The organism is Rhodococcus sp. NBC_00297 (assembly GCF_036173065.1).
Taxonomy (GTDB): Bacteria; Actinomycetota; Actinomycetes; order Mycobacteriales; family Mycobacteriaceae; genus Rhodococcoides.
Window position 1 is genome coordinate 865,074 of record NZ_CP108041.1, and the last position, 114,342, is coordinate 979,415.

General features: G+C 68.7%; 113 protein-coding genes, 3 tRNA genes and 1 riboswitch (2 of these 117 running past the window's edge). Of the genes, 53 read left to right on the forward strand and 63 right to left on the reverse strand.

Features of this window, described 5'->3' with window-relative positions; all coding sequences use genetic code 11:
• From OG947_RS04025 to OG947_RS04045, 5 genes are all read left to right on the forward strand, one after another.
• Positions 1-285 carry the 3' portion of a flavin-containing monooxygenase gene (locus OG947_RS04025; protein WP_328813162.1) on the forward strand. 1,200 nt of this gene lie to the left of the window's left edge, so only the last 285 of its 1,485 coding nucleotides appear in the window; the start codon falls outside the window, past its left edge; the stop codon is at positions 283-285.
• Positions 282-1,160 carry an SDR family NAD(P)-dependent oxidoreductase gene (locus tag OG947_RS04030; RefSeq protein ID WP_328813163.1) on the forward strand — a complete coding sequence of 293 codons (879 nt, stop codon included), beginning with the start codon at positions 282-284 and terminating at the stop codon, positions 1,158-1,160. The genes OG947_RS04025 and OG947_RS04030 overlap by 4 nt, the downstream gene beginning before the upstream one ends.
• 81 nt (positions 1,161-1,241) lie before the next feature.
• Positions 1,242-2,393 (forward strand): GGDEF domain-containing protein, encoded by a 1,152-nt coding sequence (locus tag OG947_RS04035; protein ID WP_222638245.1) that lies wholly within the window; start codon positions 1,242-1,244, stop codon positions 2,391-2,393.
• Between the two features lie 8 nt (positions 2,394-2,401).
• On the forward strand, positions 2,402-3,040 hold the full coding sequence (locus OG947_RS04040; RefSeq protein WP_328813164.1) for a TetR/AcrR family transcriptional regulator: 639 nt from the start codon (positions 2,402-2,404) through the stop codon (positions 3,038-3,040).
• A gap of 106 nt (positions 3,041-3,146) precedes the next feature.
• Entirely contained in the window at positions 3,147-3,365 is a 219-nt protein-coding gene (locus tag OG947_RS04045; RefSeq protein WP_027503999.1) for a hypothetical protein, read from the forward strand.
• Between the two features lies 1 nt (position 3,366).
• Here OG947_RS04045 and OG947_RS04050 read toward each other — a convergent pair whose 3' ends face one another.
• Positions 3,367-4,008, reverse strand: a complete 642-nt coding sequence (locus OG947_RS04050; protein WP_328813165.1) for a TetR/AcrR family transcriptional regulator — start codon at positions 4,006-4,008, stop codon at positions 3,367-3,369.
• A 253-nt stretch (positions 4,009-4,261) separates the two neighbouring features.
• On the opposite strand from OG947_RS04050, the gene OG947_RS04055 reads away from it, so the two are divergent.
• The 6 genes from OG947_RS04055 to OG947_RS04080 all read left to right on the forward strand — a co-directional run bounded on the left by OG947_RS04055 (position 4,262) and on the right by OG947_RS04080 (position 10,211).
• Positions 4,262-4,933, forward strand: a complete 672-nt coding sequence (locus OG947_RS04055) for an HAD-IA family hydrolase (RefSeq protein ID WP_027504000.1) — start codon at positions 4,262-4,264, stop codon at positions 4,931-4,933.
• A gap of 103 nt (positions 4,934-5,036) precedes the next feature.
• Entirely contained in the window at positions 5,037-6,278 is a 1,242-nt protein-coding gene (locus OG947_RS04060) for a sedoheptulose 7-phosphate cyclase (protein WP_027504001.1), read from the forward strand.
• A complete protein-coding gene (locus OG947_RS04065) occupies positions 6,271-7,065 on the forward strand; it encodes an O-methyltransferase (RefSeq protein ID WP_328813166.1) in 795 nt (264 codons plus the stop codon). The genes OG947_RS04060 and OG947_RS04065 overlap by 8 nt, the downstream gene beginning before the upstream one ends.
• On the forward strand, positions 7,062-8,354 hold the full coding sequence (locus OG947_RS04070) for an ATP-grasp enzyme (protein WP_307095187.1): 1,293 nt from the start codon (positions 7,062-7,064) through the stop codon (positions 8,352-8,354). Before OG947_RS04065 ends, OG947_RS04070 begins: the two co-directional genes overlap by 4 nt.
• Entirely contained in the window at positions 8,347-9,432 is a 1,086-nt protein-coding gene (locus tag OG947_RS04075; RefSeq protein ID WP_328813167.1) for an ATP-binding protein, read from the forward strand. Before OG947_RS04070 ends, OG947_RS04075 begins: the two co-directional genes overlap by 8 nt.
• On the forward strand, positions 9,429-10,211 hold the full coding sequence (locus OG947_RS04080; RefSeq protein ID WP_328813168.1) for a TauD/TfdA dioxygenase family protein: 783 nt from the start codon (positions 9,429-9,431) through the stop codon (positions 10,209-10,211). Before OG947_RS04075 ends, OG947_RS04080 begins: the two co-directional genes overlap by 4 nt.
• 9 nt (positions 10,212-10,220) lie before the next feature.
• On the opposite strand, the gene OG947_RS04085 is transcribed toward OG947_RS04080, so the two are convergent.
• On the reverse strand, positions 10,221-11,129 hold the full coding sequence (locus tag OG947_RS04085; RefSeq protein WP_328813169.1) for a LysR family transcriptional regulator: 909 nt from the start codon (positions 11,127-11,129) through the stop codon (positions 10,221-10,223).
• Positions 11,130-11,214: 85 nt separating this feature from the next.
• Between OG947_RS04085 and OG947_RS04090 the strand changes: the two genes are divergently transcribed.
• Positions 11,215-12,441 carry an MFS transporter gene (locus tag OG947_RS04090; protein WP_222638250.1) on the forward strand — a complete coding sequence of 409 codons (1,227 nt, stop codon included), beginning with the start codon at positions 11,215-11,217 and terminating at the stop codon, positions 12,439-12,441.
• On the opposite strand, the gene OG947_RS04095 is transcribed toward OG947_RS04090, so the two are convergent.
• Complete coding sequence (locus tag OG947_RS04095) at positions 12,429-13,235, reverse strand: SDR family NAD(P)-dependent oxidoreductase (RefSeq protein ID WP_328813170.1); 807 nt, start codon at positions 13,233-13,235, stop codon at positions 12,429-12,431. The genes OG947_RS04090 and OG947_RS04095 overlap by 13 nt on opposite strands.
• An 85-nt stretch (positions 13,236-13,320) precedes the next feature.
• On the opposite strand from OG947_RS04095, the gene OG947_RS04100 reads away from it, so the two are divergent.
• A complete protein-coding gene (locus tag OG947_RS04100) occupies positions 13,321-14,049 on the forward strand; it encodes a pirin family protein (RefSeq protein WP_307095196.1) in 729 nt (242 codons plus the stop codon).
• A 220-nt stretch (positions 14,050-14,269) separates the two neighbouring features.
• Positions 14,270-15,070 carry a HugZ family pyridoxamine 5'-phosphate oxidase gene (locus OG947_RS04105; RefSeq protein WP_328813171.1) on the forward strand — a complete coding sequence of 267 codons (801 nt, stop codon included), beginning with the start codon at positions 14,270-14,272 and terminating at the stop codon, positions 15,068-15,070.
• A 30-nt stretch (positions 15,071-15,100) separates the two neighbouring features.
• On the opposite strand, the gene msrA is transcribed toward OG947_RS04105, so the two are convergent.
• The 3 genes from msrA to OG947_RS04120 form a co-directional block, all read right to left on the reverse strand.
• Entirely contained in the window at positions 15,101-15,637 is a 537-nt protein-coding gene (msrA, locus tag OG947_RS04110) for a peptide-methionine (S)-S-oxide reductase MsrA (protein WP_328813172.1), read from the reverse strand.
• A gap of 98 nt (positions 15,638-15,735) precedes the next feature.
• Positions 15,736-16,536 carry a GAF and ANTAR domain-containing protein gene (locus OG947_RS04115; RefSeq protein WP_261782120.1) on the reverse strand — a complete coding sequence of 267 codons (801 nt, stop codon included), beginning with the start codon at positions 16,534-16,536 and terminating at the stop codon, positions 15,736-15,738.
• A 109-nt stretch (positions 16,537-16,645) separates the two neighbouring features.
• The gene (locus OG947_RS04120; RefSeq protein WP_328813173.1) at positions 16,646-17,161 is read right to left on the reverse strand and encodes a winged helix-turn-helix transcriptional regulator; all 516 of its coding nucleotides are present in this window, start codon (positions 17,159-17,161) and stop codon (positions 16,646-16,648) included.
• A gap of 80 nt (positions 17,162-17,241) precedes the next feature.
• On the opposite strand from OG947_RS04120, the gene OG947_RS04125 reads away from it, so the two are divergent.
• Complete coding sequence (locus OG947_RS04125; RefSeq protein WP_328813174.1) at positions 17,242-18,615, forward strand: MFS transporter; 1,374 nt, start codon at positions 17,242-17,244, stop codon at positions 18,613-18,615.
• 185 nt (positions 18,616-18,800) lie between these two features.
• Here OG947_RS04125 and OG947_RS04130 read toward each other — a convergent pair whose 3' ends face one another.
• The 8 genes from OG947_RS04130 to OG947_RS04165 are packed head-to-tail and all read right to left on the reverse strand — an operon-like array spanning position 18,801 to position 27,217.
• Positions 18,801-20,429: an ABC transporter ATP-binding protein gene (locus OG947_RS04130; RefSeq protein WP_328813175.1), complete on the reverse strand. Its 1,629-nt coding sequence runs from the start codon at positions 20,427-20,429 to the stop codon at positions 18,801-18,803.
• A complete protein-coding gene (locus OG947_RS04135; RefSeq protein ID WP_328813176.1) occupies positions 20,426-21,310 on the reverse strand; it encodes an ABC transporter permease in 885 nt (294 codons plus the stop codon). Before OG947_RS04135 ends, OG947_RS04130 begins: the two co-directional genes overlap by 4 nt.
• Complete coding sequence (locus OG947_RS04140) at positions 21,303-22,274, reverse strand: ABC transporter permease (protein WP_328813177.1); 972 nt, start codon at positions 22,272-22,274, stop codon at positions 21,303-21,305. The genes OG947_RS04135 and OG947_RS04140 overlap by 8 nt, the downstream gene beginning before the upstream one ends.
• Before the next feature lies 1 nt (position 22,275).
• Complete coding sequence (locus OG947_RS04145) at positions 22,276-23,904, reverse strand: ABC transporter substrate-binding protein (RefSeq protein ID WP_328813178.1); 1,629 nt, start codon at positions 23,902-23,904, stop codon at positions 22,276-22,278.
• Positions 23,905-23,949: 45 nt separating this feature from the next.
• A complete protein-coding gene (locus OG947_RS04150) occupies positions 23,950-24,453 on the reverse strand; it encodes a GNAT family N-acetyltransferase (protein WP_328813179.1) in 504 nt (167 codons plus the stop codon).
• A gap of 23 nt (positions 24,454-24,476) precedes the next feature.
• Positions 24,477-25,445, reverse strand: coding sequence for an ABC transporter substrate-binding protein (locus OG947_RS04155; RefSeq protein WP_328813180.1), 969 nt, complete (start codon positions 25,443-25,445; stop codon positions 24,477-24,479).
• A gap of 36 nt (positions 25,446-25,481) precedes the next feature.
• Positions 25,482-26,264: an amino acid ABC transporter ATP-binding protein gene (locus tag OG947_RS04160; protein WP_328813181.1), complete on the reverse strand. Its 783-nt coding sequence runs from the start codon at positions 26,262-26,264 to the stop codon at positions 25,482-25,484.
• Positions 26,261-27,217, reverse strand: coding sequence for an amino acid ABC transporter permease (locus OG947_RS04165; protein WP_328813182.1), 957 nt, complete (start codon positions 27,215-27,217; stop codon positions 26,261-26,263). Before OG947_RS04165 ends, OG947_RS04160 begins: the two co-directional genes overlap by 4 nt.
• A 169-nt stretch (positions 27,218-27,386) precedes the next feature.
• A riboswitch (SAM riboswitch) is annotated at positions 27,387-27,483 on the reverse strand.
• 254 nt (positions 27,484-27,737) lie between these two features.
• On the opposite strand from OG947_RS04165, the gene OG947_RS04170 reads away from it, so the two are divergent.
• Positions 27,738-29,291: a GGDEF domain-containing protein gene (locus OG947_RS04170; protein ID WP_328813183.1), complete on the forward strand. Its 1,554-nt coding sequence runs from the start codon at positions 27,738-27,740 to the stop codon at positions 29,289-29,291.
• Between the two features lie 38 nt (positions 29,292-29,329).
• A tRNA-Cys gene (locus OG947_RS04175) sits at positions 29,330-29,400 on the forward strand.
• Between the two features lie 8 nt (positions 29,401-29,408).
• On the opposite strand, the gene OG947_RS04180 is transcribed toward OG947_RS04175, so the two are convergent.
• A complete protein-coding gene (locus tag OG947_RS04180; protein WP_037184298.1) occupies positions 29,409-31,031 on the reverse strand; it encodes a GMC oxidoreductase in 1,623 nt (540 codons plus the stop codon).
• 301 nt (positions 31,032-31,332) lie between these two features.
• Between OG947_RS04180 and OG947_RS04185 the strand changes: the two genes are divergently transcribed.
• Positions 31,333-32,412 carry an SDR family oxidoreductase gene (locus tag OG947_RS04185; protein WP_027504021.1) on the forward strand — a complete coding sequence of 360 codons (1,080 nt, stop codon included), beginning with the start codon at positions 31,333-31,335 and terminating at the stop codon, positions 32,410-32,412.
• A gap of 310 nt (positions 32,413-32,722) precedes the next feature.
• Here OG947_RS04185 and OG947_RS04190 read toward each other — a convergent pair whose 3' ends face one another.
• A complete protein-coding gene (locus OG947_RS04190) occupies positions 32,723-33,805 on the reverse strand; it encodes a tartrate dehydrogenase (protein ID WP_328813184.1) in 1,083 nt (360 codons plus the stop codon).
• Between the two features lie 142 nt (positions 33,806-33,947).
• Here OG947_RS04190 and OG947_RS04195 point away from each other — a divergent pair, with 142 nt between their 5' ends.
• The gene (locus tag OG947_RS04195) at positions 33,948-35,546 is read left to right on the forward strand and encodes a GMC oxidoreductase (protein WP_222638261.1); all 1,599 of its coding nucleotides are present in this window, start codon (positions 33,948-33,950) and stop codon (positions 35,544-35,546) included.
• Between the two features lie 18 nt (positions 35,547-35,564).
• On the opposite strand, the gene OG947_RS04200 is transcribed toward OG947_RS04195, so the two are convergent.
• Both OG947_RS04200 and OG947_RS04205 read right to left on the reverse strand, forming a co-directional pair.
• A complete protein-coding gene (locus OG947_RS04200; RefSeq protein WP_328813185.1) occupies positions 35,565-36,206 on the reverse strand; it encodes an ANTAR domain-containing protein in 642 nt (213 codons plus the stop codon).
• Positions 36,207-36,251: 45 nt separating this feature from the next.
• Complete coding sequence (locus OG947_RS04205) at positions 36,252-37,229, reverse strand: Gfo/Idh/MocA family oxidoreductase (RefSeq protein WP_328813186.1); 978 nt, start codon at positions 37,227-37,229, stop codon at positions 36,252-36,254.
• Between the two features lie 62 nt (positions 37,230-37,291).
• On the opposite strand from OG947_RS04205, the gene OG947_RS04210 reads away from it, so the two are divergent.
• Positions 37,292-38,302 (forward strand): Gfo/Idh/MocA family protein, encoded by a 1,011-nt coding sequence (locus OG947_RS04210; protein ID WP_328813187.1) that lies wholly within the window; start codon positions 37,292-37,294, stop codon positions 38,300-38,302.
• Here the strand turns inward: OG947_RS04210 and OG947_RS04215 are convergent.
• From OG947_RS04215 to OG947_RS04225, 3 genes are all read right to left on the reverse strand, one after another.
• Positions 38,295-38,921 carry a class F sortase gene (locus OG947_RS04215; protein WP_328813188.1) on the reverse strand — a complete coding sequence of 209 codons (627 nt, stop codon included), beginning with the start codon at positions 38,919-38,921 and terminating at the stop codon, positions 38,295-38,297. The two genes, OG947_RS04210 and OG947_RS04215, sit on opposite strands and share 8 nt — an antisense overlap.
• Before the next feature lies 1 nt (position 38,922).
• Positions 38,923-40,215, reverse strand: coding sequence for an ice-binding family protein (locus OG947_RS04220; RefSeq protein ID WP_328813189.1), 1,293 nt, complete (start codon positions 40,213-40,215; stop codon positions 38,923-38,925).
• A gap of 445 nt (positions 40,216-40,660) precedes the next feature.
• A complete protein-coding gene (locus tag OG947_RS04225; RefSeq protein WP_222638266.1) occupies positions 40,661-41,413 on the reverse strand; it encodes an IclR family transcriptional regulator in 753 nt (250 codons plus the stop codon).
• Positions 41,414-41,606: 193 nt separating this feature from the next.
• On the opposite strand from OG947_RS04225, the gene OG947_RS04230 reads away from it, so the two are divergent.
• Together OG947_RS04230 and OG947_RS04235 are read left to right on the forward strand one after the other, a co-directional pair.
• Positions 41,607-42,371 carry a CoA transferase subunit A gene (locus OG947_RS04230; RefSeq protein ID WP_056447180.1) on the forward strand — a complete coding sequence of 255 codons (765 nt, stop codon included), beginning with the start codon at positions 41,607-41,609 and terminating at the stop codon, positions 42,369-42,371.
• Positions 42,368-43,033 carry a 3-oxoacid CoA-transferase subunit B gene (locus OG947_RS04235; protein ID WP_222646130.1) on the forward strand — a complete coding sequence of 222 codons (666 nt, stop codon included), beginning with the start codon at positions 42,368-42,370 and terminating at the stop codon, positions 43,031-43,033. Before OG947_RS04230 ends, OG947_RS04235 begins: the two co-directional genes overlap by 4 nt.
• Before the next feature lie 17 nt (positions 43,034-43,050).
• On the opposite strand, the gene OG947_RS04240 is transcribed toward OG947_RS04235, so the two are convergent.
• Genes OG947_RS04240 through OG947_RS04250 form a run of 3 tightly spaced genes read right to left on the reverse strand, consistent with a single transcriptional unit; the run spans position 43,051 to position 45,872 of the window.
• Entirely contained in the window at positions 43,051-44,076 is a 1,026-nt protein-coding gene (locus OG947_RS04240; protein WP_056447576.1) for an NAD(P)-dependent alcohol dehydrogenase, read from the reverse strand.
• Between the two features lie 37 nt (positions 44,077-44,113).
• Positions 44,114-44,818 carry an iron-sulfur cluster assembly protein gene (locus OG947_RS04245; RefSeq protein WP_328810156.1) on the reverse strand — a complete coding sequence of 235 codons (705 nt, stop codon included), beginning with the start codon at positions 44,816-44,818 and terminating at the stop codon, positions 44,114-44,116.
• Between the two features lies 1 nt (position 44,819).
• Entirely contained in the window at positions 44,820-45,872 is a 1,053-nt protein-coding gene (locus tag OG947_RS04250; RefSeq protein WP_328813190.1) for an amidohydrolase family protein, read from the reverse strand.
• Positions 45,873-46,040: 168 nt separating this feature from the next.
• On the opposite strand from OG947_RS04250, the gene OG947_RS04255 reads away from it, so the two are divergent.
• Positions 46,041-47,504: a helix-turn-helix domain-containing protein gene (locus tag OG947_RS04255; protein ID WP_328813191.1), complete on the forward strand. Its 1,464-nt coding sequence runs from the start codon at positions 46,041-46,043 to the stop codon at positions 47,502-47,504.
• A 59-nt stretch (positions 47,505-47,563) separates the two neighbouring features.
• Positions 47,564-48,331: an ANTAR domain-containing protein gene (locus OG947_RS04260; protein WP_328813192.1), complete on the forward strand. Its 768-nt coding sequence runs from the start codon at positions 47,564-47,566 to the stop codon at positions 48,329-48,331.
• A gap of 7 nt (positions 48,332-48,338) precedes the next feature.
• On the opposite strand, the gene OG947_RS04265 is transcribed toward OG947_RS04260, so the two are convergent.
• Positions 48,339-49,118, reverse strand: coding sequence for a TIM barrel protein (locus tag OG947_RS04265; protein ID WP_328813193.1), 780 nt, complete (start codon positions 49,116-49,118; stop codon positions 48,339-48,341).
• Positions 49,115-50,161, reverse strand: a complete 1,047-nt coding sequence (locus OG947_RS04270) for a Gfo/Idh/MocA family oxidoreductase (RefSeq protein ID WP_222627569.1) — start codon at positions 50,159-50,161, stop codon at positions 49,115-49,117. Before OG947_RS04270 ends, OG947_RS04265 begins: the two co-directional genes overlap by 4 nt.
• Positions 50,162-50,287: 126 nt before the next feature.
• Between OG947_RS04270 and OG947_RS04275 the strand changes: the two genes are divergently transcribed.
• Positions 50,288-51,265: a LacI family DNA-binding transcriptional regulator gene (locus tag OG947_RS04275; RefSeq protein ID WP_056447165.1), complete on the forward strand. Its 978-nt coding sequence runs from the start codon at positions 50,288-50,290 to the stop codon at positions 51,263-51,265.
• Here the strand turns inward: OG947_RS04275 and OG947_RS04280 are convergent.
• Positions 51,255-51,911 (reverse strand): TetR/AcrR family transcriptional regulator, encoded by a 657-nt coding sequence (locus OG947_RS04280; RefSeq protein WP_328813194.1) that lies wholly within the window; start codon positions 51,909-51,911, stop codon positions 51,255-51,257. The genes OG947_RS04275 and OG947_RS04280 overlap by 11 nt on opposite strands.
• A 112-nt stretch (positions 51,912-52,023) precedes the next feature.
• Here OG947_RS04280 and OG947_RS04285 point away from each other — a divergent pair, with 112 nt between their 5' ends.
• Both OG947_RS04285 and OG947_RS04290 read left to right on the forward strand, forming a co-directional pair.
• Positions 52,024-53,478 carry an MDR family MFS transporter gene (locus tag OG947_RS04285; RefSeq protein WP_051612949.1) on the forward strand — a complete coding sequence of 485 codons (1,455 nt, stop codon included), beginning with the start codon at positions 52,024-52,026 and terminating at the stop codon, positions 53,476-53,478.
• 48 nt (positions 53,479-53,526) lie between these two features.
• The gene (locus OG947_RS04290; protein WP_222650187.1) at positions 53,527-54,279 is read left to right on the forward strand and encodes a GAF and ANTAR domain-containing protein; all 753 of its coding nucleotides are present in this window, start codon (positions 53,527-53,529) and stop codon (positions 54,277-54,279) included.
• 16 nt (positions 54,280-54,295) lie between these two features.
• On the opposite strand, the gene OG947_RS04295 is transcribed toward OG947_RS04290, so the two are convergent.
• The 7 genes from OG947_RS04295 to OG947_RS04325 form a co-directional block, all read right to left on the reverse strand.
• On the reverse strand, positions 54,296-54,925 hold the full coding sequence (locus OG947_RS04295; RefSeq protein WP_328813195.1) for a pentapeptide repeat-containing protein: 630 nt from the start codon (positions 54,923-54,925) through the stop codon (positions 54,296-54,298).
• Positions 54,926-55,315: 390 nt separating this feature from the next.
• Positions 55,316-55,927 (reverse strand): vitamin K epoxide reductase family protein, encoded by a 612-nt coding sequence (locus tag OG947_RS04300; protein WP_082544607.1) that lies wholly within the window; start codon positions 55,925-55,927, stop codon positions 55,316-55,318.
• Positions 55,928-56,008: 81 nt separating this feature from the next.
• Positions 56,009-57,550, reverse strand: a complete 1,542-nt coding sequence (locus OG947_RS04305) for an AMP-binding protein (protein ID WP_328813196.1) — start codon at positions 57,548-57,550, stop codon at positions 56,009-56,011.
• Positions 57,551-57,590: 40 nt separating this feature from the next.
• Positions 57,591-58,175 (reverse strand): TetR/AcrR family transcriptional regulator, encoded by a 585-nt coding sequence (locus tag OG947_RS04310; RefSeq protein WP_027504042.1) that lies wholly within the window; start codon positions 58,173-58,175, stop codon positions 57,591-57,593.
• Between the two features lie 48 nt (positions 58,176-58,223).
• Complete coding sequence (locus OG947_RS04315; protein ID WP_222638274.1) at positions 58,224-59,072, reverse strand: SDR family oxidoreductase; 849 nt, start codon at positions 59,070-59,072, stop codon at positions 58,224-58,226.
• A gap of 36 nt (positions 59,073-59,108) precedes the next feature.
• Positions 59,109-59,375 carry a hypothetical protein gene (locus OG947_RS04320; protein ID WP_222638275.1) on the reverse strand — a complete coding sequence of 89 codons (267 nt, stop codon included), beginning with the start codon at positions 59,373-59,375 and terminating at the stop codon, positions 59,109-59,111.
• 23 nt (positions 59,376-59,398) lie between these two features.
• Positions 59,399-59,632 carry a hypothetical protein gene (locus OG947_RS04325; protein WP_155956902.1) on the reverse strand — a complete coding sequence of 78 codons (234 nt, stop codon included), beginning with the start codon at positions 59,630-59,632 and terminating at the stop codon, positions 59,399-59,401.
• 153 nt (positions 59,633-59,785) lie between these two features.
• Here OG947_RS04325 and OG947_RS04330 point away from each other — a divergent pair, with 153 nt between their 5' ends.
• From OG947_RS04330 to OG947_RS04340, 3 genes are read left to right on the forward strand one after another with little or no spacing between them, the layout of a single operon-like run.
• A complete protein-coding gene (locus OG947_RS04330) occupies positions 59,786-60,499 on the forward strand; it encodes an SDR family oxidoreductase (protein ID WP_328813197.1) in 714 nt (237 codons plus the stop codon).
• A 32-nt stretch (positions 60,500-60,531) separates the two neighbouring features.
• Entirely contained in the window at positions 60,532-61,530 is a 999-nt protein-coding gene (locus OG947_RS04335) for an NADP-dependent oxidoreductase (protein ID WP_328813198.1), read from the forward strand.
• 30 nt (positions 61,531-61,560) lie between these two features.
• Complete coding sequence (locus OG947_RS04340; protein WP_261769691.1) at positions 61,561-63,153, forward strand: ABC-F family ATP-binding cassette domain-containing protein; 1,593 nt, start codon at positions 61,561-61,563, stop codon at positions 63,151-63,153.
• Between the two features lie 12 nt (positions 63,154-63,165).
• On the opposite strand, the gene OG947_RS04345 is transcribed toward OG947_RS04340, so the two are convergent.
• A complete protein-coding gene (locus tag OG947_RS04345; RefSeq protein ID WP_328813199.1) occupies positions 63,166-64,380 on the reverse strand; it encodes an EAL domain-containing protein in 1,215 nt (404 codons plus the stop codon).
• A 158-nt stretch (positions 64,381-64,538) separates the two neighbouring features.
• Here OG947_RS04345 and OG947_RS04350 point away from each other — a divergent pair, with 158 nt between their 5' ends.
• On the forward strand, positions 64,539-65,813 hold the full coding sequence (locus OG947_RS04350; RefSeq protein WP_056447133.1) for a serine/threonine-protein kinase: 1,275 nt from the start codon (positions 64,539-64,541) through the stop codon (positions 65,811-65,813).
• 46 nt (positions 65,814-65,859) lie between these two features.
• A complete protein-coding gene (locus tag OG947_RS04355; protein ID WP_328813200.1) occupies positions 65,860-66,198 on the forward strand; it encodes a hypothetical protein in 339 nt (112 codons plus the stop codon).
• Positions 66,199-66,220: 22 nt separating this feature from the next.
• On the opposite strand, the gene OG947_RS04360 is transcribed toward OG947_RS04355, so the two are convergent.
• Together OG947_RS04360 and OG947_RS04365 are read right to left on the reverse strand one after the other, a co-directional pair.
• Positions 66,221-66,637, reverse strand: coding sequence for a hypothetical protein (locus OG947_RS04360; protein WP_027504051.1), 417 nt, complete (start codon positions 66,635-66,637; stop codon positions 66,221-66,223).
• 24 nt (positions 66,638-66,661) lie between these two features.
• On the reverse strand, positions 66,662-67,591 hold the full coding sequence (locus OG947_RS04365) for a glycoside hydrolase family 43 protein (protein ID WP_328813965.1): 930 nt from the start codon (positions 67,589-67,591) through the stop codon (positions 66,662-66,664).
• A 176-nt stretch (positions 67,592-67,767) separates the two neighbouring features.
• Between OG947_RS04365 and OG947_RS04370 the strand changes: the two genes are divergently transcribed.
• The 8 genes from OG947_RS04370 (at position 67,768) to OG947_RS04405 (ending at position 74,753) form a co-directional block, all read left to right on the forward strand.
• Entirely contained in the window at positions 67,768-68,997 is a 1,230-nt protein-coding gene (locus tag OG947_RS04370) for a DUF3500 domain-containing protein (protein WP_442973086.1), read from the forward strand.
• A 48-nt stretch (positions 68,998-69,045) separates the two neighbouring features.
• Positions 69,046-69,972, forward strand: coding sequence for an aldo/keto reductase (locus tag OG947_RS04375; RefSeq protein ID WP_222638281.1), 927 nt, complete (start codon positions 69,046-69,048; stop codon positions 69,970-69,972).
• A gap of 100 nt (positions 69,973-70,072) precedes the next feature.
• Positions 70,073-70,747 (forward strand): VOC family protein, encoded by a 675-nt coding sequence (locus tag OG947_RS04380; RefSeq protein ID WP_328813201.1) that lies wholly within the window; start codon positions 70,073-70,075, stop codon positions 70,745-70,747.
• Positions 70,748-70,861: 114 nt separating this feature from the next.
• Complete coding sequence (locus tag OG947_RS04385) at positions 70,862-71,185, forward strand: alkylmercury lyase (protein ID WP_222650178.1); 324 nt, start codon at positions 70,862-70,864, stop codon at positions 71,183-71,185.
• A 148-nt stretch (positions 71,186-71,333) separates the two neighbouring features.
• Entirely contained in the window at positions 71,334-71,798 is a 465-nt protein-coding gene (locus OG947_RS04390; RefSeq protein ID WP_094689020.1) for a VOC family protein, read from the forward strand.
• 77 nt (positions 71,799-71,875) lie between these two features.
• Positions 71,876-73,006: a tyrosine-type recombinase/integrase gene (locus tag OG947_RS04395; protein WP_328813202.1), complete on the forward strand. Its 1,131-nt coding sequence runs from the start codon at positions 71,876-71,878 to the stop codon at positions 73,004-73,006.
• Positions 73,006-73,353: a helix-turn-helix domain-containing protein gene (locus tag OG947_RS04400; RefSeq protein WP_222650177.1), complete on the forward strand. Its 348-nt coding sequence runs from the start codon at positions 73,006-73,008 to the stop codon at positions 73,351-73,353. The genes OG947_RS04395 and OG947_RS04400 overlap by 1 nt, the downstream gene beginning before the upstream one ends.
• Before the next feature lie 125 nt (positions 73,354-73,478).
• Positions 73,479-74,753 (forward strand): hypothetical protein, encoded by a 1,275-nt coding sequence (locus tag OG947_RS04405; protein ID WP_328813203.1) that lies wholly within the window; start codon positions 73,479-73,481, stop codon positions 74,751-74,753.
• Between the two features lie 159 nt (positions 74,754-74,912).
• Here OG947_RS04405 and OG947_RS04410 read toward each other — a convergent pair whose 3' ends face one another.
• The 6 genes from OG947_RS04410 to OG947_RS04435 all read right to left on the reverse strand — a co-directional run bounded on the left by OG947_RS04410 (position 74,913) and on the right by OG947_RS04435 (position 78,778).
• Positions 74,913-75,590, reverse strand: a complete 678-nt coding sequence (locus OG947_RS04410) for a haloacid dehalogenase type II (protein ID WP_328813204.1) — start codon at positions 75,588-75,590, stop codon at positions 74,913-74,915.
• 124 nt (positions 75,591-75,714) lie between these two features.
• On the reverse strand, positions 75,715-75,966 hold the full coding sequence (locus tag OG947_RS04415; protein ID WP_328813205.1) for a hypothetical protein: 252 nt from the start codon (positions 75,964-75,966) through the stop codon (positions 75,715-75,717).
• Positions 75,963-76,160, reverse strand: a complete 198-nt coding sequence (locus tag OG947_RS04420; RefSeq protein WP_156380409.1) for a hypothetical protein — start codon at positions 76,158-76,160, stop codon at positions 75,963-75,965. Before OG947_RS04420 ends, OG947_RS04415 begins: the two co-directional genes overlap by 4 nt.
• Positions 76,161-76,359: 199 nt before the next feature.
• Positions 76,360-76,433, reverse strand: a tRNA-Leu gene (locus tag OG947_RS04425).
• Positions 76,434-76,462: 29 nt separating this feature from the next.
• The gene (locus OG947_RS04430; protein ID WP_328813206.1) at positions 76,463-77,302 is read right to left on the reverse strand and encodes a sulfurtransferase; all 840 of its coding nucleotides are present in this window, start codon (positions 77,300-77,302) and stop codon (positions 76,463-76,465) included.
• 42 nt (positions 77,303-77,344) lie between these two features.
• Positions 77,345-78,778, reverse strand: coding sequence for a short-chain fatty acid transporter (locus tag OG947_RS04435; RefSeq protein ID WP_056447560.1), 1,434 nt, complete (start codon positions 78,776-78,778; stop codon positions 77,345-77,347).
• 146 nt (positions 78,779-78,924) lie between these two features.
• Here OG947_RS04435 and OG947_RS04440 point away from each other — a divergent pair, with 146 nt between their 5' ends.
• Positions 78,925-79,269, forward strand: a complete 345-nt coding sequence (locus tag OG947_RS04440; RefSeq protein ID WP_056447558.1) for an MmcQ/YjbR family DNA-binding protein — start codon at positions 78,925-78,927, stop codon at positions 79,267-79,269.
• Here OG947_RS04440 and OG947_RS04445 read toward each other — a convergent pair whose 3' ends face one another.
• The 5 genes from OG947_RS04445 to OG947_RS04465 all read right to left on the reverse strand — a co-directional run bounded on the left by OG947_RS04445 (position 79,270) and on the right by OG947_RS04465 (position 83,605).
• Positions 79,270-80,217 (reverse strand): Ppx/GppA phosphatase family protein, encoded by a 948-nt coding sequence (locus OG947_RS04445; RefSeq protein WP_307095278.1) that lies wholly within the window; start codon positions 80,215-80,217, stop codon positions 79,270-79,272.
• Positions 80,214-80,729, reverse strand: coding sequence for a DUF501 domain-containing protein (locus OG947_RS04450; protein WP_328813207.1), 516 nt, complete (start codon positions 80,727-80,729; stop codon positions 80,214-80,216). Before OG947_RS04450 ends, OG947_RS04445 begins: the two co-directional genes overlap by 4 nt.
• 48 nt (positions 80,730-80,777) lie before the next feature.
• Positions 80,778-81,359 (reverse strand): FtsB family cell division protein, encoded by a 582-nt coding sequence (locus OG947_RS04455; RefSeq protein WP_204866522.1) that lies wholly within the window; start codon positions 81,357-81,359, stop codon positions 80,778-80,780.
• 8 nt (positions 81,360-81,367) lie between these two features.
• Complete coding sequence (eno, locus tag OG947_RS04460) at positions 81,368-82,663, reverse strand: phosphopyruvate hydratase (RefSeq protein ID WP_027504061.1); 1,296 nt, start codon at positions 82,661-82,663, stop codon at positions 81,368-81,370.
• 186 nt (positions 82,664-82,849) lie between these two features.
• Positions 82,850-83,605 carry a lytic transglycosylase domain-containing protein gene (locus OG947_RS04465; RefSeq protein ID WP_328813208.1) on the reverse strand — a complete coding sequence of 252 codons (756 nt, stop codon included), beginning with the start codon at positions 83,603-83,605 and terminating at the stop codon, positions 82,850-82,852.
• A gap of 204 nt (positions 83,606-83,809) precedes the next feature.
• On the opposite strand from OG947_RS04465, the gene efeU reads away from it, so the two are divergent.
• The 3 genes from efeU (at position 83,810) to efeB (ending at position 87,141) form a co-directional block, all read left to right on the forward strand.
• Positions 83,810-84,652, forward strand: a complete 843-nt coding sequence (gene efeU / locus OG947_RS04470; RefSeq protein ID WP_328813967.1) for an iron uptake transporter permease EfeU — start codon at positions 83,810-83,812, stop codon at positions 84,650-84,652.
• A gap of 88 nt (positions 84,653-84,740) precedes the next feature.
• Positions 84,741-85,880: an iron uptake system protein EfeO gene (gene efeO, locus OG947_RS04475; RefSeq protein WP_328813209.1), complete on the forward strand. Its 1,140-nt coding sequence runs from the start codon at positions 84,741-84,743 to the stop codon at positions 85,878-85,880.
• Positions 85,861-87,141, forward strand: a complete 1,281-nt coding sequence (gene efeB, locus OG947_RS04480) for an iron uptake transporter deferrochelatase/peroxidase subunit (protein ID WP_328813210.1) — start codon at positions 85,861-85,863, stop codon at positions 87,139-87,141. Before efeO ends, efeB begins: the two co-directional genes overlap by 20 nt.
• Before the next feature lie 4 nt (positions 87,142-87,145).
• Here efeB and OG947_RS04485 read toward each other — a convergent pair whose 3' ends face one another.
• From OG947_RS04485 to OG947_RS04500, 4 genes are all read right to left on the reverse strand, one after another.
• Positions 87,146-88,153: a MazG family protein gene (locus OG947_RS04485; protein ID WP_328813211.1), complete on the reverse strand. Its 1,008-nt coding sequence runs from the start codon at positions 88,151-88,153 to the stop codon at positions 87,146-87,148.
• 7 nt (positions 88,154-88,160) lie between these two features.
• Positions 88,161-91,850: a transcription-repair coupling factor gene (gene mfd, locus OG947_RS04490; RefSeq protein WP_442973087.1), complete on the reverse strand. Its 3,690-nt coding sequence runs from the start codon at positions 91,848-91,850 to the stop codon at positions 88,161-88,163.
• Between the two features lie 165 nt (positions 91,851-92,015).
• Complete coding sequence (locus OG947_RS04495; RefSeq protein ID WP_027504067.1) at positions 92,016-92,660, reverse strand: ScbR family autoregulator-binding transcription factor; 645 nt, start codon at positions 92,658-92,660, stop codon at positions 92,016-92,018.
• A 162-nt stretch (positions 92,661-92,822) separates the two neighbouring features.
• On the reverse strand, positions 92,823-93,413 hold the full coding sequence (locus OG947_RS04500; protein WP_027504068.1) for a TetR/AcrR family transcriptional regulator: 591 nt from the start codon (positions 93,411-93,413) through the stop codon (positions 92,823-92,825).
• 206 nt (positions 93,414-93,619) lie between these two features.
• Between OG947_RS04500 and OG947_RS04505 the strand changes: the two genes are divergently transcribed.
• From OG947_RS04505 to OG947_RS04515, 3 genes are all read left to right on the forward strand, one after another.
• A tRNA-Gln gene (locus OG947_RS04505) sits at positions 93,620-93,690 on the forward strand.
• A 107-nt stretch (positions 93,691-93,797) separates the two neighbouring features.
• Positions 93,798-95,276: a bifunctional UDP-N-acetylglucosamine diphosphorylase/glucosamine-1-phosphate N-acetyltransferase GlmU gene (gene glmU, locus OG947_RS04510; protein WP_328813212.1), complete on the forward strand. Its 1,479-nt coding sequence runs from the start codon at positions 93,798-93,800 to the stop codon at positions 95,274-95,276.
• 4 nt (positions 95,277-95,280) lie between these two features.
• A complete protein-coding gene (locus OG947_RS04515; protein ID WP_027504070.1) occupies positions 95,281-96,264 on the forward strand; it encodes a ribose-phosphate diphosphokinase in 984 nt (327 codons plus the stop codon).
• 66 nt (positions 96,265-96,330) lie between these two features.
• Here the strand turns inward: OG947_RS04515 and egtD are convergent, their stop codons facing one another.
• From egtD to egtA, 4 genes are read right to left on the reverse strand one after another with little or no spacing between them, the layout of a single operon-like run.
• Complete coding sequence (gene egtD / locus OG947_RS04520) at positions 96,331-97,317, reverse strand: L-histidine N(alpha)-methyltransferase (protein WP_328813213.1); 987 nt, start codon at positions 97,315-97,317, stop codon at positions 96,331-96,333.
• A 49-nt stretch (positions 97,318-97,366) separates the two neighbouring features.
• Positions 97,367-98,098, reverse strand: a complete 732-nt coding sequence (egtC, locus tag OG947_RS04525) for an ergothioneine biosynthesis protein EgtC (protein WP_056447097.1) — start codon at positions 98,096-98,098, stop codon at positions 97,367-97,369.
• A 3-nt stretch (positions 98,099-98,101) separates the two neighbouring features.
• Positions 98,102-99,430: an ergothioneine biosynthesis protein EgtB gene (gene egtB / locus OG947_RS04530; RefSeq protein ID WP_328813214.1), complete on the reverse strand. Its 1,329-nt coding sequence runs from the start codon at positions 99,428-99,430 to the stop codon at positions 98,102-98,104.
• Entirely contained in the window at positions 99,427-100,680 is a 1,254-nt protein-coding gene (gene egtA, locus OG947_RS04535) for an ergothioneine biosynthesis glutamate--cysteine ligase EgtA (RefSeq protein ID WP_222638290.1), read from the reverse strand. Before egtA ends, egtB begins: the two co-directional genes overlap by 4 nt.
• A gap of 152 nt (positions 100,681-100,832) precedes the next feature.
• Here egtA and OG947_RS04540 point away from each other — a divergent pair, with 152 nt between their 5' ends.
• The 3 genes from OG947_RS04540 (at position 100,833) to pth (ending at position 103,629) form a co-directional block, all read left to right on the forward strand.
• Complete coding sequence (locus OG947_RS04540; protein ID WP_328813215.1) at positions 100,833-102,038, forward strand: aminotransferase class V-fold PLP-dependent enzyme; 1,206 nt, start codon at positions 100,833-100,835, stop codon at positions 102,036-102,038.
• A 246-nt stretch (positions 102,039-102,284) separates the two neighbouring features.
• The gene (locus OG947_RS04545; RefSeq protein WP_056447089.1) at positions 102,285-102,944 is read left to right on the forward strand and encodes a 50S ribosomal protein L25/general stress protein Ctc; all 660 of its coding nucleotides are present in this window, start codon (positions 102,285-102,287) and stop codon (positions 102,942-102,944) included.
• 106 nt (positions 102,945-103,050) lie between these two features.
• Positions 103,051-103,629, forward strand: a complete 579-nt coding sequence (pth, locus tag OG947_RS04550; RefSeq protein ID WP_328813216.1) for an aminoacyl-tRNA hydrolase — start codon at positions 103,051-103,053, stop codon at positions 103,627-103,629.
• Positions 103,630-103,639: 10 nt separating this feature from the next.
• On the opposite strand, the gene OG947_RS04555 is transcribed toward pth, so the two are convergent.
• Positions 103,640-105,274, reverse strand: a complete 1,635-nt coding sequence (locus tag OG947_RS04555; protein ID WP_328813217.1) for a fatty acyl-AMP ligase — start codon at positions 105,272-105,274, stop codon at positions 103,640-103,642.
• A 164-nt stretch (positions 105,275-105,438) separates the two neighbouring features.
• Here OG947_RS04555 and OG947_RS04560 point away from each other — a divergent pair, with 164 nt between their 5' ends.
• Together OG947_RS04560 and OG947_RS04565 are read left to right on the forward strand one after the other, a co-directional pair.
• The gene (locus OG947_RS04560) at positions 105,439-107,079 is read left to right on the forward strand and encodes a peptide chain release factor 3 (protein ID WP_328813218.1); all 1,641 of its coding nucleotides are present in this window, start codon (positions 105,439-105,441) and stop codon (positions 107,077-107,079) included.
• A 290-nt stretch (positions 107,080-107,369) separates the two neighbouring features.
• Positions 107,370-107,714 carry a hypothetical protein gene (locus OG947_RS04565; protein WP_231476131.1) on the forward strand — a complete coding sequence of 115 codons (345 nt, stop codon included), beginning with the start codon at positions 107,370-107,372 and terminating at the stop codon, positions 107,712-107,714.
• Positions 107,715-107,908: 194 nt separating this feature from the next.
• On the opposite strand, the gene OG947_RS04570 is transcribed toward OG947_RS04565, so the two are convergent.
• The 4 genes from OG947_RS04570 to OG947_RS04585 form a co-directional block, all read right to left on the reverse strand.
• Positions 107,909-108,589, reverse strand: a complete 681-nt coding sequence (locus tag OG947_RS04570; protein WP_222627570.1) for a fasciclin domain-containing protein — start codon at positions 108,587-108,589, stop codon at positions 107,909-107,911.
• 163 nt (positions 108,590-108,752) lie between these two features.
• Entirely contained in the window at positions 108,753-109,427 is a 675-nt protein-coding gene (locus tag OG947_RS04575) for a DUF4166 domain-containing protein (protein ID WP_027504082.1), read from the reverse strand.
• A 61-nt stretch (positions 109,428-109,488) separates the two neighbouring features.
• Positions 109,489-111,273 carry an ABC-F family ATP-binding cassette domain-containing protein gene (locus OG947_RS04580; protein ID WP_328813219.1) on the reverse strand — a complete coding sequence of 595 codons (1,785 nt, stop codon included), beginning with the start codon at positions 111,271-111,273 and terminating at the stop codon, positions 109,489-109,491.
• On the reverse strand, positions 111,273-112,223 hold the full coding sequence (locus tag OG947_RS04585; RefSeq protein ID WP_328813220.1) for a 4-(cytidine 5'-diphospho)-2-C-methyl-D-erythritol kinase: 951 nt from the start codon (positions 112,221-112,223) through the stop codon (positions 111,273-111,275). The genes OG947_RS04580 and OG947_RS04585 overlap by 1 nt, the downstream gene beginning before the upstream one ends.
• A gap of 85 nt (positions 112,224-112,308) precedes the next feature.
• Here OG947_RS04585 and OG947_RS04590 point away from each other — a divergent pair, with 85 nt between their 5' ends.
• Positions 112,309-113,307, forward strand: a complete 999-nt coding sequence (locus tag OG947_RS04590; protein ID WP_328813221.1) for a helix-turn-helix transcriptional regulator — start codon at positions 112,309-112,311, stop codon at positions 113,305-113,307.
• Here the strand turns inward: OG947_RS04590 and rsmA are convergent.
• Positions 113,295-114,152, reverse strand: coding sequence for a 16S rRNA (adenine(1518)-N(6)/adenine(1519)-N(6))-dimethyltransferase RsmA (gene rsmA / locus OG947_RS04595; protein ID WP_051613059.1), 858 nt, complete (start codon positions 114,150-114,152; stop codon positions 113,295-113,297). The two genes, OG947_RS04590 and rsmA, sit on opposite strands and share 13 nt — an antisense overlap.
• Before the next feature lie 92 nt (positions 114,153-114,244).
• Positions 114,245-114,342, reverse strand: the end of a protein-coding gene (locus OG947_RS04600) for a resuscitation-promoting factor (RefSeq protein WP_222629006.1). 1,030 nt of this gene lie beyond the right edge of the window; only the last 98 of its 1,128 coding nucleotides appear in the window; the start codon falls outside the window, past its right edge; its stop codon occupies positions 114,245-114,247.

Below are 114,342 nucleotides of genomic sequence, written 5' to 3' on the forward strand. Positions count from 1 at the left end.
TACATCATGTCGGCCATCGAGCACGCTCGGCGGACGTCGTCGCGCACGGTGGAGGTCACCCGCGCCGCCGAGGAGCGCTACACCGCGATGATCCACGACGAGATGACACGCACGGTGTGGCAGAACGGTGGCTGCACGAGCTGGTACAAGTCCGCGTCCGGACGCGTGATCGCCATGTTCCCCGGCTTCAGCTTCACCTACCGCAGACTGGCCGGCTCGTTCCGGGACGACGACCACGTCCTGCGGCCCGCGTCGACCGACACCGAGGCAGTGGCAGCGTCATGACCTCCGGCACCACGGGCATGTTCCGGAGATCCCCGCGGCTCCGCCTCGACGGGCGCGTGGCCGTCGTGACGGGGGCCGGCGGCGGCATCGGATCCGCCGTCGCACGCGAACTCGTCTCCCGCGGCGCCGCGGTCGCGCTGCTCGACGTCGCTCCGTCCGTCGACGACGTCGCTCGTGCCCTGGGCGACCGGGCGATCGCCCTCCGCGTGGACGTGACGTCTCCCGACGAACTCAGTGCGGCCGTCGCCACCGTCCACGACCGGTTCGGCGGGATCGACGTGGTGCACGCCAACGCGGGCATCTCGAGCGGCGACACCGCGTACACCGTGGCGACCGTTCCCGACGGGGTCTTCGAGCGTGTCGTCTCGGTCAACCTGAACGGCGTGTGGAACACGATCCGGGCGACACTGCCGGACATCGTCGCCGCCCGCGGCCACGTGCTGATCACGTCGTCGACCTACGCCTATCTCAACGGCCTGGCGAACGCTCCGTACGCCGCGACCAAGGCCGCGGTGGAGCAGATCGGTCGCGCCCTGCGTGCCGAGCTCGCTCACACGGGCGCGACCACGGGAGTCCTGTACCCGGGGTGGGTCGCGACCCCCATCGCGGACGTGGCCTTCGGCGCCGACGACATCGCGACCGCTCTGGTGGCGCGAGCCTTCCCCGCACCCCTTCTCACGCCCATCTCCCCCGAGGCTCTCGCGGCGGGAGCGGTGAACGGTATCGAGCGACGAGCAGCACGGATCCAGCTTCCGGGACGGTGGCGGGCCTATTCGGCGATGCGCGGGATAGCGAACCCGCTGTCCGATCTCGTGCTGGAGAAGGACCGGACGATCCGGACGCTCGTCGCGCGGCTCGAACGTCGAGAGCACTGATTCGGCTATTTCCCCGTTTGTGACCCCCACACTGGTCATCAGCACCACCAGTGTCCGTTGTCACGGGTATCGTTCCGACGCATGACGCTCGCCGCGCTGCTCCGGGAATGCTGGACCGCCCAGCGTGACACGCAGCAGTTGCGGCTGTTCGTGGAGTCGCGCGGTCTCGCGCGATGGATGCGCGGTCTGATCTCCTGCCTCACCCTCGTCGTCACGGCCATCGCGATCCTGTCGCTCGGATCGCCGTCCGGGGCGCAGGGTCTCGTCGACCGCGCGGTCGTCGTCGTGACCATCGTGGGCGGAATCGGCTGGGCCGTGCGCTGGAACGTCGCGCACTGGCCGTCCTTCCGCGAGTCCGTCGTCTTCTTCGCCTACGCCGACATCGCCATCGCCGTGGTCTGCTTCCTCGACTCGAGTTCGCTCGCGGGTCTGAGCGGCGCCGGACTCCTGGTGCTCCTCGGGACCTACGCAACCTTCCTGCTGGGGCCACGAGTGTTACTCGTGCACGTCCTGTGGTGCGCGTTCTCCATCACGGTCCTCGCCGTGAAGGTCGCGCTCGATCCCGAGTACGACCTCACCATCGCCGTCGCGAAGGCGATCATGCTGACCGTCGTCGGCGTGGTGGTCCCCCTCGTGATCGAGCTGGGTGTCCATCTCATCCGCGTCGACGCGGACAAGTCGTTGACCGATCCGCTCACAGGCCTCAGCAACCGCCGGGGGCTCGAGTCCCGACTGATGCTCCTCGCCGACGACATGCGTTCCACGACCACCCGCGCCGCCGCTGCCCACCCGGTGGCTGCCGTGATCGTGCTCGACCTCGACAAGTTCAAGGCGATCAACGACGAACTCGGGCACAACGTCGGCGACGAGGTGCTGGTGCGCGTCGGACACAGCCTGGTGCGCGCAGCGGGACCCACCGCCGTGGTCACACGCCACGGCGGCGAGGAGTTCCTCGTCTTCGATCTGTACGACGACGCGCTCGCGGCGTTGCGGGCCGCCCGCGCCGTCCGCGACGCGGTGGCGGAGAGGATCCCGGGGCCGGCGGTCACCGCCAGTGTCGGGCTCGCGATGGCGAGCACGACCGCCCTGCTGCACGATCGCCGGCGCCTGTCGGCCACTCTCACCGAACTCGTCGATCGGGGCGACACCGCGATGTACCGGGCGAAGCGATCGGGTGGGCACTGCGTCGCCGTGGACGGGGGAACGGCGCGCGGTCTCGCGTCGACCGGTTGAATGGTGGCGTGACCGATCCATCGCCCGCACGTACCTACGGCGGGGAGAGCGCCGAGGAGCGCACGGCTCGTCGCCGGCGCCAACTGCTCGACGCGGGGCGCGCGTCCTTCGGATCGGTGGGTTTCCGAGCGTCGACGGTGCGCGGCATCTGTCGTGACGCGCATGTCGCCGATCGCTACTTCTACGAGCTGTTCCCCACTCTCGAGGACCTCCTGGTCGAGGTGTACCGCGAGTGCATCGCCACACTGACCCGATCCACCACGGCGGCGGTCGACGACCTGCCCGCCGGGACGGACCCGCTGACGCTCTCGCGTCACGGCCTCGACGGCTTCTTCCGCGCCGTGGAGGACCGTGAGCTCGCACGGATCGTGTGGCTCGAGGTGCTGGGGGTGAGCCCGCGGGTGGACCGCACGTATCTCGACACGATGCACGGATTCGGTGAGCTGATGGTGGGGCTCCTCGGCCGCCACACGCCGAACATTGCCGTCGGTAGTTCCCTCGACAGGTTGGCCACCGCCGCTGTCGGCGGCATCAGCCACACCGCCATGACCTGGCTCATGGACGGATACCGAGCGGACAGAACCGATCTCGTTCACGGGACCGCCCGGTTCCTCGCCGCGGTGGTCGGTGCGGCAGAGCCCGAGTAATTCGGTCGACGCGGTCCCCTCTCGGGTGTTTCAGTGGTGCGAACCGACCACCGGGAAGGCCGGAGGCCGGCCGACATCGAACCGACCACGACTCGAGGACGCACGCATGTATCCCACCGATCCCGACGTGTTCCTGCTCGTCCGACGGCAGGAACACGCGACCTTCACCCGCGACGCCGAGCACCGGCGCGTGGCTCGCGCCCGCGCACGCCTCGCCCACGACGAACTCCGCGTCCAGCGCGCATGGGAGGAACTGACGGCGGCACTGGCCGAGTCCGCGCAGTCGCGGCAGTCCCTGGCCGACCTGGTGCACAGCAGCCGCTGAGTCAGCGTTCGTTGCCCCGAAGTTCGTTGCCCCTAAGTTCGTTGCCCCTAAGTTCGATGCCCCGAAGGAGGATGTCGACGGCGGCCTCGATGGTGGCGTCGTCGGGCAGCGTCCCGTACATCAGCGTCGGGCAGACCACGGAGCCGGACAGCATGGACACCGCCGCCTCGAGCTCCGGGCCCTGGATCACCGCACCGAGCATCTGCCGAGTGTGCTTCTCGCCGTCGTCGACGATGCGGCGGCGCACCCGGCCGATCTCGGCGACGGTGGCCCCCCACTGCGCCATGGCCATGAGCACGCGATCGAGGCGCTGCGTGGCGATGGCGTCGCGGAGCATCCGCAGCTCACCGATCAGGTCCGTGCGGACGTCGCCGACCAGGTCGTGATGCGGCATGTCGCCGATCGCCTCGAGAGCCATGGTGAGCAGGTCGGAACGGGACGGCCAGTGCGTGTACAGCGTGGTCTTGGAGTAACCGGCCACCCGTGCGACGTGCGCGTGGGTCACCGCCTCCCACCCCTCGCCTGTCAGCACCTCGAGCGCGGCGCGCGAGACGTCCGCGCGTGTGCGAGCGACGCGGGCGTCCTCTGCCACGGCGTCGGGCTCTGTTCCGATTCCGTTCTCGTCCGACGGGGTATCACTCATCGCGTCACTCACCTCCTCGGTCGCTGTGCTTCGAAATTCGGGCTTCGAAATTCTGGCATCGAAGTTCGAGGGTTGAAGTTACGCGAATGTCGGGTACAGACCTATTGAACTAAATGTTCATTACTGTACTGTTGGACCAGCTTCGTGCACGGCATTTCGACCGCGAACTCCCCCACCATCATTCGCGACGGGTCATCCGTCGCCTCGGGCCTCGGCGCAGCACAGCGTCGGGCCGGTCCACGGAAGGACACCGATGTCTGCCATCCTCTTCGGCTCCATCAGCACTCTCGCCGACACGTCCGAGCTCCAGCGACGCGCCTTCAACGAGGCGTTCTCCTCGCACGGGCTCGACTGGAACTGGTCACGCGACGACTACCGGTCCATGCTCGGTTCCAACGGCGGCGCGAACCGGATCGAGGACTTCGCGGCGTCCGAGGGCGTCGAGGTCGACGCCTCCGCGGTGCACGCGACCAAGTCGGAGATCTTCCGGTCCCTCCTCTCCTCGGCCGGTGTGAGCCCGCGACCCGGCGTCGTGGACACCATCGCCGCGGCGAAGAAGTCGGGCGCCAAGCTCGGCTTCGTCACGACCACGTCGAAGGAGAACGTCGACGCCGTGCTCGAGGCGCTGTCCCCCGAGGTCACTCGCGACTCCTTCGACGTCCTCGTCGACGCGGACGACGTCGAGCAGGGCAAGCCCGACCCCGCGTCCTACGCCTTCGCCCTCGACAAGCTGGGCGAACAGCCCTCCGCTTGCGTCGCGATCGAGGACAACGCCGGTGGTGTGGCCGCCGCAGCCGCAGCCGACATCACCTGCGTCGCGTTCCCGAACGAGAACACGGCCGGCAGCGACTTCTCCTCGGCATCGGAGACGGTCGAATCCCTCGACCCCGCTCGCATCGAATCTCTGGTGACGGCTCGACAGTGACCTTCACCGGTCGACTCCACACCCTGTCGAGTCACATCCACGCCAACCCCGGTTCACCCGTCGAGCGCGATGCTCGCGAACCGTTTTCCTCGGGAGAGAAGTAGTGAGCAACCTCCAGGCACGTGTCACCGCAGACGATCGCACCTTCCACGTCGAGGGATACGAGAAGATCGAGTACGACCTCGTGTACGTCGACGGCGTCTTCGACACCGCGAACACAGAGCTCGCGGACAGCTACCGGCCGTACGGCCGCTGCCTGATGGTGGTGGACGACAGCGTCCTCGCGCTGTACGGCGACGCGATCCACACCTATTTCCGCCATCACGACATCGCGCTGACCATCGTCCCGGTGCAGATCCGCGAGACGGCGAAGTCGATCGAGACCTTCGAGCGGATCGTGGGCGAGTTCGATCGCTTCGGCCTGGTGCGTACCGAGCCCGTCCTGGTCGTCGGCGGCGGACTCACGACGGACGTCGCCGGCTTCGCGTGCGCCAGCTACCGCCGGAACACGCCGTACATCCGCATCCCGACGACGCTGATCGGTCTCATCGACGCCAGCGTCAGCATCAAGGTCGCCGTCAACTACGGCAAGCACAAGAACCGTCTGGGCGCGTACCACGCCTCGCAGAAGGTGTTGCTGGACTTCAGTTTCCTGGGCACCCTGCCGGAGGACCAGGTCCGCAACGGCATGGCGGAACTCATCAAGATCTCCGTCGTGGGCAATCTCGAGATCTTCGAGATGCTCGAGAAGCACGGCCCGGAGCTGCTCGCGACGCGTTTCGGTCACCTCGACGGCACCGCGGAACTGCGCGAGATCGCCGACCGCCTCACCTACAAGGCCATCGCGACCATGCTGGACCTGGAAGCGCCCAACCTCCACGAGATCGACCTCGATCGCGTGATCGCTTTCGGCCACACCTGGAGTCCGACGCTCGAGCTCACCCCGCCCGCGCCGTTCTTCCACGGACACGCCATCAACATCGACATGGCGCTGTCCACCACCCTCGCGGAGCAGCGCGGCCACATCACGGCCGACGACCGCGACCGCGTGCTCGGCGTCATGAGCGGGATCGGGCTCGCGCTCGACAGCTCGTACCTGACGGCCGACCTGCTCGCCGAGGCCACGTCGTCCATCCTCAAGACCCGAGACGGGATTCTCCGCGCGGCGGTGCCGGCGCCCATCGGGTCCTGCGAATTCCTGAACGACGTGACCGTCGACGAGCTGTCGGACACGCTCACCCTGCACAAGAAGATCTGCCTCGAGCACGACCGCGACGGCGACGGCGTGGACATGTTCACCGCGCCGCAACCGGAGGTCGCGGTCGGTTCGTCCCACGATGAGTGATGCACGGCCGGTCACACCGACCACCATCGCCGCGGCCGAGCTGACGGAGCTGTGCCGGGACCTCGACGACCTCGGGGTCCCGGCAGCCGTTCTCGGCCGCGCTCGGCGTGCGCGTGACGTGATCGCGGGCCTCGACGCGTACCTGGACGAGTGCACCACCCCGGAATCACCCGCTCTCGCGGATCTGGCCGCACGCACCCGATCCGCGGAATGGTCCGGCAGCGCGCTCGAGCAGGAGATGCTGTCCGGCCACGTCGAGGGACGTTTCCTCGACTTCCTCGTGCGGATGACCCGCGCCACGTCGGTCCTCGAGATCGGCATGTTCACGGGGTACTCCGCTCTCGCCATGGCCGAGGCACTTCCACCCGGCGGAAGCATCGTCGCCTGTGAACTGGATGAACCCGTCGCGGCGTTCGCCCGACAGTGCTTCGACGCGTCGTCGGCAGGCGACGCGATCGAGATTCTCGTCGGTCCTGCGGCGGAGTCCCTCACCCGTCTCGCCGACGAGGGACGCCGGTTCGACCTGGTGTTCATCGATGCCGACAAGGCCGGGTACCTCGGATACCTGACGGCGCTTCTCGACTCCGAGCTGCTGACGCCGGACGCCGTGGTCGCCGTCGACAACACACTCCTGCAGGCCGAGCCGTACCTCGGTACGGCCATGTCGGACAACGGTTCCGCCATCGCGGAGTTCAATCGCGCCGTGGCGGCGGACTCCCGCGTCGAGCAGGTCCTGGTCCCGCTGCGGGACGGACTGACGCTCATCCGTCGATCGAGCGCGTCGTGACGAGCGTCGGCCGGTCCGTGGCGGTCCTCGCCGGCTCGCTCGTCACCGCCCCGCTCGACCTCGTGCCCGTCCTGGCGGCGCTCGCCCGACCGCGCACGGCACCCGGTTCGCCTGCCGCACAGCGTAGGACGGTCGTGATCAACGGCGGCAAGATGACCAAGGCGCTGCAACTCGCGAGATCGTTCCACGGCGCCGGCCACCGGGTGGTACTGGTCGAATCGGCCAAGTACCGGTACACCGCGCATCGGTTCTCCCGAGCGGTGGACGTGTTCCACACCGTCCCCGAGGCGTCGGAACCCGGATATGCGCGCGCGATCGCCGACATCGTGCTGAGCGAGAGAGCGGACGTGTTCGTGCCGGTGTCGAGTCCGGCGTCCAGCGTGCCGGACGCCGAGGTCGGTCGTCTGCTCGACGGGCGGTGCGACGTCGTCCACGTCGACTCGGCCACCGTGCGCATGCTCGACGACAAGGTGCAGTTCTCGAAGGTCGCGGAGTCGCTCGGTCTGCGCGTGCCGGAATCACACCTCGTCACCGACCGTCGGCAGGTCGAGGACTTCGACTTCCCCGACGGCCGTACCTACATCCTCAAGCGCATCGCGTACAACCCGGTGGGTCGTATGGACCTCACGCCGTTGACGGGACGGGACCGCGCGGCGAATGCCGCGTTCGTCTCCGGGCTCGACATCTCGGACGAGGATCCGTGGATCATGCAGGAGTTCGTCACCGGTCAGGAGTACTGCACCCACTCGACTGTCCGCAACGGGCGCGTGCAGGTGTACGGGTGCTGCGAGTCGTCGGCGTTCCAGATCAACTACGCCATGGTGGACAAGCCCGAGATCCGGTCGTGGGTGGAGCATTTCGTCGGCGAGCTCGGGCTCACGGGCCAGGTGTCCTTCGACTTCATCGAGGCGGCGGACGGCCACGCCTACGCCATCGAGTGCAATCCGCGAACGCATTCGGCCATCACCATGTTCCACGATCACCCGGACGTGGCGGCTGCGTACCTCGACGACGGGCACCCCGTCATCACGCCGCTCCCGTCCGCCCGGCCGACCTACTGGATCTACCACGAGATCTGGCGGCTGCTCACCCAGCCTGGCCGCCTCGCCCGCGCACGCACCATCGCCACCGGGAAGGACGCGGTGTTCACGCGGTGGGATCCGTTGCCCTACTTCATGCTTCACCACCTCCACATGCCGTCGCTGATCTGGGCGAACCTTCGCGCCGGTCGCTCGTGGAGCCGCATCGACTTCAACATCGGCAAACTCGTGGAGGCCGGCGGTGACTGACGACACGGCTTTCGTCCACCCGACCGCACGGGTGACCGTGCTGCACCTCGCGGGGTCCGCCGAGGACGAGTTCCATTCGGACCTGTCGCGGGTGTACGCCTCGGACGCGCTGTCCGCGCTCGCCGATCCCGCACGGTACGAGTTCCACGTCGCACTGGTCTCGCCCGACCGCACGTGGCGCTTCCCGGTCGATCTCACCGACGACGCGGTGGCGGGGGCTCCGCCTCTGTCGCTCGCGGACGCGCTGCGTCACATCGAGGCTCTGGGTGTCGACGTCGTCGTGCCGCAGATGTTCTGCCTGCCCGGCATGACGTCCTACCGGGCGCTGGTCGACGTCGTGGGTCTCGCTCTGCTGGGCAACACCGCCGACGTGATGGCACTCGCGGCGGACAAGGCGCTGACCCGAGCGGTGGTCGCTGCGGCGGGCGTTCCGGTGCCGGAGGGCCACGTCGTCGTCGTGCCCCCGGACGCACCACGGTCAGGCACGCGGTCGCCCGTCCCGTTACCGGTGGTCGTCAAGCCGGTGGACTCCGACAACTCGGTGGGGGTGTCGCTCGCGCGCACTCCTGACGAGTACACCGACGCGCTCGCGGACGCTGCGCGGTTCTCCCGCCGGGTGCTGGTGGAGCGCTACGTCGAGTTGGGACGTGAGGTGCGCTGCGGCATCGTCGTGGTGGACGGTGAACCGGTGTGCCTGCCGCTCGAGGAGTACGCCGTGGACGCGGACGATCGTCCGATCCGCACACGCGAGGACAAGTTGTCCCGCGACGAGGACGGGGCGCTGTACCTGGTGGCCAAGAACGCCACGAAGGCGTGGATCGTCCCCGAGGACGATCCGACCACCGAGCGGATCCACGCGGTGGCCCTCGAGTGCCACCGAGCGCTGGGGTGTCGGCACTACAGCCTCTTCGACTTCCGGGTGGACCCCGACGGTCGACCGTGGTTTCTCGAGGCAGGCCTGTACTGCTCCTACGCGCGGGGCAGCGTGGTCGCGGTGATGGCTGCGGCCGCGGGAATCAGTCTCGAGGACCTGTTCGCCGCAGGACTGCGCGAACTCTCGATCGAAGGAGCACGATGATGCGACACACCACCCTCGAACCCGTCGGCGCACACGTCGAGGACGTCCGGGTGGAGGACCTCGACGCGGCGGGAATCGACGAGACACGCCGCCTCGCAGCAGATCACGGCGTCGTCGTCTTCCGGGGGCAGTCGCTCGACGACGACCGTTTCACCGAGTTCCTCCGTGCGTTCGGCGACCTCGTGTTCACCGAGGGCGAGACACCGGTCTCCGGACACCCGGATCTCAACGTCATCAGCAATGTCGGCCGGACGACGACGCCGCGCTCCACCTTCCACGTGGACACGAGCTACGTGGCACACCCACCGGCGTACACCTCGCTCCGTGCGGTCACCGTGCCGTCGGAGGGAGGACAGACCGTCTTCAGCAACCAGTACCGCGCGTGGGACACACTGCCCGACGACCTTCGCGACGAGCTCGTCGACCGCACGCTCACGCACGTCGTGACCGGTCTCGATCTCGCCGACGATGCCGAGTCGTCCGCAGTGCATCCGCTCGTGACGACCCATCCGATCAGCGGACGGCGCTCGCTCTACCTGTCGACTCCCGCGCGATGCGCGTCGATCAGCGGAATGTCGCCCGACGAGACCGCCGAGACCGTCCGGTTCCTCTACGACCACTCCACCGCCGAGGACAACGTGCACCGGCACACGTGGCAGCCGGGCGACGTCGTCTTGTGGGACAACCGGTGCGTCATGCACCGGGCCGACCACAGCGGAGTGGTGGGCGACCGGGTGATGCACCGCGGGATGGCAACCGACGGTCGCGCTCGCTCCTGAGGCCGATCGTCAGCGCGCCAGGACAGCGGCCCCTCGCCGCACCACCATGTCGCGGAAGGCGAGGGCCTGCGCCGGCAGGGTGCGTGCGGGCCACACCACGCCGATGCGCCGCCGCGCCGCGGGGTCGTTCACCGCGATGTCGACCGTGGGCAGCGGGCCGGCGGGAGTGGTCGTGCGAGGGAGGACGCTGACGCCGAGGCCCGCCCCGACCAGCCCGCGCACGGTGTGAATGTCCTGCCCCTCGAAGGCGATGGTCGGGGCCATTCCCGCAGCGGCCCACAGTGTCTCGCAGAGAGAACGCATGCCGTACCCGTGTTCCATCGCCACGTACGGGTCGTCCGCCGTTTCCACGAGGTCCACCGATCGGCGGCCCGCCAGTCGGTGATCGGACGGGACGACCAACACGAGCCTCTCGTCGTACAGCCCGAAGGACGTGTCGGTGCCGTGTTCGGTGCCGAGCGCCACGAATGCGAGGTCCGCGCTCCCGTCCTCCAGTCTGTCGAGGCACCGGGCCCGCGCGCCCTGGTCGAGGGTGAACGTGACGGCGGGATGATTGGCGAGGAAGCGCTTGATGAGCAGCGGGAGCACGCCCTCGCCCACCGTGTTCTGGAAGCTGACCGAGATGCGGCCACGAGTGCGGGCGTCCTGCTCGGTCATGGCGTCGAGCCCGGCCTCGAGTTCGCGGACCGCCCGGTCGAGGAAGGGCATCAGTGCACGTCCCGCAGGCGTGAGGGCGATGCCCCGACCGCGACGCTCGACGACCGCCACTCCCAACGCGGCCGAGGCGCGGGCGAGTTGCCGGCTCACCGTCGGCTGCGGGAGGCCGAGGACGTGCGCCGCCTCGGTGATGTGTTCGGTCTCCGCCACGGCGAGCAGTGTCGGGATCAGAGGCAGGAGTGCCTCGGCTTCCTCACGCATGAATCGAACGATACGTCACGATCATGATTGTGCGAGATGCAATGCATTGGACGAATAGGTCGCGTCCGGCCTACCGTCGGATCCCGTGACCATCGACGAGGCGACCGACACCGACTGGGACGGACACACCCGTGGGTCCCGCGAGTACCGCAGGCTCGTCGCCGGGCTGCTTCTCGCCGGTGTCGCCACTTTCGCCCAGCTGTACTCCGTCCAGGGCATCCTCCCGCTCATCGCCTCGAACCTCTCGATCACGCCGTCGCAGTCCTCGCTCGCGGTGGGCTGCGCCACGGTCGGCGTCGCGGTCGCCGTACTGCCGTGGTCCGTGGTGGCCGACCGCGTCGGCCGGGTGCGTGCCATGAGCATCTCGATCGTCACGGCCACCGTCCTGGGCCTCGTCGTCCCGCTCTCCACGTCGTTGCCGATGCTGCTGACGGTGCGGTTCGTGGAGGGCGCCGCCCTCGGCGGGCTGCCGGCCATCGCGATCGCCTACCTCAGCGAGGAGGTGCACCGCCGGAACACCGCGGTGGCCGCGGCCACCTACGTCTCGGGCACCACGCTGGGCGGGCTGCTCGGCCGCATCGTCGCCGGACCCGTCGCCGAGTACACGAACTGGCGCATCGGAACACTGACGGTCTCGATCATCGCCGCCGTGGCCGCGATCGCCTTCCTGCGCCTCGCCCCCGCACCGCGGCGCGCGCTCCCTGCGCGGGATGGCGGCCCGGGGCTGGGGAAACGCGTCACCACACACCTCCGGGACCCCGGCATGCGCGCGCTGTTCGGGCAGGCGTTCCTGCTCATGGGCGGCTTCGTCACCGTCTACAACTATCTGGGCTTCCGCCTCGAGGCAGCCCCGTTCGGACTCCCCCAGTCGCTGATCAGCCTCATCTTCATCGCCTATCTCAGCGGAACCGTCTCGTCTCGCGTCGCCGGACAGCTGGCCGGCCGGTTCGGACGCTCCGCGGTGCTCGCCGGGTCGACGGGCGTCATGATCGCCGGGGTCGCCCTGACGATCGCGCACTCGCTGATCGTCGTACTCCTCGGCCTGGTGGTGTTCACGATGGGATTCTTCGCCGCGCACGCCATCGCGTCCGGATGGACCGGGCATCGCGCGACGGACGGTCGCGCTCAGGCGGCGTCGCTCTACAACCTCTTCTACTACGGCGGTTCGAGCATCGTCGGCTGGACGGGCGGCGTCGTGTATCAGGCCTACGGCTGGTCGGCCATGGCCGCGTTCGTCATCGCACTGGCCGTCGTCGCCGCTCTGTGGGCACTGGTCCTGCGGTCGCCCGGCGCCGAGGCTCAGTCGGCGTAGTCGCCGGGGTCCAGGATGTCGTTCATGTCGCGACGGACGAGCCGGACCATGAGCGGGAGCGGCAGGAACCGGGCCCCGAAGGCGACCTGGCGCGACAGGTGTCCGGTGACGATGCGCATCCGTCCGGACTCGACGTCCAGAACCACGCGCTCGGCCACCGCCTCGGGCGAGGTGGCGTAGTACTTCGCTGCGAACTGCTGGGATCCCTCGGCCCGCGAGATGTTGGTCGCCACGCCGCCCGGATGGATCACGTGGACCGAGACGGTGGACCCGGCGAGTTCGGTCGCGAGGGCCTCGGTAAATCCCCGCACCGCGAACTTGCTGGCGCAGTAGTCGGTGTGGTTCGGCGTCCCCTGCAGTCCGAAGATGGAGGACACGTTCACCAGCGCAGCCGCCGGCCGCGACATCAGCTGCGGCAGGAAGGCGCGCGTCCCGTGCACCACCCCACCGAGATTGACCGCCATCACCCGGTCGTAGGACGCGTCGTCGAGATGCCAGGCGGGCCGGAAACCGCCCTCGATGCCGGCGTTGTTGACGACGACGGTCGCCGGGCCCACCTCCCGGGCGACGCGGGCGGCGAAGGCCGCGACGGCGTCGCGATCGGCCACGTCGTACACCTCGGTGAGCACCGTGCCGCCAGAGGGCAGGCTCGTCACCGTCTCCGCGAGGGCGTTGCCGTCGATGTCGCCGAGCGCGAGGACCGCCCCGCGTGCGGCGTAGGCCGCCGCGTACGCGCGGCCCATGCCGGATCCGGCTCCGGTGATCACCACCACCTTGCCTGCGAGGTCCGCCAACGGTCTCCGTCGTCCCACCATCATCTGATGATAGCTGTCATCACATCGCGTCGCAGTGTCGATGTGCCCGGGTACTGTGCGTGTCATGCCCGACGTCGTCGTACCCGCTGCCGATCGAATCCACTGGCGCAACGAGTGGCTGGACTCCTGGCAGTCCTTCCCCGTGGCGGGCAACTTCGATCTCGCCGCGAATGCGCACGGGTTGCTGCTCGTCCACAACGACGACACCGTCGACGCGGGCGAGGGATTCGACAGCCACCAGCACGCCGACGTCGAGATCGTGACCTGGGTGCTGGACGGATCACTGGTGCACCGTGACTCGCTCGGGAACGAGGGGACCATCACGCCCGGGTTGGCGCAGCGGATGAGTGCGGGCTCCGGCGTCGTCCACTCCGAGCGGAACGGGGCCGGATATTCCGCCGGGACACCGCTGCGGGTCGTCCAGATGTGGCTTCCGCCGGACGAGAACGGGCGGCCGCCCGGGTACGAGGAGTACGCGGCGGCAGGCGAACTGGCCTCCGGCCGCCTGGTCACGGTCGCGTCGGGACTCGACCGTGACCGCGGTGGCACGGCCGTCGGACTGGGCCAGAGCAAGGCGGCGCTCCACGTGGCGCGGCTGCGGCCGGGCACGCCCGTCACCCTCCCCACCGCGCCGTTCCTCCACCTCTTCGTCGCGCGCGGCACCGTCGAGATCGACGGCATCGGAACACTCGGTCACGGTGACGCGCTCCGCGGTACCGACACCGGCGGACATGTCGTCCACACGACGTCGTCGGCCGAGATCCTGGTGTGGGAGATGCACGCTCATGCGTGAGTGTTTGCGGTCACACGGCCGGGGGTAAAGAACTGTCCACACGGGTCGCGATGTGGACGTACCCGCCCGGAAGACGGAGAACGAGATGGCCAACGTCGTCATGCTGCTGATGTTCATGGTGGTCGGTGTCGGTTCGGGCGCTGCCCTCCTGCTGCGACCGCCCGTCCGCTAGGGCATTCCGGCGCCACCGGTCGGCGCCGGGCGCCGGTAGTGTTCGCCCATGGCCACTCTCGATCACGGCGACCCCGGCGACGCCCCGTCGATGCCGACGCCCACCGCTCCCGTCACCCACCCTCGCCGGCCGTCCGCGGCGGAGGAGGCGCGCACGGTGGCCGCGTCGACCAACACGGCCACGCTCGCGAGCCTCTCGGCCGACGGACATCCGTGGGCGTCCTACGTGACGTACGGCCTCCTGGGCGGGAACCCCGTGCTGTGCGTCTCCCACATGGCGGAGCACGGTCGCAATCTCGCGGCGGATCCACGGGTGAGTCTGTCCGTCGTCGCTCCGGGCGAGAACAGTGATCCGCTCGCGAGCGGACGTATCACGCTGGCGGGCACCGCGCTTCGGCCGTCGGGCTCGGACGTCGAGGCTGCGCGGGAGGCGCACCTGGCGGCCGTCCCGGCGGCGCGGTACTACATCGACTACAGCGACTTCACCGTCTGGATCCTGTCGGTGGACCGAGTCAGATGGGTGGGCGGCTACGGCCGCATGGACTCGGCCACGGCGGCGGACTACGCAGCCGCCGTACCGGATCCGGTACGGCCGGTGAGCGGGCCTGCGGTGGAGCACCTGAACGCCGACCACGCGGACGCACTCACCGCGATGACCGCGGCATTCGGCGGATTCCCCGATGCGACGTCCGCTGTGTGCACCGGCGCCGACCGCTACGGACTCGACATCACGGTCACCACACCGAGAGGCGTGTCCTACACGCGAGTCGGCTACACGTCGCCGTTGGCGTCACTCGACGATCTCCGTGCCGCGACGATCGAGCTGACGAGAAACGCCCGCCGCCCCTGAGGGGACGACGGGCGTCGATGATCGAACGGCTCAGCTCACCGCAGCGTTCCGACGCGGCAACTTCCAGTCGGGGCGGACCCAGTGGCAGGTGTATCCGTTGGGGATCCGCTGCAGGTAGTCCTGGTGCTCGGGCTCGGCCTCCCAGAACTCGCTCGCCGCGGTGACCTCGGTGACCACCTTTCCGGGCCAGATACCGGACGCGTCGACGTCGGCGATCGTGTCCAGCGCGACGCGCTTCTGCTCGTCGGAGGTGTAGAAGATCGCCGAGCGGTAGCTCACTCCGCGGTCGTTGCCCTGACGGTTCTTCGTCGACGGGTCGTGAATCTGGAAGAAGAACTCCAGGATGTCGCGGTAGGTCGTCCGGGTCGGGTCGAACACGATCTCGACCGCCTCGGCGTGCGTGCCGTGGTTCCGGTACGTCGCGTTCGGCACGTCTCCGCCCGAGTACCCGACGCGCGTGGAGAGCACGCCCGGCTGCTTGCGAATCAGTTCCTCGACACCCCAGAAGCATCCACCCGCCAGGATGGCCGTCTCGGTGGTGGAACCTACCTGTGTGCTGTCCGCCATGGTGTCTCCTCTTGTCGCAGTAACACTCTGTTCCGACAACGTCCGCGAGCACCGCGTTGTTCCGACGGGCAGTTCCGACGGGCAGTTCCGGCGGGCCGTCACGCGACGGGCGGAACCTCGACGGACCTCGTGGGATGCGACTCCTCGATCAGAGACAGCGCGACCTCTCGCAGCGGGCGGTTCTCGGACTGGGAGATGTGGGCGAGCATCGTGAAGGCCTGCACGGCATCGACGTCGAATCGCTCCATGAGGATGCCCTTGGCCTGGCCGATGATGTCGCGACTCGCGAGGCCGTCCCGGAAGTTCTGGTCGTCGCGGGCACTGAGCAGCGCCACCGCGCCGTGGGCGGCGAGCGCGGATCCGACCATCTGAGCATCGGCGTCGAAGGTGTCGGCAGTCCTGCTGAACAGCAGTAACACGCCGAGATCACGTGCCGACGGATCGGTGTAGAGGCGGAAGGCCGCCATCGACTCGATTCCCTTGTCGCGCGCGGCCGCGGCGAAGGAGGGCCACCGCCGCTCGCTGCCGAGATTCTCGGCCACGACGGTGTCGATCTGCCAGATCTCGTTCTCGGTGGGCCCCTCACCCAGTTCGAACTGCACGCGGCAGAGATCGGCGGCGACGTCGTCGGTGCGGGCGTGGATGGTGCGCCGCGCACCGGTCATCACGGTGACGCACGCATGATCGACGCCGGGCATGAGCTGCGTGGCCGACCGCACCAGGGCTGTCAGCGTGTCGTCCACCGATCGACGGGTTCCGCGGAGAGTGCGGGCCATCTCGGCGATGCTGCCGAGCGCCGACGCCTGCTGATCGACGGAAGTGTCCTCGTCGATGGTGCGGACGAGATCGCCGCGATCGCCGTACGGCACCGTCATGTGTTCCCCACTCTCGACGCCCATGACAACCGACCGTGTCGCGGACCTGTGTTTCCGACCCGGTCCAGAATAGAGCGAGGCCCCGGGGGCCGTCGCGCGACCGCCCCCCTTCACCTCGCGCCGGGTGTCGCCGTCACCTGACCGGCTCGAGCAACCGACGAGGTGCGCGGAGCGCGCGGGACACGGTGTTCGGCCGCGGGGTCGCGGTCACACCTGGCCCCGGCGACATGACGACCCGACCGGCAGCGGGCACGGTCCCGCACTGCGGGCAGCTGCCGTGATCGTCGAGCTCACCGCCGCACGGTTCGTGTCGGAACACCCGACGGGGGCCGTCCTGCGCGGGCGCTGCTCGTTCACCCCACACCGTCAGCGCGTGCAGCGCGGGCCACAGGTCGACGAGGATCTCGGTGGGACGGTATTCCTCACGCCCACCGACTCGTTCCCTGCTCAGCAACCCGTGGTCCACCAGGGCCGACAGGCGCTGCGACAGCACCGCCTTCGACATGCCGAGGTGGTGCTGGAAGTCGGAGAACCGGCGCACACCGAACAGGGAGTCCCGCACGACGAGCAGTGTCCACCGCTCCCCCACGATCTCCAGGGCGCGAGCGAGCGAGCAGTCCTGCGCGGCGTAATCCGTTCCCATCGCCATGACTCGAGCCTACCTCGAACGGTCTGTTGACCGAACCATATCGGCGGGTTACGGTTCGCTCACCGAACCGAAGGACGGGCATGACTCAGCAGCGATCCGCACCACCTCTCGCCCGCCCCCTGCCCGTCGCAGCGTTCGGGACCCTCCTCGCCCTGGCTGCGTTCACGTTTCCCCTGGCGACCATCGGCAGCACCGCCGCGACGCTCGGGAGTGACGCGTCGGGCAGAACCTGGATTCTGAGCTCGATGAGCATCGGCCTCAGTGCCGCGTTGCTGGTGTCCGGCGCACTCGCCGACGACATCGGCCCTCGCCGCACCTTCGTTCTCGGTCTCGTCGTCCTCGCCCTCGCGTCCGCTGTGTGCGCGGCCGCGCCGTCCACGCTCGTGTTCGTCCTCGCCCGCGTGGTCCAGGGCGTCGGCGCGGGCGCGGTGCTGGCGTCGAGTCTCGGCGTCATCGCGCACGCCTTCGAACCCGGGCCGCTGCGCGCCCGTGCCAGCGGCATCTGGGGCGCGGCCGTCGGCGCGGGCATCACCCTCGGGCCCCTGATGTCCGCGACCTCGGATCGTCTCGCCACGTGGCGCGAGGGGTACTGGTTGCTCACCGCGCTGACACTCGTCGCCGCGGTCGTCGCAGGGCGCCTCCTCGCCGAATCCCGCACGGAGACACCGCGCGGGCTGGACCTGATCGGCGCGGTCGCCCTGTCCGGGGGTCTGTCGGCCCTCCTCGCCGCGCTCGTCGAGGGCCGTGCCGGGTGGACGCGACCCCTACCCCTGGTCCTGCTCGCCGTGGCCGCGCTGTTGCTCGCGGGTTTCGTTCTGCACGAACGCCGGACCGCGTCGCCCATGCTAGATCTCACGCTGCTGCGCCAGCCCGCCTTCCTCGCCGCCACCGTCGCCGCACTCGCCACCGGAGCCGGGGTGATCGCTCTGATGTCGTACATGGCCGGATTCGTCGGCGCCGCATTCGGTCTGGACGCACTCCACAGCGCCTTCCTGCTCTTCGGATGGTCCGCGACGAGCGTGATCACCGCCCTGCTCGCACGGCGCATACCCGCGTCCGTCTCCGGCCGAACGCAACTGGCCCTGGGCCTCGTCGGTGTCGCCGTCGGGACGGGGCTGTTACTCGGACTGTCCGAGACGTCGTCGCCCCTGCGCCTCGTGCCGGGTCTCGTCCTGGCCGGCGCCGCGACAGGAATAGTCAACGCCGCCCTCGGCCGCGAGGCCGTGGCGAGCGTCCCAGCCGGGCGCGCCGCCATGGGAAGCGGGGCGAACAACACCGCGCGCTACCTCGGCTCGGCGATCGGCGTGACCGTGGTGTCGGTGGTGGTCCTGTCGGCCGGCACCGCGCCGTCCGCGGTGTTCGACGGCTGGAACCACGCCGTGATCGTCGTCATCGCGATCACCGCGCTGGGGGCCGCGGTCGTCGCGGCGACCCGGCCGAGAGCCGTACGCTGACCGCGTCGTCGCGCGCCCTCAGAACGAGGTGCGCACCGCGGCCTCGACGCAGCCGGCGGCAGACTCGTCGCTCCAGTCGGGCACCCAGTGACGGATCGAATCGATGATCGAGTTCCAGGTCATGGCCCGACGCTAGAGCCGCGCGGCGCGCGGAGACACAGTTCTGCTCGGCGTGATCGGAAAGGTCACGACGGTCGTGCGTCGACTCCCGTTCCCGGAACGGCGTTGCGCAGTTCCCTGGTGTACTCGTGCTGCGGTCGATCGAACACGTCCTCCGCCGACCCGGACTCGACCACTCGCCCGTTGCGCATCACCAGCACCGTGTCGCTGATCTGGCGCACGACCGCGAGATCGTGGGAGATGAACAGATAGCTCAGATCCAACTCGTCCTGCAGCCGAGTGAGGAGTTCGAGAATCTGCGCCTGCACCGAGACGTCCAGTGCGGACACCGGTTCGTCGAGCACGAGCAGCTCCGGGTGGAGAGCCAGCGCGCGGGCGATGGCGACCCGCTGGCGCTGCCCACCGGACAGCTCGGCGGGGCGCCTGTCGAGGTACTCCGGCGCCAGGGCGACCTGCTCGAGCAGTTCGGCCACCCGGGCGGGACGCGTGGAGCGTGATCCGAGCCCGAACGCGACGAGCGGTTCCGCCACGATGTCCCGCACGCGCAGTGCGGGATTCAGCGATGCGTACGGGTTCTGATACACGATCTGGAAGCGTCGCCGGAGGGTGCGCAACTCCCTGCCGCGTGCGGACGTGATGTCGTCGCCGTCGAAGACGACCGACCCCGCCGACGGGTTCTCGAGCCGCAGAGCGATGCGAGCCGTCGTGGACTTTCCCGAGCCGCTCTCCCCGACGATCGACACCGTCCGTCCGCGCTCGACGTCGAGCGACACCCCGTCCACCGCCGTCAGGTTCTGTCCACGACCGATGCGGAACGTCGTAGACACCTGTCTCAGCGACAACAGGACCGGCTGCGCCTCGCGCGTCGCACGCGGCACCCGTACCGACGTCAGAGACGGCGCGGACGCGATCAGTCCTCTCGTGTAGTCGGCGGTCGGGTTCTCCAACACCTCTCGCGCGGGCCCGATCTCGACGATCTCACCGTCACGCATGACGGCGATCCGATCGGCGCGGTCGGCCGCGACCCCGAGGTCGTGCGTGATCAGCAGTACCGAGGTGCCGTGCTCGGCGATCCGATCCGCGAGGTGGTCGAGAATGCGGCGCTGCACGGTCACGTCCAGAGCGCTGGTCGGCTCGTCGGCGATCACCAGCTCCGGCTCGCACGCCAGCGCGATACCGATGAGCACGCGCTGACGCTGCCCGCCGGACAGATCTTGCGGATACTGCCGAGCACGGAGCTCCGGATTGTCGATCCCCGCCTCGTCGAGTATCTGCACGGCCGCCGCCGCGGCGCTGCGCCGGTCGGCCCGGCCGTGGATGCGGAGCACCTCTGCGACCTGCTCCCCCACTCGCTTCACAGGATTGAGCGACGTGGTCGGGTCCTGCGGCACCAGACCGATGTGCGCACCGCGAAGCTTCTCCCACCGACGGTGTCCCGCGTCGTCGACACGGTCACCGTCGAACGTGACGGTGCCCCCGGTGACGGTGCCCGATCCGGCGAGGAGACCGATGATCGCCTGGGCCGTGGTCGTCTTGCCGCTGCCGGACTCGCCGACCAGGGCGAGCACCTCACCCCGCGCGATCTCGAAGTCGACACCCCGCACTGCCTCTGTCGCCCCGTACGACACGCGCAGACCGTCGACCCTGAGCAGGCTCGTCCGGGTCGTTCCGCCGGCTCCACTCCTGCTGCTCATGCTCGATCACCCCGATCCAGCGCGTGGCCCACTCTGTGCGCCGACAGCACGACCGCCACGATGACGAGACCGGGCAGCGTGGTGAGCCACCAGGAGGTGGCGAGGAAGTTGCGCCCCTCCGACACGAGCGAACCCCACTCCGGTGTGGGCGGTACCGCTCCGAAACCGAGGAAACTGAGCGACGACACCGCGAGCACGGCCATGCCGAACTGCACTGCCGCCAGGGCGATCACGGGTGGATACGCGTTCCGGAGAATGTGGGTCCACAGCACGGTGTGCCACCGCGAACCCGACGCGAAGGCGGCCTCCACGTACAGCGACCGCCGTACCCGCAGCACCTCGGACCGCATCACGCGCGCGACACTCGCGACGAGGGTGACGCCGACCGCGATCGCGACGTTCACGGTCCCGAAACCGAGAGCGGTGACCAGGGCCAGGGCCAGCAGCAGAGTCGGGATGGACAACAGCACGTCGACGAGACGCATGAGCACCGCGTCGACGATTCCGCCGACAGCGCCTCCGATCAGGCCGAGAATCGATCCCGCCACGAGCGCGATGGCCACGGCCATCAGCGTCGCGCTGAGCGACAACCCGGCACCGTGCACGACCCGGGTCCAGACGTCGCGGCCGATGTTGTCGGTGCCGAACCAGTGAGCGGCGCTGGGTCCCTGCAACTTCTCCGCCGGGACGCCGCGCAAGGGATCCCCACTGGCGAAAAGAGACGGGACGACGGCGAACCCGACGGCGACGATCAGGACGGCCACCGACACCGCCACGCCGATCCTGCCGCCGACGGCCCGCGGGGTCACTCGCCGTCGACGGGACGTCGGCTCGGGCGAGACGCTCGCGTGGACCGTCTCTCGTACCAGGACGTCAGACATGGGCCGGCTCCTTCGTGGGTCGGGTGGTGCGCTGGACGATCCGGGGATCGATCAGGGGGTACACGATGTCCACGGCCAGCGTGACGACCACGAACACCAGCGACGTGAGGACCACGATTCCCTGCACCACCGGGATGCCCTGCGCGAGAACCGATGTCTGCGTCAGTCGGCCCACGCCGGCCCGGGAGAACACGGTCTCGACGACCACCGAACCGGCCAACAGTTCGCCGACGAGGACGCCGGCGATGGTGAACGCCGGCACGCTGGCCAGGCGCAGCACGTGGCGAGTCTGGATCCGCCACCGGGACGCACCCTTCGCCTCGGCCGCGGTGGTGAACGGTTGCCGCCACGTCGTGGTCAGGCTGGTCGCGAGCACCTGCGCGATGACGGCCCCGGTCGGTACCGCCAGCGTGATCGCCGGCAGCACCAGCGATCCGAACCCGCGGTCGCCGAACGCCGGGAAGATCGGCAGCCCGAACGAGAACACCTGCAGGAGCAGAAGTCCCACCCAGAACGTCGGCACCGCGACGCCCAGCGGAGGGAGGGAGAGCAGCGCGGTACGCAACCATCGTGCGCGGGTGTAGGTAGCGAGGAAGGCGAGCCCCCCACCGACACCGACGGCGAGCATCAGCGCGAGACCGGCCAGGGCGAGGGTGCTCGGAACGGCGCCCAGGATCGCGGTGGTCACCGGCTGACCCGTGGAGATGGACGTGCCGAAGTCACCGCGGATCGCGCTGGTGAGCGATGTCCAGTACTGCTCGAGGACAGGCTTGTCCAGTCCGTACCGGGCCTGCAGCTCGGCGACCGCGGCCGCGTCCACCGGGGTGCCACTGCCGCCGCCGGAATCGACCGCGATGCTCACCGGATCGGAGGGCAGCAGGAACAGCACCACGAAGGAGATGGTGAACGCGGCCCACAGGACACCGATCGCCTGCAGGACGCGCAGGCCGAGGTAGCGAAGCATGTCAGCTCCTGCTCAACCAGGTGTCGAAGAACTGCAGCCGAGCAGACGCGTCGAACCTCTGGTCCTGCACCGCCGAGCTCGCGCCGACCGCCTGCGACAGTTCGACGGTCGGGATCCACAGTCCGTTGTCGAGCACCTGCTGCTGTGCGTTCGCCAGGTACTCGCCGCGCTGCGTCGTGTCCGTCGTGCGCAGCTGATCGGTCAACGAGGCATCCAGATCGGCGATCGGGCCACGCTGGTTGAGATTTCGGCCGTCCGCCGCGAACGACGTCCGCAGGATGTCGCCGTCGGCACGCGTGCTGTTGTAGTACGTCGCGTCGAAGTCACCGGCGTTCTGTCGTGCGATCGACTCGGGCACGGACGTCAGCTCGAGCCGGGCATCGACACCGACGTCCCGCAACTGCTGCTGCAGCAACTCGAGAATTGCCTGGTTGCCCGCGAACACGGCGCTGAACAGGATCGAGAAGCTGAGCCGCTGACCGTCCTTCTCGCGGATCCCGTCCGCGGCCGGTACCCAACCCGCACGGTCGAGCACGGTCCGCGCCGCGTCGGCGTCGAAGGTCACGTCGGGCAACGACACGTAGCCGGGCGTCCTGCTCGCGAGAGTGCTGGTCGCCGGCAGGAAGTTCGGGCCGAGGACGGTGTCGACCAACTGCTGACGGTCGATCGCGGGGACGAGTGCGCGGCGCACGTCCGGGTCGGCCAGTACGCCTCGCGAGACATTGGGCGCGATACCGAAGGGTGTTCCGGGATTCGACGTCGTCAGCACTCGACCGCCGGTCGCCTCGATGGTCGGTGCGTCCTGCGGGAGCGCGTCGCTGACGGCGTCGAGCTGACCTGACGACAGGCTTCCGGTCCGGACGCCCGATTCCGGCACCACCGTGAACTCGATGCCGTCAAGGTAGGCCTCACCGGTGTGACCGAACGCCCGCGAACCCCAGGAGTAGCCGGCTCGCCTGGCCACACTCACCGATCGATCCTGCTGGTAGTCGGTGTACGTGAACGGGCCACTGCCGATGTTTCCGCCCTGGCAGCGCTCCTCGGCGGACAGCGACGTGGTGGCATCGGCCTGCAGTCCCAGCTGTGAGGTCGCCGATGCCTGCAGGAACTGCGCATTGGGCGACGAGAAGGTCACCTGCGCGGTCCGCGGGTCGACCACGGTCGTCCCGACGTATCCCGCGAGATAGCTGGCGGCGAGCGGCGCCTTCGCCGCCCCGAGCGTGCCCACGATGGCGTCGAAGTTGTTCTTGACCGACTGCGCGGTGACCGGTGTGCCGTCGCTGAACGACACCCCGTCCTTCAGTGTGAACGTGAACGACGTCGCATCCGCGTCGGTCTCCCACTTCTCGGCGAGCCACGGCACGATCTCGCCAGTGTCGGGATCCTGATCGGTGAGTGAGTCGACCACGGCGCGCGTGACGTAGATCGTCTGGTTGGTCCCTGCCTGCGCGGGATCCGAGCACGTCGGCGCTGTGGAGAGTCCGTAGTTCAGGGTGCCTCCCGGCTGAGCGGGGCCGGCGTCGGCGCCCGCCGAACCAGCAGCGCCGCCGCAGGCGGTGAGGGCCGTGGTCAGGGCGACGAGGCCGATCGCGGCACTGACGGCGGGTGTCCGTTGATGGCGGTCGATCACTGGGTCAACTCCAAGAGGTGTGTGTGCAGGAACGAAGAACGGGGGTCAGTTGGTGGGTCGAGTCGTCTTCCGGAACGCACGGGGCACGCCCTCGGCCGGCGGGGCCACCGGGTCGAACAGCGGTGTGTACCCCGCCGCCAGATACAGGCCGACAGCCTCCGGTTGGCGCCACCCGGTGGTGAGGTGGATGCTCTCGTAGTTTCGGACAGCGATCTCCGATTCGAGTTCGGTGAGAACGCGCCGAGCGAGTCCTCGTCGGCGGTGCGATGCGGACGTCCAGATGCGCTTCAGTTCGGCGGTCTGCTCGTCGTGACGCCGAAACGCCCCGCCGGCAACAGGTTCACCGTTCTCGAGGAGCATGATCAGCCCGCCGTGCGGCGGCGCGAACTCCTCTGCCGGGTGGGTGGACAGAGCCGAGTACATCTGGTCGGCGGTCCCGCCGTAGCGGGTGCTGTACTCGATCGCCAGCGCCGCGAGCAGGGGTCGTGCCAGCGGATCGCCCTGGTCGACTCGCGCGACCTCGAGCTGCGGGCGATCGCTGCCGGCCACGGGGGCTCCTTGTCGGACCGAGGTCACTTCTTCGGGAGCCCGGGTGGATTGATCTCCGAGGCCGACACGGCCTCGCCGCCGAGCCCCCACTTGTCCAGCACCTGCTGGTAGGTCCCGTTCTCGATGGTGTGATCGATGGCGTCCGCGAACGCCTCGGCGAGCCCGCTGTCCTTCTTCACCAGGACGGCGATCTCACCCTGGAGCGCCTCGCCCGCACCGGAGAAGGTGCCGATGATCTTCGACTCCCCTGTGCTCGACGAGTGGTACTGCGCGGACGGATTGGGTCCGAGGTACCCGTCGATGCGCTTCGAGGACAGGGCGAGGTAGTAGTCGGCGGCGTTCTGGTAGTAGACGATCTCGGCGGGCGCGATGCCCTCCGCCCCGTTCTGCGTGTTCCAGTCGACGAGCAGTTGTTCCTGGTTGGTACCGGACGAGACACCGATCTTCTTGCCGGCGATGTCCTTGCGGTCGGTGAACGTCCAGTCGGAGTCCGTCGGAACCTCGAGGGCGACGTTGTCGAGGCGGTAGGTGGCGAAGTCGTACTTCTCCTTGCGCTCCTCCGTGACCGTCACGTTCGAGATGAAGGCGTCGTTCTCGCCCGAATCGATCTTCACGAAGTTCTGGGCCCAGTCCGCGGTCCGGCGGTCGACCGAGAGACCGAGGACGTCGGCGAAGAGGCTCGCGAGATCGATCTCGGATCCGACGACGGTGGTGTCGTCGGTGGCATAGAAGCCGAGAGGCGGAGTCGCACCCGCTGTTCCGGTGACGACGAGGGTTCCGCGATCACGGATTGCCTGCGGCACCTTCGCCGCGATGTCGTCCACCTTCTCGGTGTGGATGCGCCCGGACTGCTCGGGCGAGAGATCATAGGAGACACCGGCTTCGGACACCACGGTGTTCTCGGCTGCGGGTTCGCCGCACGCGGACGCGACGAGCGCGAGGACGGCGATGGAGGACAGGACCGACGCGAGGCGACGGGACGATCGAGACATGGGAGAGGTCACTTTCGGGAGAGGTGTGCGTGGGAATCAGAGAACCCGGGAGAGGAACTCTCGAGTGCGACTGTGGGTCGGGGTGTCGAACACCTCTACAGGAGAACCCTGTTCGAGGACGACGCCGCCGTCCATGAACACCACGGTGTCGGCGACCTCGCGTGCGAAGCCGACCTCGTGCGTGACGATGACGAGCGTCGCGCCGTCTGCGGCGAGACCGCGGATGACATCGAGCACCTCGCCCACCAGCTCGGGATCGAGTGCCGAGGTGGGTTCGTCGAACAGGATCACCTTCGGGCGCAGCGCCAGCGCCCGGGCGATCGCGACGCGTTGCTGTTGTCCGCCGGACAACCGCCGCGGGTAGTCGTGCGCCTTGTCACCGACACCGACCCGCGACAGGAGTGCGAGAGCCTCGGGTTCCACCTCCGACCGCGGACGTCGCTGTGCGGACACAGGTGCCTCGACCACGTTTTCGAGCACCGTGAGATGCGGGAACAGGGTGAAGTTCTGGAAGACGAAGCCGATCTGCGAGCGCTGGCGCCGAATCTCCTTCGGCGTCAGTTCGTGCAGTTTCCGCCCTCTGCGGCGGTATCCCACGAGGGCACCGTCCACTCGGACGGATCCGGCGTCGACCTTCTCGAGGTGGTTCACCGTGCGCAGCAGAGTGGACTTGCCCGACCCGGAGGGTCCGAGAACGGCCGTGACCTCCCCCGGCCGCACGGTCAGGTCCACGCCTTTCAGGACCTCGAGAGCACCGTAGGACTTGTGCACTCCCCGTACCTCGACCGCATACCGCGCAGTCTCGATCTCGGCGGTCATCGAGTTGCTCCCCTCGGTGACAGCGGCAGCGCAGCGATGCGCGAACGCAACTTCTGGATCGGCGTGAGCGGCACCGTGCGCAGTGCACCCTTGGAGTAGTGCCGCTCGACGTAGAACTGCACCACGGACAGGACGGACGTCAGAATCACGTACCAGACCGTCGCGACCATGAGCATCGGGACGACGCGGCCGGTCCGTCCGTAGATCACCTGGACCTGATAGAACAGCTCGGCGATGGCCATGACCGAGACGATCGAGGTGCCCTTGAAGAGACTGATCACCTCGTTGGCCGCGTTGGGGAGGATTCCCCTCATGGCCTGCGGCAGCACGATCGCGAAGAATTCGCGTAGCTTCGGGATCCCCAGCGCTGCAGCGGCTTCGAGCTGCCCCTGATCGACCGAGATGATGCCGGCGCGCACGATCTCCGCCGAGTACGCCGCCTGATGCAGGGCCAGACCGATGATCGCCGCAAAGGACCCGCTGATGACACTGTTGACGTCGAACTCGACGAAGCTCGGTCCGAACGGAATGCCCAGGGACAACCGCTGATACAGGTAGGCGATGTTGAACCAGAACAGCAGTTGCACGATCAGCGGGATCGACCGGAACGCCCAGATGTAGAACCAGGAGATGATCTGCAGGACCGGGTTCTGCGACAACCGCGCCGCCGCGAGAGCGATGCCGAGTGCGAACCCGATGAGGGTGCCCCAGAAGGTCAGCTGGATCGTGAGCCACAGAGCAGTGACGACGGACCGCGCCGTGAAGTACTGAGCGAAGGTGCCCCAGTCCCAGCCGGCGTTGGTGACCAGCCCGTGGACGAACTGTGCGAGAAGGACCAGGGTCGCGACGGCGATGATCCACCGCCACGGGTGCACCGTGCGTGCGACGACGAGGTCGTGATCCGAGACGTCACCGGCGTCGGTGGCGACCGGTCGATCGTGGAGTTGAGTCACCGGCTGCACCGGTGCGTGAGGGCAGCGAACATCGCTGTGCCTTTCGAGAGGACGAAGTGAGGGACCCGGTCAGCGCCGCGTACAGGCGCAGCAGCAAACTCGACACCACTCGAGGTGCAGGCGCAGGACGTGCGGGCGTCGGGTCGTCACAGTGTTCATCGGCGGATCTCCTCCATCGGTCCTGGCGGTAGCACCCACACACTCGAACTCGAGGCGGGTTGCTGCGACGTCGACGAGCCAGGTCTCTCGGTCGCTCTGGATGGTGAGGAAAATGTAGCGCCGACGTCTCGAGACGTCAAATCGCACAACACTTTTCGGCTCCGTCGAGTTCGAATCACGATGACCGGAAAGGGTGACAACCGCACCGACCACGTGTTCGCGGTGGTCACGCGCCCGAGGTCTCACGGCCAGACGTGCGCCGGATCGCCGCGACGGAACCGTCCCGGTCGGTACATTCACGGGGTACACGGTGGAGGTCAGCCGACGACGGATCACCGGTGACGGGGACCGGGGTGCTCGCGTGACGCCACACATCGACAGAGCGCACCGCGGCGCGCGGACGTCGCCCACCGAGTCGCCTCTCGAGACACCCGCACGGCAGGTGCTCGACATCCGGTCGATCGCGATGGGAACGGCGATCACCGGTTCCGCCCTGTCACTGGGAGCGGGCTGGGTGGTGCCCGGTCTGTTCTTCCCCGGCATCGCCCCGATGCTCGCCACCGCTCTCGCCGTCGCTGCGGCCGTGGTGGGAGCCGGCATCATCTGGCGCTCGGGGCGGCTGACCGAACGCCAGTTCGTCGCCATGGGCATGGTGATGCTGTGCGGTACGACGTTCTCCGCGGTGGCGGTGACCGATCGGGCGGGTTCCCTCGCGATCGCCGCGCTGCTCACCATCGTCCCGGTGCTCTCCGCGGCCGCGTCGCCGCCCGCGATCGCGTGGTCGTTCACCGTGGCTGCCGGTGGAGCCGCCGTCGTGGTGTCGTTCGCCTCGGCAGGATCTGCGGCCATCGCGTTCATCAGTGCCGGCGCGTCCCTGACCATCGTCGTCGTCCCCGTCGTGTTGGTGTGGGGCCTGCGGCGGTCGATGGTGCGGGTGAGTCACCGATTCGACGTGCTCGCACGCACGGACGTCCTGACCGGCCTGTTGAACCGCCGGGGCGTACTCCCCCGTCTGACGGAACTGCTGGGTGCCGCGGCGTCGCGGCACGAATCGGTCACCACCCTCGTCATCGACATCGACAACTTCAAGGCCGTCAACGACACCCACGGACACACCCACGGTGATCGGACGCTGCAGTCCGTCGCGCGAGCGGTGGTGCTGGCGACTCCGGCGGGCGCCGTCGTCGCTCGTCTCGGCGGCGAGGAGTTCCTGGTCGTCGCCCGCGGTGCGCGTACGGCCGATCTCGCGGACCGTGTCCTGCGATCGGTGCGCACACGGTGCTCGGTGACGGTGAGCATCGGCACCACGACGGCCGTGGCCACGGCTCCCGACGGCGCCGCGCTCGCCCTCGGCGACGTGGAGTCGACGCTCGACTCCTTCATCTCCTGCGCGGACGATGCGATGTACCGGGCGAAGCGTCTCGGTCGTGACCGCGTCGAGCACGGCGACACGACCCGGTTCCACCCGCCGTCACTGCTGCGAGCACGGTCGTCTGAGCACCTCCGGTCCCGTCGACGGCAGGCTGTGCAGAGACGCGCGCGCACCGAGGCCGCCGCGGCGGTCGCTGCCACCCTCGTCGCGCTCCAGACCCGCGGACACGGGCCGGAACACACGGCCGTCCGACTCGCGATGCTGTCTCGGCGCCTCGAGAAGGAGATCGACGTGGCGACGACGTCCCGTTCGGATCGATACTCCGCGGCACTGCGCTCCGCGGCCTCGCTCGATCAGAGCATCGGCATGGCGATGGAACACCTCGCGGTGGACCGGGACACCGCGGCGGCACTCCTGCAGTCGGCCGCGCACGCCGAGGGAACTTCACTCGGCGCACTGTGTCGAGCGCTGGCGTCTCTGGCGGACGAGAACCCGGCGGAGGCCGCGAGGTATCTCACCGCGACAGCCCGAGAATCACCGTGAGCGCAACCCTGTCCCGACAGGTCCGGGTTTCCTGACGTGGGATGGCCGAGTGGTGAGGCAACGGCCTGCACAGCCGTGCACACGGGTTCGATTCCCGTCATTCGCTCCACGGGGCGCTCAGCGATCGGCGATCACCGTCGCGATGTTGCGTTCGGCGAGCGCCGCGATGGTGAGCGACGGATTGACTCTGCCGGTGCTGCCCGGGATCAGCGCTCCGTCGACGACGTGCAACCGGTCGTGGCCGAGGACGCGGCCGTGCGCGTCGGTGGCTCGGCCCAGCACCACCCCTCCCAACGGGTGCGCCGTGAACGAGGTGTTCACGTCCGGAACCCGCAGGGGCGGATACCCCACACCGATTCCGGAGCGCTCCGCGATGCGGTCGTGCACCGGTCGCAGGGCGTCCGAGACGGCGATGTTGCCGGCCTCCGGCCAGTCGAGCCGTACCGACCGCGTCGACTCGTCCCACACGAACCGCCCTCTCGTCGGGTCCATGACCATGCCCAACGAGCCGATCAGCGTCAGATCGACGGGCGATCCGGGGACGAACCAGTTCTCGAGGGTGAGCGGGGCGCCCGAGTCGTCGGAGATCCTCGACGCCGAGGGCGACGCCTGCACGATGCCGTTGCCCTCCGGGCTCATGCCGCGGACGAGTGCCGCGTCACCATTGGTGCCCCATCCCTCCCCGACGTGTTCGTTCAGGTCGGGAAGCAGTCCGGTGTCGCGGGCATGCACGAGAAGCCGCGACGTTCCCATCGACCCGGCTCCCAGGAACAGGTCGTCGCAGGTCACCGTGCGGGTGGAGAGGACCTCGGCGGACGGGTCGAGCAGATCCACGGTCAGCGAATAGCGACCGTCCGCCTCCCTGGTCACGGCGGTGACCTCGTGACGCGCATGGATCGTGCACCGGCCAGTGGCGCGAGCAGCGGCCAGATAGTTGCGGTTGAGGTCGAACTTGGCGCCGTTGGAGTTGCCGAGGTTCGACTCCCCGATGATCGCGGACGGACGGGACCGACCGGCCATCTCTCCGCGCACCACGTCCCAGTCCCAGATACCGTCGATGCGCTGTGGTGTGTACCCGGCGCGGCGGACCTGGTGATCCCACACCCGTGAATGCGTGAACGGCAGCGACTGATAGACGTCCTCCGGCATCGGTGCGAGCCGCAGCTCGGAACGGACGAGCGGGTAGTGCAGCGCCTGCATCTCGTCGTACGAGACGAGCCCGGTGAAGAGCTGGTCGAAGAACCGTCGTTCGGGGGCGATCATCACGCCGGTGAACACCAACGAACCACCGCCGACCGCGGCTCCGGACCACACGTCGATGGTGCCGTGTTCACTCACATCGAAGATGCCGCCGAAGCGGTCGGTGGGAACCGTGGGCAGTCCGGTCAGCGGAGCAGTGCCACCGCGACGCCAGAACGCGCGCCCGTCCGGCAGGAAGTCGTTGGCGAAGATCTGTCGACGCGGATCCGTGGGCCACTGCGACCCGCGCTCCAGGACGGTGACGCGAACGCCCGCCTCGGCGAGGCGCCGCGCGGTGACCGCGGCACCGAAGCCCGATCCGACCACCACGGCCTCCGAATGCGCCGGCGCCGGATCGATCGGTGCGTAAAGCTCGGGCACCGCCGACCGGTACAGACCGTCGAGTATCGGAGCCGCGCGGGACACCGCTCCCGGTCCCGTCGACCCGATCAGGCCCGCGACGCCCATCGCGCCCAGGAACTGTCTTCTCGACCACTGCATGTCGACGCTTCTCTCCACCCGGTGCAGGTGATCGCGGGTGTCGCGGACGGGCAGCGGATGCGCTGAAGCTTCCTTACTCGCCGGTAAGTTGTCCACTTCGCCCGGCTCGATGAGAGGCGATCGGCCGTGACGTCGACGAGTGCGCCGCACCACTCGAGCTGTTCCGGCGCCCGCGCGCTGCGCACGGCGCCTCGTAGCGGACCAGTGCGCCGCGCCACTCGGCCCCACTGGTTGCTCCGTTGCCCCCACGGGTAGCCCATGCTGGATCGAGACACGATCACCGATCGGAGGCATCACACACATGGCAGCACGAAGTCCGGGCACGGCGCTCGTCGTCGGAGCCACCGGCATCTCGGGGCAGACCATCTGTCGACGACTCGTCGACGCGGGGTGGCGCACCTACGGGTTGTCGCGCAAGACCGAGTTGCCGGTCGACGGCGTGACACCCGTGACGGCCGACCTTCTCGACGCCGATGCGCTGCGTGAGGCACTGCGCGGAACGGCGCCCGAGCTCGTGTTCTTCACGGCGTGGATGATGCAGGACTCGGAGGCGGAGAACATCGAGGTGAACACCGCCACCCTCCGGAACACGTTCGACGCGCTGGCGCCGGAGAACTCGGTGAAGCACGTCGCTCTCATGACGGGTCTGAAGCACTACCTCGGCCCGTTCGACGCCTACGGCGCCGCGGTGACGGCGGAGACCCCGTTCCACGAGAGCGAGGAGCGCCTCGACACACCGAACTTCTACTACGCCCAGGAGGACGAGTTGTTCTCGGGCGCAGAGCGACTGGGCTTCACCTGGAGCGTGCACCGGGCACACACCATCTTCGGGTTCGCCGTGGGCAACGCCATGAACATGGCACTCACCCTGTCGGTGTACGCCACTCTCTGCAAGGAGACCGGCGAGCCGTTCGTCTTCCCCGGTTCGGAGACCCAGTGGAACGGTCTGACCGATGTCACCGATGCCGATCTGCTCGCCGAGCAGATGATCTGGGCCGCCACGAACGAGAACGGCGCCGACGAGCCATTCAATGTCGCGAACGGCGACGTGTTCCGTTGGCGATGGCTGTGGCCGCGCATCGCCGACCATTTCGGTGTCGAACCCGTCGGTTTCGACACCGAACCACGACCGTTGGCGACGCGAATGGACGATGCACCCGACGCGTGGCGGCGCATCGCCGAGAAGTACGACCTCGTCGAGTCGGACGTGACTCGACTCGCATCGTGGTGGCACACCGACGGCGACCTCGGCCGCGACATGGAGTGCCTGACCGACATGACGAAGAGCCGCAAGGCGGGGTTCCTTGGATTCCGCTCGACCAGTGAGAGTTTCGCGGAGAACCTCGCTCGGTACCGGGACGCGCGGATCATTCCTCGCTGACGTCGGACGCAACGGCCGGGCGGGTGGACCCGCCCGGCCGTCGGCGTCAGGACGCGATCGAGAGGCTCTTCAGAATGTTCAGGAAATCGGTCAGAGGCAGCAGATCTCCGAACGAGAAATTGAGGAAGCTGAGGCCGTTGAGAATGCTGAGCATGATGTCTCCCGAGTGAGTGATGTCGCGATTGTTTCGCGCACACAGATCATGAAGGACCCGTCGTCACGGACGACGATGAACGGTGTGGTGACCTGTCACTGACTTGGTCGTGCTCACAGACAATGCCCCGAAACGGTGTCAATTTCGAGAACATCATCAGCGAGCGAGAGCGGTCACCTCGTCCGCGATGATGCGCCCCAACTCGTCGGTCCCCGACGTTCCGCCCATGTCCGCGGTGAGCGCGGCGCCGCCCCGTGCCAACACGTTCTCGACCGCAGTCAGGACCGTGCGCGCGGCATCGGGCTCGCCGAGGTGATCGAGCATCATGCTGCCGCTCCAGATCTGTCCGATCGGATTGGCGACGTTCTTGCCCGCGATACCCGGTGCCGATCCGTGCACCGGCTCGAACAGACTGGGAAAGAGCCCCTCCGGGTTGATGTTTCCACTCGGGGCGATGCCGATGGTGCCCGCGATCGCCGGTCCGAGATCGGACAGGATGTCCCCGAACAGATTGCTCGCGACGACCACATCGAACCAGTCCGGGTGCAGCACGAAGTTTGCCGTGAGGATGTCGATGTGATAGCTGTCGACGTCCACCGTGGGGTGATGCGACGCCATGGCGGCGACCCGCTCGTCCCAGTACGGCATCGAGATGGAGATGCCGTTGCTCTTGGTCGCGGACGTCAGGTGGCGTTTCGGCCTGGTCTCGGCGAGTTCGAAGGCGTACTTCAGGATTCGGTCGACGCCGATGCGCGACATGACCGTCTCCTGGATCACCGTCTCACGCTCGGTCCCCGCGAACATCCGGCCGCCGAGATCGGTGTACTCCCCCTCGGTGTTCTCCCGCACCACGTAGAAGTCGATGTCGCCGACCTCGCGTCCGGCGAGCGGGCTGGTGGCGCCCGGCATGAGCCGGATGGGCCGCAGATTCACGTACTGGTCGAAGTGACGTCGGAACTGGAGCAGACTGCCCCACAACGAGATGTGGTCCGGCACCACCTCCGGCCAGCCCACCGCTCCGAAGAAGATCGCGTCGAACGGTCGAAGCTCCTCGAACCAGCCGTCGGGAAGCATCTTTCCGTGCTCGACGTAGTAGTCGGCGCTGGCGTAGTCGAAGTACTCGTACTCGAGGTCGAGGTCGAACGCCGCCGCCGCGGCGTCCAGTACTTCGATACCGGCGGGAACCACCTCCTTGCCGATGCCGTCACCCGGGATCACTGCGATGCGTCTTATAGCCATCGTTCGAGCCTAGTCGGGGCGAAACCTTGACACTCGCTGACAGAACTGTCTAGGTTCTGAGCACCCGGCATCGAGATCGGGTGTTCGCCGGGGGGTGCCCACAGGTATCGGCGGACTCCACGAACGATCCGGGGGAAGCCGCATGTCACCGTTCACTCGCCGCACGTTCCTCTCCGGCGCCGCCGCGGCCGGCGGTGCGCTGATCGCCGGCAACCATGCCGCCCGCGCCTCTGCTCACGGCATCGCCGCACGCACACAACGAGTTCCGCTCTCTCGCGAGGATCACCGCGTGGTGATCGTCGGCTCCGGGTTCGGCGGCGGCGTCGCCGCACTGCGCCTCGCACAGGCAGGCGTTCCGGTGACCGTGCTCGAGCGCGGTCTGCGATGGCCGACCGGTCCGAACGCCGAGACCTTTCCGCACGCTCGCTCACCCGACGGTCGTTTCCTCTGGTACGGATCCGCGAAGAACGTGTTCGGACGTCCGATCGACGTCCCGGCGTACACCGGCCTCGTCGAGGCGGTTCCCGGCGAGAACATGACCGCGCTGTGTGCGGCCGGGGTCGGCGGCGGGTCCCTCGTCTATCAGGGGATGACGCTGCAGCCGGCCGAGGCGGTGTTCGCGTCGCAGTTCCCCGGCGCACTGGACTGGGGCCTGCTCGATCGCGTCCACTACCCGCGGGTCGCCCGGATGCTGCACCTCGCGGTCGCGCCCGACGAGTTGGTCGACAGCCCCAATTACGCTGCACCACGAGCATTCCGGGACAGTGCACGACGACTCGGACTCCCCGTGTCGAAGATCCCGATGCCCATCGACTGGAACTTCGCGCTCGACGAACTTCGTGGCGAGATGGCCCCGTCCTACACCAACGGCGACGGCGCCATCGGCGTCAACAACGGCGGCAAGTTCTCCGTGGACGTCACGTACATCGCCGAGGCAGAGGCGACCGGGCTGGCGACGGTACAGACCCTGCACCAGGTCACCGACGTCGAACGGGCGTCCGACGGCCGGTGGACGGTGTACGTCGACCGCATCGACACCTCGGGGGCGGTCGTGGAGAACAAGATCCTCACCACGCCGACCCTGATCATGGCTGCGGGCAGCATGAACACCACGCGACTGCTGATGCGGGCGGCAGCGTCCGGCCGGATCCCGGACATGCCGGACGCGCTCGGCGACGGCTGGGGCACCAACGCGGACAGGATCTACTCGTGGACGACGTTCGACCAGGACTTCGGACCCGCACAGGGCGGCCCGGTGGTCTTCGGCAGTCTCGACTGGGCGGACCCGTCCCGCGCGATGACGGTCATCCAGGCGTCGTTCCCCCCTCTCGGGGTGGATGCCCGAACCACCGTTCTGGTCGGCTACGGCGTCAGCGACGCCCGTGGGCGTTTCGTCTACGACGGTGCGCGGGACGATGCGATCCTGCGGTGGCCGCACGAGGGGGATGCGGCCATCCAGAGTCACATCGACCCGCGCGTGCGCGCGATCGCCGGACCGAACAGCCTCGTCGTGGACACCAACGCGGTGTTCCCGTCCACCTGGCACCCGCTCGGCGGGGCCAACATGGGAACGGTCTGTGATCTGGAGGGTCGAGTCCAGGGACAGCGCGGCCTCTACGTTCTCGACGGCGCCCTGATCCCGGGCAACTGCGCCGCCTGCAATCCGTCGATGACCATCGCCGCAGTCGCGGAGCACGCTCTCGACAGCATCGTGGCCTCCGACGTCGGCACCGTCATCTGAGCCGCTCCGCGGCCGGCGTCAGTCCAGCAGGGCATCGGTCAGCTCGACCCGCCGCCCGACGATGTCGTCCGCGAGCTGGGTGACGCGTATCCCGTCTGCGTAGGCGAGGGACCGGAGCCGAACCACGGCCTCGTCGGCGGTGATCCGGAACCGTGCTGCCATCATGCCGGCAGCCACGTGCACGGAGGCGCGGGACAGCGGATCGTCCGCGGCGTCGTCCCCCACTCCGGCGACGTCGCGGCGCACCGCGGACGCGAGTTCCCCGGCGCACCGCGCGGCACGCGCCGCGGTCACCGGCGACCACGGATGCGCGTCGCGGCGGTAGAGCTCGAGCACGCCCACCGTCGGCTCCGTGCCCACCGGAAGCGCGAACACGGCACCCACGTCGAGAGCTCGAACGGCGTCGTCGAACAGCGGCCACGGCGAGCCCTCGTCGGTACCGACCATGCTGATCATCGTCTGTTCACTCCGGAAGGCATCGAGGCAGGGCCCGGTTCCCAGCGTGAACTGCAGTTCGTCGATGCGGGTCGCGACGTCGTCGCTGCTGTAGACGAGGTCGCGGATCGCCGCGGTCACGATGACTGCCACCGCGATCCCGTCCACACCCAGCGACGGCGCGTACCGCTCCACCACGGCGCGGGTGGCGTCGAAGGAATCCATGGATTCTGGTGCCCGAGTCGGACATGGATAAACGTACCGCCGAGATCACTCCACGACGACGGTTCGGCCGCCCTCGTTCATCGAGGCGACGAGAGCGTCGGCGACGAGACCTGCACGCAGCCCCGCGTCCGCGTCGGCGAGCTCCGAGACCCGGCCGGCCTCGAGGGAATCGACCCACTCCTGGAGTTGCAGGCGATACGCGTCCGCATAGCGGGGAACCCAGTCGGCCGGGTAGGCCACGGACCGCCGGCGGTCGCGGTCGGTGACCACGTGAGTGGGCAGCACGAGCGCAGACGCTCCGATATCGCCCACCACCTCGCACCTCGTGTCGTATCCGTAGCGGGCGTTGAGGAAGATCTCGACCGTCACCAGAACGTCGGACTCGGTCCGCAACAGCATGATCTGCGGATCCTGGCGCGTTCCGGAGTGCGCGGACGTACGACCCGCGTGCCAACTCACCTCCGTGATCGGCGACGACAGCAACCACGGCACGATGTCGAGTTCGTGAATCGCGGAGTTGGTGATGGTCGACGCGGACGTGCCGCCGGGGTAGGCCTCGACGGTGCGACTCACGCAGTGGGCGACGAGGGGTTCACCCAGTTCACCGGAGGACACCACGCGCTTCAGGTCCACGTAGGCCGGATCGAACCGACGCATGAAGCCGACCGTGATCAAGGTGCGTTCGCCCTGCGCGGCGATGATCTCGCGGCACTCCGCCGCCGTGGGCGCGAGCGGCTTCTCGCACAGCACCGGCTTGCCCGCGGCCAGCGCCAGGTGCACCAGTTCGGCGTGGGTCGAATCGTGCGAGGCGATGACGACGGCGTCGACGTCGTCGCGCTCGATCAGCGCCGGGCCGTCCGCCGCGACGGTGGCGCCGCGCAGGGTGGAGGCGACTGCACTCGCCCGTGCTGCGTCGAAGTCGGCGACAGCGGTCACCGCCGCGCCCGACACCCGCCGATCGAGGGACAGGGCATGGTCCGCTCCCATGACGCCGACACCGATGATTCCAACCCGCACAGTCATGATCGAAAGTATTACATCTTAATGTCCTGACAAATGTGCTTTCGTCTGATTGGCTCTGCCGCATGACGCAGAGCGCCTCCCTCCCCCTGTCACGAGTTCCCGATCCCCGTGACGCGCCCGTGCTCCGATGGGCAGTCCTCGGGCCGGGCTGGATCGCGCACCGGTTCGTCGAGTCACTGCACCGGCACACGACCCAGACCGTCGTCGCGGTGGGATCCCGCTCACCGGAGCGCGCACGCGCCTTCGCCGACGAGCACGGCGTCGACCGTGCGCACGGCACCTACGAGGCCGTCTTCGCCGACGACGACGTTGACATCGTGTACATCGCCACGCCGCACACCGAGCACCTCGCGAACGCCCTCGACGCCATCGCCGCGGGCAAGCACGTGCTCGTCGAGAAGCCGCTCGCCGTCGACGCGGCCGGCGCGGCCCGTATCGCGGAGGCCGCACGGTCGGCAGGAGTGTTCGCGGGAGAAGCGATGTGGACGAGATTCCTGCCGAAGTTCGACGTGATAGAGCAGGTGCTCCGCAGCGGCGTCCTCGGACCGATCCACACGGTGCTCGCGGATCACGGCGAGTTCTTCACCACCGATCACCGCATCTACGATCCGGCGCTGGCCGGTGGCCCGCTCCTGGATCTGGGAACGTACGTCGCGTCCTTCGCCTACTCGGTTCTCGGTGCACCGGAGACGGTGGATGCTCGGAGTCGACCTGCCAATGACGAGATCGACGGTCAGATCTCGGCCCTTCTCACCGGCGAGTCCGGACATGCGGTGCTCAACACCACGATCCTGACGAACACGCCGACGACGGCGGTCGTGTGCGGCCGGGACGGCACGCTCACCATCGCCGGGCCCTTCTTCATGCCGGGGCCGTTCACCGTCGCACTCCGCGACGGCATCACCCTTGCCTACGACGAGACCCCCGGCCTCCAGGTCGACGGACTGCATCTCGCCGCGGTGGAGGCTGCGAGAAGGATTTCCGTCGGCGAGGTCGAGTCCGCCGTCCATCCCCTCGCCGACGCGGTCGAGACCCTGGAAATCATCGACCGGATCCGCGAACGGATCAGCTGATCAGATCAGCGTAGACCACGATATTGTCGTCGTAACTGGCTGCGTCGCTGTCGAATCGACCGCCACACGTGATCAGCCGGAGTCCCGGGTGGTCGATGTCGCCGTACACCGTGTTCGTCGGGAACTCGGCCTTCGGGTACTGATCGACCTCCATGACCCGGAAGCGCGACGTGGTGCCGTCCTGCAGAGTGACGATCACGTCGTCGTCCGGGACGAGGTCACCGAGCCGGGAGAACACGCCCGGCGCACCGTCCCAGGCCACGTGACCGGCGATCACGGACGGCCCCATCGCGCCGGGAATCGGTGAACCCGTGTACCACCCGGCCGGAAACGCGCCGGGTGGTACCTCCATCGTCCCGTCCTGCTGCAGACCCAGGCCCATGAGGTCGGAACTCACGGAGATCGCGGGAACGTCGATGCGGACCGGCGGCGAGAGGGCCACGGCATCAGGGACACCGGTGGCGCCCTCGTCGACCACGCCGACGTCCGCCGACTCGGTCGCGGCCGGCGCCGGCGGGGCGGTGCCGGCAGCAGTGGAGCATCCGGAGATCAGCGCCAGCGCGAGCAGCACCGCAGCGCACAGTGAGCGCGCCGCGGTGGTGACGGAACGTGATGCCATGTCAGCTCTTTCGACGACGCAGCACCAGGGCCGACCCGATGATCGCCGCGGCCGCGAGGCCGATCGACGCGGGCCGCCAGTGGTCGGCCGACCGGACGGTGCTGCCGTCACCCGTGTCGACGCCACCACCCGGGACCTGAGTGATCTGGCTGCCCGGCGAGTACCGGCCCGGCGCGTCCGGACCCGTGGGGACACCGGGGGTTCCGGGCGTGTTCGGGGTTCCGGGCGTGTTCGGGGTTCCGGGAGTGTTCGGGGTTCCGGGAGTGTTCGGGGTTCCGGGAGTGTTCGGATTTCCCGGCGTGTTCGGGGTTCCCGGCGTACCGGGAGTGTTCGGGGTTCCCGGCGTACCGGGAGTGTCCGAGGTGGGCGGGACCGCCGGTGCGGTGGGCACCGACGAGGTGGGCGGTGTACCCGGCAACCCCGGAAGACCCGGGATGGTGATCACGGGCGGGACACCGGGGATCGACGGCAGTCCCGGGATCGACGGGATCGGAATCACGATGGGAGGCACCACGACTCCTCCGTCGCCGACCGGGGTGGTGGTCGTCCGCGGGGAGCAGTCGTTCGCCGTGATCACGTTGTCGTCCAGGGTGACCGCGCCGTTGCGCGCCAACACACGTCCGGAGACGGTCGCACCGTTCTGGACGCTGATCGAGGTGAGCGCCAGTACCGTTCCGACGAACGTCGTGGAGGTACCGATGGTCGCCGAGCTGCCCACCTGCCAGAAGACGTTGCAGGGATTCACGTTGATCAGTGCCACTCTGCTGCCGGACCCCGTGATCAATGTGGACGGTGCCTGAAAGACGAAGACGGCGTCGGGATCCGATCCACCGTCCAACGTGACGGTGCCGTTCAGGGCCAGTGCGCTGGAAGCCTTGTAGACCCCCGGGGCGAGGGTGCTGCCGGTGATGTCGGCAGCGACGTTCGCCGAGATCGGCTCCGCACTCGCCTGGTCGTATGCCGTGGTGAGGTCCGACTGCGCCTGCAGCGCAACCGCATTGGCGGCATGGATCGTGCCGTTGTTCACGAGACCGGGCGGAAACCCCGTGACGGCCGCGGTCGGACTGGTTCCGAGGTCACCCGAGATGACCGACGGGCCGGTGTTGGTCACGCCCGCACCGGCCAGGACCGCGTAACTGGCAGCGGTGCCGAGTCCCACCGGAGTGGCGGCGTCGGCGGTGCTCGCGCCGACGATCATCAGAGCCGCCGTGGCGACGGCGACGGTACCCAGTGCGGGGAGGCGGCCTCGCTTCGCGGCGTCGAAGGGAGAGCGGTCGAGGTGTGTCCTGATCATGCGGTTCCTTGCGCGATGTGGTGAATGTGCCGCATCCCTGATGCAGCACATGTGGTGCGCAGACTCTGTCCCCGACGACGCAGAGCGGTGCGATGACGCCCCGGCGACGTCGGCGCGTCGATGACCGTCCGAGAAGACGACCACGGCGCCGAGATGTGGCGGGGGCAGGTGTGAGATCGAGCCGACTCCGTCGAATGCGACGTAGATTTACGGCATAAATGAGAGTGAACAGGACGATAACGGTAATGTCAATGCATGCCGGAATTGCGACATTCTGTCGAGTCCGGACAATCACGTGATGGACGACTGACACCTCTGTGCGACAACGATTCTCGGACTCTGATGTCGACATCGATACGATATCAGGCATGCATTCACGATATAACGGATGAATAACTTGGATGTACCGCCTCAGTTCTGTCCGACCGGCCGCATCGACCTCCGATCACCGCAGACGCGAGGTCAACGCGTGTGCGGCCCGCAGCAGCTGTTCGCCGAGAACAGGGCGCCGGACATCGTCGAAACGGCCGGCGACGCCCGTCAGACTCAGCGCCCACGCCGGGGCGTCGCGGCGATCGAACACCGCGGCCCCGAGACCCCAGCTACCTTCCACCAACAACCCGGGATTCACCGAGTATCCCTGCACCAGAACTTGTTCCACCCGTTCGGCGATCTCGCGCGGCGCGTGACGTTCTCCCCAGCCGCCGAGCTCTGCACGGTCGAGGTACTCCACCCGCTCACGTTCGGGCAGGTGCGCGAGGATCACCAACCCGGCGGACGCGACTCCGAGGGGCATGCGCAGGCCGACGTGCAGGACGTGCGAGCGCAGCGGGAAACTGCCCTCCTCGCTCGCGATGCAGACCGTCTCGTCGCCCCGACGTGCCGACAGGAAGGCGCTCTCCCCCGTCGTTCGGGCCAGATCGCGCAGGATGTCTCCCGCGCTCGACGTGATGTCGTACCGCTCCGCTGCCATCGATCCGAGAAGGAAGGTCTCGGGCCCCAGCGCCCACCGGCCCGACTCGTGCCGATCGACGAAGCCCTCCGCCGCCAACGCGGTGACCATCCGGTGCACGGTGGGCCGCGCCAACCCGGCGGTCCTGGCGATGTCGGTGGTCGACGCGCCGTCCGGCTCGTGATCACCGATGGCACGCATCACGGCCGCGACCCGCGCGATGACCGACCTCGCTGCCTCCGCCATCACCACAGTCTAGGGCTCGCGGGGTGTCCACTCAGTGAACACCGTGCCGCCGATCGTTCCACGAGTCGAGCAGTTCGCCGTCCGGAACCCGTATCGCCTGCGAAGACGCTGCGGTCCTGATCGAATGCAGAGAGTGCGCACGTCCACTCACCGGACCGTACATCTGATCAGTACTCGATCTCAGGAGGAACTCGTGGCCACCGAAGTCCTGTCCACCCCCGCCGACGCGATACGCGGCGTCACGGACGGCGCCACCCTGGCCGTCGGCGGCTTCGGACTCTGCGGCATCCCGGACGCACTGATCGACGCCCTCGCCGCCACCGACGTCACCGATCTGGAGGTCTTCTCCAACAACTGCGGAGTGGACGACCACGGCCTCGGCATCCTGCTCGCAGCGCACCGGATCCGTCGCGTCACCGCGTCCTACGTCGGCGAGAACAAGGAATTCGCCCGGCAGTACCTCTCCGGCGAGCTCGAGGTCGAGCTCACTCCCCAGGGCACTCTCGCCGAACGACTACGCGCCGGGGGCGCGGGCATCCCGGCGTTCTTCACCCCGGCCGGTGTCGGCAGCCCCATCGCCGACGGCGGGCTCCCGTGGCGCTACGCCGCCGACGGATCCGTCGCACTCGCATCCCCCCCGAAGGAGACCCGCGTCTTCGGCGACAAGCGGTACGTCCTCGAGGAGGGTATCCGCGCCGACTTCGCGCTCGTGCACGCGCACCTGGGTGACACCGACGGAAACCTCGTCTTCGACAAGGCAGCCATGAACTTCAACCCGCTCGCCGCCATGGCCGGCCGCATCACCGTCGCTCAGGTCGAGCATCTCGTGCAGCCGGGCGAGATCGACCCGGCGCACGTGCACCTGCCCGGCGTGTTCGTCCAGCGCATCGTGGAGACCGGCCCACAGACACCCCGCATCGAGAAGCGCACCACCCGACCCGCAGGAGACGCACGATGAGCACCGACACCGGATGGACCCGCGAGAACATGGCTCGGCGCGCGGCGGCCGAACTGCGCGACGGTGATTACGTGAACCTCGGCATCGGGCTGCCCACACTGATTCCCGGCTTCCTCGATCCCGCGATCCGCGTCACGCTGCACTCCGAGAACGGCATCCTCGGTACCGGCCCCTACCCCACCGAGGACGAGGTCGACGCGAATCTCATCAACGCCGGCAAGGAAACCGTCACCACCCTGCCCGGCGCGGCGTTCTTCGACTCCGCGCTGTCCTTCGGCATGATCCGCGGCAGCCACATCGACACCGCCGTCCTCGGCGGCATGCAGGTCTCGGCGACCGGCGACCTCGCCAACTGGATGGTCCCGGGAAAGATGGTCAAGGGCATGGGCGGCGCCATGGACCTCGTCCACGGCGCCGCGCGCGTCATCGTCGTCATGGAGCACACCGATCGGGACGGCAACCCCAAGATCGTCGACGCGTGCACGCTCCCCCTCACCGGTCAGGCCGTCGTCGACCGTGTCATCACCGACTACGCCGTCATCGACGTCGTCGGCGACGGCACCCTGGTCCTGCGGGAGACCGCGCCCGGTGTCACGGCGGCGCAGGTACACGACGCCACCGGCGCCACCCTCACCGACGCCGACGACCTCGTCACGCACTGACCGGCGGCGGGCCGTTCTCACGGCGTGAGGATGGCCCGCCCTCGCACCGTGCCTGCGTCCAGATCGTCGATGGCGCTCTGGAAGTCGTCGAGTGCGTACTTCGCGGTGTGCAGAACGACGGACCCGCGTGCCGCGAGAGCCATGAGGTCGCACAGGTCGTTGTAGGACCCGACCAGGTTGCCGATGACGTTGATCTCCGACGACACGATGTCGATTGTCGGCACGTCGATGTTCTCGCCGTATCCGACGACGTGGTAATTGCCCGCCTGCCGCAACATCGCGATGCCCTCCGCCGTCGCGCCGCCTTCACCGACGAAATCGATGACCGCTTCGCCGCCCTGCCCGCCGGTGAGCTCGAGCACCTGCTCGATGTGGGTGCCGTCGGCGACGACGCCGTGATCCGCCCCGATGGACAGGGCCAGCTTCACCGCGTCGGCGTTACGGTCGACGACCACGATCTCGGCCGCGGTCAGCGCCTTCAGCACCTGAATCCCGATGTGCCCCAGCCCGCCTGCGCCGATCACCACGACGCGGTCGCGGGGAGTCAGATGCCGGGAAGCCTTCGACGCGGCGTGATAGGCCGTCAGTCCGGCATCGGCCAGGGCAGCCACGTCCGCCGGCTCCAGCGAGTCGTCCAGCTTCACCACACTGCGTGCCGACGTCTTCAGGTACTCCGCGTAGCCACCGTTCGTGTCGATGCCGGGGAACTGGTTGATCTCGCAGTGCACGTCGTCGCCGGATCGGCAGGCGCGGCAGAGCCCGCACGTGATGAGCGGGTGGACGATGACCTTGTCACCCTCCTGCACGTTCGTCACTGCGGAACCGACGGCGTGGACCCAGCCGGCGTTCTCGTGACCGATCGTGTACGGCAGGGTCACGTTCGACTTCTCGGCCCACTGCCCCTCGAGGATGTGCAGATCGGTACGGCACACCCCCGCTCCACCGATCCGGACGACCACGTCGAACGGCCCCGTGGGAGTCGGAACGGGCACCTCGGTCATTCGGAGTTTCTCGTGGTACCCCACGACCTGGACTGCGCGCATGGTGTTCATGATGTGTCTCCTCGGCTTCTCGGGAAGGTCAGGCGTCGACCGTCGTGCGGTCCGGGTCGTCGTAGCGGGTACGGAGCAGTCCCCGGCAGAAGTGGGCGTTGCCGTCGATCGAGATGCGGGTCGATCGAGCCCGACGCAGTGCGAGCGGCACGTCGAGCTGCGTGTAGCCGGCTCCGGTGTGATCGACCATGACGATGCTGTCGGGCACGTCGTCCAGGCCGAGGGACCGTCGCCGCGACCGCAGTGCCCTGGTGGTGTCGTCGTCCGGGAGATCGCCCAGCACAACAGTTCCCATGTCCTCCATGCGCCGGGACGGATCCCGCTTCAGCAGCGCGGTCAGGCACCGCTCCATCGCCGCGACGTGAGCCTTGCGCTGGAACGTCGTCCGGAGCTCCTCCAGATCGTTCTCCGCTTCGTGCGCGAAGGTGCCCCGGTATCCCGCGTCCGCGGCGAGTCCCGCGTTGATGATCGGTGAATCGTGGTGGTCGTCGAGTTCCACCGTCACGTTCCGCGTCCAGGGCAGGCCGGTGAGCACGTCCTTCGCGTCGGAGGCCATGAGGTAGGCGAAGTTCGGCGCGCAGAAGGACGTCGGCAAGCGCAGGTGCACCACGACGTCACGGTCCTCGGAGACGGTGAGCGACTGCACGAAGTCGAGGTCGGTGATCGGCTCGTCGAGCTCGGGATCGATCACCACGTCCAGAGCCCGCATCGCCGAGTCGGCACGGGTGGTCATCTCACGCTCCCACGAGAATGTCGTCGGCCGCACGGTCGGCGCCGCGCGGGCCGGTGGCCGTCTCGTCGGCATCGGCGATCTGCAGCTCCGCCGGAACCGGGATGTCGTACATCTTCGCGGCGTTCAGGCCCAGCACCTTGCGCTTCTGGTCCATCGTGATCTCCGGGTACTCGCTCAGCTCCGCCGGGATCTGGAAGTCGACGAACGACTCGATCAGCCAGCGCGGTGTCCAGAGGGCGTAGTCGGACGAGAACTGGATCCGGTCCTCACCGAGCCAGTAGAGCAACTCGCCCATGATCTGGCCGAAGTACTTCGGCCGGGAGTGGATGAACGGCATCGCGACGGCGAGCCCGGCATGCACGTTCGGCTCCTGGGTGGCGATCCAGCAGAAGTCCTCGAGCCGCGGGAGACCGCAGTGCTCGACGACGAAGTTCAGATCGGTGAAGTCGGTGGCGACATGATCGACGTCCGCCACGTCGAAGGCATCGCGATCGAGCGGCCTGATGGTCGGTCCCTTGTGGACGTGGATGTTGGTGATCCCGAGCTCGCGGCAGACCTCGAGGTAACGCCGGGTCCAGTCGTCGTCGAGCTTGTAGCCGCGAGAGTCTCCGTGCCACTCCGCCGTGTAGAGCTTGACGCCCTTCAGTCCGAACCGTTCGGCATCGGCGCGGAGCTGATCGAGCCCACGCTCGCCGTTGCGCGGATCGAAGTGGTGGTTGTAGGTGAGCTTGTCGGGATTCTGCGCCGTGAGGGCCCATGCCTCCTCCGTCTGCCCGAACCCGTTCACGTAGAACTCCCCGAGGTGGGCCGGCTGGAAGATCGCATGATCGACGTACCCGTCCTCGAAGAGGTCCTTCATCAGGCGGTCGCCGCCCTGATAGAGGTACTCGTCGTACGGCCACAGCTCGCTCTCGGGCGACAGGTTGCGGTGGTAGTCGTAGAAGCAGTCGATGAACTGCTTGCCGTGGATGTTGCGCTGGTTCTCGGGCCGCGCGTCCCACAGCGCGACGTGCGCGTCGACGATGAAGAAGCTGTTGTCGCCCTTGGTGTACATCGAGGTCCCTTCGTCGTGTGACTGGCGTCACCTTCACTGGCTCGACGCTAGGGCGCGACGGACGGGAAGCGGGCGTCCCCGGCGTCTCAATCTGAGACGGTCGACCACCCCTCGGGCGCTGTAACCTGGATCACAACCCGACCCGCTTCGACCCACCAGGACGCCCGCGTGCCAGCACAGCTCCCCGAACACCGGACCGGCTCCGGCCGCGAGGTGGACGCGGTCGCCGGTGCGGTACCCCCTCGACTCCGCGCCTCCTGGCTTCGGAGTCGGCGCTACGGCATCCCGGTCGATCATGTCGAGCCGGTCTTCGCCGGGACGGAACGGCAGGAGTCGCTCTTTCGGCAGTGCGGTGACGAAGTGCTCGCCGACCTGCAGCGGACGCTCACCGCCGAGCCGGTGGGCCTCATGCTCACCGACGCCGACGGCCTCGTTCTGTCCCGCCTGAGCGGGGACCACACGTTGCTCCGCGCGCTCGACGACGTCCACCTCGCGCCCGGTTTCGGCTACTCGGAACGGGAGGTGGGGACCAACGGTCTGGGTCTCGCGCTGGCAGACCTGGCACCCACCCTGGTCCGAGCGGAACAGCACTACTCCCACAGCCTCACCGGCTTCACCTGCGCAGCCGCCCCGGTGCTGGATCCCGCGACGGGTCGTCTGCAGGGTGCCGTCAATCTCACCACCTGGTCCCGGACGTCGAGCGACCTCCTACTCACACTCGCACGGTCGGCCGCGAGCACCATCTCGCTGTCGATGTCGTCCCGATCGATCGGTCGACGAGAGCGACCGACGGTGCGTCGCAGCCTCTTCCGTATCGAGCACGGGTCCACCGGCACAGGCGTTCGACTCGGCGCGGAGTGGTCACGACTGGAGGCGGACGCCCACTCCGCGATGGCCGCGGGATCGACCGTCGCGGTGATCGGCCGCCCCGGCTCCGGCCGCTCGTCGCTGGTGACGCACGCTGCGCGGCGCGCCTTCCCGCGCCACCGCATTCTCTCGGCAGCGGCCCCCGCACCCGACGACGTCGACACGTGGCTCGACCTGTGGACGTACGAGGCGGATCGCACCGACACGGTCGTCGTCCTGCGCGACGTCGACACGCTCCCCGACTTCGCCGCGCAGTCACTCGTCGACCTGCTGCGGTCCGCCGAGACCCGGATGCCCTTCGCGGTCACCGCCGAACGACTGCACGACATCCCGGCCGCACTCGCCTCCGCGGTCGCATCGGTCGTGTCGCTGCCCCCACTGTCGGACCGACCGGACGACGTCGTGCCGTTGGCTCACGAGTTCGCGCGCGCGGTGCGCGGACGCGACGTGCACATCACCCCCGCGGCGGAACGCGCTCTGCAGCACCACGACTGGCCGCAGGGCGCGGCGGAGCTCCGCGAACTCGTCACGCGAGTCGCGTCGCGTGCGGACGTCGTCGACGTCGCGATGCTCCCCGCCGAACTGCTGGCGGGCCGGACGCGCCGGTTGTCGAGCATCGAGGCGTTCGAGCACGGGGAGATAGTGCGGGTCCTCGCGTCGGGCAAGGTCACGATGAGCCAGGCGGCCCGTCAGCTGGGGATGAGCCGCGCCACGCTCTACCGCAAGACGGCCTACTACAAGATCGATCCGCGGAACCCCGGCTGACGCACGTCGGCCGCGTAGTCTCGTCCCGGACGACTCGATCTCACGGGAGGGGCGCGGACATGGACGACGAACTCGCGCGACGTCTGTTCGCACTGCGCGACCTCCCCCACTTCCGTCGGGCCCGCGAACGGGACTCGACGGCGACGACCACGGTCTCCGATTTTCTGACCGGCTCGGTGGACGACGATGCCGCTCTGCTCGTCGTGCTCGAGCAGGGCGCGGCGGCGGCGGTCCGATCACTCGACGGCGTGGCGCACGCCGGCATCACCGCCACCGTGGACGGCCACCCCTTCACCGTGTCCCCAACCGACGCCGTCGTGTTCGCGCTCGACGCCCAGCAGTACGACCTCGACGACGGACCCTGCCTGCGCGCGCTGCGGACACACTCGTCGCTGCACTTCTCCCACGACGAGGTGGCCCGACTCTGGCCGCCCCTGGCCGCCCTCGCGGCGAGGGCCGGCGTGGACCGGGTGCACGCGTGCGCGCTGACCGTCGACGGGGCGGCCGCCGGATCGGTCAACCTGTACGCCGCGGGGCCTCCCCTGTCCTCCGCGCAGGTCGAGGCCGAGGACGATCTGGTGTGCGTCCTCGTGGACCACCTCGACACCGCCCTGTGGTCCTACGGCCGCGGGCGCGACCTCGACGCCGGAGTCCGACGGATCGGTGCGGCCATGGCGGACCGCCGGGTCGTCGGCATCGCGGTCGGCATCCTCATGGTGCGGGACGATCTCGACATGGGCGAGGCCCGAGCACTACTCGAGAAAGCCGCTGCCGCAGCGGAACTGCCACTCGTCGACGTGGCCCGCCGGATCACCGAGGACAGCTGACCGACGATCACGGCGCCGTGAACGCCGCCTCGAAGGCGTCGAGTGCCTCGTCGGGATCGGCGCGTGCCCACCCCTCGAGACCGACGACACCGTCGTACCCCATCTCGCGCAGTGCGGCGGCGACGACCGGGTAGGCAATCTCCCCGGTGCCCGGTTCGCAGCGCCCCGGAACGTCGGCCACCTGGATCTCGCCGATCCAGGGAAGCGAGCGCCGCACCGTCTCGATGAGGTTCCCCTCGCCGATCTGAGCGTGGTACAGGTCCAGATTCAGGCGCAGGGCCGCACTGTCCACCGCGGACACGAGTGCGAGCGTGTCCGCCGCGGTGGCGAACGGTGTACCGGGGTGATCGACCGCGGTGTTGAGGTTCTCGAGGGTGAACACGCGACCGGCACGCTCGCCCAGCTCCGCGACCCGGCGCAGTGTGTCGGCCGCCCGGAGCCACATGTCGGGGGTCACCGCGTGCTCGGGGTGGACCGGCAACCCCTCGGAATCGAGACCTGTGCCGTGCAGATTCAGGCGCGGGCAGTCGAGCCGATCGGCCACGCGCAGCGACTCCGCGGCCGTGCGGAGCAACTCGTCGATGCCGTCCGGGTCGGTGAGGCTTCCGCTCAAGTACCCGGTCATCGAGGAGAACCGGGCACCCGTGGCCTGCAGATCGTCGATGTTCTTCGTCGACCAGTTCCAGATCTCGACCTGCAGGCCGCGGTCCGCGATCCGTCGGACCCGATCGACGAACGGCAGATCGAGGTGGAGCATCTCGGCGCTGGCCGCCAGCGTGTACGTCATCGGACACCGTCCGAGTCGAGATCCGCGACGGCGACCGCGGCGCCGGACCGCACGCTCTCGATCGCGGCGAGCGCGATCGACAGGGCGACCCGTGCGTCGGCTCCACCGACGACCGCGGGCGTCGAGTCGCGGACCGAGGACACGAACGCGGTGAACTCGCCGATGTAGGCCTCGCGCAGCAGATCGGTGTCGCGACGGGCGGTGTCCACGGTGATCCCGCGAGCGTCGTACAGGGTCATGTCGCTCGACGCCGTGGTGCCGGCAGTGATCATGCCGCCGGATCCGAACACCTCTCCGCGGACGTCGTAGCCGTACAGCGCGGAGAAGTTGGCCTCGGCCGTCGCGAGGGCGCCGTTGTCGAACGCGATGGTGACGACGGCGGTGTCGAGGAAGCCGTCGTCCCTGGCCTCGGGCCGGATCAACGCGTCGGCCATGGCGTGCACGCGCACCGGAGCGGCTCCCGGGTTGAGGAAGCACAGCGTGTCGAAGTCGTGGATCAGCGTCTCCAGAAAGATGGTCCACGCTGGAACGCGGCTCGGATCTCCACCCCACGGGCCGGGATCACGGGTGAGCGACCGCAGCAGCTGGGGCGTACCGATCCTGCCCTCGTCGACGGCCCGACGTGCCGCCGCGAATCCCGGCGCGAAGCGTCGGTTGAAGCCCACCTGGAGTGTCACTCCCGCGGCCCGTGCGGCGGCGATGGCACGGTCCGCGTCCTCGAGGGTCACGGCCATCGGCTTCTCGACGAACACGTGCTTCCCGGCCTCCGCGGCCGCGACGACGAGTTCGGTGTGACTCCGCGCGGGGGCGGAGATCACGACCGCGTCGACGTCGTCACGCCGCAGGGTCTCGTGGATGTCGGTGGACGCCGTCGGTGCACCGAGTTCCCCGGCGAGCCTGTCGGCGGCGCCGGGCACCGGATCCGCCACTGCCCGCAGTGCGGCACCCGGTACCCGGCGCGCGACGATCTCGGCGTGGTTGGCGCCGATCCTGCCCGCACCGAGCACCGCGATGCCCACCACCTCCGAACGATCGACTGCCATGACGCCTCCTACTAGTACGTTCTAGTTTACCTGTTCGCAGAGGCTAGAACGTACTAGACGCCGGCGTCAACACCCCCGTACGATCAGTGCGTGACCACCAGGAGACGAACCGAGCGTCCCGTCACGATGACCGACGTGGCACGGGCGGCGGGAGTCTCGACCGCCCTGGTGTCCATCGTCTTCCGCGACTCCCCCGGTGCCAGCGACGCGACCCGCGCACGGGTACGCGAGATCGCCGACGAACTGGGATACGTCCGCGATCGACGGGCGAGCAGTCTGCGGCAGTCGCACTCCCGGCTTCTCGGGGTCGTCTTCGAGCTGCAACAACCGTTCCACGGGGATCTGGTCGAACACGTCTATTCCGCCGCGGCTCGACGGGGCTACGAGGTGGCTCTCAGCGCCGTCGCACCCAGCAGAGGTGAGACAGCGGCCATCGACTCCCTTCGTCACGATCGCTGCGAGGCAACGATCCTCCTCGGCAGCCGACTGCCGGAGGACGAGCTGGCCGCGCTCGCCCGCACCGTTCCCACCGTCGTCGTCGCTCGCCGTGTCGACACCCCGGACACGGTGACGGTGCGCAGCGACGACGTCGCCGGCATCACGCTGGCGGTACGGCATCTCGAGGAGCTCGGCCATCGGCGCATCGCCTTCGTCGACGGCGACGGCGCACCGGGCAGCGAGGACCGATCCGCCGGTTTCCTGGACGCCCTGTCCCACATCGACGACGCCCGAGCCGAGGTGGTGCGGGGCGGCCTCACGGAGGACGACGGAGCGCGAGCAGTCGAGGGACTCCTCGACACAGAGCACCCTCCCACCGCCGTGATCGCCTTCAACGACCGGTGCGCCACAGGCGTTCTCGCCGCACTGGTCGCTCGCGGACTCGCCGTGCCGCGGGACATGTCGGTGATCGGGTACGACGACTCGCGCGTCGCCGGACTGGACCACGTCGCACTCACCACGGTGTCCCAGGACGCCGAGAGCCTGGCCGACGCGGCGGTGGACGCCGCACTCACCCTCACCGTCGACGACAGTGCGCCGAGCATCGTGCTGACGCCCAGCCTGGTGTCACGGTCGACCACCGGCGCACCAAGGGCTACGTCGTGACGTCCTGGGCGGCACCGGTCACGACGGTCCGCAGATCACGGCACGCGACGCGATAGATCTCCGCCAGGTCGGCGTCCTGATCCCCGTCGTCCACGCGCGCCGCCCACGAGTCGAACGCGACCCGGACGGTCATGATCGCCGTCTCGGCGGTCAGGCGGGAGGGCGATCGCGGAACTCGCGCCGCCAGCGCGTCGGCCAGGCGAGCGATGACCACTTCGTCGAGGGCGATCGCCGCGGACCGTAGGTGCGCATCCGACACGATCAGCCGACGGATGCGCATCACGCGGTCGGACGACGCCGTGTTCGCCGCACTCATGCGCCGGAGGAACCGCTCCACGATGTCCTCGATGCCGGCCAGACCGACACCCGCGAGGTCGGCCTCGGTCACCCACGCCAGGATCTCGCGCTCGAGCCCGGCATCGAAGCCGACGACGGACTGCTCCTTCGTGGGGAAGTGACGGAAGTACGTGCTCTGCGAGATGCCCGCGTCGCGAGCGATGTCGCCGACGGTGGTGGACGCGAATCCCTGACGCTCGAAGAGTTCCAGCGCCGCCAGTGAGATCTCGGAACACATGTCGCGACGCCGACGTTCCCGCAGATCGGGCACCGGTGTCGCCGCCACCTCGGTCGAGCCGTCTCCACTCACGACATCACTCCTCTCCGAATGGCCGTCACCCTACATCAACAACCAGTTTGACAGTGACTGTCATGCAGGAAGACACTGTTACCACACCGAACGACAGAGAGGCCCCACGACGATGCAGGTTCAGCAGACAGAGGTGGACGCGCCGCGCGTCACGGACGGGCCTCTGCCACGGAGCAGTCGGCTGTTGATCGCGGTGCTCGTGGTGTCGGCATTCGTCATGATCCTCAACGAGACGATCATGAGCGTCGCGCTGCCCACCCTGATGGTCGATCTCGCCATCGACGCCGGCACCGCGCAGTGGCTCACCACCGGCTTCCTCCTGACCATGGCCATCGTCATCCCGACCACGGGCTTCCTCTTCCAGCGCTTCACTCTCCGCCAGGTCTTCTTCGCGGCGATGTCGCTGTTCTCCGTGGGCACCGTTCTCGCCGCGTCGGCGCCCGGCTTCCCGCTGCTGCTCACCGGTCGAGTCGTCCAGGCAGGCGGCACGGCGATCATGCTTCCCCTGCTGATGACGACCGTGCTGCGACTGGTTCCCGCCGATCGGCGCGGCCGCATGATGGGCGTCATCTCCATCGTCATCGCCGTGGCTCCGGCCGTGGGGCCGACCATCTCGGGTGTCATCCTCAGTGCGCTCGACTGGCGGTGGATGTTCTGGCTCGTGCTCCCGATCGCGTTGTTGGCCTTCGCGATCGGATCCCGCCTGGTGGAGAACGCCACCGCGGCGAGCACGGTGGCCCCGTTCGACGCCGTCTCGGTGGTGCTGTCCGCGCTGGCGTTCGGCGGCATCGTGTACGGACTCGGCAGCCTGGGTCACGCCGCCGAGGGCACCGCGGTCCCCGTGTGGATCCCGTTGGGTGTCGGCGTCGTCGCACTGGTCGTGTTCGTCCTCCGGCAGATCGCTCGTCAGGACTCGGGCCGGGCCCTGCTCGACCTGCGTCCGCTGCGCACCCCCACGTTCAGCATCGGCCTGGGCATGCTCTCCATCAGCATGATGGCGCTGTTCGGTGCCCTCATCCTGCTGCCGATGTATCTGCAGAACGTCCGCGGGCTGGACACGTTGACCACGGGCCTGATGCTCCTTCCCGGCGGTCTGATCATGGGCGGTCTCGCTCCCGTCGTCGGACGGGTCTTCGACCGGGTCGGCCCCCGCCCACTGGTGGTCCCGGGCGCCGTCGTCGTCAGCGCCGCACTGTGGTCGATGACGATCCTCACGGCCGACACCGCCCTCCCCGTGGTCGTCGCGATCCACTCGCTGCTCAGCGTCGGACTCGCTCTGATCATGACTCCGCTGATGACCTCCTCACTGGGTTCGGTTCCGCCGCAGCTGTACTCGCACGGCAGCGCGATCTTCAACACCGTGCAGCAGTTGGCGGGAGCGGCCGGCACCGCGCTGTTCGTGACCGTGATGTCCACCGCTGCGGCCTCCCGACTGGCCGGTGGCGTGGGCGACGTGGCGGCGCAGCAGTCGGGGATCCACACCGCGTTCCTGTGCGGCGGTGCCGTGTCCCTGCTGGCAGTGGGCGCCTCGTTCTTCATCCGTACGCCTGCGGCCGACCGGGGGTGACCTGGTCGTTGCCGGAAGGTTGTCGCCCCGTCGTGGTGCAATGGTGCCGTGAACTCCTCTGACTCCTTGCCGCTCGCGGTCGTGATCGGTAACGCCGTCCGCTCGTTGAGCGCGGCGGGCACCGACGACGACCATGCTGCGGAGTTGATGCACCGGCTGGTCGACGCCGCCTGCGCGTGCATCCCCGACACGGACATGTGCGGAGTCACCGTCGAGCTGAACGGCGCACCCTTCGCGGCCGCGACGTCGTCGGCCACCGTCTCCGCCATCGACCTCGAGCAGTACGACGCGGACAGCGGTCCGTGCCTGCACGCCGCTCGCGAGGGCGAGACGGTGCTGGTCGACTGCGAGGCGGGAGACGCCCGGTGGCCGGAATTCGGCACCACTGCGCGCGCCGCGGGGATCGCCGCGATGATGTGCACCCCGGTGCGGGTGGGTGACCGCACCATCGGTTCGCTCACCCTCTTCGCCCACACCCCGCACTCGTTCGACGACCTGGACCGTCAGGTTCTCAGCACGCTGGTCGGCGCCGTCTCGGACGCGCTGGAACGCGACGACCAGCACCGCGACCTCTCGACCACCGTCGACGGCCTCCGCGATGCCATGGCCCACCGCGCACCCATCGAGCAGGCCAAGGGCATCCTCATGGCCCTGCGCGGCATCGACGACGCCGCGGCGTTCGAGGTGCTCTCGACCGAGTCGCAGCGCACCAACCGCCGACTGCGGGACATCGCCCGCGAATTCGTGTCGTCGGTGACGGACGTCGCGCCGGCCGAGATGACCGGCGCGCGCCCCACCTGACGCACAGTTCGACCGGTCACCACCCGGGCGGAACCTCCAGGTCGACCGGAACTCGGGTGTTCCGGTCCCCGCTCGCGGACGCCAGTTGCGTCCGGGTGAGAAACAGCGCGTCACGCAGGTCCGCACCCCGGACGTCCGCGCCGCGCAGATCGACCCCGAGAAGGTCGCATCCGGTGAGGTCGGAACGGCGCAGATCCGCCCCCACCAATGACGCCCCGCGCAGGTCGGCACCGACGAGCCACACGTCACGCAGGTCCGCGCCCGCCAGGTCCGCTTGCGGGACGAGCCGTGCGTCCGTCGCCGCCCCGTCCGCGAAGTAGGCCGCGCGCACCTCGGCGCTCACGGTGTCGAGCACCTGCCTTACGCGCCCTCGAACGAACGTCACGTCCACCGCGAGAACCGAGGTGGCGCCAGCGTCGACGGCGGCAGAGATCTCCGCGCACAGCAGATCGACCTCGTCGGTCAGGTCGCTGTCGTGGGAACGCGTGCGCACCCGCGTCAGATGCCACAGCATCTCGTGCAGGTCCATCACGACCTCGAAGGCCGAGAAGACGGTGCGCGCGGTCGCGTCACCGTCGCGCCACGACGCGGCAGGGAACATCGTCGTGCTGACGCGTTGGCCGGCTCCGAAACAATCGAAGGACACGCAACCGCGGTACCCGCGTCGAGGCAGAGCGGAGTGGATCGAACACCGGAAAGTCGTGTCCAGATGGGCACACGGGACGCCCGGTGGTTTGTCGGTCGCGAACTCCACCGATCGCGAGAATCCGAGGGCGGTGCAGCACAGGCCGGTGCACCGCGCGCAGTCGGCGCGCAGTGTGGACGGATGCGGGACAGGGGCCGAGAACGGCTCGTTCATGAGGTACTCCGGAGAGAAGTGACAGGGGCCGGAGGCGGCGGAGCCCTCGGAAGGGTCCGCCGACACCGGCGCACGCAGTCACCACCGAACGCACGGAGTGCGCTCGGTCGGAGCCACAGGGCCTGGTCAGGACATCATGAAGAGATCACTGCGCGCAGAGTAGCGCACCGACCCCGGTCAGCCGAGCACGAACCTCTGCACGACGAGTCCTGCCAGCACGAGATACCAGAGGACGAGGGGGACGGCGTGGTACCGCGTCAGCAGGTCTCTCGTCCGGCCCGGTCCCGCCAGAGCCGACACGTTCACCACCGTCACGTACCAGAAGACGGGCACCGTGACGGCCCACACCACCATGCAGTACGGGCAGAGCGCACCGATCTCGTACAGGCTCTGCACGATGAGCCAGTGCACGAAGGCGACGGCCGCGGTGACCCCCACCTGCAGCCCTGCCCAGAACCACCGATCGAGACGCGTGCGCATCAGCAGGGCGACGCCCACCATGGCGACGATGGCGAAGCCGCCCACCCCCATGAAGGAGTTGGGGAATCCGAGGACGGCCGCCTGGCGTGATGCCATGACCGAGCCGCAGTTGACCACGGCGTTGAGGTTGCACGTCGGCGCGTACGACGGGTCCGCCGTCAGTCGTATCTTCTCGTAGGTCAGCACACAGGCGGCCGCGAATCCGACGACCCCGCCGATCAGCAGGACCCACGGCAGCACGCGCGCCGGGGTTCCGCGAGACGGACGGTCCACGTCGACGTCGTCGTCGGACAGCGAGGACATCGTCATCGGTGAGATCCCGTCGGAGAGTCGGAGAGTGGTCGAGTCCCCGAGTGTAAACAGCCTCCCTGAGAGATCGGCTCCGGCGAGTCAGTTGACCTCGCGGTCCAGCCCGTCCCAGTAGGGCGTGCGTAACTTGAACTTCTGCAGCTTGCCGGTGGCCGTGCGCGCCAGCTCGTCCCGGAACTCCACGGTGGTCGGCGCCTTGTACCCGGCCAGTCGCTGCTTGCACCACGCGATGAGGTCGACCTCCGTCTCCGGGCCGGCGTCCACGTCCGGCGCGAGCACCACCAGGGCCTTGATCGTCTCGCCCCACTTCTCGCTCGGCACCCCGATGACGGCGACCTCGCTCACCGAGGGATGGGAGAAGAGGCAGTCCTCGACCTCGATGGACGAGACGTTCTCGCCGCCGGTGATGATCACGTCCTTCTTGCGGTCGGCGATGGTGAGATAGCCGTCGTCGCCGATGAGGCCGCCGTCACCGGTGTGGAACCAGCCGCCGTCCAACGTTCTGGCGCTCTCCTCGGGCCGCCCCCAGTAGCCCTCCATGACGACGTTGGATCGCGCCAACACCTCGCCGGTCGGGTCGACGTCGAGTCGGACACCCAGTGCGGGGGCGCCGGCCCGAGTGAGCTTCGCGGCACGCTTCTCGGGTTCCAGATCGTCCCACTCCTGGCGAGTGCGGTTGACGGTCAGCAGAGGGGACGTCTCGGTGAGCCCGTAGATCTGGATGAACTCCCACCCCAGTTCTCGCTCCACGCGCGCAACCGTCTTCGTCGGTGGCGGCGCACCGGCCATGATGATGCGCACCCGATCCCGGCCGGGGATCTCGCCCTCCCACGTCTGCGCGGCATCGAGCACGGCTGCCGCGACGGCGGGGGCCGCACACATCACCGTCACGCCGTGATCGCGCACGCGGCGCAGGATCTCGGCGCCGTCGACCTTGCGCAGGACGATGTGCTGCGCACCGACTCCCGTCATCGCGAACGGCTGTCCCCAGCCGTTCGCGTGGAACATGGGCAGGGTGTGGAGGTAGACGTCGCGATCGCTGACGCCGACGTGCATGCCGAAGGTGACCGCGTTGACCCAGATGTTGCGGTGCGTGATCTGGACACCCTTGGGGCGAGCCGTGGTCCCCGACGTGTAATTGATGGCAGCGGTTGCGTTCTCGTCCGGATCCCACGGTGCCGGAGTGGATCCCGGCGGAGCGTACAGATTCTGGTCGTCACCGAGAACGACGACGTGTTCGCACTCGACGTCGCCGAGCGAGTCCTTCAGCTCCGGATCGATGTAGAGCACGCGCGCACCGGAGTCCTCGATGATGTACCGCACCTCGTCCGGCCGGAGTCTAAAATTGACGGGAACGATGACGCGGCCCCAGCCACTGATTCCGTAGAACGACGTGAGCAGACGGCCCGCGTTGTGGCTGACGATCGCCACTCGATCGCCACGCTCGATACCCAGATCGTCGAGTTTCGCGGCCTGCCGCCGGGCGAGGTCCGCCATCTCGGCATAGGTCGGCGATCCGAGGCTCGGAGCGGGCTGATCGGGCTCGTCGACGAACCCGACCCGGTCTCCGTACACGGCGGCGGCGCGGTCGAGGAAGTCGGTGACACTGAACGGGACGAACATTCGACCGACACTAACAAGGCTCCGCGCCGTGCGGCGCAGTTCACCGAGAGGCGGTGCCCAGCAGGTCGGCCATCATGCCGACGAGCCACTCCTCGACGACGTCGAGCGGCCGCGTGCTCCGTTGCGCCTTGCACATGAGGAGGGCGCCCTCGATGGCCGACAGGGCAAGGGTCGCACCGCGTTCCGCGTCGTCACGAGCGACACCGCGCTCGCACAGAGAGTCCGCGATGATCTTCTCCCACGACGTGAAGGCCGCACCTGCCGCGTCACGGGCACCCGGGGTGTTGGGCCCCTCGACGGCCGCCGCACCGACGGGACACCCCGCGACGTGATCCGTCGCGACGAGTTGGTCACGGAACGACCCGACGATGGAGGCCATGGTGTGCTCGGGTCCCCGCGACGCGAGACCCGCCGAGATCATCGATCCCATGAAGTCACCCGCGCCCCGTGTCGCTTCCTCGACGAGCTGCGGGCGCCCTCCGGGAAAGTGGTGGTAGATCGACCCGCGCGGCGCATGGGCATGCTCGATGACGTCGGCCACCGAGGTGGCCTCGACACCCTTCTCCCGGAACAGCAGCGCCGCGCTGCGCAACATGTCGGTACGGGCGGTGCTCTGCCTGGGCATGGGATTCCTCTCGTTCTATGCAGTGCACTATACCGACCGTGCTCGTGCTCAGCCGACGGTGAGAAACTCCCGGAACGAGAGCGGTCGGCGTCCGGTGATCTCCTCCACGTCACCCGAGACGTCGGCGAGAGCTCCCGAGGCGATGGCCGTGTACGTCGACACCCACGCGTCGTTCTGCCAGGCGGGTGCCGCCCATCGTGCCCTCGACTCGTAGGCCTCCGCCACCGTCTCGTCGTGAAACCGCACGTCGACTCCCCGGACGTCGGACAGTGTGGCGGCCACCTCCGTCATCGACAGCGCCTCGGGCCCGGTCAGATCGTAGGTCCGGCCGATGTGACGGGCAGGGTCGCTCAGCACCGCCGCAGCGGTGCGCGCTACGTCGACGCGGGCGACGAGCGCGGCACGCCCCTCCCCCGCCGGTCCGCGCAGAACACCGTCCTCCCCCACGAAGTGCTCCATGACGTCGAGGTAGAAGTTGTCCCGGAGGAACGTGAACCCGATACCCGTGGACCGGATGTGACTCTCCGTGGCGTGGTGATCTCGGGCCAGGGTGAAGACGGCGTCCGGCGCGGCGCCGACGAACGACGTGTAGACGATGTGGCGCACGCCGGCGGCGACCGCCGAGTCGACGAACGTCCTCTGCTGGTCGACACGATCGGCGCTCTCGGAGGCCGAGACCATGAACAGGACCTCGATCCCGGCGAGTGCCTGCACCGCGGCGGTCGCGTCCGAGTAGGAACACTGCGCGACGTCGGCACCCGGGTGTGACGGCGCGCGACCGGCGTTCCGCACCAGCAGACGCTGCGACGCGCCCGCGGCGGCGAGCGACGCGGCGACGGCGCCGCCGAGTGCGCCGGTCGATCCGGTGACCGCGACGGGAGTTCGGATGACGTTCACGGGCTTTCCTCTCGTGACACGATGGCCGCCGGACGATCACCGACCAGGAGACTTTTTCATGGCGCCGTGGCAGATGCGCGCGGTGGCGCTGTAACTGCGGGCGACGGCGAAGCGGACGATGGCGTCCGAGGCTCGGGCCGACCGCCGGATGCGGCGGCCGAAGGACTCTCCGACTCCGCCGGCGCGCATGGCGGGACGGCACGACATCGAGCGGTTCGAGGTCGCGGGACGGCCCGTCGACGTGGTGCGTCCGCGCGACCGACCTTGCGTCAGCATCGTCGACGCCCTGATACGCGATCTCACGACCGCGCCCTGACGTCGCTGCGTCAGGTGTCGCTCACCGCATCACGACGCGCGCGGAGACGCCGGAGACGAACGACGACGACCACGGCGAGCAACAACCACCCGGCGCCGATCACACTGCAGCCGACCACGACCATGGTGCGCAACGGATGATCCTGGTCGAGGCGTGCACCGACGAGCGCCCAGAACAGGCCCAGCACCGCGAACAAGGCCATCGCCTGCGCGACGGATCGCTTGAACGTCACTCGTCTCGTCACCAGCGGGGTGTACCCCGCACGGGGCGCGGACTACCCCCGAGGGGGGTGCGAGTCTTGTCACGCGGGAACGACGGCGGTGCCGCAGCGCGGAACAAAACATGACCATACTCGGTTCTGAGTACAGTCATATAACCTCACAGAATCGAGCTCGTCATGACCGCTCTCGCCGGATCCGTCGTCCTCGTCACCGGAGCCAACGGTGGCATCGGTACGCAGTTCGTCCACGATGCCCTCGCCCGCGGCGCCGCCAAGGTGTACGCCAGCGCCCGGACGCCGCGCGACTGGGACGACGACCGCATCGTTCCCGTCACCCTGGACGTGACCGACCCCGCGTCCGTCGAGGCCGCCGCCGCACAGGCCGCGGACGTCACGGTGCTGATCAACAACGCGGGCGCACTTCCGCCCGGCGCCAGCCTGCTCGACGTCGAGGTCGCCGACATCCGCGCCACCATGGAGGTGAACTTCTTCGGTCCCCTGCTCGTGGCGCGAGCTTTCGCGCCGGCACTGATAGCTCACGGCGCGGGCGTGCTGATCGACGTGCACTCGGTCGCCAGCTGGTACCACTTCGGTGGCGCGTACAGCGCGTCCAAGGCGGCCCTCTGGGCGGCCACCAATTCCCTGCGTCTCGAACTGGCGCCCCGGGGCGTGCTCGTCACCGGTGTGCACATGGGGTACGTCGACACCGCGATGGCGGCGGGCGCAGACGGGCCGAAGTTGACGACCGAGCAGCTCGTCGCGGCCGTTCTGGACGGAGTCGAGGCGGGTGAGACGGAGGTGCTCGCCGACGAGCTGACCGTCGGCGCCAAGGCCGCACTGGCCGGACCACTCGACGCCCTGTACCCCGGATCCCGGCCCACCACAGTCTGATTCGACCGGCCGAGAGAAACAGGAGACTCACGATGCGCGCACTCGTCCTCACCCGCTACAAGCACCCTCTCGTCGAACGGGATGTTCCGGAGCCGACCGTCGGTGATCACGACGTCCTGATCCGAGTGGAGGCGGCCGGTCTCAACGTGCTCGACGAGAAGATCCGTCTCGGCGAGTTCACACAGATACTTCCGTACACCCTTCCCCGCACACTCGGTCACGACGTCGCCGGCACCGTTCTCGCAGTCGGCTCGGCGGTGCGGTCCTTCGCACCGGGGGACGAGGTCTGGTCGCGGCCACCGACCGATCACATCGGCACCTTCGCCGAGCGCATCGCCGTTCCCGAGTCCGACGTGGCACCGAAACCGGCCGGCATCAGCATGGCCGAGGCCGGGTCGCTGCCCCTCGTCGCGCTCACCGCGTGGCAGGCGTTGGTCGAGCGAGGCGGTCTGCAGGCAGGTCAGACGGTGCTGATCCATGCGGGGGCCGGTGGTGTGGGCACCATCGCCGTCCAGCTCGCGAAACATCTGGGAGCGACCGTGGTGACCACGGCCAGTGCGCGCAACGCCGACTTCCTGCGGGAACTGGGCGCCGACGTCGTGATCGATTACCACACCGACGATCTCGACACCCTGTTCGGCGTCGACCTCGTGCTCGACAGCGTCGGCGGTGAGACACTCGAGACGTCGCTCCGCGTGTTGAAGCGAGGCGGCAAGGCCATCGGGATCACCGGCCCGCCGGACCCCGCCTTCGCCTCCGACGCAGGCCTGAACATCGTCGTCCGCACGGCCATCGCGGTGATCAGCCGGAAGATTCGTCGACAGGCGGCGAAAGCCGATGTGTCGTACGAATTCCTGTTCATGCACGCGGACGGCGGTCAGCTACGGGAGATCGCCGCCCTGATCGAGAACGGGGCGATCCGTCCCGTCGTCGGCCGCACCATCACCTTCGACGAGATCCCCGAGGCGCTGTCGACGATGTCCGCCGGCGGCAACCGCGGAAAGATCGTGGCCACCCTTCCCGTCACCTGACCGACGGCGGCTCCCGGTAGCGTCGTCGCGATGAGCTGGATTCGCATGAACGACGTCACCGCCGGGTACGAGCAGAAAGTCGTTCTCCGCGAGGTGTTCTTCCGTCTCTCCGACGGAGACAGGGTGGGCCTCACCGGCCGTAACGGGTCGGGCAAGACCACGCTCCTGCAGCTGCTCCTGGGTCGCGTCGCGCCGGACTCCGGCACGGTGGACGTCACCGAGGGTGCTCGGATCGGCTACTTCTCCCAGTTCTCCGAGCTCGACGGCGATCGCAGCATCACCGCCGAGCTCGAGTCGCTCTTCGGGGACATCAGGGCGGTGGAGACCGAACTGGCCGAGGTCGAGACGGCGCTCGGAGGCGACATCGACGAGAAGGAGATGTACCGCCTCGTCGACCGCCAGGCCGAGCTGCTCGAGCAGATGGAGGTCGGCGGTGGATGGACGTACCACCAGCAGATCGACACCGCCCTGTCGATGCTGGGTTTCGACGCCGAGCGTCGAGAACTGCCGGTGGACAAGCTGTCCGGTGGATGGCGCAACCGAGCCGCGCTGGCCCGCATCGTCCTGGAATCGCCCGACGTCCTCCTTCTGGACGAGCCGACCAACTTCCTCGACGTCGCCGGGATCACGTGGCTCGAGCGGTGGCTCCGTGACTTCCGCGGCGCACTGCTCCTCGTCTCCCACGATCGCCATTTTCTCGAGCAGGTGGTGACCACCATCGTCGAGATCGAGAACAACCGGTTGCACACCTACGACGGGAGCTACTCGGAGTACGTGCAGCAGAAGCAGTTCCGACTGAAGAACCTCGAGAAGGAGTTCAGCACCGAGCAGCAACTCCTGGCCTACGAGCAGGACGCGATCACCGACCGGAAGGAAGCCGCGAAGAATCCGAGCGGCGTACTGAAGCGGCGACTGGCGTCGATCAAGAAGAGCAAGACCCCTCGACCGGTCGATCAGATCATCACGTCGATCTACGGCGGACTGCACGTGCACGACGACCTCTGCGTCGTCGACGGCGTCACGAAGGGGCACGGCGGCGATCCACTGTTCGCGGATCTCTCCTTCGAGATCCATCGGGGCGACCGCATCGCGATCACCGGCCCCAACGGCTGCGGGAAGTCCACGCTCCTCGACGTGCTGACCGGGCTCGCACCCGCCGACTCAGGAACGGTGAAGTGGAAGGTCAAGGCGCCCGCGTTCATTCACTACAACACGGTGCTCGCGAACCTCGATCCGGACGACACCGTCACGCACGCGGTCAACGCGATGCCGGACAGTCTGGCACTGACCGCGACCCGGAAGGACGTGGCGCGCTTCCTCGCTCTGCTGCAGTTCTCCGAGGCCGAACAGAAGCAGCGCATCGGAACGCTGTCCGGAGGTCAACAGGCACGCGTCGCGTTGGCCCAGTGTCTCCTGTTCGGAGCCGGCGTCATCGTGCTGGACGAGCCGACCAACCATCTCGACCTCCCGAGCGCGCACGTCCTCGAGCGAGCGCTGACGGCGTTCCCCGGGGCCGTCGTGGTGGTGAGCCACGACCGCTTCTTCATCGAGAAGGTGGCCTTCCGCCAACTCGCCTTCGACGGCCGGGGCGGAGTGCAGAAGATCGCCGGCGTGCAGATGTAGCCCGAGGTTCGCTCAGCGCGGCGGCACCCGGTGCAGAAGCAGCGTGGCCGCGTCGAGCACCTGATCACGGTCGCGGGTGAGTCGATACTCCACACACGGCTCCCCGTCCGCGGTGCACGGCACCGCGGTCAGCGCCGCGGCGAATTCCGGGTCCACCACCACGATCGAGTGTTCTCTCGCCAGCGGCTCGCTCTGTCCGATCACGACGACGCGATGGTGGCCGGCCAGCGATCGCGCGTCTCCCGCGGTGAACAGCACGGTCAGAGCACTTCGCTCGGACAGCTGATCGAGCAGCTGCCGCCGAGTCCCGATCATCGTCTCCGGCTCCGGGACCGTGACGAGCACCAGCGACGTCGGCCCACACTCCAGGGCACGACGGAGCAGATCCGCCTCCAGGTCGGCCAGCGCGGCCGGGGTGGTCCGCACCGCGGGCCCACGGCCGTGAGTGAGCCCGAAGGGTGTCACGGCCACCGGGGCACGCACCGTCACAGCGGGGCCGGCCAGCCCTGGATGCGGTCGACGCGGCACGGCGTCGAAACGCGGTAGCGGGCCGGGCGCGCCGAAGTACCAGCCCTGCCCCCACGAGGCACCGAGCTCGAGGGCGCGGGCCTCGTGCGCAGCATTCTCGATTCCCTCGGCGACGACGACGGAGCCCGTTCGCGCGGTCTCCGCGGCCACCGCGGCGAGGAGCGCGATCGTCTCCGGCGTGGACGGTTGCTGGACCAGGCGCATCTCCAGCTTGACGACGTCCGGTCGCAGCAACGCCAGCAGCGCGAGGCTCGACGAGTCCGCCCCCACGTCGTCGACGGCGATACGCCACCCCAGGTCTCGGGCGTGCGCGACCGCACGCAGTATTCCGGCCGGATCCGCCATCAGGTCACGCTCGGTGATCTCCACGACGATGGACTGGTCGGCGGCGTCCACGAGCGCACCGCGTGCGAAGTCCGGCGGTGGGGCGTCCAGGGCGGCGGGTTCGGAGTTCACGAACAACGCCAGTTCACTCGGGAGTCCCGCTTCCGCTGCGCCGCGCACTGCGGACACGCGGCAGAGCCAATCGAACTCGGCGGTCACACCCCGGCGCTCGGCCTCGGCGAACAAGTCCTCGGGTGAGCCGCCGGACGCCGGCCTGGTCAAAGCCTCGTAGCCGACGATCGAGCGATTCCTCAGATCGACGATGGGCTGATAGACGGTGTCGATCGGTCCGGGAAGAAGAGGGGGTGCGTCCACCACATGCCCTTTCCGATCCACAACTGCTCCGACGTCCCCACCCGGCCACACAGTGTGCCTCGAGTTCCGTTCGAGTCGGACATCGCGGCTCTGCGTGACCAATGGCCGACCCGCCCTAGGATCAATGCCCATGGTGAACCGGTCGACAGGTGCGATGAATGGCTGAGCAGGTGGCCGCACCCCGCATCGTCGCCGGTCGCTACCTCCTCGGACCTGTCCTGGGCCGCGGTGGCGTCTCGGACGTGTTCCGGGCGACCGATCGGACGCTGGGCCGGGCCGTGGCGGTGAAGTTGTTCCGCAGCGACGACCACACGCCGCACGACCGTCGACGCATCGACAGCGAGATGCGCACCCTCGCGTCGCTGACCCACCCCGGCCTGGTCACGCTCCACGACGCCGGCTCCGAGTCCGACGTCGTCGGTTACGACGGGCCCTACCTGGTGATGGAGTTCGTGGACGGCACCACGCTGTCCACGTTCCGCGCGGGCGGCACCCTGCCGCCCGAGGTGATCCGGCAGATAGGCCACCAGGTGGCGCAGGCACTGGCACACATCCACGCGTCGGGCATCGTCCACCGCGACGTCAAGCCTGCCAACATCCTGATCACCCGCGACGACGACGCGGGACTGCGAGCGAAGCTCACCGACTTCGGTATCGCGCGCATCGTCGACTCCGACCCGATGACCGAGCACGGCACCGCCGTCGGGACGGCGCACTACCTCAGCCCGGAGCAGGCGACCGGCGAGGCGACGGGGCCGGCCTCCGACGTCTACTCGCTGGGCCTTGTCCTGACCGAGTGCCTCACGGGACGAATGGTGTTCGAGGGCAGCGCGATCGCCGCCGCGATAGCCCGTCTGCATCGCGACCCGGTGATCCCCGTCGAACTCGGGCCTACGTGGGTGTCGCTGCTGACCGACATGACTTCCCGGACGCCGACGGCGCGCCCGACCGCCGCCGACGTGGCTCACCGGCTGCACACCCTCACCGAGGACACCGACACCGCGGTCCTCGCGACCCCGATGGCGACGCCGGCCGCCGTCGTGTCGGGCCGTCGATCCGCCGTGCCGTGGGTACTCGCCGCGCTGGGAATCTGCGCGGCGCTCGTCACGGTGCTCGCGATCCGCGGAGCGGGGTCGGACGGTGAACCGACGACGGAGCCGCCGCTGCCGAGCACGTCCGTGGTGGTCGAGACGACGTCGGAGCCGACGGCCACCCCTGTCCCGGTTCCCGAGACGGTCCCGGAGGTCGCGCCACCAGTCGTCGAGACGACGACGGTCGCTCCCGCACCCGTCGTTCCGCAACCCGCAGCACCCGGCAACGGCAACTCCGGGAACGGCAACTCTGGCAACGGCAATTCCGGGAACGGCAACTCGGGCAACGGCAATCCCGGGAACGGCAACGGTAACTCCGGGAACGGTAATGGCAATCGCTGACTGATCACCCTCGTTTGTGGCGTGACAGCTCGGGTAGGCCGCACCCATGACTGCAGACGACGCGACCACACCACTACCCCACTACGACCAGCTCACGGTGGGGACCATTCAGCACCGTTGCCGATCGCTCGATCAGGATCAGATGGAGCGGCTGATCGCTCACGAGCGCGATGCGGCGAACCGCCCTCAGGTGCTTCAGATTCTCACTGCTCGTCTCGGCGAACTGCGCGCCGGAGCCGAACCCTCCGGAGGGGACCCGTCCGCCGCTCCCGAGGTGTCGGACACCCCGCGGCAGTCGAACGTCGGTCCGGAGCACTCCCCCACCGACCACACGCCGCTCCGGCACGGCGTCGCGTACCAGACCCCGGCACGCGGCAAGCCCTGACGACGCTGGGTCCGCGCGGCGTTCACCGGTCGGTGTGCGCCCAGCGTCGTGCGCCGGCGAAGGTGCTCGCGAGGACGAGCACGACGACGATCGTCAGGGCGGACCACATGGTCACGGACGCGTCGAAGGAGAACAGCAGGCCTGCTCCCAGTGCGGCCGCCGTCGCGACCACCGCGCCGAGGGGAAGCGCCACTGCCACCGCCGTCGTCGTGCGCCGGACCAGAGGATCGGAGGTCAGCCTCAGCGTCAGGAACACGGCGAGCAGCGCGAGAACGTATGCCGCCGCGACGCTCCCCACGTAGAGGATGAGCAACCCGTCCACGGGGAACGCCACGGACGCGTCGGGCGGCAGACCGACGAAGGCGGACACGATCCACAGCAGCCCGGGCAGCAGACCGAGCAGGACACCGGTGAGTCCCGCGGCGACGACTCGTCCCACGTCGTCAGCGACGTCCGGTGCGGATCACGCGGGTTCTCGCATCACACCGAAGTGCCGCGCGGTTCCGGACACCCCGGGCAGCTCCTGCACCGGGGACCATGTGGCGAGACCGTCCGTGCTGTCGGAGTACAGGTACTTCCCGTCGATGTAGGCATCGAGGTAGATGCGCCACACGTCGTTCGGCAGCTGGACCAGAGCCGGACCCTCGACCATGGAACCCCACGCGCCGGGCGCGACGAAGCGGTAGGGCCCCGTCACCGTCGGCGCCACCGCGTGTTCGATGAACTTCTTCGTCTCGTTCTTCGTGAACGCGTGATAGGTCTCCCCGACCTTCACGATGGTGGTGTCGATGTGGTCGGCTCCGATCCCGTCGAGCGGCACCGGGAGGCTCCACGAACTCAGGGACGCGTCGAGCGCCGTCATCAGGTACGGCACGAATCCGCCACCGGTCGACAACGACAGGACGACGTGCACCCTGTCGCCGTCGACGAACCATTCCGGAGCCCAGGCCTTGGTGACGAACGGCGACAGCGACGGGCCGTCGGCGAAGCCTGCCGACTCGGAGAAGAACGGGATGCGTGGGCCCTTGCCGTCTCCGGTGCCGGGCATGAACGCGCAACAGAACGGCACCGGCTGGGTACCTGTGAACGTCCAGTTCACCCGGTCCGGGCTGCGAGCGAAGCCGATGTTCGCACCGTCGGCCGTCGTGTAGGTGAGGCGGTACGACCCGTCGATGTGGCGAAAGATGCTGGGGTCCCGCATCAGTCCCGACGGCGGTCGGAACGCGGACGTACGCTCCGGCGTGAACGTGGTCCCGTCCGACGACCGATACACGTCGAGGTCACGGTCGCTGGCATTGCTGAACGCGACCATCGTGTAGGTCCATTCCGCTGGAGCGGTAGCACTGCTCGCCGGGGCGGCGACGAGCAGGCTCGCCACGGCGAGAAGCACCATCGGTAGGCCGAACAGTCGCCTGCGTCGGAGGGTCGTCACCGATGCAGTCTCCCAGTCCCATCTGTCTCATCTGCACCATGATTCACATCGGTGCGGGATCGTTACGCAGGTCGTTCACAGGAAACGTCCAGCGTCCTCGCACCGAGGGTGCAGGAAGCATTCGTAACGTCCGACCCATGATGTTCTACAGAACTCCCACACCCGCCGGTTTCCCGCGAGGCGGCCGCACGGCCCTCGCCTCTGTTCTCGTGGCCGGCAGTCTGCTGCTCGGCGGCTGCAGCGCCGCCACCGAGAACGCGGCGACACCGGCCTCCGCCACCACGAGCCAGGAGGCCGCCGTGTCCACCGCCTCCGTCACCGACGGCGCGACCACCACCGCGGCCACGATCAGCGACAGCGCCACGGCCGCCGAGGCTTTCCTGGCGACGCTCACCGACGCGCAGCGCGAGCAGGTCACCTATGCCTACGACGACGAGACCAAGACGACGTCCTGGTCCAACTTCCCCGTCACCTTCGTCGACCGCGCCGGCCTGAACCTCGCCGACCTCACCGACGAGCAGCGCGCCGCCGCCATGACCGTGCTCGAGTCGCTGCTCGGCGACGACGCCTACTCGACCGTCACCGGCATCATGGGCGGCGACGAGTACCTGCACGAGAACAGCACCTCCACCGAGGACTCACTCGGCCAGTACTACATCGCCTTCTTCGGCGACCCGTCCGCCACCAGCGCCTGGGAGATCCAGTTCGGCGGACACCACCTCGGCATCAACGCCACCCGCGACGGCGCCGCCGACGCCGTCACCTTCGCCCCCACCCACCTCGGCGTCCAACCCGCCGAGTACACCACTGCTGACGGCACCGACGTGCAGCCGTTCGACGGCATCTACACCGACGCCTTCGCCTTCTACGACAGCCTCACCGACGAGCAGAAGACCACCCTGTACCAGGGATCGGACGTCGCGGCCATGGTGTGCGCGCCCGGCAGCACCTGCGACTTCCCCACCGGCACCGGATTTTCCGGCGCCGACCTCACCGACGAGCAGAAGCAACTGCTCCTGCAGGTCATCGCGAACTGGGCCGGCATGGCCGACGAGGAGACCACCGCCGACGCGCTCGCGACCATCGAGGCGACGCTCGACACGACCTACGTGAACTGGTCCGGCGCGACCACCTACGACATGAGCCAGGGCGACGGAATCCACTTCCAGATCAGCGGACCGGACGTCTACGTCGAGTTCGCAGCACAGCAGGGCTCGGCCGGGGCGGACGTCGCGGGCGTCACCACCTCGGGGTGGGGCCACGTCCACACCATCTACCGCGACCCGAGCAACGACTACGCGAACAGTGTCACGCAACAGGAGTCGACCGGAATGGGCGGCGGCGCGATGCCGGGTGGGGGCTTCTGACGATTCCACGGTTGCGCCGGGCGGTTCGCGGCGGGTAGTCAGGTGCAGATGAAGACCTACGAGCTACCCGGCACCGATCTCCGCGCGTCCAGCGTCGTGCTCGGCCTCATGCGCATCGAGACGCTGAGCGACGAGGAGATTCGAACACTCGTCGGGACCGCGCGTGATGCGGGAGTGTCGGTCTTCGACCACGCGGACATCTACGGCAGCGATCGTCACGCCTGCGAGCGCAGGTTCGGCGACGCCGTGTCGTTCGCATCGGATCGAGACGACGTCATCGTCCAGAGCAAGGTGGGCATCCGAGAAGGGTTCTACGACTTCTCGTCCGACCACATCCTGACCACCGTCGACGAGTCTCTCGCCGCCTTGCGTACCGATCACCTCGACGTCCTGTTGCTGCACCGGCCGGACACCCTCGTGGAGCCGGCCGAAGTCGCGGCGGCCTTCGACACGCTGCACACGGCGGGCAAGGTGCGGCATTTCGGAGTCTCGAACCACACTCCCGGACAGATCGAGGTGCTGAAGACCGAGGTGCGACAGCCTCTGATCGTGAACCAGGTTCAGCTGAGCATCACGCATGCACCGCTCGTGGCGGCCGGTCTCGCGGCGAACATCGCCGGGCTCGAGCAGTCGGTCGACCGCGACAACGGTCTGCTCGATCACGCGCGACTGAACGGCGTCACTCTGCAGGCGTGGTCACCGTTCCAGAAGGGGACGTCGGACGGCGTGTTCCTCGGTGATCGCGAGAACTACCCCGAACTGGACGACGCGCTCCGCGAGCTCGCCTCCCAGTTCGGAACCACGCCCACCGCGATCGCCACCGCGTGGATCACCCGGCACCCGGCGAACATTCAAGTGGTGCTCGGAACCACCGACCCCGGCCGCGTGCGGGAAGCTGCCGCCGGTTCGGACGTGGTTCTGAGCCGGGAGCAGTGGTACCGCCTCTTCCGCGCTGCAGGGCACACGTTGCCGTGATGCCGGTGAACCATGCACTCCCGAACACCGGGATTCCCGCGCCCGCAGGAGAAAATCGTCGTCGAACACCCCTCAGCAGCACATCGACGAGGAGCAGCGCATGCGCCCGCACGTCCACCTCAGCGGTCAGCTGATCTGTCGGGACGATGCCGAGTCGGCCGTCGTGTCGGAGTGTCTGCCCCGCCATGTCGAGCTGACCCGGGCCGAACCCGGGTGCGTGTCCTTCGACGTCCAGCAGAGCGACGACCCCCTCGTGTGGCAGGTGGACGAGTACTTCACCGACGACGCCGCCTTCGCACGACATCAGGAGCGAGTCTCGTCGAGTGAGTGGGGCAGACGGACGGCGGGCATCGAACGGCGGTACGTCGTGGAGCGCGAACGCGACGTCGCCCCGACGACGAGGGGGCCGTTACGCACCGCAGGCATCTCTCTGGATTGCGCCGATCCGGAGGAACTCGTTCGGTTCTATCTGGCCCTCCTCGGTGGTCGTCGACTCTGGGGTGACGACCAGGCGTCCGGGATGCGCACCGATGAGGGGCTCGTCCTGGTGGCGCAGAAGGTCGAGGAGTACACACCTCCCGAGTGGCCCGGAACCGCCGTGGTGCATCTGGACATCGACGCGGGCAACGACCTGGCCGGCGCGGTGCGGTACGCAGAAACCTGCGGCGCGCGACAGTCCGAAGCGCAGGTCGATTCTCGGTGGGCTGTTCTCCTCGATCCGGCCGGACATCCGTTCTGCATCACGACGATGGTGTGGTCGAAGGATGCGGAATAGCATCAGATGCACGATCGCCGCCCCGCCCGTTGCAGCCGACACGATCTCACCATGAACCGACGCCCCTTGTGGCCGCACCGGCACGCCAACCGATTCGAGGGCAGACTCGCTCGTATGAAGGTGGAAATCTTGTACTTCGACGGGTGCCCGAACTGGCAGGAAGCTGCGGACCGGGTTCGCGCTGCAGCCAGCCTGATCGAACAGTCAGACATCGAGATCGGTCACCGGCTGATCTCCTCCGACGCCGAGGCAGCGGCGTCGGCCTTCGCCGGCTCACCGACCATCCTCATCGACGGCGTCGATGCCTTCGACGATGCCGTGCAACTGACCGAACTCGCCTGCCGCGTCTACTCGACCGACCGCGGCCTGGCGGGTCTGCCGACCGTCGACCAACTCGCCGCGTCGCTGCAATCGAAAGACGAAGCGCTGCAACGATGAACGCAGCGAAGGGTCGCGTCCCGCCGCCCCGGTCGAACACTGAGCGGTAGCGCCCGCGCGGCGACCAGCGCACCTCGACCCGCACGCACTCCCCGAAGGCACGGCAGCGTTCACTCCCTCGTGGCGTTCGCCGGCGTTAGTGTTGCCCATGGCTATGTCCAGAGCGGTCCCCGCGCTGCCGGTACGGCACATCGAGACCGCGATCGCCGTCTACACCCGCGCCTTCGGCTTCACGGCGCAGTACTCCGATCCCACCTTCGCCAAGCTCACTCGAGACGACGTCGAGATCCACCTGTGGGCCTCCGACGACGACAGCTGGACCACCCGCACCGACCCTGCGCCGTGGCCGGTGTGCAGCGGAGCGGAGACCTTCCTCGCCGGAACGGCCAGCTGCCGCATCACCGTCGACGAGATCACGGAACTGTACGACGAACTCTCGCGCGCGGGCGTCCTGCACCCAGCAGACGCCGGCCACCCCGTCGCGACGGACTGGGGAACGACGGAGTTCGCGACCGTCGACGGCGACGGCAACCTGATCACGTTCTCCACGAACACTATTCGAACCGAAAGCGCGGTCGTCGACGGTGACGGTGACGCTGTCACTACTTCCTGACCGACGGAGTCGTTGATCACCACAAATACATCGACGTCATCCAGCGCCTTGCATTGGATGCATGATACGTTCATGCGATGTCGGCCATGGACACCGTCGGGTCCGGCGCTTCTCGCGCCGAGGGGTCGGCAGATCACCTGTTGCGAGACGGCCTGTCGCTGCTCGCGCCCGAGGAAACCGTGCTGGCGGCGATGATCGAAGGGTGGGAGCAACAGCAGCGCTCGCGGATGCTCGCGAACTTGACCATCGAGCGTCGGACACAGATCGTGCGCCGGTTGGTGATCTTCACCAACGACTACCCGTGGCAGTGGTCGTCGGCGGACGTCGAGGAGTGGACGACGCATCTGGTGGAGTCGGGGGCCGCGCATTCGACGGTGCGGTTGTATCAGATGGCGGCATCGCTGTTCTGCAGCTACATCTCCGACGTCCGCTACCGGTGGCACGAGGTCTGTGAGCGGCACTTCGGGGTGCACCCGGTGCAGATCTTCCACGAGTGGAACATGGTCGTGCACCGCAGCGAGCACGAAGGGCGACCCGGGAATCGGCCGCTCACCCGCGACGAGCTGCAGGCGTTCTTCGACTACTGCGACACCCAGGTGAACCGGGTCGGTGCCTCCGGTCGCAAGGGATGGCTGGCGAGCTATCGCGACGCGACGCTGTTCAAGGTGATCCACGCCTGGGGTCTGCGCCGCCGGGAGGCCTCGATGCTCGACACGGTCGACTGGACCGCCAACCCGGCGGCCGCCGAGTTCGGCCGTTATGGGGCGCTGTCGGTGCGCCACGGCAAAGCCCTCTCCGGCGGACCGCCGCGGCGCCGCACGGTCCTGACCACCATGGAGTGGGCCGCCGAGGCCGTCGACGAGTGGGTCACCGAGATCCGGCCTCTCTACGGCTCCGATCAGCTCGCCCTCTGGCCCACTGAGCGCAGCGCACGGGTGGGAGCGGTGTCGATCTCCCAACGGTTCGCCGAGTACCGCAACGCCGTCGGGCTCGAGAAGCACCTCGGCCCGCACTGTCTGCGCCACTCGTATGCGACACATCTGCTCGAGGACGGCTTCGATCACCTCTTCGTCCAACAACAACTCGGACACTCCTGGGGATCGACCACCGCGATCTACACCAGCGTCGGCACCGACTACAAGAACAACGCCCTCCGACGAGCACTGAGTCGGGCGTTTACCACCGCGAGCACCGACGAGGAGAACTGATGCCGCAACCGCAGCTGAACTACCAGTGGCACCTGCGCCGCCTCCTGGCCGACCAGGGCATCTTCGCGACCACCGGACTCGGACCTCTCCTCGCCGAACGAGGAATCACACTCTCCGAAGCACAGGTGTATCGCCTGGTCACCGGGACACCCGAACGTCTGAGCCTGCGCACCCTGATGGCACTGTGCGACATCCTCACCTGCACACCCAACGACCTGATCGAACCGATCGCCGAACCCGCCACAGGGACCGCGACCGGAACATCGACACACCGCCCCGACACCGCTGCCGCGACCACCCGCGCCAAGACCCGCACACCCCGACGCGCCGACATCCGGCGACAGTGATCGCAGGACGTTGTCGCATCTGCACCACCGCCGAGGTTCGCGGCATGACGGTGTGCGACCGCTGCAGAAAACGAGCCACGCAGCACCGCGGCACGTGCGCCGGCTGCACAAAGCCGGACAAACTGTTGGACGACGACGACACCTGCCGGTGGTGCCGCCAGAAGGCGCGTCGCACCTGCACCTGTTGCGCTGCAACAGGATCAGCTCTCACCAGCGCCGAAGGCGACACCCTCTGTCACCGGTGCACACTGACCCGCCGCCTCGACGCGATCATCCCTCCTCATGCCGACAGCCCCCTCGCACCGCTGCGGCAGCCGCTCCTGCACGCCGAACCCGTCACCACCCGCCGGTGGCTGATCCGCACCACACCCCTGCTGCTCTCCATCCAGGACGGCAGCACAGCCCTCACACACACCTCGTTCGACACCCTCCCGCACCCGAAGTCGGTCGAGCACCTGCGCTCACTCCTCGTCGCCACCGGCATCCTCGGCCCGGACCTCGACCGCAGCATGCGCCGCCTCGAAGCCCAACTCCCCCAACTACTGAGCAGCCTGACCCCGAACCACCGCGCACTCCTGACCAGGTGGACACAGTGGGCCGTACTACCCAGATTGCGCGCGGCGACCGAGAAACGGGAAGGCCGTGTCGGCGCCCAGAACGCTCGCTCACAGATCCGACAATCGGCACTGTTCCTCGACCTGCTGCAGCAGCGCTCGACAGAGCTCGGCGAATGCACACAACACGGCATCGACACCTGGTTCAGCACGCCCGGAGCCGCCCACTGGCGGGTACGGTCCTTCCTGACGTGGGCACGACGCAACCGGCACCTACCCCGCACACTCACCCTCCCCTCGAGCTACCGAGGCCGAGCCGAAGTCCCCACCGGCGACGACGAGAGGTGGCAGATCTGCCGACGCCTCGTCCAGGACGAGTCGCTGGACCCCGCCGACCGGCTCGCCGGCGCTCTGATCGCATTGTTCGCCCAACCACTGACTCGTATCGCCGGGCTCACCACTGCCCACGTCACCGAAACCGACGCCGGGGTCGAACTGCGGCTCGGCAGCGCCGACACGCTCCTGCTACCGGATCCGTTCGCCCAGATCGCCCTGCAACTACCCCGACCACGACGCGCAGGAACCGCGGAGCAAATACCTCAGACATGGCGCTTCCCCGGTCACCGTGCTGACATGCCACTCACGGCGACGGCGCTCGGTAACCGGATGCGTCGCATCGGTATCAGTCCGCAGGCCCTGAGACTGTCCGCCATCACCCACCCCACCCGAGAGCTCCCACCGAGCGCACTCGCCGCGATGCTGGGCCTGAACGCACACACCGTCGCGCAGCACACGCTCCGAGCCAGCGGCCAATGGACGAACTACGCCGCCGACCGCCACTCCTGAGTCACGCTATTCGCAGAATCGAATACGGCAACCCTGCCAGTGGACCCGTGACGAGTCCGGCACGGTGGCCCCAGCGATCGATGGGGCGGTGGGATCCGGTGCAGTAGTCCGCGCTGTACGCGGTTCAGTGCACCGGATTCGCTCTGCGCGGGTGTCTGTTCACTCGTCGGTCGAGTCGAACAGTGCGCGCACGACACCGTCGAGCGTCTCGGCTGACACGTCCGCCTCACCGAAAGCGGCCGTGGGCACCTTCTCCTCACGGCGGCACCATCCGGTGCGCAATCCCACGCGTCCGGCGCCCTGAAGGTCCCAGGAGTGCACCGCCACCATCGCGCACCGGTCCGCGGTGACTCCGGCGCTCGACACCGCCAGCTCGTACGGCGCTGCTGCCGGCTTCCACGCGCGGACGTCGTCGATGCTGAGCACTCGTTCGACCCGATCGGACACACCGGCCCGGTCGAGGAACCCTGCTGTGGAGTCCGCGCTCCCGTTCGACAGGGTGAACACTCGCGCACCACCGGCGATGGCGGCGTCGAGTGCCGCGACAACGTCGGGGTGCGGTGTCGTCTCCGCGAACGCTCCGATGATGTGCTCGATGTCAGCATCGGAGACGGACCCACGGGTGTACGCCCGCAGAGCGGACGATGCCACTGTGGCGAACGGCTCGTACGCACCGGACAGGGTCAGCGCCATGCCGTCGCGCAACAGGTGCGCGAACCATCCGTCGAACGACGATGTCGGCGCCGCCGCCGTGAACCTGTCGCGGACGATCTCGAGATCGGCGAGTGTGCCGACCACATCGAAGACGACGACATCAGGACCAGCGCGCTCTGCCATGCCACCGGCGTACCCGACGAGGCGGAACGCCAACCCGCTCGACCAGCGCGCCGACGCCTCGGTGGACCTCCCCGGCCGCGCAGCGTCATCGAATTGCTTCCCGGACAGGACTTCACGAGTCCCTTCAGGGCTCGTCGGTTGCCGCGTCTCCGGTGTCCGATCGGGCCACGCCCACGGTGAAGGCATTCGCCAACTCGTCGAGCACTCGCTCCGCTCGCGCGGCGCGCCAGGTGTCACCGCATTCGAGCAATCTGTCGCGGTGCGATGCGAAGTGGGCGCTGAGCAACGGGATGAGGTTGACCGGGATGTACATCGATCCCCGTGACGGCCGGGCCTCGAACACCTGGTCCACCTCGACGCCGATGTCCCCGGTCATGACGCATCGCTCAGCGTCGCGGGCAGCCCGCCCCCCGTTCGACGACGCTCGGCGAGCAGTCGCTCGAGTGCCATCAATCTGAACACCTCTTCTGCGGGGGCGTTCTCTCGTACGGCAGCGCGTCGTCTCTGCATAATCGCCACCACGTCGTCGACGTCGGCCGTCCGGTCCATGTCGTCTGCTCTCGACACCATGGCGTTCTCCCTTTCCGACACCGGACGAGTCGTGGAACAGTCGGGCCGTTGCCTGGTCTCCGGCCGTCGCCCGGCCGGGAACGAGCGCGCGGCTCAGAGCGTCGACCGCGCTGGGTCAGGTCGATACCCGTAGGGAGTTCCTGTAAACACGACGAGCGTATCGACGTGACGTGCCGAGAGGACGGAAGGACGGTGTCGGTGCCCCCACCGGGACTCGAACCCGGAACACAAGGATTTTAAGTCCTCTGCCTCTGCCAATTGGGCTATAGGGGCCAGCTCGAGGCCAGCCTATCGCGGGCCGTTCAGGAGTCGCCCGGTCCCGTCTCGACCGGTCGCCTGGCGTCCGACGACCACGCGGACCACGATCCCGGGAACAAGGCCGCATCGATACCGGCGAGTGCGAGCGCTGCGATCTCGTGCGCCGCGGTCACACCGGATCCGCAGTAGACGGCCACTTCGTCGCCGGGTCGAATACCCATGGTCGTGAACCGATCTCGCAGGACAGCAGGCGCAGCGAAGGTCCCGTCGACGGTCACGTTGTCCGACGTCGGCGCGCTGAGAGCGCCGGGAATGTGGCCGGCACGGGAATCGACGGGCTCGACCTCCCCGCGGTACCGCTCCCCCGCACGTGCGTCGAGAAGTCGACCGGGGAATGTGGCGGCAGCGTCTGCCGTGACCGTCGGCAGATGGCCCTCGGACAGCGTCACGTCTCCAGCCCGCGGCGCGGTCTCCTCGCCCGACCGCGTGGGTAGTTCGGCCGCCTGCCACGCGCCGAGTCCACCGTCGAGCATGCGCACAGTCTCGACGCCCGCCCAGCGCAGCAGCCACCACGCCCGAGCCGCAGCCATGTTGCCGGTGGCGTCGTAGACGACGACGGACGAGTCGGCGTCGATGCCCCATCGCCGCGCATACATCTGCAGATCGTCGAGTCGGGGCAAGGGGTGCCGCCCTTCGGTGGGCTCCCCGTGACCGGCGAGTTCCGAGCCCAGGTCGACGAAAACGGCGCCGGGGATGTGCGCGTCGAGGTAGTGCTGGTGGTTGTCGGGATCACCCAGTGCCCACCTGACGTCGAGCAGCACGGGCGGACGCGGCGACGTCAGCGCTGCGGACAACTCCGACACGGTCACCAGGATCTCCGACATGGCGATCAGAGTACGACTCGGTGTGCCGCGCGCACCGCTCGGTCAGGCAGGGATCACGGGCGGCTCGAAGGTGAACGTCGTCCCGAGCAGCCAGACGAGCAGCAGCACCACCGGGAAGTGGAAGAGAAACTGCAGGAACGTGAATCCGATGAGATCGCGCGCCCGCAGACCCAGGACGGCGAGCAACGGCAGCATGAAGAACGGGTTGATCAGGTTGGGTAGCGCCTCGGCCACGTTGTAGATCTGCACGGTCCAGCCGAGGTTCATCTGCACGTCGGTGGCGGACTGCATGACGTACGGCGCCTCGACCAACCACTTGCCTCCGCCCGACGGGACGAAGAGTCCCAGGATCACGGTGTAGACGGCGATGACCACAGCGAAGGCTCCGCCACCGCCGACCTCGGTGAAGAACGTGGCCAGGTGCTCGGACACCGTGACTCCGCCCCGCCCTTCGGATGTGGTCAGAATCGCGGCCATCGCGGCGTACAGCGGGAACTGCACCAGGATCCCCGCTGTGGCGGGTACGGCCTTGGCGACGGCATCGAGGAACCGTCGCGGTGTGCCGTGCAGCACGAGTCCCAGCATCAGGAACACCAGCAGGTAGCCGTTGAGGCTGCTCACCACCGACAGCACGGGCTTCGAGAGCAGTTGCGACACCAGCCATCCCAGCGTCATCGCCCCGGCGAGGATCGGGAGGATGCGGCTGTACTCGAGCCACTCGCCCGGACGGGTGCGCGTCGGCGGCTCGGCGATGGTGTCGTCGAGATTCACGTCCATGGCCTCGGCGGTCTTGATCGCCGCACCGGTGGGAGCGGAGAGGTGCGCGATGATCACCGTCAGCACGATGATGATCACGCACATGACCAGTGACTGCCACGTGAAGATGGTGGTGCCGAAGTCCAGGACTCCGGTGATGCGGAGCAGGGCCGGCGGGAGCGAGCTCGCGGTGGCCTGGAGCTGCGCCGCGGACGACGACATGCCCAGTGCCCACACCGCGCCCAGGCCCATGAACGCCGCGGCGCCGAGCGCGCGGTAGTCGACGCTCAGATCGCGTCGCCGGGCGATGGCACGAGCGAGCAGTCCACCGAAGACGAGGCTGAGACCCCAGTTCAGGAACGACACCGAGCACGACATGAGCGCGACGAAGCTGACCGCCGTGCGTGGATTGTTCGGCAGCGCGGCCAGTCTCGTGATCAGCCGCGCCACGGGTGGCGACGTGGCCACGACGTACCCGGTGAGCACGACCATGGCCATCTGCAGAGTGAACGCCGTCAGGTCCCAGAATCCGTTGCCGAACGCGTCGACCACGTTCTGCGGCGACGATCCGTTCGCGAACGCGGCGATCGCCACCACGAGCACGCCGACCAGCGCGAAGATGTAGGCGTCGGGGAACCACTTCTCGGTGCCGCGGGCCAGTGCCTGGGCTGTTCGCGCCAGACCCTTCTCCGCGGGTGCGTCGGTGTCGCGGACTGCCATGGTGACCTCCTGGTCGTCGAGCGATCGGTGTGTCGGGGACCACAACGGCCTCGATCGACCCTTCCCGTGCGTCCGCCCGAAGGCAAGAGGCATCACTGCACCCTCGATCTGCGGCGATGCAGGACTGCAGGTGGCACACTGCGTCCATGGCGACAGAGGACGACGTCCGACGTATCGCACTCGCGCTGCGCGAGGTGACGGAGAAGCCGTCGTACGGCACTCCCGGCTTCCGCGTGAAGGACCGACTGTTCGCACGGGTCCACGAGATGCCCGACGTTCTGCTGCTCCGCAGACCGAGCGTCGAGGACCGCGAGGCCCTCATCAGCTCGAACCCGGCAGCGTTCTTCACCACCGATCACTACGAGGGTCACGCGTCGGTGCTCGTGCGACTGCCCGAGGTGGACGTCGACGAGCTTCGTGACCTGATCGAGGAAGCGTGGGAGTGCCGCGCTCCGGTGACCGTCAGGAAGCTCGGGCCGAGACCGGAGTGATCATCGCCCGGCGACGCTGAGAGCGATCCCGTCGAGGATGTCGTGCTCGCTCACGACCAGGCTGTCGATTCCGGTTTCGGCACCGATGTGCTCGGCGAGTGTGGCCGCGACGAGGGATCCTCCGCCGATGACGTCGACGCGACCGGGATGCATCGGGCCGAGCACGGCACGGTCCGCCCTCGTCATGCCGAGCAGACGATCACAGACATCGCGCAGATCGGTGAACGGGATGCGCGACAAGTGGATCGCGTCCGGATCGTAGGCGGGAAGATTCTGTGCCACGGCCGAGAGGGTGGTCATGGTCCCGGCAACCCCGACCCAGGTGCGGGCATCCTTCACGGGTACCGCGTCGAACGCCGGCTGGAGGCGCTCGGAGGTGAAGGTCTGCCCTGCCCTGCGCTCGGCCTCGGTGGGTGGATCGGTGCGCAGGCACCGCTCGGTGAGCCGAACACATCCGATGTCGGCGGAGAAGGCGGCGCGCACGCCGTCGGCATCTCCGAGCACCAGCTCGGTGGAGCCGCCGCCGAGATCGACCACGAGGAACGGCCCCTCGTCCGGATCCAGATCGCCGACCGCCCCGGCGAAGGACAGACGAGCCTCCTCGTCGCCCGAGATGACCTCGGCCACTGCACCGTCCGCGACGGAGGCGAGGGTCCGGCGCGTCATGTCGAAGAACAGATCACGATTGTCGGCGTCGCGTGTGGCCGACGTCGCGACCATGCGCACCGCGTCGACACCGCCCAGCTCGGTGATGATGTCGACGTACTCGAGCAGCGCCGCCTCGGTGCGGTCGATCGCCTCGGGTGCGAACGACCCGGTCGCGTCGACACCCTGCCCCAGCCGGACCACACGCATCTCGCGCGCGAGATCGCGGAGACCGTCGTCGTCCACGTCGGCCACGAGCAGACGGATGGAGTTGGTTCCGCAGTCGATCGCAGCGACCCTCATGCTCGGAGCTCCTCGATGGTGGGCCAGTCCGCGGGCAGGGCCGTGCCACGCAGGGGCCCCTCGGCGGCCAGCGCCACCGACTCGTCGCCCAGCGGATTGGCACCCGGACCCTTGGCCAGCGAGTGCGCCATCAACACGTGCAGACACTTGACCCGGTCCGGCATCCCGCCGCCGGTGAAATCGGTTCCGAGCGACTCGATCTCGTTGCGCTCGGCCAGATAACCCTCGTGGGCACGCAGGTAGGCCGCCGCGAGCTCCTCGTCCTGCTGCAGCCGCTCGGTCATCTCGCGCATGACACCGGCGGATTCCTGGCGGCTCGCCTCGGCCGTCAGACGCGGATCCGTGAGGTAGAAGAGGGTGGGGAACGGCGTTCCGTCGGGCAGCTTCGGCGCCGTCCTGACGACGGCGGGACGGCCGTCCGGGGTGCGGTAGGCGATCTCGAGCACGCCGCGCGGCTCTCGTCCGAGCTGGGCGGACACGGCGTCGAGGTCTTCGCGCGACACGTCGCTCACTGGGTCTGACTCATTTCCGGATCGGGTGGATCGGCGTGCGCCGAGGCGTCACCGTGGGGTGGTCGCCGTGGACCACAGGTCGCTGTACCAGGGTCCGGGCGGGGGCGGCGGCGGATCGTTCTCGATGTCCGATCGTGCACGCGCGCCGGGCAACTGGACTTGATAGGGGGTCTCGCCGGGCATGACGTAACCGAGGCGCTCGCGTGCCTGTGCGGTGATGTAGGCCGGATCGTCGGTCTGGTCCTTGCGGATCTGGAGCTCGGCCACGCGCTGTTCGAGCGCCACTCGCTCGGCGGCCACCTGGGCGGCGTCCCCGCGCTGGGAGATGTACGTCCGCAACGGAACTGCGAGAGTCAGGGCGAGAGCGCAGATCACCACGGCGAGGACGACGGCCTTGCCCGTGGACAGGCCGAGGAACGTGCGTTCCTTCTTCTCGCCGCCGCGGCGGCGTCCGCGCCGACCGACCAGTGCGGCACCCTCGGTGACGACGTCGTTGACCGCGCCGGCGACGGTCCGGGGCTGCGAGGCCCCGGACCCGTCGCGGCGCGTGGATCGACCGGGACGCGCGTCACGGCGCGGCGAACGGCCACCCGGCCGTGCCGCACTGCGTCGAGAGTCCCGGTCCGCCATCGGTGAGCTCAGCTGTCCTTCGAGGTGAAGTCGAGCCGCGGGAACGCCAGCTCGCCCGAGTAGCGCGCGGCGTCGCCGAGTGCCTCCTCGATGCGCAGCAGCTGGTTGTACTTGGCGACGCGCTCGCTGCGAGCCGGGGCACCGGTCTTGATCTGTCCGCTGCCCACGGCGACGGCGAGATCGGCGATGGTGGTGTCCTCGGTCTCGCCGCTGCGGTGGCTCATCATCGTGCGGTAGCCACTGCGGTGCGCGAGATCGACGGCGTCGAGGGTCTCGGTCAGCGTGCCGATCTGGTTGACCTTCACCAGGAGAGCGTTGGCGGCTCCCTTGACGATGCCCTCCTCGAGGCGCTCCGGGTTGGTGACGAACAGATCGTCGCCGACGATCTGGACCCGGTCACCGATGCTGTCGGTGAGGGCGACCCAGCCGTCCCAGTCGTTCTCGTCGAGCGGATCCTCGATGGAGACGAGCGGGTACTGGTTCAGCAGGTCCGCGTAGAACGCCGACATCTCCTCCGCGGTGCGGGTGTTGCCCTCGAAGGCGTATCCCGTTCCGGCGGTGAAGAACTCGGTGGCGGCGACATCGAGCGCGAGAGCGATGTCGGAGCCCAGCGTGAGACCGGTCTTGCCGACGGCTTCCGAGATGAGGTCGAGTGCGGCCTTGGTGCCCGCGAGGTCGGGGGCGAAACCGCCCTCGTCGCCGAGCCCGGTCGACAGGCCCTTGGCCTTGAGGACCGACTTCAGTGCGTGGTAGACCTCGGCGCCCCAGCGCAGGGCCTCCTTGAAGGTCGGCGCACCGATGGGGGCGATCATGAATTCCTGCACGTCGACGCCGCTGTCGGCGTGGGCGCCACCGTTGATGATGTTCATCATCGGCACCGGCAGGATGTGGGCGTTGGGTCCACCCAGGTATCGGAAGAGCTCCAGTCCGGCGGACTCCGCGGCACCCTTGGCCACGGCGAGCGAGACACCGAGCAGGGCGTTCGCGCCGAGGCGCGACTTGTCGGCGGTGCCGTCGAGGTCGAGCAGTGCCTGGTCGACCGTGCGCTGCTCGATGGCGTCGAGGCCGATGACGGCCGGCGCGATCTCGTCGAGCACGGCGTTGACGGCCTTCTCGACACCCTTGCCGCCGTAGCGATCGCCGCCGTCGCGGAGCTCGACGGCCTCGTGCTCACCGGTGGAGGCCCCCGAGGGCACCGCTGCACGGGTCAGCGTGCCGTCGTCGAGCGCGACCTCGACCTCGACCGTGGGGTTGCCACGTGAGTCGAGAATCTCGCGAGCTCCGACCTGTTCGATGATGGCCACGAATGAACTCCTAGTCAGGCGTTGAACACACAGCTTCGGGCGCGAACCGGTCACCCGTGGTCGGGCGCGGCTCGAAGACAGACTAGCCGCCGCAGCCGCCGCGCTCGATATTCGACGCGCAGGCGCGCACGCGGGCAGGCCGGAGGCCGGTCGGTAGTCGGGCGGGCAGGCCGGAGGACGTCGACGTCAGGACGGCCGGGCACCGACGGAGTAGGCGGAGGCCGCGTCGCGGACGTCCCTCAGGTAGACCCCCGACAGGTTGTAGGCCATGAGGGCGGCCTGCCACCCCTCCGCGGTGGTGAGGTCTCCCCCACGGGCGCAGAGGTAACGCCCCGCGGTGAGCGCGGCGTCGTCGAGGTTGTCGGGGTCGGCGCGGCCGTCCCCGTTGGCGTCCACGCCCCACTTGCGCCAGGTCTCGGGGATGAACTGCATCGGTCCCATGGCGCGGTCGAAGACGGTGTCGCCGTCCAGTTCTCCGCCGTCGGTGTCGGCGATCTCCGCGTTGCCGGCGGTGCCGTCGAGGGGCACTCCGCGGATGGGCGGGGTCGCGGTGCCGTCGGGACCGACGGACGATCCACCGAAGGTGCCGTGACGACTCTCGATACGGCCGATCCCGGCGAGAGTGGTCCAGGCCAGACCGCACCCTGGTGACGAGCGGGCCATGACCGCGGCCGCGTGGCCGTAGGCCTCGAGCGCGGTGCGGCCGATTCCGGTGGGGTCGACCAGCGGTTCCGCCCAGCCGGCGAGCAGGTCGGCCGAGCGACCGGGCGCGTCCACGTCGATCGGCGGCACGGGCGCTCCGGGCCCCGGCGGGATTCCCTCGGGGATCTCCACCGCGGGTCTGCCCGGATCCAGATCGAGGGCGCCACAGCCGGAGACGACGGCGGCCGTGGCGAGCGCAGCCGCGACGACGCGGAGGCGCCGGGAGCGCGATGGGAGCATGCCTCCATCATCCCGAGTTAAAGTAATAGAAGGGTAAAGGTCTTCAAAAGTCCTGGTCGGCGGCTGTTTCGCACCCCGAAGCCGGTGTATGTTCACCTTTCGTATGAGGGTCGCCTTGCCTAAGACGCCCCACTCCACTCGAGCCCGGGAGATCCCGCCGTGTCCACAGTCGTCGTCGCGTCCGCGCCGTCCGTCGTGACGCAGATGGTCGGCAGTGGACTGATCGGCGTCCGGGAGGGACTCGAGACCGGCATCGTCGTGATGATCCTGGTCGCGTTCCTCGTGAAGTCCGACCGCCGCGACGCGCTGAAGTGGGTGTGGACGGGCGTCTCGGCCGCCGTGGGCATGGTCGCCGTCGTGTTCGCCGTCATCCACCTCGGCACCTCGACGGTCACGGGCCTCACCGCCGAGATCATCGCCGGCATCGCCTCGCTGATCGCCGTCGCGATCGTCACCGGCATGGTGTTGTGGATGCGGTCGGCCGCCGCCTCCATCTCCGGCACGTTGAAGGCCGGCATGGCCCGCGCGCTCGACGTCGGGCCGGTGGCCGTCACATCGCTCGCCTTTCTGGCGGTCGGGCGCGAAGGAATCGAGACGGCGATCCTCATGGTCGGCTACGCGGAGAACACCAACGGCAGTTCCTGGCCGCTGCTGGGTCTGCTGGCCGGAATCGCCGTCGCTGCATTACTCACCGTCCTCCTGTACTTCGGAGCAGTGCGCATCGACTTCGCCCGGTTCTTCCGCTGGACGGGCGTCTTCCTCGTGTTCGTCGCCGCCGGAATCCTGGCGTACGGACTGCGCGCTCTGCAGATCGGCGGAATCCTCCCCGGCGGCAGCGCGACCGCGTTCGACATCAGCGACACCTGGGACGCGGGCAGTTGGTACGGCACCGTCGTCGCCGGCATCTTCAACTTCCGCCCCGAGCCGACCGTTCTGCAGGTCGCGGCCTGGGTGCTCTACCTCGTCGTCGTCCTGCCCCTGTTCCTCCGGCGGCCGAAGACCGTGCCACGAGTCACCGCACCGCAGCCACAACCCGCCGCGTCCTGACCCACACATCTGCTCCAGAACCTCCGGCCTTCCCGCTCCACTACCGACCGGCCTCCGGCCTTCCCGCTCCCGAAAGGGCACCACTGAAATGCGCACCACCACCCGCCTCCTCTTCTGCGCCGCCGCGCTGCCGCTGGCACTCACGGCCTGCACCGAGAAGGAGGCCACGACCTCGGCCGAGGGCGGCGACATCGTGGTCGACGCGACCGACAGCTCGTGCGACGTCGGTACGACGAGTGCACAGACGGGCAGCTCCACCTTCCAGGTGACCAACAACGGCTCCAAGGTCACCGAGTTCTACGTCTACGGCGAGGGCGACCGCGTCATGGGCGAGATCGAGAACATCGGGCCCGGCGTCTCCCGCCAGCTCATCGTCGCGCTGCCCGAGCCCGCCACGTACCAGACCGCGTGCAAGCCGGGCATGGTCGGCGACGGCCTCCGCGGCGACTTCGTCGTCACGGGTGACGCCAAGGAGTCCGACGCCGACGGGACGCTCGCCGAGGCGGCCGACGGTTACAAGCGCTACGTCGTCAGCCAGGTCACGGCGTTGCAGGAGACGACGGCGTCGTTCGTCACCGCGGTCACGTCCGGCGACGTCGAGGGCGCCAAGGCCCAGTTCCCGCTCGTCCGCACCTACTACGAGCGCATCGAACCCGTCGCGGAGAGCTTCCCCGACGATCTCGACCCCCGCATCGACCTGCGCGAGCCGGACGTCGAGCCGGGTGCCGAGTGGACCGGGTTCCACCGCTTGGAGAAGGACCTGTGGGCACAGGGGCTCCAGCCGGACACGAACGCGATCGCCGCGCAGTTGAAGGCGGACGTCGACGAACTGGTCGCGGGCGTGCAGTCCCCCGACTTCGTGATCGACCCGATCACGGTGGCGGGCGGCGCACAGGGCCTCCTCGACGAGGTCGCCCAGACGAAGATCACCGGTGAGGAGGACTTCTTCTCCCACACCGACCTGTACGACTTCCAGGCGAACGTCGACGGATCGCAGGCAGCGGTGGCGGCGCTCGCTCCGGTGCTGTCCGAGCGGGACCCGGAACTCGCGGCCACCATCGAGCAGCGCTTCGCGGAACTCGACACCGAGCTCGCGAAGTACCGCCAGGGTGACGGCTTCGTCTCCTACGACACGGTCACCGAGCCGCAGCGCCAGGACCTGTCGAAGAAGATCGACGCCCTGTCCGCGTCGGTGAGCCAGGTCCAGGGTGTCGTCGCAGGCGCCTGAGCGGACGTCCGACACGGACGCCGCCGCCACCCCGCCGAGTCGACGCCTCTCGCGCCGCGCGCTCTTCGGTGGCGTGGGAGCCGGCGCACTCGCGGTCGGCGCCGGTGCCGCGCTGGGCCGGTCGACCGCACCCGAACCCGTGGTCGCCGACGCGGCCGAGGCCGTGGTGCCGTTCCGCGGCGTCCACCAGGCGGGCATCGTCACGCCCGCACAGGACCGCATGCACTTCGTCACCTTCGACGTGACGACCACCTCGCGCGACGAGATCGTCGCGATGCTCACGAAGTGGACGGCGATGGCCGAACGTCTCACCGTCGGCGCCGAGTCGGTTCCCGGTGGCGTGGTCGGCGGCGGACAGTACGAGCCGCCCGGTGACACCGGCGAGGCCTACGGCCTGATGCCGTCCAACCTCACGCTGACCATCGGCTTCGGCCCGTCGTTCTTCGACAGGCTCGACTTGGGCGACCGCAGACCGGCTGCGCTGCAGGATCTTCCGCGATTCCCCGGAGACGACCTCGACCCGGCGCGGAGCGGTGGCGACATCGCGGTGCAGGCCTGCGCCGACGATCCGCAGGTGGCGGTGCACGCCATCCGCAATCTCGCGCGCATCGCGTTCGGCACCGCGTCGGTGCGGTGGTCGCAGCTCGGCTTCGGTCGCACCGCGTCGACGTCGACCGCCCAGGCGACACCGCGCAACCTCTTCGGCTTCAAGGACGGCACGAACAACATCAAGGCCGAGGAAGCGGCGACCGTCGACGAGCACGTGTGGGTGAACGGCGGCGAGTCCGACTGGATGACGGGCGGCACCTACCTCGTGGCGCGGCGCATCCGGATGAAGATCGAACCGTGGGACCGCGCGGTGCTCGGCGAACAGGAACGCGTCATCGGTCGGTCCAAGGCCACCGGCGCGCCACTGGGCGGCACGGCCGAGTTCGACACCGTCGACCTCGGCTCCTCGACCATCGCGAAGGACGCGCACGTACGACTGGCGTCGTCGGAGTCGTTGGGCGGCATCAAGATTCTTCGCCGCGGGTACAACTTCACCGACGGCTCCGACGGCTTCGGCCACCTCGACGCGGGGCTCTTCTTCGTCGCTTTCTGCAGCGATCCGCAGACCCAGTTCGTGCCTATGCAGCAAGCTCTCGCGCGACGAGATGCCCTGAACGAGTACATCTCCCACGTCGGCTCGGCGGTCTTCGCCTGCCCACCGGGAGTTCCGGAAGGCACCGAGGACTACTGGGGCTCGACGCTCTTCGGCTAGACGGTCAGCGGTTCTTCTCGTCCGCCTGCGGCCGATGGTGGGACGCGGCGACGCGTGCGTCGTCCGTCCCCGTCGCCGCGAGCGGTCGGCCGAACATGTCGGTTCCCGGCCAGTACTTGGACCACGCTCGTGCGTCCATCTCGGCCGATCGGACTCCGTCCATGGCGGCGCCGCGCTCCGCGGCCCGTACGTCGGCCACGAACTCGTTGACGATGCGGCGCAACGAGTCCTCGGCGCTGGTGGCGCCGTGATCACCCGAGATGTCGATGCGCACCGAGAGCATGGACTCCGGGACGAAGTCCTGAGGGAGCCCGGCCTTGACCGCTCGGGTGATGACCTGCTGGGCGAGCGCGAGCGACGGCTGCGCCATGGCGATGCCGTCGAGACACGACGCGCGTACCTTCTCCGCGGCCTTGCGCTCCTCCCAGGCCTTCTCCTGCGCACCGATGTCGATCGGGGCGCCGGACGTGTCGGCCAGGTGCGGGCTGCGGTGGGTCAACTTGGCCACCAGGGTGGACGCCACGTCGTCGATGTCGAACGCCTCGGCGCCCGCGTCCTTGGCGATGCGCGCGTGGAAGATGACCTGCAGCAGCAGATCGCCGAGCTCCTCCCGGATGGAGTCCGCATCGCCGGTCTCGATGGCATCGAGCAGTTCGTAGGTCTCCTCGAGGAGGTACCCGCGCAGCGACTCGTGCGTCTGCTGCGCCTCCCATCCGCCGAGTGAGCGCAGTTTGTCGATGACGAAGACGGCCTCGGCGAGGTTGCCGCCGCGGGGTACCGGCACCTCGATGACGTCCTCGCCGCGCGTGATGCGTTCCTGGACGTCGGGGTTGTCGCGGCTGGTGCTGATGAGCACCTCGGGCTCGTCGTCGCCCGCGGAGGTGAACCCCGTGAGGCGCCAGCGGATGGAGACCGGCACCTCTTCGGTGAAGCCCACGGGCTTGTCCAGCAACGTCACGGCCTGCACCGGCACCATGGTGGGCCGCAGGGGATCCAGCAGCAGAATCGTCATCGCGCGCTCACACCCCGATCGGTTGCTCGACTCGTACGGAGCCCGCGGGCTGCCCGTCCATCGCGAGCAGCACGTCGGCGACGAACTGCAGAAGTTCCTCGTCGCGGACACGGGCCGAACCGACTCCACCACCTGCCACACGCGGAATCGGGATCTGCACCGTGCCGGTGGTCGCCCGATACTGTGCGCTGGGGTAGAGCCGCTTCAACCGTATCTGCTTGGAGTCGGGTAGGTCCATCGGCGCCAACTTCACCATGGTCCCCGCCATCTGCACGTCCACGATGCCGTAGGAACGGCACAGGATGCGCAGGACGGCGAAGGCCACGAGCCGGGCGACCTCGGCCGGCACCGGCCCGTAGCGGTCGGTCAGCTCGTCGATGACCGCACCGATCTCGGCGTCGTTCTGCGCCGCGGCCAGCTTGCGGTACGCCTCGAGTCGGAGCCTGTCGCTGGTGACGTAGTCCGGCGGGATGTGGGCATCGACGGGGAGGTCGATGCGCACCTCCTTGGGCGCCTCGTCGGTGGTGACGGGGCGGCCGTCGGCCACGGCGCGGTAGGCCTCCACCGCCTCGCCGACCAGTCGGACGTACAGGTCGAATCCCACACCGGCGACGTGGCCGGACTGCTCCGCGCCCAGCACGTTGCCCGCGCCGCGGATCTCGAGGTCCTTCATCGCCACCGCCATACCGGCGCCCAGGTCGGAGTTCTGCGAGATGGTGGCCAACCGGTCGTACGCCGTCTCGGTGAGCGGCTTCTCCGGCGGGTAGAGGAAGTAGGCATAGCCACGGTCCCGGCTGCGACCCACACGCCCACGCAACTGGTGGAGCTGGGACAGACCCAACGAATCGGCTCGCTCGACGATCAGCGTGTTCGCATTGGAGATGTCGAGGCCCGTCTCGATGATGGTGGTGCAGACCAGGATGTCGAACTCACGCTCCCAGAACCCCTGCACCGTCTTCTCGAGCGCGTCCTCGTTCATCTGGCCGTGTGCGACCACGACGCGCGCTTCCGGCACCAGCCGTCGGATGTTCGCGGCGGCCTTGTCGATGCTGCTCACGCGGTTGTGAACGTAGAAGACCTGGCCGTCACGGAGCAGCTCACGGCGGATCGCCGCCGCCACCTGCTTCTCCTGATAGGCACCGACGTAGGTCAGGACGGGGTGACGCTCCTCGGGCGGCGTCAGGATGGTCGACATCTCGCGGATGCCCGCCATGCTCATCTCGAGCGTGCGCGGAATCGGTGTCGCCGACATCGTCAGGACGTCGACGTGCGTGCGCAGCGCCTTGATGTGCTCCTTGTGCTCGACGCCGAAGCGCTGCTCCTCGTCGACGATGACCAGCCCGAGGTCCTTCCACTGCACACCGGTCTGCAGCAATCGGTGCGTGCCCACGACGATGTCCACCGTGCCGTCCGCGAGGCCGGCGAACGTCTCCCGTGACTCGGCGGCGTCGGAGAACCGGGACAGCCCCTTGACCGTCACCGGGAAGTTGGCCATCCGCTCGGTGAAGGTCTGCAGATGCTGCTGGGCCAGCAGGGTGGTGGGAACGAGCACCGCTACCTGCTTGCCGTCCTGGACGGCCTTGAACGCCGCCCGGACGCCGACCTCGGTCTTGCCGTAACCGACGTCGCCGATGACCACTCGGTCCATCGGGACGGGCTTCTCCATGTCCGCCTTGACCTCGTCGATGACGGTCATCTGGTCGACGGTCTCGGTGAACGCGAAGGCGTCCTCCATCTCCTTCTGCCACGGGGTGTCCGGCCCGTACGCGTGACCGGGCGCCGCCTGCCGCGCCGCGTAGAGCTGGACGAGCTCCCCTGCGATCTCGCGGACGGCCTTGCGGGCCTGGCGCTTGGTGTTGGTCCAGTCGGATCCGCCCAGCTTGCTCAGGCTCGGCATCTCCCCGCCGACGTAGCGGGACAACTGGTCGAGCGACTCCATGGGAACGAAGAGGCGGTCGCCCGGGTGGCCACGCTTGCTGGGCGCGTACTCGACGACGAGGTACTCACGGCGTGCCCCGCCGACGGTCCGCTCGACCATCTCGACGAAGCGGCCGATGCCGTGCTGGTCGTGGACCACCATGTCGCCGGCCGTCAACGCGAGCGGATCGACCTGATTGCGACGCTTGGCGGGCAAGCGTTTGCCGTCGCCGGCCGCCGCGACCCGGTTGCCGGTGAGATCGGCCTCCGTCACCACCACCAGGCCGGCATCACGCAGGACGAGACCCGAGTGCAACGACCCGCACATCACGCCGACGACGTCGGGGCCGGGCTCGGAACCGGCATCGAGAGGGAGCGCCGGCACACCGGCCTCCCGCAGGCGTTCGACCGTGCGCTGCGCCGTTCCCGCGCCCGCGACGACGACGGCCACGCGGCCGCCGGACGCGAGGTGCGCCGTGAACATCTGGAAGAGCGTCGCGAGTGCCTCCTCGGAGCCGCGCACGTCCGGCGCCGCGTCGACGTCGAGCACGATCTCCTCGTCACTGCCCGAGGCGAGCGGGCCCACGGTCCACCACGGCCGACCGGCCGCCTCCGCAGACTCTCGGACCTGCCGCAGCGACCGGTACGCGGACGCGCTGAGATCGAGGTCGAGGACGGCGCTCTCGTCCGTCACGCTGCTGGTGTCCAGCGCTGCGGTGTCGAGCGGTGCGGCCGCACCGATGCTCGCGGCCGTCCACGACGCCTCGAGGAACTCCTTGCCGGTCCGCACCAGATCCGTCGCGCGCGTACGCACCTTCTCCGGATCGCAGACCAGCACGTGCGCGCCGTCGGGCAGCGCGTCGGTCAGCAGTTCGAGGCCGCCGGCCTTCAGCACCGGCAGCAACGCCTCCATGCCCTCGACCGGAACGCCGGCGGAGATCTTCTCGAGCATCTCCACCAGGATCGGGTCGCCGGTGTTGTCGGCGGCGAGACGCGCCGCGCGCTCCCGTACGGCCTCATCGAGAATCATCTCCCGGCACGGCGGCGCGATGACCGTGTCGACCTCCACGTCGGGAATGGAGCGCTGGTCCGCGACCGAGAAGGCGCGCAGGTCGGTGACCTCGTCACCCCAGAACTCGACACGGACGGGGTGATCCGCCGTCGGCGAGAACAGGTCGAGGATGCCGCCGCGCACCGCGAACTCACCGCGTTTACCGACCATGTCGACACGCGTGTAGGCCAGTTCGACCAGTCGCTTCTGCAACTCCTCGAAGTCGAACTCCGCCCCCACGCGCAGGCCGACGGGCTCGATCTCGCCCAGTCCACGCGCCATCGGCTGGAGCACCGAGCGCACCGTGGTGACGATGATCTTCAGCGGGACGCCGTAGTCGGCGTCCTCCGGCCGGGCGAGGCGCCGCAACACCTCGATACGACGACCGACGGTGTCCGCTCCGGGGGACAGACGCTCGTGCGGCAGCGTCTCCCAGGACGGGAACTGCGCCACGGCGCCGCCCACCATCTCCGTGAGCTCGGCCGTCAGATCGTCGGCCTCGCGGCCCGTCGCGGTGACGAGCAGGACCGGTGTGGTGCGGGACATGGCCGCAGCGATGAACGCCCGCGCCGGAGTGGGTGCCACCAGGGTGGCCTCGCGGCGGCCGGACAGATCGACGATCTGCGCCAGCGACGCGTCACGCAGTGCGAATTCCAGCAGGCCCGACATCCGGCCCGCACCGTCGTCCGGGGTCTGCGCGGGGGAAACATGGACGGACGGCGAGGACACCAGCAGAACTCCTGACGGAAAGACGACACGATCGTGCACCCGCAACGCTCGACACCCCTCACGGAGATCGATCGGTCGGTGACGACTCGGTATCGATTCTAGGAGCAGTCGCCGACAGAAACGACCGTGGGCCGACCGAGGCGACCGCGACGCGGCCGCTCGTCGTCAGGCGCCGTAGCGCAGGACCCGGCGGGCGGCGAACTCACGGAAGTAGTCGAGCTTGCGACCGGGGACCAGCGACGGGAGGAGGTAGTGCCACAGCCGCTCCATGCGCGCCGACAACTCCTTGGTGCTGTCGGTGGCCACCGCGACCATGTGGGCGCCGACGATGACCTCCAGGAACAGCATTCCGGTGGTCACGGGGTCGAGGTCGGCCTCGAGGTCGCCCTCGTCGATCGCCCGACGCGCCAGGCCGGTGTGGTACTCGGCCCAGCCCTCCATGACGTTCTCACCGGTACCGCGGTAGTCGCCGATCTGATGCTTGAGCCGGAACATCGCGGCGACCATCGGATCCGTGATCGCCAGATCGACCGTGATGTACGAGACACCGATCTCGGCCTCGAGAGCGGGGATCCGGCCGTCGTCCAGGGCGCGGCACGCCGTGGTCAGGCGCCGCACGCCCTCGTCGATGACGGCGCGAGCCAGCTCCTCCTTCGACCCGAAGTGGAAGTAGAGAGCTCCCTTGGTGACCTGCGACTGCGAAATGATCTCGCTGAGGCTGGCATTGGCGTACCCGAGCCGTAGAAAGACATGGGCGGCCCCCGCGAGCACCGTGTCTCTGGTGATCTCGGCGCGTGCCTGTCTGACCATGCGATCCGCCTCGAAAGTTTGGGGCATTCAATCCGTGAACAACGCGAGAACGGTACCACTGGACCACTACACAGCACGAGCACTCGTCCCGGAGTCCGAGCGTCGTGTCGTCACGACCGACGAGGTGGTCCACCGTGACCACCTCCGGTGACACTCGCGCTTTCAGCTCCCCAACCGGGGATCGGGCTCCAGATTCGTGAGCCCGTTCCAGCACAGGTTCACGATGTGCGCGGCCACCACCTCTTTCGAGGGAGACCGTTCGTCCAGCCACCATTGCGCCGTCATCGACACCATTCCGACCAATGCCTGGGCGTACAGCTGGGCATTGGCCGGGTCGATGTCGCGGCGGGAGAAGTCACCCGCCAGGATGTGCCCCACCTGGCCGACGGCGTCGTTCAGCAGGCTCGAGTACGTTCCCTCGGCCGCGGCGACCGGGGAGTCGCGCACGAGGATGCGGAACCCGTCGCTGCGCTCCTCGACGTACGTCAACAGGGCCAGCGCCACCCGTTCGACCCGGATCCGGGACCGGTTCTCGGTCAGCGACGACGTGATCATGGACAGCAGCGTGGACATCTCGCGGTCCACCACCACGGCGTAGAGACCCTCCTTGCCGCCGAAGTGCTCGTACACGACCGGCTTGCTCACCTGCGCGCGTTGCGCGATCTCCTCGATGGACGTGGCCTCGTAGCCACGCTCGGCGAACAGCGTGCGGCCGATCTCGATCAACTGGGCCCGGCGCGCGGTCCCCGTCATCCGGACGCGGGGCGCACGTTCCGGTAGGGCGGCGTCACCGGGTGCACGCGGCTGATCGGGCTCGCGGGGCGCGTCGGGCGTCGAGGTCATGGAATCACTGTGACACGCGAGCACTGCGCGGCGAGTGAGGCCTGCGGAGCGTTTTACGGAGCGGGTGCACTCGTGCGAGGATCGACGCGCTCGGCGCACGCCAGCCGGGGCTGTGATCCGCCGTGGTGTAATGGCAGCACCTCTGATTTTGGTTCAGATAGTTCAGGTTCGAATCCTGGCGGCGGAGCCGTGACGCCACAGCGGCGGAGCTGTTGTCGTAGGGCAGCGGAGCCGTGGCGACGAGTGTGGCGGGTCCCCCGCCCGGGGCACATCCGAAGTCGGTCGAGGAGATTCATGACGTCGAAGGTCGCTGTAGTCGTGCTCGCCGCGGGGGCGGGAACCCGAATGCGATCGAAGACTCCGAAGGTTCTGCACGAACTGGCCGGTCGGTCCATGCTCGCGCACGCTCTGTACGCGGCCGACGGGGTGGACCCCGATCACCTCGTCACCGTCGTCGGGCACGACCGCGAGAAGGTCTCGGCCGCCGTCGCCGATCTGGCCGAGACGTTGGGTCGCACCATCGACATCGCGGTGCAGGCCGAACAGCACGGCACCGGTCACGCGGTGCAGTGCGGCCTCGCGTCGCTGCCCGCCGACTTCGACGGCACCGTGGTGGTCACCGCGGGGGACGTGCCACTGCTCGACGCCCACACTCTGCAGGCACTGCTGCACGATCACCACTCCTCCGCGGAGCCCGTCGCGGTGTCGGTGCTCACCTTCGTCCCCGACGACGCGAACGGCTACGGCCGCATCGTCCGCGACGGGTCCGGCCAGGTCCAGGAGATCGTCGAGCACGCCGACGCGACTCCCGATCAGCTGACCATCACCGAGGTGAACTCGGGTGTCTACGCCTTCGACGCGCAGTCGCTGCGGGTGGCTCTCGACTCGCTCGGCACCGACAACGCGCAGCACGAGCTGTACCTGACCGACGTCCTGAAGATCTCGCGCCGACGCGGCCTGCCGGTGTTCAGCACCCAGCTCACCGACCCGTCGCTGGTGCGCGGTGTGAACGACCGAGTGCAGCTGTCCGAGGTCACCCGCATCCTCAACGAGCACATCCTCGCCCGCCACATGCGCGCCGGCGTGACCGTGATCGACCCGTCGTCGACGTGGGTGGACATCGAGGTCGCCGTCGGACGCGACGCCGTGCTGCACCCCGGCACGCAGTTGCACGGACGCACCGTCATCGGTGAGGACGCGATCATCGGGCCCGACACGACACTCACCGACGTGTCGGTCGGCGAGGGCGCGACGGTGGTCCGCTCGCACGGATCCGACTCGGTGATCGGTGCCGGAGCGACGGTCGGGCCCTTCACCTACCTGCGGCCGAACAGCGACCTCGGCGACCACGGCAAGCTCGGCGCCTTCGTGGAGACCAAGAACGCGACCATCGGAGCGCACTCCAAGGTGCCGCACCTGACCTACGTCGGCGACGCCAGCATCGGCGAGCACTCCAACATCGGTGCGTCCAGCGTCTTCGTCAACTACGACGGCGTCGGCAAGAGCCGGACCGAAATCGGTTCGCACGTGCGCACCGGTTCCGACACCATGTTCATCGCGCCGGTGCGCGTGGGCGACGGGGCCTACACGGGCGCCGGAACCGTCCTACGCCATGATGTACCGGCGGGAGCGCTCGCCGTCTCCGGTGGTCCGCAACGGATCATCGAGGGCTGGGTGCAGAAGAAGCGTCCGGGAACGCCGGCGGCAGAGGCCGCCGAACGCGCCCGTTCGACCGAGGAATCACACGTGCACGAACCGAAGGACGGCGAGTAGAGCAGTGACCACAGCCAACTGGATCGACAACCAGAAGAACTTGATGCTCTTCTCCGGTCGCGCTCATCCCGAGCTCGCCGAGCAGGTGGCGAAGGAACTCGGGATCGAGGTCACCCCGCAGACCGCCCGCGACTTCGCGAACGGCGAGATCTTCGTCCGCTTCGAGGAGTCCGTCCGCGGCTCCGACGCCTTCGTGCTCCAGAGCCACCCGTTCCCGTTGAACACGTGGCTCATGGAACAGCTCATCATGATCGACGCGCTCAAGCGCGGATCCGCGAAGCGCATCACCGCGATCCTGCCGTTCTACCCCTACGCCCGCCAGGACAAGAAGCACCGCGGCCGCGAGCCCATCTCTGCACGCCTGGTCGCCGATCTGCTCAAGACGGCCGGCGCCGACCGCATCATCACGGTCGATCTCCACACCGACCAGATCCAGGGCTTCTTCGACGGCCCGGTCGACCACATGCACGCGCACAGCCAGCTCGCCGACCACATCCGTGAGGGCTACAACCTCGAGCACATCACCGTGGTCTCCCCCGACTCCGGCCGCGTGCGCGTCGCGGAGAAGTGGGCCGACTCGCTCGGCGGGGCGCCGCTGGCGTTCATTCACAAGACGCGAGATCCGTTGGTGCCCAACCAGGTCAAGTCGAACCGAGTCGTCGGTGACGTCGAGGGGCGCACCTGCATCCTGATCGACGACATGATCGACACCGGTGGCACCATCGCCGGCGCGGTGAAGGTGCTCGAGGAAGCCGGCGCGGGCGACGTCGTCATCGCCGCCACGCACGGCGTGCTGAGCCACCCGGCCGCCGAGCGCCTCGCGTCGTGCGGCGCCAAGGAGGTCGTCGTGACCAACACGCTGCCCATCAGTGACGACAAGCTGTTCCCGTCGCTGACCGTGCTCTCCATCGCACCCCTGCTCGGCAAGACCATCCGTGAGGTCTTCGAGAACGGGTCCGTCACCAGCCTGTTCAACGGCAACGCCTGAGAAACGACGTCACCGACCGACACTCCCCGCGGACCTCGTCCGCGGGGAGTGTCGTCGTCGGGCGCCCTACTTCCGGGCCAGCACCAGGGCGAAGCGCTCGTCGGAATCGGTCCAGAACTCGTCGACCGTCAGCCCCGCCGCGGCCAGTTCGCCGGTGATCGACTCGCGCCGGAACTTGGCGGAGATCTCGGTCCGCATCTCCTCGCCCGCCGCGAACTGCACGTCCAGGTCGAGGTCCGCGACGCGCACCGTGTGGTCGCGACGTGCGCGCAGCCGCATCTCGATCCACTCGTTGCGCTCGTCCCACACGGCGACGTGCTCGAAGTCGTCCACGTCGAAGTCGGCGTTCAGCTGCCCGTTCAACACGGAGAGCACGTTCAGGTCGAACTGCGCCGTCACTCCCTGCGCGTCGTCGTACGCGGGCACCAGAACCGCGGGGTCGATGACCAGCCCGACCCCGAGCAACAGGAACTCCCCCGTGTCGAGGGTGTTCGAGATGGCGGAGAGGAACTCGGCGCGCTCCTGCGGCACGAGGTTCCCCAGCGTGCCGCCCAGGAACGCCAACGTCCTGCGCCCGCCGGTGGGGACCCAGAACAGACCACTGTCCGGGCCGCCGGTGCTCGTGAAATCGCTCACCACACCGTGGATCTTGAGATCCGGGTACTGGCGCGACAACTCCTCCATCGCACCGGTCAACGCCGACGGCGACACGTCCTGCGGGACGTAGCGACGCAGGGTGCCGTGTTCCAGACCCGCGGACAGCAGCACCCGGGTCTTGTCCGACGATCCGGAGCCCAACTCGACCAGCACCTCCACTCCCGTCACGCGAGCGATCTCCGCGGCCCGTTCGGTCAGCAGGGCGCGCTCGGTGCGCGTCGGGTAGTACTCGTCCAACTCGGTGATGCGCTCGAACAGTTCGCTGCCCACGGCATCGTAGAAGTACTTCGGCGGCAACCATTTCGGCGTCGCGGTGAGCCCGCGGCGGGCATCTTCCCGCAGCGATTCCTGTAGATCACCCTCGGTGATGTGGATGTCCAGTGACGGCGCTGTCATGACGAACTCCTCGGTGCTGACGAGCATGGAAGGTGCAGGGGTGGAGCGGTCAGAAGGTGGTGATGTCCACGGATCCCGGTCGGGCGGAGACGAGGCACCGATCGGGCACCTGCTGCCATCCGGGCAGATCGTCGAGCGGTTCGGACGCGAGGACGACGCTGTCCTCGTCGTACCGGACGGAGAGCGAGTGGTAAAGCGTCGTCGCCCAAAGCGACTCGCCATCGCCGAGCAGCAGGTTGACGCGCGAGTCCGGAGCGGCGGCGTCGACGTCCGCCAGCAGACCGGCGAGTGCGTCCGCCGGATCGCGGTCCAGTAGCCGCTGCTGCAGAATCGCCCACAGCACAGCGGAATCCGTGGGTGCCGCCAACCGCAGCAGCGACTCGACGGGCACCTTCTCGGCGAGCGCGGAGACCGACTGCGGCCATCCGCGCACGACACCGTTGTGGCTGAACGCCCATCGACCCTCGACGAAGGGCGCGCACGCCGACCGCTCGACGGGCATGCCGACGGTGGCGGACCGCACGGCCCCCATCACCGCCACCGAGCGGATGTGGGTGAGCGTGTCGGTGACGGCCCGGTCACCCCACATCGGCATCGCGCTCCGATACGACGACGCGGTGCCGTTCGACCACCAGGCCGCACCGAAGCCGTCCGCGTTGATCGTGCCGCCGCCGCGCATCTCGCGGGGTGCGTACGACTGGGTGAGCAGCGATGTCGGGCCCGCGGTGAGCACGTCTCCGACGGTGCGCGCGGGTCCGAGATAGCCGACGTGTCGGCACATCCGCTACCGGTGTCCCACGTCGCGGGCGCACCGGAAGCCGGCGAAGATCTGGCGCCGGATCGGGTGGTCCCAGTTGCGGAACGTCGCGCGGACCGCCGTCTGGTCGGTGCCGAACGAGCCGCCGCGCAACACCTTGTAGTCGCCGCCGAAGAACACCTCGGAGTACTCCGGGTAGGGGAACATCTCGAACCCGGGGTACGGCTCGAAGTCGGACGACGTCCACTCCCAGACGTCGCCCATCAGCTGTTCGACGCCGAGCGGCGAGGCTCCCTCGGGATACGCGCCGACGTCGGCGGGTTCGAGGTGGCGTTGACCGAGATTCGCGTGCCGGTCGTCGGCGTCGTCGTCGCCCCAGGGGTTGCGCCGGGAGAGCCCGGACACGGGGTCGAAGCGTGCCGCCTTCTCCCATTCCGCCTCGGTCGGCAGGCGCTTGCCGGCCCAGCGGGCGTAGGCGTCGGCTTCGAACCAGCTGACGTGAACCACGGGCTGCGCTGCTCGAATCTGCTTCGCACGTCCGAAGACTCGACGCCACCACACACCGTCGTCGTCCTGCGACCAAGACTGCGGCGCGGTGAGACCGGCCTCGGTGCGGTGTGCCCAGCCGCGTTCGGTCCACAGCTCCTCGCGGTCGTAGCCACCGTCGGCGATGAACTGGAGGTACTCGCCGTTGGTCACCGGAGCCGCGTCGATCGCGAAGGTGGGCACCTCGACAGTGTGCGCGGGCCGCTCGTTGTCGAGGGCCCACGGATCGTCGCCGGTTCCCATCTCGAACGCGCCACCGGGGACGATGACCTCGACGTCGTGGGCGGGCGGCAGCTGGGCGCGGGGAGCGTCGGGTGCGTCCAGCACGGCGTCGCCGGTGCGCAGCTGATGTGTCGCCAGCATCGTCTCGTCGTGCTGCTGTTCGTGCTGCGCGACCATCGCGAAGACAAAGCCGTTCTCCACCAGCCGACTCTCGTCGAAGGTGCAGCGCTGCAGCGCATCCAGTGACAGGGCGCGCACGGTGTCGACGTAGGCACGCGCCTCGTCGGGCGACAGCAGATCCAGCCCCGGCCGGGTGGACCGTGCGTGGCGGAACGCGTCGTAGAGGTCGTCGATCTCCGGGTGCACCGCGTCGCGGCCGCCCACGTCGCGGACCAGCCACAGCTCTTCCTGGTTGCCGATGTGGGCGAGATCCCAGACCAGAGGGCTCATCAACGGCGACACCTGCTCGCGCAGCCCGTCCTCGTCGAGGCACCGGGTGAGCGCCAGGGTCCGGGCGCGGCTACGCACCAGCATCGATTCGAGCCGGCCGCGCAGCGCCACCGCGTCGACCGTCGTGTTCGCCGTCATCGTGAGAACTCCTTCCGAGCATCGCCTCGTGGTGGTGTCGCCGCTGTCCCTGGTGCCGTCGGCGGCTGGGCGGCGGAGCAGCGCGTCGCCGCGCGGCCCAGGGCTTCACGCGCCTCGCCGTGGCTGGAGTCGGCCGCGAGTGTCAGCAGCTCCACCGCAGCTCGCCGCAGCGCCTGGTCGGCAAGTCCGTCCCGCGCCGCGTCCTCCCACCTGTTCAGGGTGGGTTCCGCCAGGTCCAGCGCCTGATCGGCCACCGAGTCGGAGGACAGCAGGGCGTCCACCGCGTACATCGGCACCTCCCACGCCCCGTCGGGTTGGCCGTCGAGGTACCGGATCTCGAGGTGGCCGCTCGCACGCACGAGGGGAAACACCGTCGTCAGGTGGTAGTCCAGGTCGGCCGTCGTGGGGCGCCGACCCATGTCGTCGTCCAGGTCACCCTCGAGCCACTGGGCGAACGTGGCCTCGCGCGGCGGCGCGGCGAGGCGCCCGTCGCGTCGCACACACAGGAGCGGGACGTCCATGACCCAGCGTGCGTAGTCGCGGACGGGATCGACCCCGAGCGGAACACGCGTGCGGGTGCGGTCCAGTTCGAACCAGGTGCGCATGCGCTGCGAGGCCCACCGACCGTCGGGAACGCCGTACAGAGCGGGCGTGGTCGCGAACGCCGCCAGTAACGCCGGACCCACGGCATGCACTGTGGCCCAGCGCCGTCGGATCTGCTCGTCGTCGCCGCCGGCGTCCACACTGACCTGGACCGCGGCCGTGTTGCACATCATGAGCTTGCCGTACGGGCCGTACTGCTCGAAGCGCTGCTCCATCGCGCAGTAGCGCGGCAGCGTGAGCAGGCGGTCGGGAGGTCGCAGCGTGTCCGCGCCGCCTCCGGCGAGGGAGATCCCGTGCGAGTCGAGCAGGCGGGTCAACGTCTGCTCGTCGTCGCGCAACGCCTCGACGACGGAGGCGAGGGACGTGGCGGGCGAGGACGACAATTCGATCTGACCACCGGGCTCGACGGAGACGACACTTCCGGAGCGGAGGGCGAGTGCGGGGGACTCGGGCCGAAGAGACTGCGGGGTGTGGGCACCCAGTGCCTCGGCGAGCGAGTCGAGAGTGGGACGTGCACCGGACGGGGTCCGGGTGAACCATTCGAGTTCTGCGCCGATCAGAGTCGGCGGCCCCACCTTGAAACAGACCCGGGCGAGGTATGCCTCGGCGGCGGGCCGCGAACTGAGAGTGCCGGAAACGGCCGTCATGGATGCCTCCGCGGGGTGACGGTGGAGCGTGAAGTGGAACGGGCACTGCGTACGGGAAGAGGAGCGGACACTGCGTGTCCGGATGACGTCTACCCCCGCCCTTCACAGACTAATCGCTCCCGCGCACGGTCGCCGGTAGTGTCGGCGTCACTGTGAACGCCACCCCCGAGACGGACACCGTCGACGTGCTCGCCGCCCGCGCGGACACCCCTGCCGCCGAGCACGGGGTGTTCCTCGACAGCGCCGGCTCGTCGCTGCCGCCACAGCGCGTCGTCGAGACGGTCGTCGAGCACCTGCGCCGTGAGGCCGAGGTGGGCGGATACCGCGCAGCGCGTGAACGCTCGGAGGATCTCGCCGCGGTGCGCACGTCCGTGGAGATGCTGATCGGAGCCCCGACCGGCACCGTGGCACTGTCCGACAGCGCCACGCGGGCCTGGTGCGACTTCTTCTACGCGGTACCGCTCTCCCCCGGTGACCGCATCCTGGTCTCCACCGTCGAGTACGCCACCAACGCGATCGCCGCACTGCAGCGGGCGCGGGCGACCGGCGCGGTGGTCGACACCATTCCCGTGGACCCGTCCGGACGCATCGATCTCGAGGCCCTCGAGCGGATGATGGACGACCGCGTCGCGCTGGTCTCGCTCGTGCACGCGCCGACCAACGGCGGCCTGCTGAACCCGGTCCGGGAGATCGTCGACCTGGCCCACCGTCACGGGGCCCTCGTGCTGCTGGACGCCTGTCAGTCGGTGGGCCAGATCGCCCTCGACGTGGCGGAGCTCGGTGTGGACGCTCTCTCCGCGACGGGACGCAAGTGGCTGCGAGGACCGCGCGGTACCGGTTTCCTCCACGTCGCCCCGTCGGTGCTCGACACCCTGGAGCCGCGATCCCTGGATCTGCACAGTGCGTCCTGGACCGGCCCCGACTCCTACACCGTCGCCGACGACGCGCGGCGGTTCGAGACATGGGAACACGACGTCGCCGCCCGGCTCGGTCTCGGCGCCGCCGTCGATCTCCTGCTCGAACTCGGACCGAGCGCGGTGGAGGCCGCGGTGCGTGTGCGGGCCGAGCGGCTGCGGAACGCCCTCGCCGAGGTGCACGGCATCGCGGTGCACGACCTGGGCGACCACCACACCGGCATCGTGACCTTCACCGTCGAGGGCGTCGCGCCCGCCGCGGTGAAGGACGCACTGGCGGAGCGCGACATCACCGTCTCCGTCAGCCCGGCGTCGTCGACTCTGCTCGACATGACGGCCCGCGGACTGGACTCCGTCGTCCGGGCGTCTCCCCACTACTTCCTGACCCTCGATCAGATCGATCACGCCGTGGACGAGTGCCGGGCTCTGACGTCGCAGCGGTGACCCGCCGCCATCGGTGACGAGCAGGGGCGATTCGCGGCCGATCGGCGCGTTCGGGTAGTGTTCACGCCGTTGTCTCGGCGAGGGTGACGAGTGCGCAGTGCGTACGTCACCGTGATCGACGCAGGCGCGGTCTCGCAGCCGTCCTCGTTCGTGTCCACGCCGAGCGAGTAGTACCCGCAGCAGTCACACCGGACCGCAGCCGTTTCAGACCGCAGTCACACCAGATCTTCCGAGGAGCCCCGTCCCATGGCCAACGTTCTCAACGCCACCGTCCGCACCGAGTTCGGCAAGGGCGCAGCCCGCCGCACCCGCCGCGACGGTCTCGTCCCCGCCGTCCTGTACGGACACGCCACCGAGCCCAAGCACCTCTCGCTCCCGTCCCGCGAGTTCGCCGCCGTGCTCCGCGCCGACGGCACCAACGCCGTCATCGAGCTCCAGGTCGATGGCGAGAAGCACCTCGCCCTCACCAAGTCGGTCGTGGTCCACCCGATCCGTAACTACATCGAGCACGCCGACCTCCTCGTCATCCGTCGCGGCGAGAAGGTCACCGTCGAGATCAACGTCGTCGTCACCGGCGACGCGGCGCCCGGCGCCCTCGTCACCACCGATGCCAACGTCATCGAGATCGAGGTCGACGCGACCCAGATCCCCGAGCAGTTCGAGGTCTCCGTCGAGGACGCCGAGATCGGCACCCAGATACTCGCCTCGTCGATCGAGCTGCCGTCCGGCGCGACGCTGATCTCCGATCCCGAGCTCCTCCTCGTCAACGTCGTCGAGGCGCCCAGCGAGGCTGCACTCGAGGCCGAGGGCGCGGGCGATCTCGCCAGCAACGTCGCCGCCGAGGAAGAGGAGGCTGTCGAGGACAGCTCCGCCGCCGACGAGGCCGCAGCAGCAGACGAGAACTGATCCACCGAGCACCACCGCGGCGCGCCTCCCTCACCGGAGGCGCGCCGTTTCTCGTTCCCCCCTCCGCACGACCCCGCACGCCACGAGCTGAAAGCGACTGCCGCACATGACCGATCGCCCTGCTCTCGTCATCGGCCTGGGCAATCCCGGGCCGCAGTACGAGCGCACCCGACACAACGTCGGCGCCGTCGTCGTCGACACCCTGGCGGAGCGGATGCGAGGGTCGTTCTCGTCGCACAAGCGCAGCAACTCCGACGTGCTCCAGGCACGGCTCGGGACTCGCCCGGTCGTGCTGGGGAAGCCGCGGTCGTACATGAACGAGTCCGGCGGCCCGGTCGCCAACCTGGCCCGGTTCTTCTCCGTGGCGCCGGCGGACATCATCGTCGTGCACGACGAACTCGACGTCGATCTGGGTCGGGTGCGGCTCAAGGTCGGCGGCGGGGAGGGCGGGCACAACGGGCTGCGCTCGATCTCGAAGTCGTTGTCCACCAAGGACTACCTCCGTGTCCGGGTCGGGGTGGGGCGGCCGCCCGGCCGGATGGATCCGGCGTCGTACGTGCTCAAGCCGTTCGCCGCGTCCGAGCGCGACGAGGTGGCGGTCGTGCTGGAGGAGGCCGCGGACGCAGTGGAGCTGCTCCTGAAGGGCAGCCTCGAGGACGCGCAGAACCGCATCCACCGACCCTGATGCGCTGAGCTCAGCCGAGGAGCGACGCCGAGTTCGCGCGGCGGAGCTTGCCCGAGGACGTCTTCGGAATGGTGCCGGGACCGAGCACCGCGACCGTGCGAGGACGAACCCCCACTTCCGAGAACACCGCGTGCACGATGTCGTGCTCGATGCGCTTGACCGCATCCGGGTCGGCGATGTCGTTGGTCTCCGCCGCGACCGCGAAGCTCTCCCGCTTCTGCCCCGCGTCGAGACGGATCGCGACGGCATTGCCCGGCCGGACGCCCGCGACAGTGCCCACGGCACGTTCGATGTCGGTCGGATAGATGTTGCGGCCGCCCATGATGATGACGTCCTTGATGCGCCCGCAGACGACGACCAGGCCTTCCTCCGTGAAGTACCCGATGTCTCCGGTGTCGAGCCACCCGTCGTCGTCCTGCGCGGACACCGAGCCCTCCACCGTGATGTATCCGGGCGTCACCGCCGGCCCCCGCACGTGGATGACACCGACGCCGCGACTCGGGAGCACCTGGCCCTCGGCGTCGACGACGCGCCCCTCGAGATTCGGCACCATCCGCCCGAGCGTCGCGAGACGACGGACGTTGCCCTTGGTCGACGGAACGGCGCGGCCCATCACCTCGAGCAGGTCCGCGTCGACCACGTCGAGCACCTGGCCCTGATCACGGACCGGGATCGACACCGCGAGCGTGGTCTCCGCCATCCCGTAGACGGGTGCGAGAGCGGTCGGGGCGAGCCCGAACCGGGCGCCCGCGTCCGCGAGGGCGAGCATCGTGTCGGGATCCACCGGCTCGGCACCGTTCCACGCGTAGCGCAACGACGACAGATCGAGGGCCGTGTCGGCGGGCGCCTGCTTCAGCCTGCGCGCGAGCAACGAGTACGCGAAGTTGGGAGCGGCGGTGACGGTGCCGCGGTACTTGTCGATCAGCTGGGCCCACAGCAGCGGAGAGCGCAGGAAGTCGATCGGCGTGATGCTGACGACCTCGGCACCGACCTGCATCGGCACCGACAGGAACCCGACCATCCCCATGTCGTGGAACAGCGGGAGCCAGCTGACCATCACGTCGTCCTCGAGCGAGTACTCGATCCGATCGATCATCGCGTAGGCGTTGACGTAGAAGTTCTCGTGGGTGATGCGCACGGCCTTGGGAGATCCGGTGGACCCGGACGTGAGCTGCTGCAGCGCGATGTCGGACTCGTCGGTGGGCACGGGATCGGTGTCCTCACCGCCGCGCAGGTCGTCGATCGTCAGCACGGTGATCCCGCGTTCCTCCAGAATGGGCGCCGCGGCATCGAACGGTGCACCGAGCACCACCGCGGCGGCGTCGATCATCCGGATGACGGTCTCGGTGTCGGCACCCCACACGGCGAGATCGGTGCGCGGCGTCGGCTGATGCAGCATGGTCACGGACGCGCCGCGCATCCACGCCGCCTGGCACGACGGCGCGATGTCCACCGGCTGACCGGCCAGGATGCCGATCGCGTCCCCGCGAGAGACGCCTGCCGCGGCGAGCCCGCCGGCCATCCGACGCGCGACCGCATGGATGTCGCCCCACGTCTGCCGCAACGGTGCGTCGGGCTCACCGGTGACGAGACCCCGCTCGGTCGTGGCCGCGGTCGCGTACATCTCCTCGGTGAACCTGCTCAACGTCACTCCCTCGTCGGTGGTGCGTGCCGGGTGCGCGCACCACTGTTACATCCGGACGACGGTGACCGCTGTTACGGACGGACGGGCTCGGCGTGTCGGCCGAGTACCCTGGGTACGTTCCGACCAGTGATCCGCACAGCTGCGGTCACCGAAGAAAGGCCTTCGTGAGCACCCCGTCCGTCGACACCGACACCACCACCGCGGTCACCGCCGCCGGCACCACCCCGCCGAAGAACCTCCGGCGCGAGGTGGAGCGTCGTCGCACCTTCGCGGTGATCTCGCACCCCGACGCGGGCAAGTCGACGCTCACCGAGGCCCTGGCTCTGCACGCGCGGAAGATCTCCGAGGCCGGTGCGATCCACGGGAAGTCGGGTCGCCGCTCCACCGTCTCCGACTGGATGGAGATGGAGAAGGCGCGCGGTATCTCCGTGAGTTCGACGGCGCTGCAGTTCGACTACGCCGATCACACCATCAACCTGGTGGACACCCCGGGTCACGCCGACTTCTCGGAGGACACCTACCGCGTGCTGACCGCGGTGGACGCCGCCGTGATGCTGATCGACGCGGCGAAGGGTCTGGAACCGCAGACGCTGAAGCTGTTCCAGGTGTGTCGGCACCGCGGCATCCCGGTCATCACCGTCGTCAACAAGTGGGACCGGCCGGGCCGCTCCCCCCTCGAGCTGCTCGACGAGATCGAGGAGCGCATCGGTCTGACGCCGACCCCGCTGTACTGGCCCGTCGGTATCGCGGGTGACTTCCGCGGACTGCTCGACGTGTCGGAGCACCAGTACATCCACTTCACCCGCACGGCCGGTGGCGCGACCATCGCACCCGAGGAGTTCATGGACTCCGAGGCGGCGCAGTCCCGTGAGGGCGACGACTGGACCACCGCCGTCGAGGAGAGCGAGTTGCTCGTCGAGAGCGGGCAGCACCACGACGAGGACGAGTTCCTCGCGGGCCGGACGTCTCCGGTGATCTTCGCGTCGGCGATGCTGAACTTCGGCGTGCACCAGATCCTCGACACCCTCGTCTCGTTCGCCCCGGCCCCGGGCCCCCGTCCCGACGTGGCCGGTGGTGAGCGCGAGGTCACCGACCCCTTCAGCGCGGTCGTGTTCAAGGTGCAGGCCGGCATGGACACCGCACACCGCGACCGCCTCGCCTTCATGCGCGTGGTCTCCGGAGTCTTCGAGCGCGGCATGGTGGTCACCCATGCCCAGACGGGCAAACCGTTCACGACGAAGTACGCGCTGACGGTGTTCGGCCGCGAGCGCACCACGGTGGAGAACGCCTACCCCGGCGACGTCGTCGGGCTGGTCAACGCCACCGCGCTCGCTCCCGGCCACACGTTGTACGCGGATCGCAAGGTCGAGTTCCCGCCGATCCCGTCCTTCGCTCCCGAGCACTTCGCCGTCCTCCGTGCGGAGAGCGCGAGCAAGTACAAGCAGTTCCGTCGCGCCGTGGATCAGATGGATCAGGAGGGTGTCGTCCAGATCCTCCGCAACGACATCCGCGGAGACGCGTCGCCCGTCCTCGCCGCCGTGGGTCCGATGCAGTTCGAGGTGGTGTCCGCGCGCATGAAGTCGGAGTTCGGCGTCGAGGCGCGCATGGAGCCCCTGGGCTACTCGATCGCCCGACGCACCGACGCGGCGTCCGCCGGGGAGCTCGGTCGCCAGCGCGGCGTCGAGGTGTTCACCCGCACGGACGGCGTGATGTTGGCGCTGGTCAGTGACAAGTGGCGGCTCCAGTACATCCAGAAGGAGCTGCCGGACCTGCTGCTCGAGCCGCTGGTCGCCGCAGCCGACTGATCCTCTGGGACATCTCCACACCACCTCACCCCAAGATTGGTGTCATCTCCAATCCATAGGGTCAAAACTGTTCGCTGTTTCCTTCCCGTGGTACTTTTTCTCTGTTCGAACGTACTTCTGGTTTGTTCTTCGGAAGTACTCGAGTCACGTACCGAGACGATCGAGGAGCAGTCCGAGTAATGAGCGATGGATCAAGTGGGCCCCTCACGGGGATCAAGATCGGCAAGGCACCAGCCCACCGATCCAACGGGACACCTTCGAGCGTCACTCCGAGCAAAAGTGAGGTCGACATGACAACCAGTGATCAGATTTCCGAACACGCGTTGCCTGGCGGCAGCACGTCCACCAACGGATCGTCGAACGGCAGCAGCTTCGCTTCGGGTCGTCACCCGAGCCCCGATCGCCGCACGGCCATGGGCATCGCGTCCATCCGCATCGCGGGACGGCTGACCCAGAACGAGATCACCAGCCGCGACACGCGCCCGATGGATTCCTCCACCGGCCCCGACGAGCTGCTGCAGCTCCTCGGTGAGTACCTCACCTCCGGTGGGCTCGCGAGCCCCGAGCTGCACGTGCGTTCCAACGGCACGACCGTGGTGCTCGATCTGCAGAACCCAGCCAAGGGCTTCCGCTGATCCTCCCCTGACACACGAGAAAGGCCCCCGGCATCGCCGGGGGCCTTTCTCGTGCTGTCGTCATCCGTCCCCGTGACGCACGAAGGCGACCCGAGAAGAATCTCGGGTCGCCTCGTACTACTTCACGACGGACACAGTCGGGGGACGACCGCCGCGAAGAGAGTGTTCGTCCTCATGATCCCTGTGGAAAAGGATCAGGCGGGGGGCATCATGACCGAGTCGACCATGTAGACGGTCGCGTTGGCGGTCGTGACGCCACCGCAGACCAGGTTCGAGTCGTTGAACTTCAGCGAATCGCCCTCGCCGGTGATGTTGACGGCCTGGCCCTCGACGGAGGTCTGCTCGCCGGCGATCGCGTCGGGCGCGAGCTGGCCGGGGATCACGTGGTACGTGAGGATCTTGGTGAGCAGCGCGGAATCGGTCTTCAGCGTCTCGATGGTGGCCGGGTCGATCTTCGCGAACGCGTCGTCGGTCGGGGCGATGACGGTGAACTCGGAGCCGTTCAGCGTGTCGACCAGGTTGACGTCCGGGTTCAGTCCACCGGAGACCGCTGCGGTCAGGGTGGTGAGGATCGGGTTGTTGGAAGCGGCGACGGCGACCGGATCGGCAGCCATTCCGCTCACGGAGCCGGCACCGTCCGGGACCTGCTCGGCGTAGGCTGCGCAGCCCGAGCCGATGAGGTTGGAGGCCGGGTCGGCACTCGAGTTCATCGCGGTGGAGGAGGACATGGCCGACGAGGTCATCGACTCCATGCTGCTGCTCGCGGTGGTCTCGGTGGTGCTGCTGCTGTCGTCGGACGAACATGCGGACAGTCCGAGGAGTGCAACTGCTGCGAAGCCGACTGCTACTGCACTCTTGCTCTTGGTGACGCTCATGGCGAGAACCCTTCTTGTACGGATCTGATAGCCGCTCACCGCCGGTGATGATCACCGGCCGCTGTCGGTTGTGTCATCCACCATTCGGATCCGGGTCCCATGGGGGATTGGTGACGGTTGTGAGAAAAATTCCCCACCAGTCACTTCGGGGTCCGACCAGGGATCACTCCCTGGGATCGGTACGCCCCGGCCCCAATTCGGCGGGCAGATCGGTCGGAAGGCAGGTTTCCTGTGTGGCCGTGAACCATCCGGTGTAGCGGAACAATCGCCCGAGCGTGCGGCCACGCACCTCGATGTCGATGCGGTGGCGCTGCTGCTCCTCGTCCCACCACTCGCGGCCGATCGTCTCCGCCGACAGGAGACCCGGCGGCTTGATCGACCCACGCGGAGCGAGGAACCGGGGCAGACCGCTGTCGAGCCGCAGGCCACCGTCCGCGTCCGCGGAGCACTGGGTGTGCACCACCATGTCGGGGCCGGCACCGATGTAGTCGAGTGCGCCGCGCGATCCCACGACCATCACCGAGTCGAGTGCCACCTCGTGGCCGGGGAACTGGAACCGACGGACGAACGCGAGCGTGGGCCTGCCCAGCTCGTCCGTGTACGCGTAGTTGGCGATGGTGAAGGGGATGTTCTCGCCCGAGTCGGAGGGGACCATCCGCCGCTTGCCACCGAGCCACAGGGCCGGCGGCGGCAGCAGCGGAGAGTGCGTGATGGTCTCCATGACACCGGTGCCGAACTGCGCCACATGATCGTCCGCACCGAAACCGAAGCGCCACTGCACCTTCGGATGAAGCTTCTCGAACTCCGAGCCCATGACCTCGGACACGACGGATGTCATCGTCACTCCTCGCGCAGAACGCGGTCGCCGATCGACCGCCTGAACGCGAGGGTAGACCGTGTCAGCCCAGTTCCTCGGCCAGCTCCATCCAGCGCTCCTCGACGGAGTCCTTCTCCGCGACGACGGTGAGCAACTCGGCGTTCAGCGACTGCAACGTCGCCGGGTCCGTCGCCGCCTCGGCCAGCGAGACGTGCAGTGCGCGCACCCGATCGTCGAGCTTGACCAGGGAGCGCTCGAGCTTCGAGAGTTCCTTGCGAGCGGCGCGCTCGTCGGCACCGCCCTTGGCCGCCGCCGGCTTCGCTCCCCCGCCCGACGTCATCCCCGGAGCCGCGTCGTCGGCTGCGGCGATTCGCGCGCGACGCCGCAGGTACTCCTCGATGCCACCCGGCAGGTTGGTGAGCTTGCCGTCGCCGAACAGAGCCCACGTCGAGTCGCAGACGCGCTCGATGAGGTACCGGTCGTGACTGATGACGATCATGGTGCCGGCCCAGCCGTCGAGCAGATCCTCGAGCTGCTGCAGCGTGTCGATGTCGAGGTCGTTGGTCGGCTCGTCGAGGAGCAGGACGTTCGGCTCGGACATCAGCACGCGTGTCAGCTGCAGTCGACGGCGCTCGCCACCGGACAGGTCACCGACGGGCGTGCGCTGCCGTGCAGGCGTGAAGCCCAGCCGCTCGGCGAGCTGTCCGGCAGAGATCTCCCTGTCACCCAACTGAATTCGTTCCGCGACGTCCTGGACCGCCTCGAGCACGCGCATCCCGACGGGCAGGTCGTCGAGTTCCTGGCGGAGCCAGCCGATGCGCACCGTCTTGCCCTCGATGCGGCGGCCCTTGGCGGGTTCGAGCTCGCCGGCGATGGTGCGGAGCAACGTCGTCTTGCCGGAGCCGTTGACACCGACGAGACCGATGCGCTCCCCCGGCGCGAGGCGCCACGTGAAGTCCTCCACCAGTACGCGACCGTCCGGGGTCGCCAGCGTGGCGTCCTCGAGCTCGATGACGATGCGGCCCAGCCGGGTCTGCGCGAACTTCGACAACGCGACCGAGTCGCGCGGCGGCGGCACGTCCGAGATGAGGGCCTCGGCGGCCTCGATGCGGTAGCGCGGCTTCGAGGTTCGAGCGGGCGGGCCGCGGCGCAGCCAGGCCAGCTCCTTGCGGGCGAGGTTGCGGCGACGATCCTCCGCGGCATCGGCCTGGCGAGAGCGCTCCGCGCGAGCGAAGATCCAGTCGGCATAGCCGCCCTCGTACGTCTCGACCTGACCGTTCACCACTTCCCAGGTGCGGGTGGCAACGGTGTCGAGGAACCACCGGTCGTGGGTGACGACGACCACTGCGGACCGCCGGTTCACCAGGTGCTCGGCCAGCCACTGGACGCCCTCGACGTCGAGATGGTTGGTCGGCTCGTCGAGCACGAGCAGGTCGAGGTCCTGCACCAGCGCGGCGGCGAGCGCCGTGCGTCGGCGCTCACCGCCCGACAACTGCTCGACCGGTGCGTCGAGCCCGAGACCGGTGATGCCGATGCCGTCCAGAACGCTGCGGATCCGGGCGTCACCGGCCCACTCGTGCTCGGCGACACCGAGCGGTGCCAGGACGATGTCCCCGATGGTGGACCCGGGCGGCAGGACACCACGCTGCGTCACGACGGCCATCCGGAGTCCGCCCACGCGACTCACCCGGCCCGAGTCGGGCTGCTCGACGCCCGCGAGCACCTCGAGCATGGTGGTCTTGCCGTTGCCGTTCAGGCCCACGACGCCGATGCGCTCGTTCTCCTGGACACCGAGCGAGACGCCGTCGAGGAGCGGCTTCACGCCGAAGGATTTGGAGACCTGCTCCAGGTTGATCAGGTTGGCCATCAGTGTTGTCCCCGGTTCGTGTCGTTCTGGTCGCGTTCGGTGCGCACTCGCGCTCCGCTCACCGGTCCACGTGCCACGCGTACCGTGCGGCAGACGCCGGCGCCGGACAGTTCCGCGCCGACCTCGACCGCATGGTCGGCGGAGGCGCAGAGGAAGGCGCAGGTGGGGCCGGACCCGGAGACGATGCCGGCGATGGCACCCGCCTCGGTGCCGGCGCGCAGGGTGCGGCGAAGGCCTGGTTCGAGGGACAGCGCCGCGGCCTGGAGGTCGTTGCCCAGGAGCGGCCCGACCCGCGCCGGATCGCCCGACGCCAGGGCCTGCATCAGCTCGTCGGGTGGGCCGAGGCGCGGCGGCGCTCCCCGTTCGCGCAGCCGGTCGAGTTCGCGGTAGACCGCGGGAGTCGAGAGGCCGCCCTTCGCGAGAGCGAGCACCCAGTGGAAGGAGTTGCGTGAGAGCACCGGCAGCAGCTTCTCGCCGCGACCCGTGCCGACGGCCGTGCCACCGGCGACGGAGAACGGGACGTCGCTGCCGAGCTGCGCCGCGAAGTCCATGATCTTCTCGCGGGACAGGCCGAGGTTCCAGAGCGCGTCCAGCGCGACGACGGTCGCGGCCGCGTCGGCGCTGCCCCCGGCCATGCCCCCCGCGACGGGAATGCCCTTGTCGATGCTGATGGCGACGGCCGGCCGACGACCGGCATGGGCGGCGACGAGTTCGGCCGCCTTCCACGCCAGGTTGGTGTGGTCGGTGGGAACGATGCCCGCATCGTCCCCGTACACGCTGACGGACAGTGTCTCCGCGGCCACGACGGAGACGTCGTCGACGAGGGAGAGCGCGTGGAAGACTGTGGTGAGTTCGTGGTAGCCGTCGGGGCGCAGGTCACCCACGGCAAGGTGCAGATTGACCTTGGCGGGAGCGCGGACCGAGACCGGCCGCGGAACGACTGTGAGCACGTCTCACCACTGTAGTCGGCGCGCGCCCGAGTACCGAACCGGATCGAGGACCCGAACTGTCCGCTGTCGGGTGCATCATGTCGACATGCGCGAGACGTCCGCTCGACTGCTGGCTCTGCTGTCGTTGCTGCAGACCCGGCGCGACTGGTCCGGGGCCGATCTGGCCGATCGGCTGCAGATCACCCCGCGCACCGTGCGCCGTGACGTCGACCGGCTGCGGTCGCTGGGCTATCCGGTGGACGGAACGGTCGGCGTCGGCGGCGGGTATCGGCTGGGTGCCGGCGCGGAGATGCCACCCCTGCTGCTGACGGACGACGAGGTGATCGCCGTGGCGCTCGGGCTGCAGAGCGGCGCGTCCGCGTCCGTCACCGGCACCGCTGAGTCGTCGATCGGTGCCCTCACCAAACTGCGGCAGGTGATGCCGTCACGGTTGCGTCACCGACTCGACGCACTGCAGATCGACGTCGTGCAGTCACGTCCGGTGCAGTCGAGCGTCGACGCGTCGGTACTGACGGCACTGGCGACCGTGTGCCAGAACCACGAACGCCTGCGGTTCGACTACCGCACCCACGGCGGGGACACCATGCGGCGTGAGGTGGAGCCGTACCGGCTCGTGCGGTCGGGGTTGCGGTGGTACCTCGTGGGCTGGGACCTCGCCCGTGAGGACTGGCGGTCGTTCCGCGTCGACCGCCTCGATCCGAAGGTGCCGACGGGGCCTCGCTTCACTCCTCGGGCCCTGCCCGAGGGCGGCGCCGCGGAGTTCGTGTCGAGGGGCATCGATCAGGCGTTCTCGGCCGCCCGCGGACGGGTCGTGCTGCACGTGCCGTTCGAACGGGTCGAGGACCGCGTCGATCCGCAGTGGGGCACCCTCGCCCGGCTCGACGACGAGCGGTGCGAGGTCTCGATCACCGCGGACACCTACCCGTCGATGGCGCGGTGGCTCGCCGCCTTCGACGTGGACTTCACGGTGTGCGGCCCACAGGAGTTGATCGACGCCTGCGAGGTCGAGTCACGGCGACTCGACCGTGTCGCCGCCCGATACGCCCGTGCCCGCGACGAGCACCGTCCGTGTCAGGACTCGTGACCACCGGTAGTCTGCGCCAGTCGGACGAACGCGGCGGCGTCGAGCGTCTCCCCGCGCGCCGACGGGTCGATCCCGGCCTCGACGAGCCGCGTCTCCGCCATGGCCGCCGATCCGGCCCACCCCGCCAGAGCCGCACGTAACGTCTTGCGCCGCTGCGCGAATGCCGCGTCCACGACGGCGAAAAGAGTGCGGCGGAACGTCTCGTCCATCGGCCACTGCGGATTCTCGTGCCGATCGACGCGCACCAGACCCGACTCCACCTGCGGCACCGGCCAGAACACCGAACGGCCCACGGCGCCCGCGCGGCGGACGTCGCCGAAGTACGCGGCCTTCACACTCGGCACCCCGTAGGTCTTGCTGCCGGGAGGAGCCGCCAGCCGGTCCGCCACCTCCGACTGCACCATCACCAGCGCGGTGCGCAGGGTGGGGATCAGGGCGAGCAGGTGCAGCAGCACCGGCACCGCCACGTTGTACGGGAGGTTGGCGACCAGTGCGGTCGGCGCGCCGGGAATCTCGTCGCGGCGCACGCGCAGGGCGTCGGCACCGACCACCGCCAACCGGTCGACTCGCGACTCGGCGCGCTCGGCGACGGTCTGCGGAAGACGCTGCGCCAGTACGGGGTCGATCTCGACGGCGACCACGTCGTGCACGACGTCGAGCAACGCCAGGGTCAGCGATCCGAGTCCCGGCCCCACCTCGAGCACCGTGTCGTCCGGACCGACTCCGGCCGCGGTCACGATGCGTCGCACCGTGTTCGCGTCGTGGACGAAGTTCTGGCCGAGGGTCTTGGTGGGCCGGACGCCCAGCTCGGCCGCGAGGGTGCGCACCTCCGCGGGCCCCAGCAGGCGGACGCGTGCCGGACCGGCTGCGGAATCGGACGCCGGCGAATCGGACGTCGGCGGGGAGACGGGAGGTTCGGACACGGGTGGAGCGTATGTCAGCGCAGCCCGAGCCTGCTGGTGCAGGAGGGCCAGGCGCCCCAGCCCTGGGTGCGCTGGGTCTGCGACGCGATCGCGATCTGCTCCTCGCGGGTGG

Coding starts and splice junctions, on each gene's coding strand:
- OG947_RS04030 (WP_328813163.1), top strand. CDS start 282: ATGACCTCCGGCACCACGGGCATGTTCCGGAGATCCCCGCGGCTCCGC.
- OG947_RS04035 (WP_222638245.1), top strand. CDS start 1,242: ATGACGCTCGCCGCGCTGCTCCGGGAATGCTGGACCGCCCAGCGTGAC.
- OG947_RS04045 (WP_027503999.1), top strand. CDS start 3,147: ATGTATCCCACCGATCCCGACGTGTTCCTGCTCGTCCGACGGCAGGAA.
- OG947_RS04050 (WP_328813165.1), bottom strand. CDS start 4,008: ATGAGTGATACCCCGTCGGACGAGAACGGAATCGGAACAGAGCCCGAC.
- OG947_RS04055 (WP_027504000.1), top strand. CDS start 4,262: ATGTCTGCCATCCTCTTCGGCTCCATCAGCACTCTCGCCGACACGTCC.
- OG947_RS04065 (WP_328813166.1), top strand. CDS start 6,271: ATGAGTGATGCACGGCCGGTCACACCGACCACCATCGCCGCGGCCGAG.
- OG947_RS04080 (WP_328813168.1), top strand. CDS start 9,429: ATGATGCGACACACCACCCTCGAACCCGTCGGCGCACACGTCGAGGAC.
- OG947_RS04085 (WP_328813169.1), bottom strand. CDS start 11,129: ATGCGTGAGGAAGCCGAGGCACTCCTGCCTCTGATCCCGACACTGCTC.
- OG947_RS04100 (WP_307095196.1), top strand. CDS start 13,321: ATGCCCGACGTCGTCGTACCCGCTGCCGATCGAATCCACTGGCGCAAC.
- OG947_RS04105 (WP_328813171.1), top strand. CDS start 14,270: ATGGCCACTCTCGATCACGGCGACCCCGGCGACGCCCCGTCGATGCCG.
- msrA (WP_328813172.1), bottom strand. CDS start 15,637: ATGGCGGACAGCACACAGGTAGGTTCCACCACCGAGACGGCCATCCTG.
- OG947_RS04115 (WP_261782120.1), bottom strand. CDS start 16,536: ATGGGCGTCGAGAGTGGGGAACACATGACGGTGCCGTACGGCGATCGC.
- OG947_RS04120 (WP_328813173.1), bottom strand. CDS start 17,161: ATGGCGATGGGAACGGATTACGCCGCGCAGGACTGCTCGCTCGCTCGC.
- OG947_RS04125 (WP_328813174.1), top strand. CDS start 17,242: ATGACTCAGCAGCGATCCGCACCACCTCTCGCCCGCCCCCTGCCCGTC.
- OG947_RS04130 (WP_328813175.1), bottom strand. CDS start 20,429: ATGAGCAGCAGGAGTGGAGCCGGCGGAACGACCCGGACGAGCCTGCTC.
- OG947_RS04135 (WP_328813176.1), bottom strand. CDS start 21,310: ATGTCTGACGTCCTGGTACGAGAGACGGTCCACGCGAGCGTCTCGCCC.
- OG947_RS04140 (WP_328813177.1), bottom strand. CDS start 22,274: ATGCTTCGCTACCTCGGCCTGCGCGTCCTGCAGGCGATCGGTGTCCTG.
- OG947_RS04155 (WP_328813180.1), bottom strand. CDS start 25,445: ATGTCTCGATCGTCCCGTCGCCTCGCGTCGGTCCTGTCCTCCATCGCC.
- OG947_RS04160 (WP_328813181.1), bottom strand. CDS start 26,264: ATGACCGCCGAGATCGAGACTGCGCGGTATGCGGTCGAGGTACGGGGA.
- OG947_RS04180 (WP_037184298.1), bottom strand. CDS start 31,031: ATGCAGTGGTCGAGAAGACAGTTCCTGGGCGCGATGGGCGTCGCGGGC.
- OG947_RS04185 (WP_027504021.1), top strand. CDS start 31,333: ATGGCAGCACGAAGTCCGGGCACGGCGCTCGTCGTCGGAGCCACCGGC.
- OG947_RS04190 (WP_328813184.1), bottom strand. CDS start 33,805: ATGGCTATAAGACGCATCGCAGTGATCCCGGGTGACGGCATCGGCAAG.
- OG947_RS04195 (WP_222638261.1), top strand. CDS start 33,948: ATGTCACCGTTCACTCGCCGCACGTTCCTCTCCGGCGCCGCCGCGGCC.
- OG947_RS04200 (WP_328813185.1), bottom strand. CDS start 36,206: ATGGATTCCTTCGACGCCACCCGCGCCGTGGTGGAGCGGTACGCGCCG.
- OG947_RS04205 (WP_328813186.1), bottom strand. CDS start 37,229: ATGACTGTGCGGGTTGGAATCATCGGTGTCGGCGTCATGGGAGCGGAC.
- OG947_RS04210 (WP_328813187.1), top strand. CDS start 37,292: ATGACGCAGAGCGCCTCCCTCCCCCTGTCACGAGTTCCCGATCCCCGT.
- OG947_RS04215 (WP_328813188.1), bottom strand. CDS start 38,921: ATGGCATCACGTTCCGTCACCACCGCGGCGCGCTCACTGTGCGCTGCG.
- OG947_RS04220 (WP_328813189.1), bottom strand. CDS start 40,215: ATGATCAGGACACACCTCGACCGCTCTCCCTTCGACGCCGCGAAGCGA.
- OG947_RS04225 (WP_222638266.1), bottom strand. CDS start 41,413: ATGGCGGAGGCAGCGAGGTCGGTCATCGCGCGGGTCGCGGCCGTGATG.
- OG947_RS04235 (WP_222646130.1), top strand. CDS start 42,368: ATGAGCACCGACACCGGATGGACCCGCGAGAACATGGCTCGGCGCGCG.
- OG947_RS04240 (WP_056447576.1), bottom strand. CDS start 44,076: ATGCGCGCAGTCCAGGTCGTGGGGTACCACGAGAAACTCCGAATGACC.
- OG947_RS04245 (WP_328810156.1), bottom strand. CDS start 44,818: ATGACCACCCGTGCCGACTCGGCGATGCGGGCTCTGGACGTGGTGATC.
- OG947_RS04250 (WP_328813190.1), bottom strand. CDS start 45,872: ATGTACACCAAGGGCGACAACAGCTTCTTCATCGTCGACGCGCACGTC.
- OG947_RS04260 (WP_328813192.1), top strand. CDS start 47,564: ATGGACGACGAACTCGCGCGACGTCTGTTCGCACTGCGCGACCTCCCC.
- OG947_RS04265 (WP_328813193.1), bottom strand. CDS start 49,118: ATGACGTACACGCTGGCGGCCAGCGCCGAGATGCTCCACCTCGATCTG.
- OG947_RS04270 (WP_222627569.1), bottom strand. CDS start 50,161: ATGGCAGTCGATCGTTCGGAGGTGGTGGGCATCGCGGTGCTCGGTGCG.
- OG947_RS04275 (WP_056447165.1), top strand. CDS start 50,288: ATGACCGACGTGGCACGGGCGGCGGGAGTCTCGACCGCCCTGGTGTCC.
- OG947_RS04285 (WP_051612949.1), top strand. CDS start 52,024: ATGCAGGTTCAGCAGACAGAGGTGGACGCGCCGCGCGTCACGGACGGG.
- OG947_RS04300 (WP_082544607.1), bottom strand. CDS start 55,927: ATGACGATGTCCTCGCTGTCCGACGACGACGTCGACGTGGACCGTCCG.
- OG947_RS04305 (WP_328813196.1), bottom strand. CDS start 57,550: ATGTTCGTCCCGTTCAGTGTCACCGACTTCCTCGACCGCGCCGCCGCC.
- OG947_RS04310 (WP_027504042.1), bottom strand. CDS start 58,175: ATGCCCAGGCAGAGCACCGCCCGTACCGACATGTTGCGCAGCGCGGCG.
- OG947_RS04330 (WP_328813197.1), top strand. CDS start 59,786: ATGACCGCTCTCGCCGGATCCGTCGTCCTCGTCACCGGAGCCAACGGT.
- OG947_RS04335 (WP_328813198.1), top strand. CDS start 60,532: ATGCGCGCACTCGTCCTCACCCGCTACAAGCACCCTCTCGTCGAACGG.
- OG947_RS04340 (WP_261769691.1), top strand. CDS start 61,561: ATGAGCTGGATTCGCATGAACGACGTCACCGCCGGGTACGAGCAGAAA.
- OG947_RS04350 (WP_056447133.1), top strand. CDS start 64,539: ATGGCTGAGCAGGTGGCCGCACCCCGCATCGTCGCCGGTCGCTACCTC.
- OG947_RS04355 (WP_328813200.1), top strand. CDS start 65,860: ATGACTGCAGACGACGCGACCACACCACTACCCCACTACGACCAGCTC.
- OG947_RS04365 (WP_328813965.1), bottom strand. CDS start 67,591: ATGGTGCTTCTCGCCGTGGCGAGCCTGCTCGTCGCCGCCCCGGCGAGC.
- OG947_RS04370 (WP_442973086.1), top strand. CDS start 67,768: ATGATGTTCTACAGAACTCCCACACCCGCCGGTTTCCCGCGAGGCGGC.
- OG947_RS04375 (WP_222638281.1), top strand. CDS start 69,046: ATGAAGACCTACGAGCTACCCGGCACCGATCTCCGCGCGTCCAGCGTC.
- OG947_RS04380 (WP_328813201.1), top strand. CDS start 70,073: ATGCGCCCGCACGTCCACCTCAGCGGTCAGCTGATCTGTCGGGACGAT.
- OG947_RS04385 (WP_222650178.1), top strand. CDS start 70,862: ATGAAGGTGGAAATCTTGTACTTCGACGGGTGCCCGAACTGGCAGGAA.
- OG947_RS04390 (WP_094689020.1), top strand. CDS start 71,334: ATGGCTATGTCCAGAGCGGTCCCCGCGCTGCCGGTACGGCACATCGAG.
- OG947_RS04395 (WP_328813202.1), top strand. CDS start 71,876: ATGTCGGCCATGGACACCGTCGGGTCCGGCGCTTCTCGCGCCGAGGGG.
- OG947_RS04400 (WP_222650177.1), top strand. CDS start 73,006: ATGCCGCAACCGCAGCTGAACTACCAGTGGCACCTGCGCCGCCTCCTG.
- OG947_RS04410 (WP_328813204.1), bottom strand. CDS start 75,590: ATGGCAGAGCGCGCTGGTCCTGATGTCGTCGTCTTCGATGTGGTCGGC.
- OG947_RS04415 (WP_328813205.1), bottom strand. CDS start 75,966: ATGACCGGGGACATCGGCGTCGAGGTGGACCAGGTGTTCGAGGCCCGG.
- OG947_RS04420 (WP_156380409.1), bottom strand. CDS start 76,160: ATGGTGTCGAGAGCAGACGACATGGACCGGACGGCCGACGTCGACGAC.
- OG947_RS04430 (WP_328813206.1), bottom strand. CDS start 77,302: ATGTCGGAGATCCTGGTGACCGTGTCGGAGTTGTCCGCAGCGCTGACG.
- OG947_RS04435 (WP_056447560.1), bottom strand. CDS start 78,778: ATGGCAGTCCGCGACACCGACGCACCCGCGGAGAAGGGTCTGGCGCGA.
- OG947_RS04440 (WP_056447558.1), top strand. CDS start 78,925: ATGGCGACAGAGGACGACGTCCGACGTATCGCACTCGCGCTGCGCGAG.
- OG947_RS04445 (WP_307095278.1), bottom strand. CDS start 80,217: ATGAGGGTCGCTGCGATCGACTGCGGAACCAACTCCATCCGTCTGCTC.
- OG947_RS04455 (WP_204866522.1), bottom strand. CDS start 81,359: ATGGCGGACCGGGACTCTCGACGCAGTGCGGCACGGCCGGGTGGCCGT.
- OG947_RS04465 (WP_328813208.1), bottom strand. CDS start 83,605: ATGCTCCCATCGCGCTCCCGGCGCCTCCGCGTCGTCGCGGCTGCGCTC.
- efeU (WP_328813967.1), top strand. CDS start 83,810: ATGGTCGGCAGTGGACTGATCGGCGTCCGGGAGGGACTCGAGACCGGC.
- efeO (WP_328813209.1), top strand. CDS start 84,741: ATGCGCACCACCACCCGCCTCCTCTTCTGCGCCGCCGCGCTGCCGCTG.
- OG947_RS04485 (WP_328813211.1), bottom strand. CDS start 88,153: ATGACGATTCTGCTGCTGGATCCCCTGCGGCCCACCATGGTGCCGGTG.
- OG947_RS04495 (WP_027504067.1), bottom strand. CDS start 92,660: ATGGTCAGACAGGCACGCGCCGAGATCACCAGAGACACGGTGCTCGCG.
- OG947_RS04500 (WP_027504068.1), bottom strand. CDS start 93,413: ATGACGGGGACCGCGCGCCGGGCCCAGTTGATCGAGATCGGCCGCACG.
- glmU (WP_328813212.1), top strand. CDS start 93,798: ATGACGTCGAAGGTCGCTGTAGTCGTGCTCGCCGCGGGGGCGGGAACC.
- egtD (WP_328813213.1), bottom strand. CDS start 97,317: ATGACAGCGCCGTCACTGGACATCCACATCACCGAGGGTGATCTACAG.
- egtC (WP_056447097.1), bottom strand. CDS start 98,098: ATGTGCCGACACGTCGGCTATCTCGGACCCGCGCGCACCGTCGGAGAC.
- egtB (WP_328813214.1), bottom strand. CDS start 99,430: ATGACGGCGAACACGACGGTCGACGCGGTGGCGCTGCGCGGCCGGCTC.
- egtA (WP_222638290.1), bottom strand. CDS start 100,680: ATGACGGCCGTTTCCGGCACTCTCAGTTCGCGGCCCGCCGCCGAGGCA.
- OG947_RS04545 (WP_056447089.1), top strand. CDS start 102,285: ATGGCCAACGTTCTCAACGCCACCGTCCGCACCGAGTTCGGCAAGGGC.
- pth (WP_328813216.1), top strand. CDS start 103,051: ATGACCGATCGCCCTGCTCTCGTCATCGGCCTGGGCAATCCCGGGCCG.
- OG947_RS04565 (WP_231476131.1), top strand. CDS start 107,370: ATGACAACCAGTGATCAGATTTCCGAACACGCGTTGCCTGGCGGCAGC.
- OG947_RS04570 (WP_222627570.1), bottom strand. CDS start 108,589: ATGAGCGTCACCAAGAGCAAGAGTGCAGTAGCAGTCGGCTTCGCAGCA.
- OG947_RS04575 (WP_027504082.1), bottom strand. CDS start 109,427: ATGACATCCGTCGTGTCCGAGGTCATGGGCTCGGAGTTCGAGAAGCTT.
- OG947_RS04580 (WP_328813219.1), bottom strand. CDS start 111,273: ATGGCCAACCTGATCAACCTGGAGCAGGTCTCCAAATCCTTCGGCGTG.
- OG947_RS04590 (WP_328813221.1), top strand. CDS start 112,309: ATGCGCGAGACGTCCGCTCGACTGCTGGCTCTGCTGTCGTTGCTGCAG.